Origin of the sequence: Rhizobium gallicum bv. gallicum R602sp, assembly GCF_000816845.1 — a bacterium.
In the GTDB taxonomy this organism is placed as follows: Bacteria; Pseudomonadota; Alphaproteobacteria; order Rhizobiales; family Rhizobiaceae; genus Rhizobium; species Rhizobium gallicum.
Window position 1 is genome coordinate 3,053,476 of the sequence record NZ_CP006877.1, and the last position, 115,343, is coordinate 3,168,818.

Annotated in this window: 87 protein-coding genes and 8 pseudogenes (2 of these 95 only partly in view); 48 read left to right on the forward strand and 47 right to left on the reverse strand. The window is 57.5% G+C overall.

The features are described from left to right. Both RGR602_RS15040 and RGR602_RS15045 read left to right on the forward strand, forming a co-directional pair. Positions 1–803, forward strand: the end of a protein-coding gene (locus RGR602_RS15040) for an adenylate/guanylate cyclase domain-containing protein (RefSeq protein WP_039846906.1). The gene continues 1,108 nt to the left of window position 1, outside the view; 803 of the gene's 1,911 nt are visible here — the last part of the coding sequence; the start codon falls outside the window, past its left edge; the stop codon is at positions 801–803. Positions 804–935: 132 nt separating this feature from the next. Further along, complete coding sequence (locus RGR602_RS15045; RefSeq protein ID WP_039845776.1) at positions 936–1,208, forward strand: DUF982 domain-containing protein; 273 nt, start codon at positions 936–938, stop codon at positions 1,206–1,208. A gap of 315 nt (positions 1,209–1,523) precedes the next feature. Here the strand turns inward: RGR602_RS15045 and RGR602_RS15050 are convergent, their stop codons facing one another. The 3 genes from RGR602_RS15050 to RGR602_RS15065 form a co-directional block, all read right to left on the reverse strand. Next, positions 1,524–2,114 carry a class I SAM-dependent methyltransferase gene (locus RGR602_RS15050; RefSeq protein ID WP_170250193.1) on the reverse strand — a complete coding sequence of 197 codons (591 nt, stop codon included), beginning with the start codon at positions 2,112–2,114 and terminating at the stop codon, positions 1,524–1,526. A 297-nt stretch (positions 2,115–2,411) separates the two neighbouring features. Beyond that, positions 2,412–3,407: a GSCFA domain-containing protein gene (locus tag RGR602_RS15055; RefSeq protein WP_082046551.1), complete on the reverse strand. Its 996-nt coding sequence runs from the start codon at positions 3,405–3,407 to the stop codon at positions 2,412–2,414. A 474-nt stretch (positions 3,408–3,881) separates the two neighbouring features. After that, complete coding sequence (locus RGR602_RS15065; RefSeq protein ID WP_039845778.1) at positions 3,882–5,636, reverse strand: ABC transporter ATP-binding protein; 1,755 nt, start codon at positions 5,634–5,636, stop codon at positions 3,882–3,884. A 671-nt stretch (positions 5,637–6,307) separates the two neighbouring features. Between RGR602_RS15065 and RGR602_RS15075 the strand changes: the two genes are divergently transcribed. After that, the gene (locus RGR602_RS15075) at positions 6,308–6,589 is read left to right on the forward strand and encodes a hypothetical protein (protein WP_170250194.1); all 282 of its coding nucleotides are present in this window, start codon (positions 6,308–6,310) and stop codon (positions 6,587–6,589) included. 93 nt (positions 6,590–6,682) lie between these two features. Here the strand turns inward: RGR602_RS15075 and RGR602_RS15080 are convergent, their stop codons facing one another. Further along, positions 6,683–7,330 (reverse strand): glycosyltransferase family 29 protein, encoded by a 648-nt coding sequence (locus RGR602_RS15080; RefSeq protein ID WP_170250195.1) that lies wholly within the window; start codon positions 7,328–7,330, stop codon positions 6,683–6,685. Between the two features lie 146 nt (positions 7,331–7,476). After that, positions 7,477–8,622, reverse strand: a complete 1,146-nt coding sequence (locus tag RGR602_RS15085; RefSeq protein WP_039845781.1) for a polysaccharide pyruvyl transferase family protein — start codon at positions 8,620–8,622, stop codon at positions 7,477–7,479. A 90-nt stretch (positions 8,623–8,712) separates the two neighbouring features. On the opposite strand from RGR602_RS15085, the gene RGR602_RS15090 reads away from it, so the two are divergent. Continuing rightward, positions 8,713–9,666, forward strand: a complete 954-nt coding sequence (locus tag RGR602_RS15090) for a Stealth CR1 domain-containing protein (RefSeq protein WP_039845782.1) — start codon at positions 8,713–8,715, stop codon at positions 9,664–9,666. Here RGR602_RS15090 and RGR602_RS15095 read toward each other — a convergent pair. Continuing rightward, a complete protein-coding gene (locus RGR602_RS15095; RefSeq protein WP_170250196.1) occupies positions 9,650–10,645 on the reverse strand; it encodes a glycosyltransferase in 996 nt (331 codons plus the stop codon). The two genes, RGR602_RS15090 and RGR602_RS15095, sit on opposite strands and share 17 nt — an antisense overlap. A 233-nt stretch (positions 10,646–10,878) precedes the next feature. On the opposite strand from RGR602_RS15095, the gene RGR602_RS34890 reads away from it, so the two are divergent. Beyond that, positions 10,879–11,088 carry a hypothetical protein gene (locus RGR602_RS34890; RefSeq protein ID WP_052451580.1) on the forward strand — a complete coding sequence of 70 codons (210 nt, stop codon included), beginning with the start codon at positions 10,879–10,881 and terminating at the stop codon, positions 11,086–11,088. 349 nt (positions 11,089–11,437) lie between these two features. Continuing rightward, positions 11,438–12,259: a polysaccharide pyruvyl transferase family protein gene (locus tag RGR602_RS15100; protein ID WP_052451582.1), complete on the forward strand. Its 822-nt coding sequence runs from the start codon at positions 11,438–11,440 to the stop codon at positions 12,257–12,259. A 56-nt stretch (positions 12,260–12,315) separates the two neighbouring features. Here RGR602_RS15100 and RGR602_RS15105 read toward each other — a convergent pair whose 3' ends face one another. From RGR602_RS15105 to RGR602_RS15145, 9 genes are all read right to left on the reverse strand, one after another. After that, positions 12,316–13,161, reverse strand: a complete 846-nt coding sequence (locus tag RGR602_RS15105; protein WP_039846912.1) for a hypothetical protein — start codon at positions 13,159–13,161, stop codon at positions 12,316–12,318. Positions 13,162–13,275: 114 nt separating this feature from the next. Next, on the reverse strand, positions 13,276–14,499 hold the full coding sequence (locus RGR602_RS15110; RefSeq protein WP_052451583.1) for a right-handed parallel beta-helix repeat-containing protein: 1,224 nt from the start codon (positions 14,497–14,499) through the stop codon (positions 13,276–13,278). 63 nt (positions 14,500–14,562) lie between these two features. Then, positions 14,563–15,861 (reverse strand): capsule biosynthesis protein, encoded by a 1,299-nt coding sequence (locus tag RGR602_RS15115; RefSeq protein ID WP_039845783.1) that lies wholly within the window; start codon positions 15,859–15,861, stop codon positions 14,563–14,565. After that, positions 15,858–17,483 carry an LTA synthase family protein gene (locus tag RGR602_RS15120; RefSeq protein WP_039845784.1) on the reverse strand — a complete coding sequence of 542 codons (1,626 nt, stop codon included), beginning with the start codon at positions 17,481–17,483 and terminating at the stop codon, positions 15,858–15,860. The genes RGR602_RS15115 and RGR602_RS15120 overlap by 4 nt, the downstream gene beginning before the upstream one ends. 6 nt (positions 17,484–17,489) lie before the next feature. Then, positions 17,490–18,353, reverse strand: a complete 864-nt coding sequence (locus RGR602_RS15125) for an SDR family NAD(P)-dependent oxidoreductase (protein WP_063855992.1) — start codon at positions 18,351–18,353, stop codon at positions 17,490–17,492. A gap of 14 nt (positions 18,354–18,367) precedes the next feature. Continuing rightward, positions 18,368–19,783 carry an aminotransferase class I/II-fold pyridoxal phosphate-dependent enzyme gene (locus RGR602_RS15130; RefSeq protein ID WP_039845785.1) on the reverse strand — a complete coding sequence of 472 codons (1,416 nt, stop codon included), beginning with the start codon at positions 19,781–19,783 and terminating at the stop codon, positions 18,368–18,370. 1 nt (position 19,784) lies between these two features. Then, positions 19,785–27,227 (reverse strand): type I polyketide synthase, encoded by a 7,443-nt coding sequence (locus RGR602_RS15135; RefSeq protein ID WP_039845786.1) that lies wholly within the window; start codon positions 27,225–27,227, stop codon positions 19,785–19,787. A 224-nt stretch (positions 27,228–27,451) separates the two neighbouring features. Beyond that, positions 27,452–28,630: a polysaccharide biosynthesis/export family protein gene (locus tag RGR602_RS15140; RefSeq protein WP_039846915.1), complete on the reverse strand. Its 1,179-nt coding sequence runs from the start codon at positions 28,628–28,630 to the stop codon at positions 27,452–27,454. Between the two features lie 329 nt (positions 28,631–28,959). Beyond that, positions 28,960–31,215, reverse strand: coding sequence for a capsular polysaccharide export protein, LipB/KpsS family (locus RGR602_RS15145; protein WP_052451584.1), 2,256 nt, complete (start codon positions 31,213–31,215; stop codon positions 28,960–28,962). A 62-nt stretch (positions 31,216–31,277) separates the two neighbouring features. Between RGR602_RS15145 and RGR602_RS15150 the strand changes: the two genes are divergently transcribed. Continuing rightward, complete coding sequence (locus tag RGR602_RS15150; protein WP_039845787.1) at positions 31,278–31,982, forward strand: FkbM family methyltransferase; 705 nt, start codon at positions 31,278–31,280, stop codon at positions 31,980–31,982. A gap of 133 nt (positions 31,983–32,115) precedes the next feature. Here RGR602_RS15150 and RGR602_RS34900 read toward each other — a convergent pair whose 3' ends face one another. Next, the gene (locus RGR602_RS34900; RefSeq protein ID WP_052451585.1) at positions 32,116–32,757 is read right to left on the reverse strand and encodes an acyltransferase; all 642 of its coding nucleotides are present in this window, start codon (positions 32,755–32,757) and stop codon (positions 32,116–32,118) included. A 164-nt stretch (positions 32,758–32,921) separates the two neighbouring features. On the opposite strand from RGR602_RS34900, the pseudogene tnpA reads away from it, so the two are divergent. The 3 genes and pseudogenes from tnpA to tnpC form a co-directional block, all read left to right on the forward strand. Then, positions 32,922–33,367: pseudogene (tnpA, locus tag RGR602_RS35670) on the forward strand (IS66-like element accessory protein TnpA). Continuing rightward, positions 33,364–33,717: an IS66 family insertion sequence element accessory protein TnpB gene (tnpB, locus tag RGR602_RS15160; protein WP_037436657.1), complete on the forward strand. Its 354-nt coding sequence runs from the start codon at positions 33,364–33,366 to the stop codon at positions 33,715–33,717. The pseudogene tnpA and the gene tnpB overlap by 4 nt, the downstream one beginning before the upstream one ends. Before the next feature lie 45 nt (positions 33,718–33,762). Then, positions 33,763–35,235: pseudogene (tnpC, locus tag RGR602_RS15165) on the forward strand (IS66 family transposase); the annotation flags it as partial. Between the two features lie 27 nt (positions 35,236–35,262). On the opposite strand, the pseudogene RGR602_RS40010 reads toward tnpC, so the two are convergent. Beyond that, a pseudogene (locus tag RGR602_RS40010) lies at positions 35,263–35,844 on the reverse strand (helix-turn-helix domain-containing protein); the annotation flags it as partial. Between RGR602_RS40010 and RGR602_RS37215 the strand changes: the two are divergent. Continuing rightward, positions 35,844–36,035 (forward strand): annotated as a pseudogene (locus RGR602_RS37215) (transposase domain-containing protein); the annotation flags it as partial. The pseudogenes RGR602_RS40010 and RGR602_RS37215 sit on opposite strands and share 1 nt — an antisense overlap. Here RGR602_RS37215 and RGR602_RS15175 read toward each other — a convergent pair. Next, positions 36,016–36,249: a DUF6429 family protein gene (locus RGR602_RS15175; RefSeq protein WP_039845789.1), complete on the reverse strand. Its 234-nt coding sequence runs from the start codon at positions 36,247–36,249 to the stop codon at positions 36,016–36,018. The pseudogene RGR602_RS37215 and the gene RGR602_RS15175 sit on opposite strands and share 20 nt — an antisense overlap. Before the next feature lie 416 nt (positions 36,250–36,665). After that, a complete protein-coding gene (locus tag RGR602_RS15180) occupies positions 36,666–37,703 on the reverse strand; it encodes a capsular polysaccharide export protein, LipB/KpsS family (RefSeq protein WP_052451652.1) in 1,038 nt (345 codons plus the stop codon). A 644-nt stretch (positions 37,704–38,347) separates the two neighbouring features. Here RGR602_RS15180 and RGR602_RS15185 point away from each other — a divergent pair. Then, positions 38,348–39,385, forward strand: coding sequence for a phytanoyl-CoA dioxygenase family protein (locus RGR602_RS15185; protein WP_039845790.1), 1,038 nt, complete (start codon positions 38,348–38,350; stop codon positions 39,383–39,385). 124 nt (positions 39,386–39,509) lie between these two features. Next, the gene (locus tag RGR602_RS15190) at positions 39,510–41,384 is read left to right on the forward strand and encodes a capsular polysaccharide export protein, LipB/KpsS family (protein WP_039845791.1); all 1,875 of its coding nucleotides are present in this window, start codon (positions 39,510–39,512) and stop codon (positions 41,382–41,384) included. 149 nt (positions 41,385–41,533) lie between these two features. Here RGR602_RS15190 and RGR602_RS15195 read toward each other — a convergent pair whose 3' ends face one another. The 8 genes from RGR602_RS15195 to RGR602_RS15235 all read right to left on the reverse strand — a co-directional run bounded on the left by RGR602_RS15195 (position 41,534) and on the right by RGR602_RS15235 (position 52,686). Continuing rightward, complete coding sequence (locus tag RGR602_RS15195; RefSeq protein WP_052451586.1) at positions 41,534–42,820, reverse strand: RkpR, polysaccharide export protein; 1,287 nt, start codon at positions 42,818–42,820, stop codon at positions 41,534–41,536. After that, positions 42,820–43,479 carry an ABC transporter ATP-binding protein gene (locus tag RGR602_RS15200; RefSeq protein WP_039845792.1) on the reverse strand — a complete coding sequence of 220 codons (660 nt, stop codon included), beginning with the start codon at positions 43,477–43,479 and terminating at the stop codon, positions 42,820–42,822. Before RGR602_RS15200 ends, RGR602_RS15195 begins: the two co-directional genes overlap by 1 nt. Further along, complete coding sequence (locus RGR602_RS15205) at positions 43,476–44,246, reverse strand: ABC transporter permease (RefSeq protein WP_039845793.1); 771 nt, start codon at positions 44,244–44,246, stop codon at positions 43,476–43,478. The genes RGR602_RS15200 and RGR602_RS15205 overlap by 4 nt, the downstream gene beginning before the upstream one ends. A gap of 903 nt (positions 44,247–45,149) precedes the next feature. Further along, a protein-coding gene (locus tag RGR602_RS37220) for an IS3 family transposase (protein ID WP_407692032.1) occupies positions 45,150–46,516 on the reverse strand; the annotation gives its coding sequence in 2 pieces (ribosomal slippage) (positions 45,150–46,042 and positions 46,042–46,516; 1,368 coding nt in all). Positions 46,517–46,598: 82 nt separating this feature from the next. Beyond that, positions 46,599–47,663, reverse strand: coding sequence for a calcium-binding protein (locus RGR602_RS15220; RefSeq protein ID WP_170250731.1), 1,065 nt, complete (start codon positions 47,661–47,663; stop codon positions 46,599–46,601). A gap of 415 nt (positions 47,664–48,078) precedes the next feature. Continuing rightward, the gene (locus RGR602_RS39415) at positions 48,079–50,412 is read right to left on the reverse strand and encodes a M10 family metallopeptidase (protein ID WP_082046552.1); all 2,334 of its coding nucleotides are present in this window, start codon (positions 50,410–50,412) and stop codon (positions 48,079–48,081) included. 420 nt (positions 50,413–50,832) lie between these two features. Next, the gene (gene traR, locus RGR602_RS15230) at positions 50,833–51,537 is read right to left on the reverse strand and encodes an autoinducer-binding transcriptional regulator TraR (RefSeq protein ID WP_039846923.1); all 705 of its coding nucleotides are present in this window, start codon (positions 51,535–51,537) and stop codon (positions 50,833–50,835) included. A gap of 243 nt (positions 51,538–51,780) precedes the next feature. After that, positions 51,781–52,686: a LysR family transcriptional regulator gene (locus RGR602_RS15235; protein WP_039845796.1), complete on the reverse strand. Its 906-nt coding sequence runs from the start codon at positions 52,684–52,686 to the stop codon at positions 51,781–51,783. Positions 52,687–52,855: 169 nt separating this feature from the next. Here RGR602_RS15235 and RGR602_RS15240 point away from each other — a divergent pair, with 169 nt between their 5' ends. The 13 genes from RGR602_RS15240 (at position 52,856) to RGR602_RS15295 (ending at position 65,645) form a co-directional block, all read left to right on the forward strand. Then, positions 52,856–53,767 (forward strand): nucleotidyltransferase and HEPN domain-containing protein, encoded by a 912-nt coding sequence (locus tag RGR602_RS15240; protein ID WP_039845797.1) that lies wholly within the window; start codon positions 52,856–52,858, stop codon positions 53,765–53,767. 194 nt (positions 53,768–53,961) lie between these two features. Continuing rightward, positions 53,962–54,210 (forward strand): hypothetical protein, encoded by a 249-nt coding sequence (locus RGR602_RS15245; protein ID WP_039845798.1) that lies wholly within the window; start codon positions 53,962–53,964, stop codon positions 54,208–54,210. Positions 54,211–54,445: 235 nt separating this feature from the next. Beyond that, entirely contained in the window at positions 54,446–55,483 is a 1,038-nt protein-coding gene (locus tag RGR602_RS15250; protein WP_039845799.1) for an ABC transporter substrate-binding protein, read from the forward strand. An 8-nt stretch (positions 55,484–55,491) separates the two neighbouring features. After that, a complete protein-coding gene (locus tag RGR602_RS15255) occupies positions 55,492–56,373 on the forward strand; it encodes an ABC transporter permease (RefSeq protein WP_039845800.1) in 882 nt (293 codons plus the stop codon). A gap of 15 nt (positions 56,374–56,388) precedes the next feature. Further along, entirely contained in the window at positions 56,389–57,192 is an 804-nt protein-coding gene (locus RGR602_RS15260) for an ABC transporter permease (RefSeq protein ID WP_039845801.1), read from the forward strand. Next, positions 57,189–58,286, forward strand: coding sequence for an ABC transporter ATP-binding protein (locus RGR602_RS15265; protein ID WP_039845802.1), 1,098 nt, complete (start codon positions 57,189–57,191; stop codon positions 58,284–58,286). Before RGR602_RS15260 ends, RGR602_RS15265 begins: the two co-directional genes overlap by 4 nt. Before the next feature lie 116 nt (positions 58,287–58,402). Beyond that, positions 58,403–59,272, forward strand: a complete 870-nt coding sequence (locus RGR602_RS15270; protein ID WP_039845803.1) for a TauD/TfdA dioxygenase family protein — start codon at positions 58,403–58,405, stop codon at positions 59,270–59,272. Between the two features lie 33 nt (positions 59,273–59,305). Further along, positions 59,306–59,956 (forward strand): RraA family protein, encoded by a 651-nt coding sequence (locus RGR602_RS15275; RefSeq protein WP_039845804.1) that lies wholly within the window; start codon positions 59,306–59,308, stop codon positions 59,954–59,956. After that, positions 59,953–60,897 carry a carbon-nitrogen hydrolase family protein gene (locus RGR602_RS15280; RefSeq protein WP_082046553.1) on the forward strand — a complete coding sequence of 315 codons (945 nt, stop codon included), beginning with the start codon at positions 59,953–59,955 and terminating at the stop codon, positions 60,895–60,897. Before RGR602_RS15275 ends, RGR602_RS15280 begins: the two co-directional genes overlap by 4 nt. Positions 60,898–60,941: 44 nt before the next feature. Next, positions 60,942–62,318 carry an MmgE/PrpD family protein gene (locus RGR602_RS15285; protein WP_052451589.1) on the forward strand — a complete coding sequence of 459 codons (1,377 nt, stop codon included), beginning with the start codon at positions 60,942–60,944 and terminating at the stop codon, positions 62,316–62,318. A gap of 241 nt (positions 62,319–62,559) precedes the next feature. Then, complete coding sequence (locus RGR602_RS38375; protein WP_082046554.1) at positions 62,560–62,847, forward strand: hypothetical protein; 288 nt, start codon at positions 62,560–62,562, stop codon at positions 62,845–62,847. A gap of 342 nt (positions 62,848–63,189) precedes the next feature. Then, entirely contained in the window at positions 63,190–64,266 is a 1,077-nt protein-coding gene (locus tag RGR602_RS15290) for a hypothetical protein (protein ID WP_052451590.1), read from the forward strand. 29 nt (positions 64,267–64,295) lie between these two features. Next, the gene (locus RGR602_RS15295; protein WP_039845805.1) at positions 64,296–65,645 is read left to right on the forward strand and encodes an MmgE/PrpD family protein; all 1,350 of its coding nucleotides are present in this window, start codon (positions 64,296–64,298) and stop codon (positions 65,643–65,645) included. Positions 65,646–66,058: 413 nt separating this feature from the next. Here RGR602_RS15295 and RGR602_RS15300 read toward each other — a convergent pair. After that, positions 66,059–66,634 (reverse strand): annotated as a pseudogene (locus RGR602_RS15300) (IS110 family transposase); the annotation flags it as partial. A gap of 307 nt (positions 66,635–66,941) precedes the next feature. On the opposite strand from RGR602_RS15300, the gene RGR602_RS15305 reads away from it, so the two are divergent. Beyond that, positions 66,942–69,122 carry an adenylate/guanylate cyclase domain-containing protein gene (locus RGR602_RS15305; protein WP_267285098.1) on the forward strand — a complete coding sequence of 727 codons (2,181 nt, stop codon included), beginning with the start codon at positions 66,942–66,944 and terminating at the stop codon, positions 69,120–69,122. A gap of 157 nt (positions 69,123–69,279) precedes the next feature. Here the strand turns inward: RGR602_RS15305 and RGR602_RS15310 are convergent, their stop codons facing one another. The 3 genes from RGR602_RS15310 to traI all read right to left on the reverse strand — a co-directional run bounded on the left by RGR602_RS15310 (position 69,280) and on the right by traI (position 72,278). Continuing rightward, positions 69,280–70,635: an amidohydrolase family protein gene (locus RGR602_RS15310; protein ID WP_039845807.1), complete on the reverse strand. Its 1,356-nt coding sequence runs from the start codon at positions 70,633–70,635 to the stop codon at positions 69,280–69,282. 35 nt (positions 70,636–70,670) lie between these two features. Next, on the reverse strand, positions 70,671–71,432 hold the full coding sequence (locus RGR602_RS15315; protein ID WP_052451591.1) for a response regulator transcription factor: 762 nt from the start codon (positions 71,430–71,432) through the stop codon (positions 70,671–70,673). Between the two features lie 219 nt (positions 71,433–71,651). Continuing rightward, positions 71,652–72,278 (reverse strand): acyl-homoserine-lactone synthase, encoded by a 627-nt coding sequence (gene traI, locus RGR602_RS15320; protein WP_039845808.1) that lies wholly within the window; start codon positions 72,276–72,278, stop codon positions 71,652–71,654. A gap of 192 nt (positions 72,279–72,470) precedes the next feature. Here traI and rctB point away from each other — a divergent pair, with 192 nt between their 5' ends. After that, positions 72,471–72,881, forward strand: a complete 411-nt coding sequence (rctB, locus tag RGR602_RS15325; RefSeq protein ID WP_203226167.1) for an SMa0974 family conjugal transfer regulator — start codon at positions 72,471–72,473, stop codon at positions 72,879–72,881. A 383-nt stretch (positions 72,882–73,264) separates the two neighbouring features. Beyond that, on the forward strand, positions 73,265–73,408 hold the full coding sequence (locus RGR602_RS40015; RefSeq protein WP_456107043.1) for an immunity protein Imm33 domain-containing protein: 144 nt from the start codon (positions 73,265–73,267) through the stop codon (positions 73,406–73,408). A gap of 21 nt (positions 73,409–73,429) precedes the next feature. On the opposite strand, the gene RGR602_RS15330 is transcribed toward RGR602_RS40015, so the two are convergent. Further along, complete coding sequence (locus RGR602_RS15330; RefSeq protein ID WP_063856006.1) at positions 73,430–74,305, reverse strand: TIGR01459 family HAD-type hydrolase; 876 nt, start codon at positions 74,303–74,305, stop codon at positions 73,430–73,432. Between the two features lie 371 nt (positions 74,306–74,676). On the opposite strand from RGR602_RS15330, the gene RGR602_RS15335 reads away from it, so the two are divergent. Continuing rightward, positions 74,677–74,883 (forward strand): hypothetical protein, encoded by a 207-nt coding sequence (locus RGR602_RS15335; protein WP_170251174.1) that lies wholly within the window; start codon positions 74,677–74,679, stop codon positions 74,881–74,883. Positions 74,884–74,965: 82 nt separating this feature from the next. Further along, positions 74,966–75,247 (forward strand): hypothetical protein, encoded by a 282-nt coding sequence (locus RGR602_RS39715; protein WP_082046555.1) that lies wholly within the window; start codon positions 74,966–74,968, stop codon positions 75,245–75,247. Positions 75,248–75,327: 80 nt separating this feature from the next. Here RGR602_RS39715 and traA read toward each other — a convergent pair whose 3' ends face one another. Next, positions 75,328–79,947 (reverse strand): Ti-type conjugative transfer relaxase TraA, encoded by a 4,620-nt coding sequence (gene traA, locus RGR602_RS15340; RefSeq protein ID WP_039845811.1) that lies wholly within the window; start codon positions 79,945–79,947, stop codon positions 75,328–75,330. Between the two features lie 219 nt (positions 79,948–80,166). Here traA and RGR602_RS15345 point away from each other — a divergent pair, with 219 nt between their 5' ends. From RGR602_RS15345 to RGR602_RS40020, 4 genes and pseudogenes are all read left to right on the forward strand, one after another. Then, a complete protein-coding gene (locus tag RGR602_RS15345) occupies positions 80,167–80,451 on the forward strand; it encodes a TraC family protein (protein ID WP_039845812.1) in 285 nt (94 codons plus the stop codon). Next, positions 80,441–80,668 carry a conjugal transfer protein TraD gene (locus tag RGR602_RS15350; protein WP_039845813.1) on the forward strand — a complete coding sequence of 76 codons (228 nt, stop codon included), beginning with the start codon at positions 80,441–80,443 and terminating at the stop codon, positions 80,666–80,668. The genes RGR602_RS15345 and RGR602_RS15350 overlap by 11 nt, the downstream gene beginning before the upstream one ends. Beyond that, a complete protein-coding gene (gene traG / locus RGR602_RS15355; protein WP_039845814.1) occupies positions 80,659–82,578 on the forward strand; it encodes a Ti-type conjugative transfer system protein TraG in 1,920 nt (639 codons plus the stop codon). The genes RGR602_RS15350 and traG overlap by 10 nt, the downstream gene beginning before the upstream one ends. A gap of 39 nt (positions 82,579–82,617) precedes the next feature. After that, positions 82,618–82,749: pseudogene (locus RGR602_RS40020) on the forward strand (glucoamylase family protein); the annotation flags it as partial. Between the two features lie 483 nt (positions 82,750–83,232). Here RGR602_RS40020 and RGR602_RS15360 read toward each other — a convergent pair. Continuing rightward, positions 83,233–84,918: an ABC transporter ATP-binding protein/permease gene (locus RGR602_RS15360; protein ID WP_039845815.1), complete on the reverse strand. Its 1,686-nt coding sequence runs from the start codon at positions 84,916–84,918 to the stop codon at positions 83,233–83,235. 309 nt (positions 84,919–85,227) lie between these two features. Next, positions 85,228–86,406 (reverse strand): acetate/propionate family kinase, encoded by a 1,179-nt coding sequence (locus tag RGR602_RS15365; protein ID WP_039845816.1) that lies wholly within the window; start codon positions 86,404–86,406, stop codon positions 85,228–85,230. A gap of 929 nt (positions 86,407–87,335) precedes the next feature. Here RGR602_RS15365 and fba point away from each other — a divergent pair. Beyond that, positions 87,336–88,400 carry a class II fructose-bisphosphate aldolase gene (gene fba, locus RGR602_RS15375; protein WP_039845818.1) on the forward strand — a complete coding sequence of 355 codons (1,065 nt, stop codon included), beginning with the start codon at positions 87,336–87,338 and terminating at the stop codon, positions 88,398–88,400. Positions 88,401–88,444: 44 nt separating this feature from the next. Here fba and RGR602_RS37225 read toward each other — a convergent pair whose 3' ends face one another. Next, positions 88,445–88,597, reverse strand: a complete 153-nt coding sequence (locus RGR602_RS37225) for a hypothetical protein (RefSeq protein WP_170250575.1) — start codon at positions 88,595–88,597, stop codon at positions 88,445–88,447. Positions 88,598–88,961: 364 nt separating this feature from the next. Between RGR602_RS37225 and RGR602_RS15385 the strand changes: the two genes are divergently transcribed. The 6 genes from RGR602_RS15385 (at position 88,962) to RGR602_RS15415 (ending at position 99,415) form a co-directional block, all read left to right on the forward strand. Then, complete coding sequence (locus tag RGR602_RS15385; protein ID WP_039845820.1) at positions 88,962–89,654, forward strand: CBS domain-containing protein; 693 nt, start codon at positions 88,962–88,964, stop codon at positions 89,652–89,654. Between the two features lie 342 nt (positions 89,655–89,996). Then, positions 89,997–92,456: a phosphoketolase family protein gene (locus RGR602_RS15390; protein WP_082046557.1), complete on the forward strand. Its 2,460-nt coding sequence runs from the start codon at positions 89,997–89,999 to the stop codon at positions 92,454–92,456. A 16-nt stretch (positions 92,457–92,472) separates the two neighbouring features. Continuing rightward, positions 92,473–93,042: a histidine phosphatase family protein gene (locus tag RGR602_RS15395; RefSeq protein WP_039845821.1), complete on the forward strand. Its 570-nt coding sequence runs from the start codon at positions 92,473–92,475 to the stop codon at positions 93,040–93,042. 75 nt (positions 93,043–93,117) lie between these two features. Then, positions 93,118–97,029, forward strand: a complete 3,912-nt coding sequence (locus tag RGR602_RS15400; RefSeq protein WP_039845822.1) for a GH36-type glycosyl hydrolase domain-containing protein — start codon at positions 93,118–93,120, stop codon at positions 97,027–97,029. 5 nt (positions 97,030–97,034) lie between these two features. Further along, a complete protein-coding gene (locus RGR602_RS15405) occupies positions 97,035–98,354 on the forward strand; it encodes a glucoamylase family protein (RefSeq protein ID WP_039845823.1) in 1,320 nt (439 codons plus the stop codon). Between the two features lie 446 nt (positions 98,355–98,800). Next, positions 98,801–99,415, forward strand: coding sequence for a MarC family protein (locus RGR602_RS15415; protein WP_223843949.1), 615 nt, complete (start codon positions 98,801–98,803; stop codon positions 99,413–99,415). Between the two features lie 185 nt (positions 99,416–99,600). Here the strand turns inward: RGR602_RS15415 and RGR602_RS35695 are convergent. The 4 genes and pseudogenes from RGR602_RS35695 to RGR602_RS15430 form a co-directional block, all read right to left on the reverse strand. Further along, positions 99,601–99,732 (reverse strand): annotated as a pseudogene (locus tag RGR602_RS35695) (acetate/propionate family kinase); the annotation flags it as partial. Positions 99,733–99,817: 85 nt separating this feature from the next. Next, on the reverse strand, positions 99,818–100,234 hold the full coding sequence (locus RGR602_RS15420) for a c-type cytochrome (protein ID WP_052451593.1): 417 nt from the start codon (positions 100,232–100,234) through the stop codon (positions 99,818–99,820). 292 nt (positions 100,235–100,526) lie between these two features. Continuing rightward, entirely contained in the window at positions 100,527–100,895 is a 369-nt protein-coding gene (locus tag RGR602_RS15425) for a hypothetical protein (protein ID WP_039845825.1), read from the reverse strand. Between the two features lie 143 nt (positions 100,896–101,038). Next, positions 101,039–103,717, reverse strand: a complete 2,679-nt coding sequence (locus tag RGR602_RS15430; protein WP_039845826.1) for an ATP-binding protein — start codon at positions 103,715–103,717, stop codon at positions 101,039–101,041. Between the two features lie 416 nt (positions 103,718–104,133). Here RGR602_RS15430 and RGR602_RS15435 point away from each other — a divergent pair, with 416 nt between their 5' ends. Together RGR602_RS15435 and RGR602_RS15440 are read left to right on the forward strand one after the other, a co-directional pair. After that, positions 104,134–104,400: a type II toxin-antitoxin system Phd/YefM family antitoxin gene (locus RGR602_RS15435; protein WP_170250891.1), complete on the forward strand. Its 267-nt coding sequence runs from the start codon at positions 104,134–104,136 to the stop codon at positions 104,398–104,400. Further along, positions 104,397–104,840, forward strand: coding sequence for a PIN domain-containing protein (locus RGR602_RS15440; RefSeq protein WP_039845828.1), 444 nt, complete (start codon positions 104,397–104,399; stop codon positions 104,838–104,840). Before RGR602_RS15435 ends, RGR602_RS15440 begins: the two co-directional genes overlap by 4 nt. 239 nt (positions 104,841–105,079) lie before the next feature. On the opposite strand, the gene RGR602_RS15445 is transcribed toward RGR602_RS15440, so the two are convergent. Next, entirely contained in the window at positions 105,080–105,289 is a 210-nt protein-coding gene (locus RGR602_RS15445) for a dodecin (RefSeq protein WP_039846933.1), read from the reverse strand. A 354-nt stretch (positions 105,290–105,643) separates the two neighbouring features. Between RGR602_RS15445 and RGR602_RS15450 the strand changes: the two genes are divergently transcribed. Together RGR602_RS15450 and RGR602_RS15455 are read left to right on the forward strand one after the other, a co-directional pair. Further along, a complete protein-coding gene (locus tag RGR602_RS15450; protein ID WP_052451594.1) occupies positions 105,644–106,495 on the forward strand; it encodes a tyrosine-type recombinase/integrase in 852 nt (283 codons plus the stop codon). A 12-nt stretch (positions 106,496–106,507) separates the two neighbouring features. Further along, positions 106,508–107,701, forward strand: coding sequence for an IS91 family transposase (locus RGR602_RS15455; RefSeq protein ID WP_039845830.1), 1,194 nt, complete (start codon positions 106,508–106,510; stop codon positions 107,699–107,701). A 574-nt stretch (positions 107,702–108,275) separates the two neighbouring features. Here the strand turns inward: RGR602_RS15455 and RGR602_RS15460 are convergent. Then, positions 108,276–109,010: a class I SAM-dependent DNA methyltransferase gene (locus tag RGR602_RS15460; protein WP_039845831.1), complete on the reverse strand. Its 735-nt coding sequence runs from the start codon at positions 109,008–109,010 to the stop codon at positions 108,276–108,278. A gap of 43 nt (positions 109,011–109,053) precedes the next feature. After that, the gene (locus RGR602_RS35155) at positions 109,054–109,431 is read right to left on the reverse strand and encodes a DUF1127 domain-containing protein (protein ID WP_063855993.1); all 378 of its coding nucleotides are present in this window, start codon (positions 109,429–109,431) and stop codon (positions 109,054–109,056) included. Between the two features lie 95 nt (positions 109,432–109,526). On the opposite strand from RGR602_RS35155, the gene RGR602_RS15470 reads away from it, so the two are divergent. Continuing rightward, positions 109,527–110,333 (forward strand): AraC family transcriptional regulator, encoded by an 807-nt coding sequence (locus RGR602_RS15470; RefSeq protein ID WP_039845832.1) that lies wholly within the window; start codon positions 109,527–109,529, stop codon positions 110,331–110,333. Between the two features lie 247 nt (positions 110,334–110,580). Here RGR602_RS15470 and RGR602_RS15475 read toward each other — a convergent pair whose 3' ends face one another. From RGR602_RS15475 to RGR602_RS15485, 3 genes are all read right to left on the reverse strand, one after another. Then, positions 110,581–111,960, reverse strand: coding sequence for an IS1182 family transposase (locus RGR602_RS15475; protein ID WP_039845833.1), 1,380 nt, complete (start codon positions 111,958–111,960; stop codon positions 110,581–110,583). Positions 111,961–112,174: 214 nt separating this feature from the next. Continuing rightward, positions 112,175–112,483 (reverse strand): ATPase inhibitor subunit zeta, encoded by a 309-nt coding sequence (locus tag RGR602_RS15480; RefSeq protein ID WP_223843950.1) that lies wholly within the window; start codon positions 112,481–112,483, stop codon positions 112,175–112,177. Between the two features lie 159 nt (positions 112,484–112,642). Further along, entirely contained in the window at positions 112,643–113,503 is an 861-nt protein-coding gene (locus RGR602_RS15485) for an NmrA family NAD(P)-binding protein (RefSeq protein ID WP_039845834.1), read from the reverse strand. 244 nt (positions 113,504–113,747) lie between these two features. On the opposite strand from RGR602_RS15485, the pseudogene RGR602_RS40025 reads away from it, so the two are divergent. Further along, a pseudogene (locus RGR602_RS40025) lies at positions 113,748–113,885 on the forward strand (type II toxin-antitoxin system RelE family toxin); the annotation flags it as partial. A 605-nt stretch (positions 113,886–114,490) separates the two neighbouring features. Here RGR602_RS40025 and virB11 read toward each other — a convergent pair. After that, on the reverse strand, positions 114,491–115,343 hold the 3' portion of the coding sequence (gene virB11, locus RGR602_RS15495; RefSeq protein ID WP_052451595.1) for a P-type DNA transfer ATPase VirB11. 230 nt of this gene lie beyond the right edge of the window; the window shows 853 of its 1,083 coding nt (coding positions 231–1,083); the start codon falls outside the window, past its right edge; its stop codon occupies positions 114,491–114,493.

Sequence of the window (115,343 nt, forward strand, 5' to 3'; positions counted from 1 at the left end):
TGCAGGCCTATGATCTCGTCCTCCAGGCGCGCGATCGTTACAAACATGGTTCGAAAGACAACGAAGCGCTTCTTGCCGCGCGAGCGCTTTATCATCGGGCGTTGGAGCTGGATCCGGGGTATGCGTTGGCGCGAGCCCATCTCGGCATGACCTACATCGTCGACATGACCCAAGGCATAAGCGGTCGAGCCACGATGGCCGATGTGGAAACGGGCTTGAGCGAGGCGCGACAGGCGATCCGTCTCGATCCCAACCTTGCCATTGGTTACCAGGTGTTGAGCTTCGGTCTTGCAGCCAGCGGTGATTATCCCGGCGCCATGCAGGCCGCGGGCCGCGCGGTGGAATTCAACCCCAACGACCCTGACAGCCTCATGGCCTTGGCAAAGGCGCAGGTCCGTTTCGGTGCTTACCGCGAGGCAGTAAGCAATGCCGAACGCGCGCGGCGCCTGCACCCCATGGCGCCGGAATACTACACCTATGTCCACGGCCAGGCACTTTATGCCGCTGGTCGTCTGGAAGAGGCGGACAGCGTCATTGGAGAGTGCCTGATCCGTGCGCCGCAGGACGCGGATTGCCTGCTGATCCGAACCGCATTGTTGGCGGGTCGCGGGGATGTGGCAGAAGCCCAGGTTGCAATGGCGCGATTGGTGCAAACCAAACCCGAGTTCTCGCTGGCCTCCGAACGCAACTATCGGCGCTTTGGAGATTCTCCTCTGATGGAACAATTCCTGCAGGAACTTTCCCGTGCAAAGGCTCCAGAAACCGCTTTGCGCTCAGGCTTTATCGAACGAAACACTGCATGAGCGCGGCAAGTGATCCGCGCGCGTCCTCTGTGCCGTCTGGATCGATGAGAAATCAATCCAACCTCTGAATCCGCTTGCGCCTGCGCAGGATTCCAGCGAGTGTTAACTTGCCGATAGGTTGTGGGATGAGCCATGGACAGTGCGCAGTGGGTTCAGCCGGTAATGATCGTCTGCAAGCAAAGCGGACAGCTCTACACGATAACAAATACCCGGGAAGCCCTCGATATCCTTCTCCGGTATTGGCCAGTCTCTGATGGCAAGGCATTTTTCGATGCCATGGAGGTATGCATCGGCGTAGCGGAGGGAAGAACGTCGAAAGAGCAAGCAAGGCAAGCCTTCATCGATGCCGCCCATGAAGCGCACATCCCCGTCGAAATTCCTGACGTTATCCGAGTAAGAGTCTGATTTCCGTGCAACTCTAAGCGGCTGGCCAGGATGCGTTTTTATCATATCGCATTCGTGCGGAAGCGCTCTGTGAGGTCACCGAAGGATTGGGTCGCGGTAACTGGTCGCTCGTGATGATATTCGACTGGCAATAGCGGGCAAGCAATTGGTGCGTTGCTGCCCGCCTTCTGCTACCAACGTAGCGCTGAGCTTCTTAATCCGAACACGCGAAAGTGGCCCGCGAACCCGAGCAGCCGACTATCAATGGGTTCCTCGCCGAATTGCCAATCGCATGGCCATGGTTAGGGTCCGAGGCGGCAAGAGGTGAACGTTAGCTCAGTTGATTCCAATCTTCTTGCGGAGCTTCATCGCAATTTTCTCCCGCTGAACTATCATGTTGTGCTTCCAGCGTGGCAGAGAATTTTGCCAGGTCTTGATGCCAACTCTCCCGCGTTTCATTGCGAAGGGCACCGTTCCAGGCCAAAAGTGACTTAGCCGTTCAAGCCACCACTCTTCGTCATGCTGCGAAACATGTGCATTTCGGCCATCGGACAGGGTAGCTTTTGCTGGTCGTGTGTCGATCACATGCAATGCATTTGGTGCGAGCGTCGCCATTTCGCGTAGAACTGCGTCCATTTCTTCTTCCGGAATATGCTCCAGTACATCGAAACTGACCACAACGGAAAAGCGGCGGTTCGGCGGGGTTGCCCTGTCAGGAATAGCCGGATCGAAAGCTACGACATCCCTTATGCCGGCCTTTTTCCCGAGTCGTTCAGCAATGCGGCTTCGACCAGCACCGTAATCAATCAGAGATTCAGGTTTGAACGCCATCAAATGCGGCAAAACCTCCGGCAAGTGCCTCCCCCCAAAGCCATAGACGCCGGATGAATGAAGATGTGCATAGTCATCGATGAATTTGCGTTCCAAAATCGCTTCTCCGATTATTTGGAGCATGATACCGCGTCGCACCTCTCATGGCGAAAGACCGTTGTCAATGCTGGAACACGCCCTTCGCTCTGTTCGAGTTCTGCGGGCTTGATGCCGTCTCAACCGCCCGAACGAGCCGCGTCAGCACGGCGATATCAACGCCACTGTCAAAGCGAAGGCTGCGCCCCCAATCCAATCGCAACTCAATTCATCCCCAGTACCCTGCCGAGCGCATCACCTCGCACCGGGGACCGTTGCAGGTAGCTCAACAAGGATCATGGGACGCGGCGGCACTCGCTAAATAAGGAAATGTCGTTGAAAAGTGCGCATGATGAAGTCGACCGACTGATCTGTCGGATGACGAAAATCGTCTTTCATCGGATCAGGGAGAAAAGACGTAATCATTTCGTAGGACGGAAAATAGAAGAACTTTTTATCCTCTGCAGGTTGAGGCTCTCGCATCAGTTCGTCTATGGCTACTCGCAAGGAGGCTTTCGACACCGAGTTGGCAGTTATGCATGAAATCGGTCGGAAAGTAGCGGCAAGCGGCACAGGCGACAACGTCATGATGATGGTCGCGTCTGGACGATGTGTTCTAATCAACTCGTAGACACGCCTGAGGTTATCAAGGTTTTCGGCCGCACTCATCACCCTGAATCCATGCCGTTGCGGATCAAAGTCGCGCTTTGGAATAGCACGCCAGAATATCTCGCCGGTGGGCTTGTCGTACCAGACTTCTGAAAGCCCCAGAGTCAGTATGAAAACGTCAGACTTCTCAAAGATTTGTTTCGTGGAATTTCTGACGTCCTCGGAATAGTCGCCCGGCACACCCGCCTTGTCATGCCATAGCTCGATTTTAGGGGCATTTCCTTCAAACGCCCATTCGAACTGTTGCCGGATAGCCGCCGAATTCACGATACCCTCCCCACTTCTCACGACGTAAGAATTGAGGGACATGTCGCGGCCGAATACCTGATAGCCTTCTTTGTAAAGGAATTTGGTAACCTCGCTGGCGAAGCAACTTCCGAAGGCTGTGATATAGTGTTCTTTGCTAATCAGGGGCGCGGTTGGTAACCATCCCTTTCCAACATATTCATCGACAGAACTCAGATCTTTGATCGCCTGCTTGTCCGGATAGAAATTGGTCGTTTCACCGCGATACCAGGTGGCATGAGCGCGCCGCGTCCGTTTTCCCGTCTCATAGTAAATATGGTTCGCGCTCTCCTCTTTCTTCACAAGGCCCAACGCGCGCTTCACACGGTAAATCATTGTTTTTTTTGCAGCTGCGGACATAATGTTAAATCCCGAATATTCCACCGGTAAATACACCGGTCCTGGACGAGGGTTACATCCGACGGAAGAAACCGACTGTCGGCTTCAACAACTCGCAGAACATATCGTTCCTCAAAGCCATAGTCATATAGTTCGCATCCACGGTATACCCGAGTGATCCAATGACACCTTGCGCCACGAGCGGCAACCACGATGTTCCATCTTCGCCGTTTATCATTCGCAGCAGCTCCCGTTCGTAGACGAAGGTTAGCGGGAGCAATCCAAGTTGCTATCTTTGGAAATGATCGAAATTTTTGACCAAATCGGCGTAGTCATCGATTACATGCTCCTTCCACTCGCTGTGTGAGCCGTCCGCTTCTCTCAGGATGTCGCTGAAATTTCCAGCTGCCAATTTAATCCAAAGGCCCGAGCACAAGCCTCTACGGGTTTGGGGGAAGGCACTAAATTCCGCCCAAGTTCTTCCCCGCCACGATTTTAAGCACTGAATCCCAACTGGCTAAGCCGAGCGTAAAGACCGTCATTAAGCTTCGCTAGCGTCTCGTGATCGCCTTCTTCGACGACACGTCCCTGCTGCATGACGACGATCTTGTCGGCGCGCACGACGGTGGAAAGCCGGTGGGCGATGACGACGACGGTGCGGCCGGTCATCGCTTCGTCGAGAGCCTTCTGGACGGCAGCTTCGGACTCGGTGTCGAGGGCGGAGGTGGCCTCGTCGAGCAAGAGGATTGGGGCGTTGCGCACTAGCGCGCGGGCAATCGACAGGCGCTGGCGCTGGCCGCCCGACAGAGTCACGCCGTTTTCGCCGACGGGCGTATCGTAACCCTGCGGCTGCGCGAGGATGAAATCATGCGCGTAGGCAAGCCGTGCGGCTTCCTCGACCTCGGCATCCGTCGCATCGGGCCGGCCATATCGGATATTGTTGCGGATCGAGCCTTCGAAGAGGTAGGGTTGCTGCGAGACATAGGCGAGATGCTCACGCAGGGACTGTTTGGTGACATGGGCGATGTCCTGCCCGTCGATCAGGATCTCGCCGCCCTTCGGGTCATAGAAGCGCGGGATCAGATTCATGATCGTCGATTTTCCGGCACCGGAAGGGCCGACGAGCGCCGTCGTCTTACCGCCTTCGGCGACGAAGCTGACGCCGTTCAACACGGTATCGGTGCCATAAGCGAAAGAGACGTCGCGGAACTCGATCCGTGCCTCCGTCGGCCTCAGCGGCTTTGCATCCGGCAGGTCGCGCTGACGTGGTTCCATGTCTAACAGATCGTAGATCATCCGTGCGTGGACGGCAGCCCGCTCCATCTGCACCTGCAGCTTCGCAAGACGGCGCAAGGGATCGTAGAGCAGCAGCAGGGCCGTGAAGAACGAGAAGAAGGCGCCGGGCGGTACATTGAAATAGATCGAGCGATAGGCGGCATAAGCAAGTACGCCCGCAAGCATGAGGCCAGCAAAGCTCTCGGTTACTGGTGCGTTGCGTTCAGATAGGCGGGCAAGTTGATTGGATCGATTTTCGACCGCAACGATGACATCTTCGACCCGGGCTTCCAGCGCGCGCTCCATCGTAAAGGCCTTAACCACGGCAATACCCTGGATCGTCTCCTGCATGGTCCCGAAAAAAATGCCGTTGAGCCGTATGCCTTTTAAGGCAACCTCTTTAAGGCGACGTGAAAAAAACCTGAGCCCGAAGAGCAGCGCTGGTGCCATCAGCAAAACGACGATGCTCAGCAGCCAATCCTGATAGACCATCACTGCGAGCAGCGAGACGAAGGAGAGCATGTCCCGCGCCGTCGACGTAACCGTCAGATTGAGAACGTCCCGTATGCCGGAGATATTCTGGCTCAGCAACGCAGCGACCTGCCCCGACCGTCGTTCGTCGAAAAATTCGAGCGGAAGCGTCATCAGATGAGCCGCAAGCCGTTTCTGGTAGCGGGCGACGATACTGTTGCTGACCCTTGAAAGCGCAACAGCCTGACCGTAACTTGCAAATCCTCGGATGACGAATGCGGCGAACAGCGAGAAACAGATCAGCCATACAAGCTTTGCGTCTTTACTGACAAAGGCCTCGTCGACAATGCCCTTCATTGCGTAGGCGGTATAGGCAGTAGAAAGCGCGACCGCAACGAGGCAGGCAATTGCGAAGCTATAGCCAGGGATATGGTCCCGGAAGTTTTCGGAGACCACCCGCTTCAATATCTCAAGAGTGCGGACGTTCGGTTTTGCTGGAGACATGAGCGCTCGTATGAATTTCCCGTCGGCTCAGCCAAGCGGTAGGGTCGAGCTGGCGTCTTACCGGCCAATGACCGGAAAGTCGAGTATTCATCGCGCCTGATAAAACGGCCTGTCTGCCCGGAAGCATTCGGCTGACCGTCTTTGCACAGCCATCAGATTCATGTAAACGCTGCGCGAGAACGCGACTGCCATTAACTTTAGAATGGGGTCGGGCAGCAGATTGACGTCACGCTGCTGCCACGAGATCACGTGGCCGTCCTCTTTCTGACAGCCTGCTAGCCTTTGCCGCCACCGGAGCTTGCCAGGCACGAAAAATGCCGCAGAATCGTGATCTGCAATGAATTGACTGTGCGAGAGACGGCTCCATGACAGATCAGGACGAAGACCAATTCTGCTTCAATCTCCGTAGCGTCATCGCGGGAAGGAGGATCTCGCTGGTCGGTAATGCAGCGTCTCTGCTCTCCTCGCGCTTCGGTGCGCAAATCGACGATGGATGTGTAGTCAGAGTCAATTCCGGAGTGCCAATACGCCCAGCTGCCCAGGGTCGGAGGATCGATATCCATTGTTTCAGCACAAGATCAAGCTTCCTTTACAATATGGGTCGCGCATCCTGGCGTGTGCGACTTAAGAGGCGCTATTTCGACGGTGTCTTCTCCGTCTGGATGAGCGCGATGGAACGCGACCTGTGCGAGGATCCGCAGCAGGCCTTTTATCCTATCGCATTGCTGGACGATTTGACGGCTCGGCTAGGTGCGTCTCCCTCGATCGGCTCAAGAGCACTTCACATGCTAACCGAACTAACGGAGGCTGAAGTTTGGATGTTCGGCTTCGATTTCAAGGAGAGCATGAGCTACTATCGCCGGAAAGACAACCGCGGACCGCATGATTGGGCTGCGGAACGAGAGTACGCATATTCGCTGGTTCGTAACGGTCGCGTCGTCCTGATGCGCTGAGCCGTCGTCGCTGCTTGAAACGATACTGCTAGCTGAAAAACGCCATATCGGTGTTTGATATCTTCGGGCGATCCAGTTTCATGGTGACGCCATCTAACCAAATAGGAACCGCCGTACGTTGGCCCCGAGCGCAACGCGCACTCCTCGCTGCTCTGCAGCAGAAATATAGCGCATAACGACTGTCTTCTCCCGAGCTGGATCGTGCACGTACGACGCCGCCGCCCACGCGCGTGCCTCATCGGCAGTCGCCACGGCGTCGTTGTAGCCGAGAAGATAAGGTGTCTGGAAGAACGTGAAGCCGTGGATGGCGACTTCTCTGCACTGTGCGCTGAGAAAAAAGAGGATTGCACTGGCGCCGACCGTCGGTTGAAATCCGTCCAGCTGGCGCCGCACACCCTCACAAAAGCGAGTTGAAGGCACAACTAGTTCGGTTGCCTGACAACCGTGCAGTTCCTCGCGCTTCTTGTACAAACGAGATTTGCTACCTTTGAAGCCCCAGTGAGGGAACACTAAAAAGCGAACGCCTTGCTCTCGCAGGAGGGGCGCCGGGATAGCGCCTGCGCTTCGGTCGCCGTGCTCCATAAGATTGTGAAACAGCACATCGGTACGCGAGCCCAGAACGGAGGGATTTTTTTGAGCAAGCGCTATCCCGTTGTTCAGCCGGACGATCACATCATAGCCGTCAACGCTGACGTTCTCGAGATCCTCGACAACCGTTTGTGCGGGGCCGATAATTATCACTCTCTTTCCTGCAAAGGCCGACGCATTCAGTAACGGTATTCGCCACGGATTAAGCGGTGAAGCGATAAATTTGAATCTCATCCACCGTTGGATGACGTCCAAAGTGCGGCCAGTCTGGCTGAGTAGTCTCACGTATGCTTCTCTGGTCACACCCGTTCATCCGGAATTGGGCTACGCAGCTTTGACTGTGCGCGATCTCGGTAATCGGCAATCTTGCTGACAATTTCTGCGCGTCGGTCGACGGCCTCCTTCACGATCTCGACATTCAGAGACTCGAGGTTCGATATTTTCAACGGCAACGCCGCATCATTGACCACTGCCAGAACTTTCGACCGATCAGTCAAAGGCAATATGGGTACACCCGCAAATGATGCGAGGATGAGACCGTGAAGCCGATTGGTAATGACGACGTCACTGGCTTTCATTTCGGCTACGGTCTCCTGCCAGGTTAGAGGCGCGAGAAACTGTGCTCCGTACGCCTCGGCGCTCGGCTTTTGAACCGCGAAGTCCTCGCTTTCACAGGTTGTCAGAAGTGCAATCGAAATGCCGTGCGGGCGCAAACGCTGAAGCGCCCCGCTGATTGCGATCGCCTCCTGACTCGTTACTACGAGTAGCACTCGTAGCGTTTTCCCACGAGGTGCGGCCTCTACGCTTTTTCCAATTTCAGCTAGCGAAAAGACACAGTCGGCACCTAGCGCAGCATCGAGCCCAAGACCCTTGAGCATACCTTCCGATGTGCTGTCGCGAGCGATGAGCGGGCCTTGGATGCGGGAAAAATCGGCAGCTAAACCGCTCCGGGTGTTCACCTTCCAAAGGGATGAAGAGACAGAGACGGGATAGGAAAAGATTCGATCGGTATGTGCAGCCATAGCTCTTAGCGTGGCGAACATAGATACTCCCGAGTTCTCACCCGTCCACTGTGCTCCGCCGGCAATATAGACTCCATCATATCGCGAAAAAGTTTCCGCGTCGGGAGTCGCGTTCCTAGCCAAGGATTTGATCCTTAAAGCTTGGTAACGCTGCCGCAGGCGAAAAAATCTCGCAATTTTGACCCTTACCCGGTGGAGACGATGATTGTCCGTGAATGTCGTTCCTGCAAGTTCAAACGGTGGAGCAACTTTCCGAAAGGCCGCGAGCCTGGCGCGATCTACGGATACAAATCCTTGGGAATAGACATGGACAGGATGCCCTGAACGCTTTCGTTCTAGATCGACGAGCATCGCATGCAATATTGCGAAGTCGCCTAAATTACCTTTAAGGTTGGCGAAAACGATCGCGACGGGAGCTTTCATGCTGTGCTTTCTTCGGTTTCGTTTAGTTTTGCGTGGCGTTGCATGTGCCGAGAGGCGCTGTCAAGATTGGTCGGGGAGCGGAGTTTTGTTTTGATTGACGCAGTTGTTACTTGGGTCGATGGGGATGATCCTGCCCATGTTGCAAAAAGGGCTGTTTTTCAACCAAAGGGAATGCATTCTATGGCTACCGCCTCGACGCGCTTCGCGCATCGCGGTGAGATTAAATACTGTGTCTGGTCGATCTTGCACTTCTGTCCTTTTATACGACGCGTATTTGTCGTCACCGACGACCAAAAACCTGACGCTCTGGAAAGCCTCCTAGCTGCGACCCCCGACTGGGAAAGTCGAATCGAAATTGTAAGTCACCGTGCAATTTACGGAGAGCATGACGATTTGCTCCCGGTTTTCAGCTCACGCTCAGTTGAGACGATGCTGTATCGCATTCCGGATCTCGCCGAACAGTTTATCTATCTCAACGATGACATTTTCATTGGACGCAGCTTAACAGCTGACTACTTTTTTCGAGATGGCAGACCTGTGCTCAGGGGGCAGCTAAGGCATTTTCCCAATGGCTCAATCACGTGGCTTAAGGGCCTTTTTCGCCGTGGTCCGAAGCGAGCAGGCTTCAAAGAGGCCCAGCAAATGGCTGCGCGCTTGGCAGGGCGAACCGATGATTATCTCCTTGCGGGACATCACCCTCACGCCATGCGAAGATCGACGATGGCCGCTTTCCTGGAGCAAGACATTACAGCGCTGCGTGCACAGGCTGGTTATCGTTTTCGTAGTCCAGCGCAATTTTCTCCAATCGGCATTGCAAACAACCTGGAACTGAATGATGGCTCCTTCGTGGAGGCGCCTACTGACGTTGGGTTTATAAAGCCTCCTCGAAATAAACGGGCGTCGGCTAAAATCGCTGCTACGATGCGCGCTCTGGTCCGCGGTGAACTTGCGTGCATCTGTGTGCAAAGCCTCGATGCAATGAGCGAACAGGACAGTCGTGTTGTCTCCTCGGGCTTAGAAGAGTGGTTTAGGCTGTCACGTTAGTCTCCGGGGCGGACTCGCCCATCATCCTTCTACGGAAAGCCTGTGAACCGCCGTCGAGCGTGGGCGAGTAGGTTCCGTCGGTGTCGCGAGTTTTCAGCCGCTTCAAAAGCGTGTGGGAGCCGAAGCGTTCTGCCGCTTCCCTTCGGCATGCGTTAATATAGTGGATACGACCGTGATCATCGCTCACGAGCCTGTCGATGAGCCCTGACACCTGATGTGGCTCGCAATAAAGCGCCAGATCACCGAACGTGGGCTCGAATGCAGGAGGAAGGATCACAGGAAGTCCCGAAAGTACCGCCTCGATTATCGTCCGCCCAAAAGCTTCGTCTCTTGTTCGTGCCGGGAAGTTTACAAACACATCAAGTTGCGAAAGGTAGTCTCCAACGCCCGTCGTGCCGAACGGTTCGACCACCCAGTTAGAGGGCAAGGCGCCCAACCGCTTTTTAACCGTTTCTGCTCCGCCCATGATCTTTACGACAATATCAGTGCGGCAAGGGTAGGCAGCCCGAAGTTCCTCCGCATCTTCGAGCCATTTTCCGTCGTGGTCCCGGCCATGTCGTCCGATGACGACAGGGGCTGTTAGGTGCGTCCGCGGCGCAAAGGGGAAATCCTCAATTTTGAAAGCCGGTGGCCAATCGATCGGTGCCAATAAATCCGGGCCAGCAGATTTCGAGAGGACCCTTCTGCATTCTTCGCGGATAATTGGGCTGATTGGATAGATATTCGAGTGCGGAACTCCGATTCTTGCCACGCGACGAAATAGCGCCGGCCAGTTGAACAGCGGTTTGCCGTTCTCGCTCCACGCGGAATTGTTCACGACGAATAAAGCCCGTTCGCCATCGATCCTCTTCATCAGATTGCGGAAGATGGGCGTCATAACCATGCGCGGGCCACGGGCGATAAGGGTTTGGCACTTGATGTATTTGACGTTATCCGCCGGAACGATTTTGTCCATGAAAGGTAAGAAGCGTTCGGCCACCCAATTGCGTTTCCATAGCGACCGTTTGACTGGACAGTGCACTATGATCGCAGTCAGCCCAGCGGCGGTAAACGCCCTTAGCTCAGTGACAGTCGTTGATGCATTTCCACCGACAAAGGCGCAATTCGTCACGATGCAGATATCGACCGAAAACGTGTCCCCCTGTCTAAAGTTCGAGGCTTCGACGACGCCGCTAGGAGGAGGCTCAATCCATCGGGCGAATAATCGTCTTAATGAAAGGTATCGGGGCATCGGCAGTTCCATTCAACGTGCTGCCCCATAACATAGAGCAGCATTTAAATCGAGCAGGCGAGCAAAGGATCGCCGACAACAACGACACGCGCCCCATTTCTTTGGTCGATGGCCGCCATGGGATGGACCGCTGGATTGGAGGGAAACTCGGCTGGCTAGGCACAATGTCGCTGCTGCGAAACTATTTCTAACCTAGATGGCTAGTTGACATCTGCCTGCCATCGTCCAGGGCGATATGTAGTCTGCGGATATTTTCGCGGCGTAAAGCCCTCTTCCCGGTCACCGCTCGCTGCAGCGCTACTGTATCGCCGATACGCTGCAGGTCATAAATTTCGAAAGGCAAACGTTGCCGCGTGATCGCCTTCGGGCTCATACGATGTATCTCGAGCCGAGAGCCACCTTTTACCAGCAGTATTGTCGGCAGACTGGCGCGGTGCGATTTAGAGATGAGTGTCGCTGCAGCACGCCTATCTAACCCGCGAGAGCGATTGCAATCTGAGGCACTGCGTATTATCAGGAGGCAAAACTCAGAGAGATTCAATGAATATATTGGCGCTGAACTGGCTCAGCAATAACATTGGCGACGACGTTCAGACCGTGGCTGTGATGCAGCATTTGCCGCGCGTTGACGCATACATCGACCGAGACCACCTCAACACATACGATGGCCCCCAAGCCATCCTGGTCACAAACGGATGGTTTTTAGAAGAGCTCGATAACTGGCCACCGAGCGAAGCGATTAAACCTATTTTTTTTGGCTTTCACGTACAGAAGCGAGCTAAGCCGACGATCGCCCGACATGCAGCTTACTTAAAAAAACATGAGCCCATCGGATGTCGCGATAGCGGCACGGTGGCATTCATCCGGTCTTTAGGAGTTGAAGCGTACCTTTCGCTTTGCTCCACATTAACCTTCGATGCGCCTTCCGATCGGAAACCTGATTCGATCTACCTAGTTGAAGCAGATCTCGGCGACCTGACGCCGAACTTTCGCAAAAGCCACGGGCTCAAATTGAAAACCGTTAGCCATCGGGTGGCAGAGACACCGACGGAAGTACGTCTTAGGTTTGCACGCGAGATTATCGAAACATACGGCCGCAAAGCGGCGCTGATAGTCACCAAGCGCATTCACTGCGCAATGCCCTGTGTGGCTATGGGCATTCCAACCGTCTTCATCGGCCCCAAAACCAATCGCACCGCAATAGTTGAAGAAATCGGACTTAAGCGGCATTCGAAGTGGCATCCTATCAGTCACCCATTTGCAAGTAGGGTTGCTGAGATACCGCCAGCCTTGGATATTGATGGCATCAAAACGCAAATCCGGCAGGACTTGCGAAACAGGATCGCTGCAGCCTTGGCCTAGCGGCCTGCAAAAACGTCTGTTGTCGCCAGGCCTGCGATGAAAAGCGCTTAACCTGCCTACTCCCTCCAGTGATCCGCCACCCAGCGTGTCGGGCGGATAAAATGGCGAAGATGCGCGAAGAACGAGTCCCGCTTCTGCCGCTTGCTCTTGTTGAAACTTGCCACAAGATGTCCGAACAGATTGTCGGCGCCCCGTTCGTGATATTTCCCACTTATTGCCTGCTCCGGGCGAAGACCGCGTGGGAAAATGACTACTTTTGCGCTCCGAGGGAGCCGCGGTGCAAGGACGTAATTGAGCGGCCATGCACGCCGGCAATCTTGACGAAAGTGCAGCACCCACTCGCGCGGGAAAAACTTCGGACCGTCCGGAACGTTCTTGGTTACGAAGCGCTGCTCAAACCGGTACTGATCCGCAATCGCCTGTGGTGCCGCCTTAAATTTTTCCTGCAGTGGCGCGAGCTTGCCCACCGGAAATCGAAACAGCGATGTCTGTCCTAGCTTTTCAAAAGGCGTGGTCTGGTTGCGCGCCATAACAACGTCGTTGGCGCTGCCAACCTCAAAAAACGGATCGAGCGACGCAACAACCACAAGGTCCAAATCGAGGAACAAAACCGGGCCACTGAGTGAGCCCAAGGTTTCCCCCCAAAGCCGCGCCTTATTCCAAATCCCTGGGGATTTCTCCGGCATCTTCGTGACGTCTAATGGCGGTAGGTCCTCGCAAAGAACCTCAGGCCGAATGCCATCCCGCTTATCGGTGAAACATGTGAACGTAAACGGCGGAGTGATGTTTCTCGCAACCATGGCATAAAGGCGATTGATATAGGGGGGGCCGAACTTCGTACCCCAATTTATACAGATCACCTGTTTCGTGCCTGCCGCAGGTAGCGTCTCGCTCACAGCCATTTGCTCCGCCATTCCTTTCTAAAATTCCAATGCTCCAAGCGCTTTGCACAGATATGGCGCGTGCCAGCAGATGCAAAATAGCACGTAGCCATGGTTTCCGTTGTCAGAAGCCGCCTATTGTGACGTGTTGTCTCGAACGACATTGTTGCCGCCCCTGCTAACGATCAGATTGCGACCACCACCGACGATCCTGTTCCCTTCGACATTGTTGTTGTCAGCAAAGTCTGCATTGCTTGCGCTGCTGCCAAATGGATAGGCCGGGTCGGTAAAGCAATAGTCCTTGCCTCCGTTGCGGGATCCCAACCAAACTGCCGGTTGCTGGCGGCCGGAAGAATACCGAAACGTGTTCTGCGTTATTTGATTGAACTCCGGTTTTTGGTGGCGAATGACGCCGCCTTCTCCGCAATTGCGATAGACGAATATTCCGCCATTGTCGGAGTTTTCGAATGTATTGCGGGAAATCGTATTTCTTGCAGAACCATCGATTGCTATCAATTCACGCTTATCCGTTTTGATGCTGAAGACGTTTCCGGAGATCGTATTGCGGGCTGACTCAGCGTCAAGATATACGGCAACCGCGGTGCTGCGGCCTGATATTTGAGACGAAATCAAAGCCGCTCCTGTTACGCCCGGCCCCACATAAAAGGGTATGCCATTGGGCGCCTCGATCTGGACTTTTTCAAATTTCACGTTGGCCGGTGCCGCGGCTTGGGCATAGTTGATGTGGTCAGGCTTGAGTGAAGAGGCCTTCATAACTGCGCCGTTCGCATTTTCTCCGAGACCGTAAATCCTGACAAATCCTCTGATCCGGCAGTTGCGAATGGTGACATTGCGCGGAGCATCCCATTGCCCAGACGCAATTCGCGTCGAACGAACGACAATCCCGGTTTTCTGCATGCGCGAACCACCTGAACTAACGTCAATTAGCCCCCCGCCACAATCAAGTACCGCGTTTGAAGCGGCACTTCCTTCGAAGATCAGTTGATGGGTCACGACGTCACGCGAAGACAGCTGGATATTGCACCGCAAAGAAACCGGCTCTGAACCAGGGGCCTTTATTTTGGCGATCGTCTCCTGTCCGCACGGTGTGTTGTGTCCAGCCTCTTCGCGTGGTGGCGAGGTGTCGGTGGGGCTTTCCTCGACAGGCGTGGGCCTGCTGTTTTCGCCTTCATCAGGCGACGGCACGGACGGGCCCGGTGGTCGCTGAGGATGCGGCCTCTGATACCCAAGATCCGACTGCAAAAAGGAGCTGTCGATATAGGCCGCTCCGCCCTGGCAGCCAACCAACAAGGCGAGGCTCGTTGACATTATGACAGCTTTCGTCTTCCCGAGTATCATTCTATCTCCGTTGCCCTGCGTGGAGGCGAATCTTCACCCTGCCGACTTCTTACCAGATGTCGGTCAAGGGACGTCTATTTTCATCGGATGTTTGCGGATCGGCGGCTCGACGTATGCGCCCGGCTCGTTGACATTTCGCGCCAGCAATCTGGCAGCAATGCTTTCGGCAGCAGCCTCCGCTCCCTCTTTCGAATAGAAGTTCCCGCGAACCTGCACGGTGGCTGCGAGCAATCGCATGAACGCGTCAAGAAGCTTTGCCGATGGGGGTTGTGGATCCTGCCAGAAAAGGTCGATTGACTTCGGATCCGTCAGTCCTTCGATATCATAGATCGTAACTCCGAGCGTCTTAACAGGCTTGCCTGCCTGCAATGCTGAAAGTGCAGCTGTCGAATTGACGGTGACCATGCCCCGGCTTGCAACGATCAGCGCCGAGAGATCACCGCCGTCGATAACCTGCACGCGGCCGGACAAGCCGAGCGACAGGGCGGTGGCGTTCACATAGTCGTCCCAGTCGATAAGGCCGTTGTCGAGCGGATGCACTTTGACGAGTAGTTTCGCATCTTGCGATGCGTGCTCGGCAAATGAGCGCAGAATAAAACGGATGGCATCCCGCTGGCTGTGGAACGGCGAATGGGCGCGCAACTGATAATCGGTCGCAATCTGCAGGGGATAGACAAAGAACGCTGCGTTGTCGGAAGACAGCCGGCCAACTTTGATATTCGCCTCGCGAGCCCTTTTGCGGCCAGTTGCGAGCCTCCTCAGCCAGCCGGCATATTCTGCGAGCGGATGAAACAGCCCGTGCCGCCGGTAATGCGGATAAAAAAGCGAGAAGAACACGGTCGGCAGGTAATAAAGTAAATCGGCGATCGCTTCCGAGAGGAAAGTATGACTGTAACGCCTGTTCCAATCCGGCTCCGGCAGGCCCTCCGCAGCCGCAAGTATATGACCCGGATCAACGGGAAAACGCGAGTTGGACGAAAGGCCCTCGCGCTCGATGGTCACCCAATCAGGCCTCAAATGCCCCATCTCGATGGTGTAGATCGAAACGCCCATTGCGCGGGCTTCGGCGATCGCAGCACGGTGGTAGGGTCTCTCCTCTCCGTGGACGATAAGGTCGGTGATCTTGCGGTCCGCGATAAGATGACGGACATAGCCCGGCCAAGCGGCGAAAGGACCGCGATAGTTCAAGGCACCTCGCCTGCGCCAGAATAGCCAATCTCCGCTATTGAGGTTGACGCGAAGGCACGCGCAGCCGGCTGCCTCAAGACGGTCCGCGATTTTGCAATAGAGGATGGACGATGGCCCCTGGAGAAATAGGAAGACGCGTTTCGCCTTCTCCTCTGATGGGGCCGACACAATCATTCCGCCGGCAACTCTTTGCTAAGACCAGCAAAGCGCAGCAGCGTTCCGAGCAGGTTCCACGGCGCTTCTTCCCGGGGCGGGACGGGACGCTGCGAATGCGAGCGAGCGCGGCCGAGCGGCACGATCACGTAATCGGTGCGCGGGTCCGGAAACGGATCGGCAAAAGCTTTCAAGAGCGGCGCATGATCGCCGTAGAAGAGCAACCAGACTGGCCGGTCCAGCGTGTCGAGATGATGGGCCAGGTTCCCAAGCGCATGATCGGCGCGGCGAAGGAGCTCGGAATAGATCTCCACAGGATCGGTTAGATCACCGACGCGACCGGCTTCCCAGGGGCCATGGTTGGCCATTGAGGCGACGAACAGGAAATTCTTGATATCCGGATCCTTTTCGATCTCGCGGATGACGCTCTTCGTCAGCGCCTGATCGCTAACATAAGGGCCGTCGCGCTCCGGATTATGATCGAATTCGTCGAGCATCATCATGTGATCGAAGCCGAGCTGCGGCATTGCCTTATGACGCAGGAAGAAGGTGCGATCGTAGGGATGAATGAACTGCGTCTTCCAGCCGGCATCCTTCAGCTTATTCGGCCAGACGACATCCGTGTACTGGCTTGCGCTCAGATAGGGATAGCTCGCATCGATATGCACGTCGTCCGGCTGAAGGCCGCTTAAGATTGCAAATTCGGTGCGAAGCGTATAGCCGCCTTCGAAAACGCTTGTCATACGGCCCCACTGCGCCGCCCGCTTTCGCAGTCGATCAAGATTGGGAAGCTTTAAATCTTTGACCTCGAAATGACGAAGGTCGATGAACGATTCCGACTGCCAGACGACGATGAGAGGCGGTTCGTTATCGCCGTCCGGATCCCAAAGATCGTGCAGCGCCGACTTCAGCATGACCGACAGCTCGTGCACGATCTTCTCGCGGCGGCGGCCGAGCCATATGATGAAATGAAGAACGACAGATGTGAACGTACCGAAACGGACCGTATTCTTCTTGATATCGATCGGTCCAACCAGCTGCTGCGTGGCCCGCGAGACCGGCCCGTTCACAGGGCCGTAGAAAAGCGCCAGCCACGGACCGAAGGCAACGGCAAGTCCGACCAGGGCCCAGAACCCCTGTGCGCTGGCAGGCAAAATATGCGGCTCGAAATAGAAATAGAGCCCGGTCACGCCGAAGACGTAAAGGAAAGAGAATATCCAGAAGAAGATGTTCAGGGAGGTCGCGTAGAAGATCTCCTTGTATTTGAAAACATCGACGACGAGCGCGATGTCGGAGAAAATCAGCGGCTCTCGGATGAACTTGAACTTCGCGCGCGAAATCCCGGTGAAAATCACAAAGAAACTCATCGTCGCCTGCATGGCGTAGATCGGCCGCCACGTTACCGAAAAGAAACCCGCAAAGACCAGAGCGATAACCGGAAGGCGTGCGGCAAGATCGAGCGCATAGCGTGAGGGTGTTCGCTCGACGTTGTTCTGACGATAGACGGCAGACGGCATCGCGAACCAGTCCGTTGCATAGACGAAGATGCACGTCAGGGCAAAGCAGGAGGCAACCAATAGAAAGGGGACGTCATGTAAGCGCAAAGGAACCATCGATTTTCTTTTACCGGCAACAAATGCCAAATCCGATTAAAGCTTGGGCGTGTCAATGCCCGATGATATCCCTGTCTTCAAATGCACAGTCGATGACCTTGCATGCGTTTCCCTTGCGCCACGCTTCAACCGAGATCGGTACCAGAGCGAAAGCAGCGGCTTGATGAACGGCCCCAGATAGGCAAGCGCCATGAGGGACGGCGTGAAGTGAATCTTCGAGCGTTTTCGGTCGATACCGGCGATAATGCGCTGTGCAATTGCTTCTGCCGTCCAGGGCTTCACCTTGCCCATCAGAACCTCGGCCTGCCATGGCCGCATCGTCATTTCACGCTGATACTGGGGTGTCAGCGTGTCCGGCGGAAAGCAGATGGAGACGCGAATTCCCGTTCCGACGGCTTCCGCCTGTATGGCTTCCGCAAAGCCTTTGAGGGCCGATTTAGAGGCGCAGTAGGCCGCATAACCGTGAAGGCCAATCAATGCGGCACCCGACGAGACCACCATGATGGTGCCCTGCCCTCTCGCCTTCATGCTGTGATAGACGGCACGGGCGGCATTTGCGGTGCCCAGGAGATTTGTGGATATCTGCTGGTCGAAGGCCGCAGCTGAAAGAGCATCGAAGGCGGCCGGCTCGACAATGCCGGCAGAGGCGATCAGCACATCGCAGGGGCCGTTTGCCGTTTCACAGGCTTTGACCGCAAATGCCAGGTCCTCATGCTTGGAAACATCAGCCGAAACGGCAAAAGTGCTTCCGCCTTTCGATACAGCCTGGACGTCTAAAACCGCCTGGTCGAGGCGTGCCGCATCACGTGCGATCAGTGAAACCCGCTCGCCTCTGGCGGCGTAAGCCTTTGCGACTGCTAATCCGATGCCGCTTGAACCGCCGGTTACGATGACATGCATTGCATCGTCCTGCCTTAAGGCTTGCCCGCCATCTGGTTCATCGGCAGGAGCTTCATTACCTGTTCGAAGTCGATCGAACCTAGGCCGAAATTGCGGTCCTGTAAATCTTTCAGCCGCTTTGCGGTCACAGTGACGGCATGGCTGATCTGCTCATCCGTGTGATTGCAGGTGATAAAGAAACGCAGCCGCGCCATACCTTCTGGAACTGCCGGATGGATGATCGGCAGCGCGTTTACGCCCTCTTCGAGAAGATCGTTGGAAAGCTGCACGGCGCGAACGGAATCCCCAACGATCACCGGAACAACGGAATATCCCGTCGCGAGGCCGGTATCGAGACCGGCTTCCTTCGCAAGCTTGAGGAAGAGCGCGCCGTTGCGCCGCAACCGGGCGGTACGCTCCGGCTCTTTCGTCAATATTTCCAGGCCGGTCAATGCCGCAGCCGCCAGTACCGGCGCCAGGCCGACGCTATAGACGAACCCGCCGGCTTCCGCCTTCAAGACGTCCGCCAAAGCCTGGCTTCCGGCTATATAACCGCCGCAACTCGATGTGGTCTTTGAAAGCGTTCCCATCCAGATGTCGACGTCATGTGGATCGATGCCGTAATGTTCGAAGCTGCCGCGGCCGGCTTGTCCAAGCACGCCGAGAGCGTGCGCCTCATCGACCATCAGCCAGAAGCCGTAACGCGACCTCAGCTCGACCAGTGCCGGCAGGTCGGCGATATCGCCATCCATCGAGTAGACGCCTTCGACGATCACCAGGATACGCCGGAAGTCGGAGGACAGAGACTTCAGAACGGATTCGAGGTTCTCGACATCATTGTGCTTGAAGAGACGGCGCGTCGCGCCCGATTGCTTGATCCCGGCAAGCGCGCTGTTATGGATGAACTCGTCATGGATCACGAGATCCTGCGGGCCCATCAGACAGCTGATCGCAGCAACATTGGTCAGATAGCCGCTGACGAAGCAGACTGCAGCGTCAACGCCGTAGACTTTGGCAAGCGCATGTTCAAGTTCGACATGCACGGGCCGCTCTCCGGCAACCAGCCGGCTTGCCGACGCAGAAATGCCAAAGCGATCTATCGCCTCTTTTGCCCGCTGGTTGACGAGCGGGTCGGTATTGGTTGCGAGGTAGTCATAAGAGGCAAAGTTTGTGAACTCCCGGCCGGACATAACAGTCGTTGCACCTGCCGCCTTGTCATGAGACCGGTAGAAGGGGTTGCCGATGCCAGCCATCTGCGCCCCGATTTTCTGGGTCATCACCCGCTGGTATTCCGGCAGTTCGTCGAATCGTGTCACCTGGCGAACCGGCGGCTGGGGGTGGCGGTTCATCCGGGCTGCCCGGTTTCTGCCGGACGACTCGTTGGCGTGCCGCATCTGATCGAGCAGTCCCGTTTTCCGGTCCTGCGCCTTCCCGTCTGGATTATCCGTCATTTCACATTGCCGCTTTCTGAACCGTGCCAGAATGACTCTGGATCAGCTGGCTGACAACCTGCTCGGCTTCGCCTGCTCCCTCGTTTCCACCACTACGGCTGGCCACGCGCTCCCGAAGACGAGCCACAACATCGCCGATGGTCGTGCCATCGCTGATACCACTCAGCGGTATGTCGAAGCCGGTCTTCTGTTGGAAGCTCATACCGAGTTCCATCGCCATCAGGCTGTCGAGCCCGATATCCTTCAGCACTTTTTCCGGTGTGATACCATCTTCGGTGATACGCAGGATCGCTGCGATTTCGACAGCGACCAGCTTATGGAGAAGGGCCTGCGCTTCATCTGCAGACTTGCCGGCGATCATCGCCTCAAGATCGATGGTTTCGTTGTCATTGGTCGCCTGGTTGCTTCCTGCCTGGCGCATGATCGTCTCGAAGAGCGACTTTCCGGCAATTGGTAGAAGGCGCGCCGCGCTCCAGTCGACCTCGGCGATCATGACAGTCGCACCCTCGATGCGGCCCTGATCGGCAAGCATGTAGCGCTCGACCTGCTCCAGCGCATCGCCCGCTTTCAAAGCCGACTTGCCGATGCGCTTCGAAAGCACCTCGTTCACCTCGGCGTTACGTGCCAGGTAGCCCTTGTCGGCAATCGCGCCGAAGCCTACCGCCAGGCCGGCAAGTCCGGCTGCGCGGCGTTGGCGCGCCAGACCTTCGAGGTAGCCGTTGGCTGCGACATAGTTCGCCTGGCCCGGATTGCCGAGCATCGTCGTCGCGGACGAGAACAGCAGGAAGAGATCGAGATCGTCATCTGCCGTCAGCCGGTGAAGGATGTCTGCGCCCTTGACCTTGACGTTCACGACGGGCCGGTTGCGTTCTGCCGTGAGGTTCGAAAGCAGGGCATCGTCAAGCACCATGGCTGCATGGACGATGCCCTTCAGCGGCGCCTTGGTGCGCAATTCGTCAAGCAGGGCGGCGACCGCCTTCTCCTCGGTAATGTCGCAAGCATGCACGCTTGCCGTGACGCCCTTCTTTGTCCATTCGGTGATCGCCTTGCGGGTCTCGTCGTCGGCAACGCCCTTGCGCGAACAAAGCGCGATCTTCCGGGCGCCTTTCGAAACCAACCAGTTTGCAGTTGCAAGACCGAAGCCGCCGATGCCTCCTGCCACAAGGAAGATGCCATCGGAATCGAAGTGAAGCGCCTTGCCGGGTGCCGGAAGAACTTTATCCTTGCCGATGACCGGGGGACGGACGACGATCTTGCCAATGTGGCCGGCATTCTGCATGAGACGGAATGCGCTGCTGATCTCGTCATAACCGAAAGCGCGATAAGGGATCGGCACCAGCTTTCCGGCGGAGAACAACTCTCCGATTTCGGTGAATATCCGCTTCGTGAGTTCCGGCACATTGACGAGCAGCTGGTCGGCATCGATCCCGAAATAGCTGATATTGCGGCGGAAAGGCCGAAGCCCGATCTTGCGGTCGGAATAATAGTCGCGCTTTCCAAGTTCAAGGAAGCGCCCGAACGGCTTCACGAGCTCGAGGCTGCGCTCCATGGCTTCGGAGAAGAGCGAATTGAGAACGAGATCGACACCGGCACCATCGGTAATCCGGCGAATATCGGTCACGAAGTCGAGCGAGCGCGAATCGAAGATATGATCGGCGCCGAGCGTTTCCAGGAAGCGACGCTTCTCAAGCGTTCCCGCCGTGGCAATGACCGTTGCGCCCTTCAGCTTTGCGATCTGCAGGGCAGCCAGGCCGACACCGCCTGCGGCACCATGGATCAGGATCGTCTCGCCGGGCTGAATGCGGCCGAGCTCGACCATGGCATAATAGGCCGTGAGGAACGCGACCGGCACGGTTGCTGCGGCGACCGTATCCATCCGTTCGGGTAGCCTGGTGACACCATCCTGGCGAACCCTCACATGCGTGGAGAAGGCGGCCGGGCCGATGCCCATCACCTTGTCGCCACGCCTCAGATCACTGACGCCCATGCCCGTTTCGACAACACGTCCGGCAAACTCCATGCCGATCGTGGCGCCAGCAAAGCCGTCCTCCAGTGCTTCTTCGGGGAGCAGGCCCATGGCCCACATGACATCGCGGAAGTTGAGACCCGTTGCCTCGACGGCAACGACGATCTCACCGTCGGCAACAGACGGTACGTCACAAGCTTCCCAGGCAACACTGTCGAGGCGTCCGGCCGAATGCTGGCGGATCGTGGCAGCGGCATAACCGCCGGTCATCCGGGCAGAGGACGCTGAAGGCCCGGTAACAGCGCGAAGTTCACGGACCTCGCCGGTTGCCTCGTCGAGCATCCATTCGCGGTTTGCCCCATGTGATGCGAAGATCGAATTCACGATGCCGGAAATACGCCTATCGCCGGGTTCCGCATCGAGCATGTGGACGTCCAGGAATTCATACTCGTTCTGCAGGACGCGGGCAAAGGCCCAAAGCCCTGAGTTTGGGCCGTCGGTTCCATCACCGGAAAGCGGCGAGCCGCCGGGCGCGATGAGAAGAAGCTGCGGACGGCTGTTTGCGGCAGCCTCGCCGGACTGCATGTAGGCGGCAAGCGCTTCGGCAAAAGATGCAAATGCGACGAGCCGATCCTGTGACAGCTTCGATGGGTCTTGCTTCGATGCGCGCTGGGCATAATAGACCGCACGCACCGGCTGGCCCGCAAATTTGGAGAACGCTTCAGCATAAGCCGGCTTCGGCTCGTCCGCCGCAACGGATATTGTTGCTAGCCCCCCGAAGTCCGAGGCGTGGCTTGAGCCTTCGCCGATCACAAATAGCGGGCCATTAACGGCTTCGGCGGCCAGGGGTTTTTCGTTGACCGCCTTAGGCTGCGCGATCAGCGAAACGAGCCTGCCTTCCGGATACTCGGCTTCGTCGACCTTTGCGTCCGCAAATCCGAGCGAATGCGCAAGATCCTCAATCTGACGGGCGGTTCCGAGCTTTCCGATCGGAAATTCCGGAGACTGGCTGCCTGCAAACCAGACGTCCGACAGGCCGAATACGAAGTCGTTGAAAGCGGAAGGCGCACGATCGGCAAGGACGAGCGTCGCACCGTGAGCAGCTGCCTTGCGCACGACAGCCTGGAGCGCCTCGTCGCTGGAAAGATACTGCTGGCTCTGATCCCCCGCAACGACAACCAGATCGGCCGCGGCCTGATCGCCGAGCTTATCGGGGTCTGCGACAATGACATGCGCGCTGTCTTCGAAAGCGAGTTCCAGCGTACGCCGGATATTTTCACGCGGGTCGGCAATGACGAGCAAAGCGCCGTGTTCGGCTGCCGCCAGGGCAAGCTTGCGGCTGAAGGCGGCCGAGATCGACCCAACTTCCAGAATTCGACGGATACCGCCATTCTTCGCCTTCAGCACACCATCGACCATGCCGCTTACGACGGAAAGGCGGTGCAAGCTCAAGGGCGAATGGACGAGAACATGCTCCAGCGTCGCTTCGCTGACCGACTTCGAAGAAGCAATGTCCTTGCCCTGCTTGAGGGCTGCGATTTTCTCGAGAGCATCGCGATGCGCATCGTTGATGAGGACGGCTTCCGCGATGCGGCCGGCATCTTCACCATAGAGTTCTCGCAGAACCTCTTGGACCGGAGGCAGCGTGAATTCAGTCGCAACGGTCCATTTTCCATCATCGGAAGAGGCAATGCCCGCATCTTCAAGGCTGAAGAGGCAGCTGGAGAGGAAGGATCTGAATGCGGCATCGCCGGGAAGGCTGCCAATCGTAATCGAACCATCCCTTGCCGCGAGCGCAAGCGCGATCTCGTGGCATGCGCGATAGACGGCGGCGTCGAGCAGAAGGGTTGCGTTATTCAGCGCAACGTCCGGGGCGCTGGCAATGACCGGAAGCGCATGAATGTCGGATGTCGCGGCAAAAAACGCGGACGGGACGCTCTCATAGTGAAAGGCGACGGAATCCAGCGTGTGGTGACGCCTCAGATACGTCCGGCGGAAGCGGCAATCGTCGAATGCCGCAACCTGTGTGCCCGCGTCGTCGAACATCCGGAAACGCACCTTGATCGAATTCTGGCTGAACCGTTCGATCCCGATCGTCGCCTTGACGACTGGCCGTTCGGAACGCCTGACGCGAACGGAGCCGAAGCGCACAGGGATATAGGGCGCGCCTGCCTGATCGCCGGATAGCTGATCGAAAAGCGCCACCAGACCGTGAAACGCTGCATCGACCGACATCGGATTCAGATTGTAGCTCAGGTAAGGGTGTGCAGCCTTTTTTGCTGTCTTAAGATCGACCTCTATCAGACCGTGCCCGAAAGCGACCGCCTTCGACAACAGCCTGAAATGCGGACCATATTGCAGGCCGAAGCGCTCAGCTGTCTCATATGTCTTTTCGGCCGTCAGAACCGATTTGACTTCGCCGGCGACGGGGGCTGCGCGCTCGTCGGCCACGGCATCGATCGTCTTGCGCACCCGGGCTACGGCATGAACGGTCCAGTCGTCATTGCTCAGCCGTTCACGCGAGCGGATTTCGATGTTGCCGGTTTCGGGAGAAAGGACCGTCGAAAGTTCGGCGATACGATCTTGCCGCAATTCCAGTGGCCGCACGATCTCCAGATTTCCGAGTTCGACCTCGTCCGTATCATAATATTGCTGTGCAGCCGTTACGGCGATCTCGATGAAGCCGCTGCCAGGCATGATCGCCTTTGAATCCACGACATGCTCTGCAAGGTCTGGCAGCAGGTTGGCGTCAACATGGTTCTTCCAGCTCGATGCGTTCGGATCGGTTCGCCAGCCGAGCAGCGTATAAGGCACACGCTGATCGCGGCCGAAGATGTCGATCTCGTCGCTCGTCGGGTGCGGACGCAATTCGACTTTCTCGAACGGCAGCGGAGGAAGTTGAATGAAGGCGTTGCGACCGGCGGCGTTGCGTGAACGAAGCGGCGATACGCCATGAGCCACGGCACGCGCGAAGGACTGCGCGACCGGATCGCGCCCGGTTCCGCTTTCACGCGCAAGCGTCGGGATTACGGCCGCTTGATGCGAGATGTTCTTGGCGATGTCCGTCACATAGTTCGAAAGAATCGGGCGCGGCGAGATTTCGATGAAAAGGTTGCAACCCATTTCCATCGCGGCTTCACAAGCGTCCTTGAACAGCACCGGATCACGCACGTTGCGCCACCAATAAGCCGTGTCCAGCGTCTGCCCATCAGCGTGGCGGCCCGTGACGGTGGAAATGAATATGCCGGTGCCGGCATCTGGCTCGAGATCCGGCAGATCGTCGAAGAATGCATCCTTCGCCCGATCGATGATCGGATGATGGAACGGATAGTTAATATCGAGCACATGCGCCACGATCTGCGCCTTGCGGGCGGCGTCGCGGAAGGCCTGAACCTCTTCTGATGGGCCGGAAATCGTCACTGAATTCGGCGCGTTGATGGCTGCAATGCAGATATTGTCGAAGCCATTCGCATGTGCGAAAGCAAGCGCGGCATCCGCGGTCATGACGACGGCTGCCATCTTGCCTTCGCCGGCGAGCAGGTCCTGATGCTGCGAGCGTTTGGCAACGATCGCCACAGCTTCCGCGGCCGTCAGCACCTTGGCCGCGTAGGCAGCGGCAATTTCGCCGACTGAGTGACCAAGAACCGCATCGGGTCGCAGGCCCTGCGCCGAAAGACAGTCGGTCAACGCTGCCTGCACCGCAAACAGCATCGGCTGAGCAATCTTGGTGTCCGCGAGCCGCTCCGGCAGATCCTTGGAAAAGAGCAGATCGGTCAGCTTTTCGCCGAGATAATATTCAAAGAGCGCGCTGAAGGACTGGAAGCATTGGCGGAAGTGCGCGTTTTCGCGATACGCGTCCACCCCCATGCCCGGCCATTGCGAGCCGTTTCCAGCAAAGACAAATGCAACCCGCACGCCTTGACCAGGAACCTCACCATGCTCGCCAGCCGTCGGCTCGCCTGCCAGATGAGCGCTGATTGCCGCCAACACTCCGTCGCTGTCCTTCGCTTTGACAGCAAAACGGTGGCGCATTGCCTCACGGTTCGCCACCGCCGAAGCGACAAGCTGGCGCGCCTCTCTGGTTTCGGCCTGCTCCAGACGCTGCTTATAGTCATCAAGCAGGCCCTCAAGCGCCGTGGCGCTATGGGCGCTTGCCATGAAGATGACCCGATCACCCTTTGCTTGCGGCTCAGGCGGTGCGACAGGATCCGGATCGCTGATCACGACATGGGCGTTCGTGCCGCCAAAGCCGAATGAGTTTACGCCTGCAAAGCGCGGGGTTTTGGCAGGCATCAGCTCGATCGGAGAGGTGTTGACGCGAACGTTCAGATCCTCGAAATCGATGTCTTCGTTGGTCCGCTCGATATGAAGTGTTGCCGGCAGGAAATTGTTTTCAAGAGCAATGACTGCCTTTAGGAGACCGAAGAGGCCGGAGGCTGGTTCGGTATGACCGATATTCGATTTGATGGAGCCGATCGGAACTGGCGCCCGGCGGTTCTTGCCGATGACGCTGCCGATGGCCCAGACTTCAGCGGGGTCGCCGACGCGCGTGCCGGTACCATGGCCTTCGATGAAGGCGATGCGATTCACATCGATATTGGCGCCTTCGTAAACCGACTTGAGGAGGGCAGCCTGCGCCTCCCGCGACGGCAGGGAAATGCCATTGGTACGGCCTGAAGAATTGACGCCGGTTGCATGAAGACGGGCGTAGCTGCGGTCCCTTTCGCGCAGAGCCTTGTCTGTGCGGCGAAGCACCAGCACGACGCCCCCTTCGGCGCGCACATAGCCATGACCGTTCGTGTCATAGGCTCGGCACAGGCCTTCGGGTGACAGCATACGCGCTTGCGCAAAGCCGACAAAGGAAAGCGGATGAGCCAAAAGATTGATCCCGCCCACGATTGCCGTATCGATGTCCCCGCGATCAAGCGCGCGGACGGCCTGGTCGAGCGCCACCAGCGACGACGAACAGGCCGTGTCGATCGTCATGCTTGGGCCGCGCAGCCCAAAGATATGCGAGATACGGTTCGAAACGATCGAAAGCGTGTTGCCCGTCATGAAATAGGGGCTGCCGGTCGCCGGATCCTCGACGGCCAGGTTGCCGTTATCGAGGCTAGATGCACCGACATAGACGCCCACCTGCTCGCCACTTAAGGAAGCAGCAGGAAGATTGGCGTCCTCAAGCGCACGCCAGACAAGGCTCAGCAAAATCCGCTGCTGCGGATCCATCTGCATCGCTTCGCGCTGGGAAAGGCCGAAAACAGCCGGATCGAAATGATAGACGTCCGATAGAACGCCGGCGGCGAACGTGTAGGTCTTGCCCTGGATGCCTTGATGCGGGTGCCAGTAGCGGGCGAGCTGCCAGCGCTCAGCCGGGATTTCGCTGACGGTGCACTTCCCGTCCTCGAGGATTTGCCGCAGTTCATCCACTGAAGAAGCGCCTGGAGCAACGCTTGCGCGCCCAATAATCTCAATCGTCATGTTCACCCGGTGTCGTTATGGCAGTAGTCGGCAGAGGGCGGATATCAATGCCAGCTAAAGTTCACATCATAAAAGATACGGCTTGTCACCCGAAAAAATCGCATCTGTGGTTGTATTCCCATAACTTTCAATAACAACCGTAACCGATTGTAAACAAAGGAAGGAGCGCCATCATTTCCTGATGGAGCCCCTTCCAAAAGAATAGCTACAATCAGCAACTAGATCTAATTGTTCATGTTGTTGTAAATTCCAGCGCTCTGCGCGGCAATGCCGACCGGTTGCCCGACAATTCCGAGGAACATACGAATGTCGACGGCAGGATGGCGCGAGATGTAGATAACATCGCGATTCTTGACCGGGAACGTCTGTCCGACAATCAAGCTATCCGGATGACTCATGTCGAAACGATAGACAATCGGATAGCGGCCAACGCTGTCCGGCGCCAATCCCTTGTTCAGGAGCTCATGGAACCGCTTGGTGCCAAGCAGGCTCATGACGACATCAGGCTCTTCGTAGCGGAACAGGAAGTAGCCTTTTGCGTCAGTCGCCAGATCGTTGCCGCCTCGACCAAGTGCGACCGCCTCAAGCAGATTGAGATCGTTCGCACCGAAATTGATACGTGCGTTCAGATTGGCGGAGCCAAGGATTGTAAACGTCCGCGGGTCCTTCGACACGAAAATCCGGTCGCCGGGCTGGACGTAAATGTCTTCCGAGGGATTTTCGATGATCGACTTCAGAAGCGCCGTTCCGGTTTTCTTGCCGCGGACGAGCGTGACATAGGCCTCGTACGGCTGTGCCTGCGACCCCCCTGCCTTGGCAAGCACCTCGGTGATCTTTTCGCTGACGAGGCTCAGCGGCACCTGGGACGGCTTGCCGACCTCACCAGAAACCGTGACATTTCGGGATGCGGTGCTCACGCTCGTCACAATGACGTCCGGCTCGACGGCCTTGTTCGCCAGTGACGCAAGAATTGCCTTACGGGCTTCTTCAAGAGTCTTTCCCTCAAACTGGACCGATCCTGCATAGGGAATTGCGGCCATACCATCCGGCTGCACTACAATATCGAGGTTCGTCTGCTTCGATTCCGTCGTCGAGAAGAGCCCGTCGCTGCCGGCTTCGAAGATTGTTACCTTCAGGTGATCCCCGACGCCGATCACCACGCGACCCACGCCACCGCCAATACCGAAACGGCGATTGAGAGCTGTCGCCACATAATTAGAGACGAGAGTGGCAGAACGGCTGTCCACGTCGACGATGTCAAATACGGCAGCATTCCGGCGGCCGACTTCTGCAGCGGATCGCCCAGCATCCTTGTTAATTGTATCGGCAAGTGGCCCCTGCGCAGGCAACCCCTGGCACCCCGCCAAGGCAAGGCAGATCAACACAATACTCGATCGAACCAATTGATTTCCCTCGATATCGGCGATGACATTCTTCCTGCCTGTCACAACCGACCTATTTGCAAAAGATTCTAATTGGCACCTGCAAAGCACACTGAACGTCTCACAACAAGCCAATTGGCGGACCGATCCCTAAAAAAATCACAGCTGCGTTATCAATGCCATAGTGCAGTAAGGGCTCTACAATGGTCCCGCAAGCGCCCCAGCAAACTATCTACAATTTGAGTTAAAGGCGCTTAAACAGCGGCGACACGTTTGTCAGATTTATCGATCCGCGATACCGACATCGACACCACGCGACTTCTGCACGCTGGAACTCTACGTGTTCGGCGTTACGAGTTTGGCGGGCTCAGAACTCCCGCGAAGTCCCTCTTGGGAGGGAATATCATCTTCCCGATTGCGCGGTAAGTCGGATTCTTAAGGCTCAGAAAGTATCCAACTGGATCTTTGTCATATTTTTTTATGTCTTTGGAGTTGCCCAGCAATTGAATGAAAGGACGAACAACTGGTACCAATCGCCGACGCAAGGGGCTGATTTCGCTTTTCCTGCCGCGGGCCATGGCGTCCATTATTGCCGCGCGGCCACCGTATGAATAAAATAGTGGGGCATCGAGTGAAACACCTCCAGGCTGCTCCCCAAAATGGATCGGTTCATTAGTTAGCCCACGAATTTCCGAGAAGACTGTCCTTCGAGATAGTCTGCGTAAAGATCCGTCCGCCTTTGTCTTTTCGATATATTCCGTCGCTCCGAACGAATAGAAGTCATTGACGAGGTACTTGACGAAACGCAAACGTGTCTCGGCGTCACTGCTCAGTTCCTGTTGCGCGAGTTGGATCAAGTGGCCGCACGACGTTGCTGTATGTGTGAAACCCTCATGGTCATAGAATGCTCTGCCGCAGCAGATTACTGGCTTACCCAGAGTAGCGGCGATCAATCCTGTGCCGGAATTGATGACAACGACCTTATCTGAAAGATCAATGAGATCGCGTATATGAGCGTCATCTGGCGCAAAGATGATGTTTTCGATCTCGGGCCGTTCGGTTTCAAGAGGATGCTTCTTCGCGACGACGACATACCTGCGTGAATCAACGGCACTTGCCATCGCTGCAACCCAAGAATTGAAACCTGCGGCGCTTTCGCATTGGCCAGAGAAGTAGATGGTGGCCGTATCCGAGGGCCGCTGCAGAGCGACAAAGATCACCTTCCTGTCGCCCAGTTGAAGGGATTGGCGCAAGTGATCAGCTCCCACGGACGCACCGTTTTTCTCGAGCGTTTCCTCGTTGAGGCGCAAACGGTCGATCCATTCAAGAGTGCGTTCACGGTCATCGTCACTTAATGGTGTGTCCCAGTACTGACGCGAGTAGGATTCGCTTTCGCCTAGAAAGCCTCTGGTGTCGAAAAACCAACTATTGTTGTAAGCGCCGCGATCATAGGCGATATATCGGATGCTGGCGTCCTTTAAGGCGCGATAAAGCGATAGGCGATGTTCATTTCCGTAGGGATTAAGAAAGAATACGCGGGTGAATCCTTCGTGGCTGACGAAGTCGACCAAAGCGTCCGCATTCGCAAAATTCTCTTCTGGGATGCAGCTATAGCGGCCGAAGGCTGGAAATGCGTGTCTGAGCGATAACGCGGGAGATGTGCGCGGTTTCACGAGGACCAGAGTGTATTCGTTGGATGTCAGATCCTCGAGGGGTTGGATTACCGTCGCGCCTCTGTCGTAGTCATGCATGGCCTTTGAAACGCGCATCTGGTTGTTTGTTCCAACATACCCTACATCCTTCCGTCTCGGATGCCATAAATGGGAAATAACGGTTCCTCGCTGGAACACGTCGATGCCATACAGTGCGTAATAGGCTCTGAACCCTTCGTAGTTCAGGATCGAGTTGTTTTTGGTGTTCTTGTAGTACTCGCGCGTTCGAGGACCGCGGTTGAAATATGAAGTCAGCCTGTGCATCAGTTCGAAGTCTTCAGCGCCGTGTCCGGTGAAGCTTCGATCGTGTCCGCCGACCGCCAGCAAATGGAGGCGGTTCGCTACGATCGCTGAAATTGCAAAGGTGTGGTGCTCATAGACTGCCTTGTCGTTGCGCATGATACCATCGTGTACTTGCATATCGGCAAACTCGCCGTCTCCCGACTCATGCAGTGAAAGGTATCGCTGCGTGAAGTCTTCAGTCAGGTATGCGCCTGGCAGCGCGAAGAATGCGTATGCGTTGTCGAACATCCCGCGCAACCTGGCCTCGGCGATAACGCGGTTGTATCCCTGGGGTGATAGGAGGAAATCAATATCGTGGTAGATCACAAGTGGCGTCGTCGCATGCTGCGTGCCTATGTCGCGCGCATGTCCGATGCTGAACGGCTCCCGTCCGGTTTCCACTCGGATGAGTCTCGCATTCGTCCGGGCGGCCACATCGGCAAGTTCGGCCTTTCGCTCGTCAGGCGTGCCGTAGTCTACGATCAGGACTTCGTAAGACTCCGGCAAAGTTGCAATGATTCGAAGAATGCGCTCAGGCTCATCGTAGAGCTTATCCTTGGATAATCGGACAGGAATTATTGCCGTAATAAGGCGGTGTTGAAAAATACTCATCTGAGCTTCCCCGGACGCAATCAGGTCGATATGATCTCCTGAGTTACCAAAGGGGGATTGTAATGGGAAGTGCAGAAGTTGTGTCGAGGCCGGAATATGTTGAGCATTTGGGTATAAAAATATCTGTGCCCGAAGCGACGGTTTCCGACACTGTTTTGAAATTCATGAAAGAAGGCCGATATGAATCTCGCGAGGGTAAAATCCTCAACCAGATCATTGAGGACGGAGAGCGCATTCTGGAATTGGGTGGCGGGATTGGCTTCATCTCAGCTATCGCTGGGAAGAATCCGAAGACGGCTGCCGTGCGCACGTATGAGGCGAATCCAAACCTTGCAAGTGTCATCGCGACCACCCACCAACTGAACTCAGTCAAGAATGTCGACGTGAAAACTGGCGTCTTGGTCCGTGAGGCTCGGCAATCAATCATCCCGTTTTATCTTCGAAAAGATTTCTGGGGGTCGTCCCTTGCCAAAAGGGAAGGCGAGACGAATGCCAAAGAGGTCATGGTCCCGGTCTACGAACTTTCGTGGGTTCTAGGAGAGTTCCGCCCGACTATGATCGTATGCGATATCGAAGGCGGTGAGGCTGACCTGTTCGACGGCCGGTCCCTGCCTGGGGTTAAGAAGGTCCTGATCGAGTTGCATCAGCCAATGATTGGACCGAAGGGTATGAAAGCTATCTTCGACGGATTCTCACAATCGGGTTTCTACTATGATCAGGACTTTTCCGCAGGTGGCGTCGTTCTGTTCAGGCGGCTTGAGCCCTAAACGCCAGTGGTTGTACGAGCAAGTTCAACGGCGCCCCTGAATCTCAAGCCGTTCCCAATCGTCGTAGGTTGGGTGCGGTGGTGGGTATCGATTTTGAAGCACCGAAGGCAGGCGGGATGCCGTTTTGCCATCTTTAGGATTGTAGAAAGTAGTACTGCTCGGTGCGGTGACGTGGACTGTGTTCCCACGTCACACCAGTTTTGACGACCCTTGCCGGGTTCCCCACCGCGACGCAATTGCTTGGAATTGGTTTGGTGACGACGCTCCTCGCGCCAACAACCGTCGCGTTTCCGACTTCTGCGCCCTTAAGTAGAAGAACGTCATCAGCAATCCACACATGGCTTCCTATCGCGATCGATTGTGACGGATTTAATCGCTGCCGCGAAACGGCATCATAGATTGGATGCCCGTCTGTCGTTCGGATGCTGATGTTGGAGCCGAGGAGGCAATCATCACCAATCTCGATGGAGGTGCTTTCAACCGCCCTCATGCTGACATTCGATGTTACGTTCAAAGAATTGCCGATACTAATGAAGCTTTCGTATCCGATGATAATTGAGCCGCTAATACGGCAGTTGTTACCGATCGTAAGTCGGGAATTTCGCCCCAGAATAATATCGCATTTCGCAAGGGTAACACCTTCTCCAATGTGCACGGACGAACCAAACTCATTAAAGACTATTTTGCCGCCTCTCAGGACCGACGTGGAAGCTGCATCAACAATGTTGTTGTTCTCGTCTGCATAAGCGGCGAGTTCAACAAGTTCGACTGGCATAACAGATTCTCCGTACGGCGCATTATGCGAGCAATGCAGAGGCAATGAACGGCTGTCAAGACTTTGATAATAGGATCTTGAAAGCGCTCGGCGGACGCAGTTTCGTACGCATCCGAGGAGGGCCGCCTTGCTGAGAAGTGAGGCGAACTGGATGTTCTGTCTATATGGACGTCAATATAGACAGTGTGAGAACCGTGGATTTAACGATAGAGAAGCGGCCGCAAGTTAGCCGTATGGAGATTGTCGATAGCGGGCGGCGTCGCCGTTTCAGCAACGAGGCCAAACTTGCGATCGTGGCGGAGAGTTATTCTGCCCCGCGTCTGGTCACGGCAACAGCACGTCGCCATGGGATCACACGCTTTCAGTTGAACGACTGGCGTAAAGCAGCTCGCGAGGGACGGCTCGGCAATGGCCGGGGGAGTGAAGGGTTTATTCCTGCAGTGTTGGTCCCGGAGCCAGGCATGCCGGTCGTTGCGCCGACCAATTCTTCGACGGCACAAAGTGGGCTTATGGAGGTTGTCAGCGCCAATGGTCGCCGTGTGATCGTGGGACGCGATGTCGACGTTGAAGCGCTGCTTCGGATCCTGCGGGACTGGAGGCGCTGCGGTGAATCCGTTTCCGATGGGAACAGGGGTCAAGGTCTGGCTTTCGACGGGGTATACGGACATGCGCTGTGGCTTTCCCTCTCTGGCGCTTCGGGTGCAGGAGGTTCTGAAGCATGATCCGTTGTCAGGGCATCTCTTCGTCTTCAGGGGCCGCAGATCGGATATTTTGAAGATCATTTGGCATGATGGTCTGGGCGCCTGCCTTTTTACCCGGCGGCTGGAGAAGGGCCGGTTTATCTGGCCGAATATGGAGGGCGGCGCGGTAGCGATCTCACCGGCACAATTGTCTTATTTGTTGTCCGGGATCGACTGGCGCAATCCGCAGGAAACCTGGCGTCCGACACGGGTCGGATAGCATTATTGCATTGAAAATATTGAGTGAATCTGATCGGATGGCTTCATGACTTCGAAGCCTGTGGATCTTCCTGCGGACCTTGCGAGCGCCTATCTGGCGCTGCTTTCCGAGCGTGAGATGTTACAGGCTGAACGTGATGTCGTTGTTGCCGAGCGCGATACCGTCGTCGCCGAGCGGGACATTGCGGTGGCGCAAGCCAATGCGCAGGCCATGCTGTCGGACAGTGAGGCCTTGATTGCCAGTCTGGAGCTGGCGATCGAAAAGCTGAAGCGCGAACTGCGCGGCCGGCGATCCGAGCGCACGGCGCGCCTGATCGACCAGATGGAATTGCAGCTCGAAGAACTGGTGATGGCGGCGACGGAGGATGAAGCCGCAGCGCAGGCGGCTGCCGCCAAGACCTCGAGCGTACGTTCGTTCACGCGCAAACGGCCGGTACGAAAGCCGTGGCCGGAGGATATCGAGCGCGAGCGCGTGGTGATCGATCCCCCAGTCACCTGTGCATGCTGCGGCGGGTCGCGCCTGTCGAAACTGGGCGAGGACGTCACTGAGACGCTCGAGGAGGTTCCGCGTCGGTTCAAAGTGATCGAGACGGTGCGGGAGAAATTTACCTGCCGTGACTGCGAGGCGATCAGCCAGCCGCCGGCGCCGTTCCATGCCACGCCGCGCGGCTTCATCGGTCCTCATCTGCTGGCGACGATCCTCTTTGACAAGTTTGGAATGCATAGCCCTCTCAACCGCCAGAGCACCCGGTTCAAATGCGAGGGCATCGAGCTTTCGACCTCGACGCTGGCCGACCAGGTCGGGTATGGAACGGCCGCGCTCCTGCCGATCTTTGATCTGATCGAGGCGCATGTCTTCGCGGCCGAGCGCCTTTTTGGCGACGACACCACCATTCCCATTCAGGCCAAAGACAAATGCACGACCGGGCGAATATGGACCTACGTGTGCGATGACCGGCCCTACGGCGGAGCGGCAGCGCCGGCGGCCATATACTATGCGTCGAGCGACCGCCGCGGCGAGCATCCGCAGAAGCACCTGGCCGGGTATGGCGGCATTCTGCAGAGTGATTGTTACAATGGCTTCGAGCCGCTCAGTGTCGCGGAAAAGAAGGTGGTGCCGATCACCTTCGCCTTTTGTCATGCGCATGCGCGGCGCAAATTCTTTGAACTGGCCGACATCCAGAAAAATGCCCGCGACCGCAAACGCAAAGGCAAGCCGATCTCGCCGATCGCATTGGAGGCCGTCCAACGGTACGATGCGTTGTTTGAGATCGAGCGCCAGATCAATGGATTGAGCGCCGAAGAACGACTGGCCGCGCGGCAGGAAAAGAGCAAGCCGCTGTTCGATGACATGCACGAGTGGCTGAAACGGGAGCGCGCCACGCTCAGCAAATCGTCCGAGGTGATCGAGCCGATCGATTACATGCTGAAGCGATGGGATGGTTTTGCCCGTTTCCTGGAAGATGGCCGGATTTGTCTCACGAACAATGCCGCCGAGCGCGCTCTGAGAGGTATTGCGAGACGTGTTTCATTATGCACCCCTTCGTTAAGTGTATGTAAACATTGGAAGCGTGTCCGCGTCCACATCGCGCAACGGGCGACCTTTCCGGGCAATCGCCGCTTTGACCGGCTCGGACGTCAAATCGGCGGCCCGGATTTGATAGGGCGCTCGCGGAACAACCTGGACCGCAGGAAGAACGCCTGTGGAAACAAGGCGTCGTACCAGATAGCTTGAGACGCCCAACGCTTTGGCGACCTCTGCTTGCGTGAGCCATTCGCCATTTTTATCGGCTGAACGGTAGGCATCGATGCCACGCACGTAACGAACAGAACGGACCCGATGGGCTGTCCATGTCTTTCCCTGGCCGGTGGGAAAGCCCATTCGGTTGAGTGTGGCGGCGATATGCTCGTCTGACCAGCGGCCAGCCATGCCGCGTATGACTTCCAGTGCATCTTCGGCTGTCGCGCTGCCGTGTTCGCCAGACTGTGGCTTACGAACACGCGCAACTCCGAATGCTGACCACCTTTCCAATGAATGGTGAGGACAACGTGCGCGCATGGTTACATCGGGAGCATTCCAGGCTGCCGACAGGTTCTCTGCGAGGTTGGAAAAGGCATTGGGATCAACGACGTGGCGCCGATCGTGCCGCCATCATGCTCTCCGTCATCACGACTTGCCGTCTCAACGACGTCGATCCAAAGGCGTGGCTCGCCGATGTGTTTGCCCGCATCGCCGATCTTCCTGTCTCCCGCCTGCACGAACTGCTGCCTTGGCAATGGAAGACACACAAAGGGACGGCTATTGCGGCGGCCGCGTAAACAGCTCCCGGAACAACGCTTCCGAACGCTCCAAGCCTTCATCGGTCAGGATCAATGACTTCGACTTGTTGACTGGGTCGCCGATCATGCCCTTCTTGTGAAGCCGATCCGTCGTTGCCCAGTCGAAACCCTTCCAGGCACAACGCTCGTTATGCAGCGTCAGCCATAACAGCGCCAAAACGGCATCGTCGACCTTGTCCTCATCGATCTCCATGAACCGACATTACCACGCGCGGCACCCAAAATCCCGCGGCCCTGCTCGGATGGATACGCAGTTTCTCGCTGCGACGATGTATCGCCGCTTCAGTTGTGGTGTATGGCGGCGTGCCACGTTAAGACGACAGAAATTCACCGGAGAGCTAGGGAATGGAATGGTAGGCATACGCTGCGAGAGTCATGATAACAGTGATCGGCGCTTTAGGCGTACTTTCCGCGTTGTCGCTTTGGGCGGTAATCCATTACAGTATCTAACCGAGCGATTTCGGATTTCACTAATACTCGCCCGTCACGTCCTCTTTCCCAAGATCAGAGAAATACACATGTAGGCAAACCGGCGAACAAATCCACACATACTTCTAAGCACTGAGGGCCGGGCCGTAATCGTTTGCACGCCCGGTTTGCGGACCTGCACTACTCCTCCGTTGCTGGAGTGATTGCATGACTTGGGTTGAACGCGGAGATTTCCGAATTCGGTGAGACGTAAGCCGCTCTCATTTTCCCCAACAACTCGATTGCCCGTTCGATGTCGATATATTCTTTGGCAACCGGATCAAAATATTTTGGGTAGAGAACGTAGGCACCGGCAAAGAGTTGCTCGACCGTCAGTTTCCGTTTCCTTCTGTCCGTCGGTTGGCGATCGTCAGTCAATCCCCATCCCGAATAAAAGGGGCATCCTAGCGTAGTGACCTTGAGTCCTCGCAAGAGAGCTTCAAAGCCCGCAAGTGATGTGATTGTGTAAACGTGGTCAATGGTCCGAAAGCTGCTGGCGAGGCTTATATCCTGTTCTAAAACCGTGCATATACCGCGAACCGAGTTTGGATCCGACATAGCTTCGGCAGTTCCCTGAAGGACCTCTGGATGCGGCTTGTAGATAATTTGCGCTCCGGGATTTTCCCGATATGCGAGCCGGACAAGGTCATTGTTGCTGTGCTTTTCCCGTGATCCGTAGGCGATGGAAGCATCGCGTTCCACCTGCCCGATAACAAGAATGCGCTTTCGGGTTTTGGGGCCATAAATCTCCTCGATCTGGGCGTCTGCACTCGAGTTGTATTTGCTCAGCCCGGCGCTCAACAGTTGCTCTATCAGTGCTTGCGCTCGACGCATCAGATCCGCGTTGCCATCAAAGTCGAAGGTCGACAAAATTGCTTCCAAATCAGTCGGGCCATTGGCATTGAAATACATATCCTGCCGATCGAATGCCAAAGACATTGGAGGTATTTGCAAAGCTCCAAGCGATACCGAACGAATGAAGCCGTCTTCGACATAATGAAATGGAATGTTATTGGACGCGCAAAAGTTTTTCAGCTGAGGTAGGCCCTTGTACTGCCACGCCATGACTTCGGCCCGCCGGTCACTTAGGATGCGCCATTTCCAGTTGATATCAAATTCGATGGGCCAGAGCCCGGTCGGCGCAAAGATGATCTCCTTGTCCGGAAACCAGTCATACATGAAAGCCTTCCAAGCGGCGAATCCGAAAAGAAAGAGCGGCGGGTTGCCCCGCTTCGGAAGCGGCCGACTTGCAATGCCACCAATGATCCTGAATGGCGTTTTTGCTGCTTCAGCTAAGATCGTCGTTGTTTTAACCAATCGCCTATTCCAGTTTCTAGGGTACAGAATCGTTTCTTAAATTGCGATGCTTCTGCGAAAGCCTGCAAGCGGGTAATGCACCCAAGGCTCAATGACAAGAATTCCGCGACAGAGATGTCAACATATCAAGTCGCGAGATGACCTTGCCAGTCTGACAGTATGATCCGAATCAAGTACCTGGCTGCAGAGGCGCGTGTCCGACATCTGAGCGTAATCCGAGACCGAAGATTGTCTGACATTGCGTGTGGAGTTGCATGCCGTAAGGAAAGCGCAACAAAGGAACACCTCAACAAATCCCCTCATTCGTCGCTCCTCTCTCCGGCGCCGCGCGGTCGGCGGGAACTTTACAAGTTCCACTTCATGGCAAGCGTCCACCCGGGCTGCGTCAGGATAGCTTATCGCACACGACACCTACCGACAAATGAGGACGAAACAGAACCGTTCTTGCTCTCTCCGCGAATCCGCGGCAATTTAGCGCGCAACTGAGAAAGTCGAAGGAGGGGACAATGCCGAAGCAGAAGTGGTCGCCGTTGAAGGTGCTGATGCTTCCTTTTTATGTGTTTCAGATCGTAACCGGCGAAAAGCGCTTCATTGAAAATCCGCTTCTTGGGAGCGTAAAACTCAATCGGAAGGGGCTCCACATCTGGCGCGTGAAAATAGCCGCGAAAATTGTAGAGTCGCGACGCCGGCGCCTGCAGCACCTTATTCCTCAACATGAGCGCGCCTTCTTCGCCGAGAACGGCTATATCGAACGACGCAATTTTCTAACACCGGAAATGTTCGCGCAGTTGCGGTCTGAAGTTGAGGCTCTTCGTGCGCCGGCGCGCGAAATGACCCAAGGGAAAGCGGTGACGCGTAGGACCTCGCTTACACCAGAGGTCCTGGAAAATTACCCTGCCATCCGCGCCCTGGTGGATAGCAACGGCTGGAGCAATCCGCTACGTTATGTTGGGGGGTTCAAGGCAGAGCCGGCCATCTGCATCCAAACGATTTTTGGGACGGAGACAGAAGAAGGCAAGGGGAAGGATCCGCAAACCGATCTTCATATGGATACGTTTCACTCGACGGTGAAGGCCTGGTTCTTCCTTTGCGACGTCCCAGAAGATGAAGGCCCGTTCACCTATGTTGCCGGCTCTCACAAGCTGACCAAGCGGCGGCTCGCCTGGCACAAGAGGAAGAGCATCGTGGCGTCCATCCGGGGCGAGAACGGCTCATTCCGGATTCCAGAGAACCAGCTGCACCTTTTGCGTTTGCCTAAACCTACCAAGTTCGCCGTTCCAGCCAATACGCTCGTGGTCGGAGATACGTTTGGATTCCACGCCAGGGGCAAATCCGTCCGTCCATCCGTGCGCGTCGAGATCTATGCATCGCAGCGACCCAATCCGTTTCTTCCCTTTGTCGGCCTTGACACAGCATTCTTGCCTTTCGTGAAGGGCCGAAAGGAGGTCATCGGCTGGTTTATCGAGGATTGTCTCGTCCGGTTGGGACTGAGGCGGCAGATCTGGAAAGATATCGGTACGGCGGGGCCGCTCGATCCCCGGTGATGGCGGACGAGTTCTGTTGCAGTAAACACCACAACGGGTTACTGCCAGACGGGAAGATATTCGCGTTTCACGAGCGGCCCATGCGACCGTCGTCTCACGGCCGAGACAGCTAGATCAAGATGCAATGAATTACCTGATCGACCGATTGGCAGAACGCGTTCAAGATTTGATCGAACGGAAGAGGTTCCTCAATGTCCTGAGCGCAACCTTTGCCGCCCTTGCCTTCATCGTGCGTTTTTGGCCGATGCCGGCACATCGCCGTCGTATCTGTGACGGCCGGATGTACATTGCCTGTCAGCAGAAGAACTTCGAAAAGGCAGCCAAAATCCTCGTTGATCTAAGCAAACGGGAGACACCGGGTGCGGATTCGATGCGGTTATTCCTCTACGAGGTTCTTGGACACGTTGATCCTCAATACGCCGACGAGTTGGTGAAGACGCCCCGGTTCGATCGCAACCTCTTGCCAGTTATTGAAGCGGCGCTTCTGCGCAGGAATGGAGAGTATGAAGCAGCTCTCTCTGCCTTGGATTATACTGCTGAGTCATTTCCCGCGCGGATTCAGGTCGCCGAATTCAAGAGAAGTTTGTTGCTGGAAGAACGCAGACACGAAGAGTTCGCCTTAGACGGTGTGACGCGGCTGTCGCACGATCCCGATAAACCTCTCTTCCAGTTCGCGGCTTCGGTTGCGGCCGCAGCCGATAGTGCAGGCCGTAATGACATCCTCAGGTCTGTGATTGAGCGAATAGTTCGCGATCGCGATGCAATCCTCAATGACCCGAAGCTTCTTTCGAGGTTCGCTCAACAGGCAGTCGACGCTTCGATGTGGCTCCTAGATCTGGCAGGAGCAAAGCAGGTTATTGACGCGCTTCGCATCAGCGGAATGGAAAAAGCCGCAGTCCGGTTGGAACGCCGCCTCAGCCTAGATGCACTTGCGCCGATGTCCCAGCTTATCGAACGCGCGCATCAGGATATTCTTGCGCGGGTTGGGCTAGGCCTGGCTACGACCAAGACGCGCGATGCCGTTATCGTCATTCCGTCGGCAGCGTTGCGATCTAACAAGATCGACTATCCCGGTTTTCGTGCTGACATCAGATTTGTTTTGCAAACCATTGCAGACTGTCTCAACACGATGGGCCTTGATTATGAAGTGAAGGGACAGATCAAGCTGCATGGTGTTGAAGACCTGCCTAAACCCTTTTTCTCGTATCACACGGTGTCCGGTCATCAAAATGGTCTTCACTTCAAGGAGACCGACCGCCCATCCCGCTTTAGCTTTGATACCGGCGGCTACTCCGGATGGTCGGAATTCTCGAGAAAAAGCCTGACCGAACTACCGCTTCATGAGGTGGATGCGACGGCCGCCTACAGATTCTTCCAACAGGATCAAGCGCAAACCATTTCCCGCAATTTGTCTAAATATACTCAGGGCCCGCTTCATGCTGCGGATGCTTTGCCGGCGCGCTTCGTTTTTGTCGCTCTCCAAATGGTGGGTGATTCCGTGCAGGAGCTGGCGTTCTGCAACCCCATCGAAATGATGGAGGAAGTTCTCACAGTTTGTGAGAAGAGCGGCTACGCCGTTGTAGTCAAGCGCCACCCGCTTTGCGGTTCGACAGTGATTGGAAAGTATATCCAAGATTATGAAAACGCAGGCCGGATAGTTGTAGCCACAGGCAGCATTCACGCCATCATCGCCCAATCGATAGCGATTTGTGTGATAAACTCCGGCGTGGGTGCCGAGGCGCTCTTGCACGAAAAGCCGGTATATGTCTTCGGCCGGTCCGACTACATGGCTGCGTGCTTCGTTTGCGAGCACCGGGGCGACTTCGAAAGCCAGTTCCAGCCCGGACGAACTGCTGTATCAGTCCACGATCTCCGATGCTTCTGGTATCTGCTGCGCAACGAATATGCGGTCGATTTGCAGGATAGGGAAAAAGCCAAAGCGGCTATCTACACGCGCGTCAAACAGCATGCCTTGGTTTCGGTGAGAACGGAGGCGTAACTGCGAAAGTGTCGTGAGTAGCAGGCGTTCCGAAGCAGCGTTGCCGGCCTTGAGGACCACTGACTTTCCCCGAAGTGTGCATGAGGATGAGATGACCAACCGCGAGACAGCCGCCTAATCAACGCGATTAGCCCGCCAACAGCCGCGGGTTAATTGCGGTCTCGAATATTGTAATAGCCCATGACGGACACACCCCAGGCAAACAGACATCCTAAAAAGACCAGCGCAGACACCATGAGCCGGCTCGGGTACTGTGCCTTTTCAGACAATGTTGGCTGGATGAAGGTGGCCAAATATCGCTGCTGATTATTGGCATCGATGCGCGCTTTCTCGAGGCTAGCAAGAGAGCCGGTATAGGCCTTCTCGGCAAATTCCCGCTCGGTCTCGAGTTCCTCATATTGCCGAATTCGGTTTGCAACATCGCTGCCTCCGGTTCCACCTGCCGTCCCGCTGCCGAAACGCTGTTTTTCGTGCGCCAACTGTTTTTCAAGACTGTCGATCTGAGTCGTTAGCACGCGCATGCGTGGTGAATCCGCTGCCATTCGCGTACGAGCGGTCATCAAATCGGTATGAAGCTGGGTAAGTTGCTGTTCGAGGGAGGCTACCAATTGGCCAGCCAACTTCGCCGCCTCTACCGGATCGGCCTCCTGAGATACATCGCGGAAATTTCGTAGGGCGTTCCTCGCTGCAGACAGGCGGCCTTCCGCCAGCGCCACTTCGTCCTGCGATGCTTTCAGAACACCGTTTCTTGCCTTGAGGGAGAGATCGTTGATCAACCTCTCACTCTCACCGATGATAAGCGATGCGATTTTTTGGGAGCTTTGCGGATCGAAGGCCTTTACCGTGAGGTTAAGAATGGACGAGGTGTGGTCGAAATCGACATGCACCATCTTTTTCCAATATTCGAGCCGCTCTTCGATCGGCAGGCCGGCTGTCATACTGAAATAAAAGTCGGCACCGTGGCGCGCAAAGGCGGCGTCGAGATCGACGGTCTTTTCGACCGCCTCAATCATCCGCTCGCTCTCGATATAATCGAGGAGCACGAACGAATCTGCGCCGGTCGTGCTGCCGCCGGTAGTCTGCGTAAACATGCCGAGGATATCGCTGCCCGCTTTGCCGTCGATGCTGCGGACGGCAAAGGCAGCCGAGCTATGGTATTGATCCGCTGCGATGAAAAACATGTAAAACGACGCAAGCGCTGCCGGAACCACGACAGCCAACACGAAACTACCGGCGATGATCAGATGCCGCAGCTTCAGGCGCCCGGCTTTCAACGATCCGAGGAGTTTTCTCTTCTTCGCCTGCTGTGCCTCGCGTCTCTCGGGGCGTACGTCCACCTTTCTGAGGTTATCGAGCACAGTAATGTTTGGCTTTTTCACGGGAGCTTTGAAATCTTCCGTCTTGTTCTCTGGACCTGGCGGCTTGGCAGTCGTCATTAGTTGCCCTTCATGTTTCGCTCATGAATCCGGATAGCATCTTCCACATCATCAAAAAATGTAAGTTTGCCGCTTTCGAGTACCACACCGCAATCGCAGTACTCACGGATCGTGCTTGTGCTGTGAGAAACCATGACAACGTCAGAATCCTGCAATCGATGCTGGAAGACATCATGGCACTTTTTTTTGAAGTTTGCATCCCCGACCGCGGTGATCTCGTCGACCAGATAATAATCGAAGTTGACGCCCATGCTGACGCCGAAGGCGAGCCGCGCCTTCATACCGGAGGAGTAGGTGCCAACCGGGGCGTGGAAAAACGGGCCAAGCTCTGCAAAGTCAGTTACATAATCAACCAACTCTTCGGTATCGACACCATAAATGCGCGCGACAAATCGAACATTCTGCTCGCCCGACATGCTTGGTTGAAAGCTACCTTGAAAACCGAGGGGCCAGGAAATCTTGCCTTGTCTTACTATACGCCCTCGATCGAGCCGCAATGAGCCTGCGATCAATTGCAAAAGCGTCGATTTACCAGCGCCGTTCCGGCCAAGCAGTCCGACACTTTTGCCGCGCTTGATAACAAGGGAGGCGTTCTCGATGATCGGCTTCGTTACGCCTTTGGTCTTCACATATTTGGTCGCGCGTTCAAGTCTAATCATCGGCCTCTCGCTACCGCTGCGGAATTGGTGAAGACAAAGAGTCCGCCGAATATCGCCGTAAAGACGAAAGAATAAAGATAGAACATGTCAAGGTCCGCCGCGCGATATTGCGGGTAGAACCCTTGGCGGAACAGCATGACGACATGAACTAAAGGATTGAAAAGAACTACCTCACGCATAGGACCCGGAAGTCCGTCAGGCAAGAAAAAAACCCCAGAGATCAGAAACATCGGTCGATTAATGATGTTGAAGACCTGTTCATAGAATGGAAAACGCAAGAACATTACGGTGTTGAATATGCCGACACCGAGGCCCAACAATGTCGCGGCAAAGGCCGCCTCCAAAATCGCCGGCCAATAAAGCTCGGGCGCTTGATGTACTGTTACAGTGATCGCGCCGAGAACACAGATGGCGACGAAGACCGTCGTAGCAGCCTGCAGGATATAACGAGCAACTATCGCATCGATCGGCGCAACATTTGGATAGCTGAGCAAAGTACGGTTAGATTTGATAGTGCCGTTCAAAAAACTGCACATCGCGGCGTAAAACTGGAATGCGATATAGCCGGTGGCAAAAAACAGCGGAAAGCTTGTCCCGAGAGCGGGCAATTTTGCGATTCCCATAAAGATCACGGACATGAACGCGATATGGGCCGCAGGGTCGAGGATCGCCCATATGTATCCCCCAGGCTTGTTGCCGAAGCGGGTCGACATTTCGCGGATGAGCAATGCGGCAACAACGCGAATATGGGTCATCAAGTAATACAATAAGAGGTCCCCGAAACAAGCCGCTTCACCAGTCCGGCATTAATATCATTGTTTGTGGTGAGAGTTAGCCCCTCGGAACAGATTCCTCCATCATTAATCAGATCGAGCGTGTCTCGCAACAAGGGCAGGAACCCATCACCGCAAAGATCGCTTCTCCCCACGTCCCAATCGAGAGCGCGCCCGCACTTAAACCAGAATGAGCTTAGTACCCATCGCCTGCTGCCTGCAGCAAGGTATCGCCTTCCTCGCCGCAATTAGCGAAATTCTCCAGAAGGGCAATTTTAGGCTCTCGTTCCTTCGATCATGAAGCCGGCCGAACGATCGTTCTCAGGAGCGCCTCGAATGCGACCATGCCGGGGTCGCCCAGGCTTTGGCTTTTCTCGGGCCACATCCGTGCCCGACTCACACGACATAGACGTCCCCTGAATCGCATGAGCATTGGCCTGCTGCCTCGACGGTAGCGGCCGCTTTGTCGGGCTAGCTTGCTAAGCCATCAATAGGGGCTGCAACCGCATCGACGGAATCGATAATGGCCTTTTCACGAGGCGCGATTTTCCAAGCTCCAGCATGGCATCTCGAGCGGACCTCAACAAAGTAACAAACTCGCAGTCTCTGACGCCACACCCGGCGCCAGTTGCCAGTCGCCGACGAGTTTGTTGAGTTTCATTAGGTGCCTACTTCTGACATACCGACGCGCGGCCACACTGTGACGTGGGTCGTGATGGTCATGGGGATTTCTAGGGTGGTGGTTGCGACGAACTGCGATTCGAATAGCCCCCATCCTCGAACATGAGTTCGAGGGAAGACCAGCTATCTGTCACCTTTTCGTATGGGAGGAAGTAATCTGCTACATAGGTAAAAAAAAGCCCCACCGAATGAACTGACCCCATTAAGTTGGACGGTTTAAAGGCAAGGCAGATTTAAGGGCTGGGTTCTGTATTGTACAGGACTCAGCCCTTTGAGTTTCATTTTGATCCTGTCGTGATTGTAGTAGTTGATATAGTCGGTGATGGCGGACTGCAGGCTTTGAATGCTGGCGAATTTGGTCGGGTAGAACAGCTCTGATTTCAGCACCGCGAAGAAGCTTTCCATTGCCGCGTTGTCGAGACAGTTGCCTTTGCGTGACATGCTTTGGATGACGTCGTGTTTTTCAAGCGTGCGCTGATAGGCGGTCATCTGATAGTGCCATCCCTGATCGGAATGCAGGATCGGCTTTTCGCCGCCCCCCAGCCGGTCCAGCGCCTTGCTGAGCATGGTTTCCACGAGTTTGAAGACGGGACGGCGGGCTGTCTCGAAGGCGATGATCTCGCCATTGAAAAGGTCCATGACCGGTGAGAGATAGAGCTTTTCGCCCGCAACGTTGAACTCGGTCACATCCGTCACCCATTTCTGGTTTGCATCCTCAGCCGTGAACTTGCGCTGGATGAGATCGGGAGCGGTGCGGCCGGTAGCGCCCTTGTAGGACCGATACTTCTTCGGCCGCACCAGCGATTTCAAACCCATTTGCCCCATCAGGCGCTGAACTGTCTTGTGATTGACGTGCCGTCCCAGTCGGCAGATGGCAGCCGTGATGCGGCGATAGCCATAGCGCCCCTTGTGAAGGGCGAAGATGGCTTTGATGCTGTCTTTGAGCGCGGCATGGCGGTCGGCCAGCGATGCTGCCGTTTGCTGGTAGTAGAACGTGCTGCGGGCCAGGCCTGCCAATTGCAGCAGACCGGCAAACGAATGGAGCGGCCTTAACGCGTGAACGGCTTGCGCTTTTTGAGCCGCTGTTGTTCCTGCGTTAAGGCCTCCAGTTTTTTTAGGAAAGCGTTCTCCATGCGCAGATAGGCCAGTTCCGAAAGCAACTCCTCGCGGCTCTTCGTGTCATCGCTCGCCAAGGCTTGCGGTTCATCGGTGGTAGGCGGTTTGGGCATCAATCGGGGCCTTCCTCTGCACCGCGGGGCCAACGCCTCTATCCCGCCGCGCTCGTAACACGTCTCCCAATCGACAAGGCTACTCTTGTTGCGGATGTTGAAAATCGCAGCCGCCTGCCGATAGGAAAGCCCATCGTCCCACATCCGCTGCAATACCGAAAGCTTGAAAGACGCGTCAAAGGAGCTGTATTTCTTTACCAACCCAGACACGCCATGCGCCGCATGAGCCGCAGCCCATTTGCGCACCGTCGAATGATCAACGTCAAACCGAGCCGCTACTGCGCGTGCCCCTTCCGTGCCGCTCTCATAAGCGGCGATGACGGACTGCTTGAACGCTAAGCTGTACTTGGACATGCAAAACCCCCGAAGGTAGGTGTCCAACTTTCGGGGGTCAGTTCAGAAGCGGGGCTTAAGCTTTTATCTGACGCTTTTCGCGTCACAGATAGAAGTAGCTATTCCATATCGTGACAGCGTCGTCCAAATGAATTGTATAGTCGGTACTCGCGTCACCGTTCACGTCGCCATAGATGTAAGTGTCCGAGGCAGTCTTAACGAAGCGGAGTTCACCAGCTTTCCCTGAAAACGCGGCCGTTCCGATGAAACTGAACGCCTGGTCACCGGCGATCGACTGATTTGCGTCGATCTTCGACATATCTATTCGGTCTGACTGCGTGGCGGTGAAATCAAGAATAGAATCTCCTGAATGGTCGCCCCATGCTTTGAAGATGAAGCGGTCAGCTCCTGAACCGCCAACGAGTTGATCGGCCCCGCTGCCGCCATGGAGCCAGTCGTTGCCCCCCGAAGCCGAGAGGTAATCATTACCAGCGTCGCCGCTCAGATAGTTCGTCGCGGCGTTGCCATAGAGGCGGTCAGCATGGCTGGAACCGGCAAGGCTTTCTATGGATATGTAGATATCGCCATAGGCGTTCTGCGTGTTGCCACCCGGATTGCCGAGGCTCGCGACAACACCGCTTGAAGCTCCGGCATATGATGCAGTGTCACTACCCACGCCACCATCGATCCGATCCTTGCCAGCGCCTCCGTTGATCGTGTCGTTGCCGTCGTCGCCCACGAGAGTGTCGTTTCCCGCGTTGCCGTACAGCGTGTCATTACCCGCAAAGCCACGCAGATAGTCGAAAATACCTCCGCCCCTGAGCACGTCATTGCCCGCGAGCGCCCTTCCGATCACGGCAATGTCGTCGCTCGTCGTGTATGTCTCCGCCGCATCGACGATGCTCGTGACGGCAATACTTACACCGTCGACGTACGAGACTCGATTGCCGTTATCGAAGAGAGCATAGCTCCTTACGGTTCCACCGGTTGGGACACCATCGGAGTCGTAACTGAACCCGCGTCCCCGAAATTCCTCAACGGTCCCGTCGCTGAAATGTGCGGCAAAGATCGTCGAGCCGTAGGTGTAGGAATCAGCATATGGCAACCATCCAAAATCGATGCCGCGCATATCCAAGCCATAGTCGGCATTAACAGTGAGTGTCGCCATCATCGCCCCTCAGAAAAACCCCGATGCCACACAGGCTTATGAATTTTTTGTTGCAAGTGCAACCACGAATTTCAAAAACGTTTGAACACACAAAACTCTGTAAGAGAGCTATCAACGGAAGCGTGCGCTCGGTGCACTAGTGCATTTTCAGTTGCAAGCAACATAAACCAGCTCCGCGCTTCCGCCCCTCCTTCCTCGCACCCGGGCCGCCTTCGCCAACGACACCGCCGTTGCAGTAAACTGCGACAGCGCAGTTCCAGCGCAACGCTGACTACTTGTTGCCGGATGGCGCGAACCCTGTGCTGCTGAAAAGATAAACGGGACAAGGAGAAGTCATCATACGTTGAGCATATTTTGAAGGCCGAAAGCTCTGGATGCAACTTTGTCAACACGGCTTAACCAGCCATGGTCGTGTTCACACAAAGTAAAAGTCGTCACTGGTGAGGCTGCTCAGGCTGACGTCCTTCAGCGTGACGATGTTATCGATATTGTATGCAATGACGGTATCAGTCCCGACTTGACTAGCCGACGAAAACATCGAGGAAAAGTCGTCGAAGATATCCGTCGCGAAACTTATAAGGTCGTCCGACGCTGCAACGAAGTCTTCAAGGATATCCTTCCCGAAATTCGCGAGGAAGACGAACGTATCGTCACCGGCTCCCCCGAGCAGCGTGTCATTTCCGCTTCCGCCGTTGATCTGGTCATCCCCTGAACTTCCGTTGATACGGTTAGACAAGGCATTGCCATAAAGATAATCTTCGAACAGCGAGCCGCTCAGGTTTTCGATCTGGGAATAGGTATCGCTAGCCGCATCGCCCGTGTTGATTGCGCTGTTTGCCAAGCTGGCCTTCACGCCGACTGTAGCAGTCCCGTAAGACGCTGTATCGGATCCGCTTCCTCCAATGAGCTGGTCGGCACCGGCGCCACCGATCAACAGGTCGTTGCCTGCACTGCCATTCAAACGGTTGGAGCTTGCGTTTCCGTAAAGGGTATCCCCCTGGCTCGAACCCGTAAGGTCTTCAATTTCGAAGTAGGTGTCTCCGGCAGCATCCCCGGTGTTCACCGAGCTGTTCAACAAATTGACTTTAACCCCTGTAGTCGCCGTAGAATAGGAAGCGGTGTCGATGCCGCTGCTACCGACAAGTTGATCGGCGCTCGCGCCACCGATCAACAAGTCATTGCCTGCACTGCCGTTCAGTCGGTTCGCGGCTACATCGCCGTACAGTGTGTCGGCAAAGAGCGAACCACTCAGATTTTCAATCGATGAGTAAGTGTCTTCAGCCGCATCGCCCGTGTTAATGCTGCTGTTCGTGAGGCTTGCCGTAACGCCGACGGTGGCGGTTCCGTATGAGGCGATGTCAGCTCCGCTTCCGCCGACAATCTGGTCGGCACCGGCGCCACCAATCAACAAATCATTGCCTGCACTGCCGTTCAGTCGGTTGGCTCCTGCATTGCCGTACAGGGTGTCCGAGAAAGTCGAACCGGTCACGTTTTCGATCGAGAAATAGGTGTCACGGGCAGCGTCGCCTTTGTTCACCGCGCTATTTGCCAGGTTAGCAACCACGCCAGCAGAAGCGGTTTCATGCGAGGAGGTGTCCGCACCTGTGCCTCCTGTAAGTGTATCGCCTCCAACGCCGCCGATCAGCAAGTCGTTTCCTGCGCCACCGTCGAGCAAATCATTCCCGCCATTGCCCAAAAGTGTATTGGTCATCTCGTTGCCAACAATCGTATCATTGCCGGAGCCTGCCTGAACATTCTCGATCAACGACGCAAGGTTGTTGTGATAAAGAAGCGCGTTGAAAATGTTACCGCGAGCATAGCCGTTATTCGGGCCACCGTTCAGATCAGCCAACTGGCCTTGGGAAAGAACCGAATGGCCGCCTGGTCGCAGGTCGATTGTGAGGCGCGTGGTATACGAGCTCAGATCATAGGTGTCGACACCGCCGCCGTCCCAGATTGTTGCGAATATCCTGTTGTCATCGGGCGTAATAGCCGCAACCCCGTTGACATAGGTGACGCCTTCATTCGGCCTCCATTTATAGACGGTATTGCCACTGTTTGTCGTATAGTCCGCGCCATACATTTCCTGTAGGGCGGCAATGTCGAGCATCATGAACGTCTGCGGCGCGCCATTCTGCTCATAGTTGTAACCACTCGTGTCGTCTCCGATATACGTGCGGTACGTCATGATCGTGTATTCGATGGAATCGTAGTTGCTTGGCACGACCGCGGGATTGGTATCCGGTTCGTGACCATGTTTCAGCCCGAGAGCATGACCCAGTTCATGCGCCAATGTATGTCCCGCATAGTTGCCGAACTCCGGAAACCGATAATCATTTTCTGTGCCTGCATATTCCGTCCCGAACCAGACATCGCCGCCCCAGCTATCCGTGCTTGGAGTATAGGCCCAAGCTGTCACGAGACTGGGGTGCGACGACTGGGCGAATCGCAGCGAGGCAGTGTCCACGTTGCCGACCACAAAGTTGGCATTAGTAAACCCCTCTACAGAGAAACCGTCATTCGCAGTGTTTCCATAGGATTGTTCTATAAGAAACAGAGCACCAGACTGTTGCTGCGAGGAGATTGAAGAGAAACTGTATTCTTTCTCGCCATTATACGAGTACGATGTCGAGCTGGTGGGAAACGCATAGGTTATTGTTCCGTCCCACGCATAGCCGCTGATAAGCCCGTCAATTCTCTGATCTCCCGCCAAGCTTACGCTCTTTGTCGAAGTAACAACGCCCGTCATAGAATCCCGCCTGCTTATTCCACTCTACCGTGCGTTATGTCGATTCACCTGTCTATTCGCAAGAGCAAAAAATCGCGATGGCAACAGGTCACTTCACGATTAAAGGGAAAGAAAACTATAAACTCGTTAATAGTCTGAGAGCCGTTCAAATTTAGGAGGGCTTAGCCGACGACGAACGTGACCAATCCTACCTCGTTGAGCGAATCAATGCCCGGCTCTACGACCGCGCCACTGCACGGTTCATCTCATAAGACGATTGGGATTCCATCGGTGTCGACACCACAATTCCCACAGTGACCCGGTTAACAAATCCGATCGGAACAGACATGCCGAATCTCGATTCCGGCAAATACGGCGGCGAGAGGACAGGTGGCAAGGCCACCTGGGTGGATTGCCATGACGACACGGCTCCTCGAGCATTTAGATCAACTTCAGCTTCGTGGCCAGAGCTGTTGCCTGTGGCAGTGTGCCCGCGTCCAGGGCTTTACGAGCTTTATTCAAATGAGAGTTCACATTGCTGTAGGTCATATTCTCGATGGTAGCCATCGCTCTCATGGACTTGCCCTCGGCCGACCATTTCAAGAGTTGGACTTGTTTCAGCGTCATTCGAACACTCGATTCTGCGGTCGGATTAAACTCCGCTTGCTCAATCCTTGCATGAAGTTGTGCGACAGCCATTGCGGCGGCCACCGGATCTATCTCTCGAGCCAGGGAAATGGACGGTTTATGCGAAGCAACTGTCAACATTGACACGCGCCCGAATGCCGTTGCAACAGGAATGGTAATGCCAGATCGGATTCCGAAGTCGGCGGCATCCGTATAAAATCGCCGGATCGGCTTTGACGCACGCCTTGTTGAGTTTTCGGAGGACCAGACAAAAGTCCTCATCGTGGATTTGGCGATTGCGACGATAGGATCGACCTTGTCCAACTTGTTCGTGAAATATCGCTCCTGCCAGTCGGCAGGATAGTTAGAAAAAGCAGACGTTCCGACCGGCTGAACGTTGAGGTAGGCGTAATAGTCGAAACCGAAGTCCCGTGTGAGGTCGGCCAGCGCTTCCTTCAACATCTCTCTGCTGCGCGCTAAAGCCGAAATATCAATTAACTTTTGAAGCCAGATCTTCACCTTCTGAACTCCCTGTATCATCCGCCAACAGACGTCCGCGTTGTCGACGGAAGTTGAAGTAGTGGAAACTGTTGGTCGCTCTCGATCAAAATGTCTTGACGATTACCGGATCGGCAAAGACACCCTTGTCTGATCGACTCCACCTGTTTCGACTTCCGCGAGCAGCCCGATATCCTTTGCCTTTTTTTGCATTCTCGGCAACCATAGATTTCAACGGGCTACGTCGAGCCATTGGTAGCGTGTTCATATTGAACCGCTACCTCGGGGTGCTGATGCAAGCGATCGGGCTATCTCGACTATCTCGTCGCGGTTCGCCGTTGGATCTTCCTTGTTCCAGGCGAGTCCCAAGCCGATTGTGAAGCTCATGTCCTGCACCTCACGAAGCAGAAACGATCGATTGGGTAGATCCTTCGTCCATTCCGGAACGAAGCCTACACCGATGCCTGCAGAAACCAGCGAAACTAGCGAGAGCGTGTCGTCGCAGCTGCAGGCAACGTTATCGAGAAGGCCGTGCTTCCTGAACTGATCGACAAAGAACTTTTCCGTGTAAGACAGATTGGAACGGGAGAAGGAGATTATCCTCTCCTGTTTCAGATCGCCCATTGTGACCTTCTCTGCTTCTGCCAGCGCGCTGCCCGCCGGTACGGCCAGGAAATACCGTTCATTGGCGATGCTCTGCCAGCGCAGCGACCCGATGTTTTCAACCGGCCTGATGAAACCCAGGTGCACACGACCTTTTTCGATGTCGCGAACAATCGCATCGGTGGAGCCGCTGCTGATATGGATCTGGATATCGGGAAATCGCTTGCCGAGCCTGGTTAGAAACTGTGGAAGGACACCGAACGTTGCGGGATAGATTGTGCCGATCGTGATCCTGTCGACATCCTTGCCGGCAACGGCTTTGACGACAGAGGAGCTGTTTTCGACCTCTTGCAGGATACGGATGGACCGCTCGTAGAAGACTTCGCCGGCTTTCGACAGCTGAACTCGGCGAGTTGAGCGTATGAGGAGCTGAACTCCGATCTCCTTTTCGAGCGTCTGGATTTGAAGGCTGAGGGCTGGTTGCGCCATGGACAACATTGCTGCCGCCCGGCCGAAGTGCAATTCCTCAGCTAACGTTGCGAAACATCTGATCTGACGCAGTTCCATTCGCCATCCTCATCTGCGCGTGCCTCCGGGTACCGGTCGTAATTCGGTTGCGCACGCCCTAGATCATCGATTAATGGCGCCTGAAGATCAATCCGCTGTTTTTTAATAACGCATTTCCTATAATTTCCAGTAGTAGACGGCGAATCGTCTTTGGCCTATCGATGAACCCATGCGATCGTCCTTGGAACATCTGCCGGAAGAAAAGCAGCGCGAGCTTGCCCGCGTCGTTGCGATCATCCATGAAGAGTTCGCCGACGCGCTATCAGGCACGTCTGCCACCTTCAAGAAGCGCGGTCGGATCTTAAAAATCATTTTGTTTGGTTCGTATAGCCGCGGCACCTGGGTCGACGAGTCGCACACGATGAAGGGCTACCGCTCCGACTATGACATCCTGGTGATCGTCAATTCCAAGCAGCTGACTGAACCGCAATATTGGGACAAGGCGACAGACCGACTGCTGTGGGACAAGGACGTGAAAACGCCGGTCGGGCTGATCGTTCATGGCGCCAGGGAGGTGAACAACTTCCTGGCCGACGGCCAGTATTTCTTCGTCGACATTCTGCGCGAAGGCATCGTGCTCTACGAGCTCGACGACCGGCCGCTGGCCGAACCAAGAAAACTCTCGGTCGTCGATGCACTGAGGGTGGCCAGGGAGCATTTCGAGGACCGCCTGCCTCAGGCTGAGACGTTTGCTAAAGGCGCCTTGTTTTTTGTCAGTCTAGGAAGGCATAAGGAAGCAGCCTTTTTGCTCCACCAGGCTGTCGAAACTGCCTATTCCTGTTTGCTTCTGACGCTGACGAATTACAGCCCTCCCTCGCACAATCTGAAATTCCTGCGGGGGCTGGCGGAAGACCAGGATCGCCGGTTGATCGACGCTTGGCCACGTGATCAGCACCGCTATGCCGCCTGGTACAACATACTCAACGAAGCCTATGTGAAGGCGCGCTACTCGAAGCACTTCGAGATCACCGAAGAGGCGCTAGGCTGGCTACTTGAGCGAACGGAGCATCTCCATCAAACTATCGCGGCCATTTGCAGCGAGCATTTGGCTGAATTGGAGCGCGCAACTGTTGGCAGCTGACCGCTACGCCAATGGCGCCGCTACCACAAGCAAGTAACCGGCATAATTTTTACTTCACCTTAGGCGGGAAATGATTTAAGATTCAACTTAATCGACATGCGGGATGCATGTGCTTCCGGACGATGCGATTCGACTTCGCTGTGAGAACCGTCCGGCCACATTTTCCTTGCGCCGGGCTCTCACAGGAGAGTCTCATGTCGAAGCTATTGGAACATAACCCAGACCCGTCAAACGGGGCGGATATGCAGCATGACGTCGCGGTCGCGGCGGCCGTAGAACTTGCTATGGAATTCTACGGCTGCGATGCGGTAACCGCCGCGGCGAAGCGCGCCATCGAGGCAAGGCACCTCGAGCGCGAAAGCCACTTCCGGTTCTGGGTGAATGTCTTCAAATCCCTAAAATCCAACCCACACCTGGTCGCGGAAATCTGCCGCTCGGACTGACGATGCGGCTGCATAGCCGCTTGACGTCGCCGCGCCGTCGAGGACGCCGAGCGCCGTTTCAGCGCGCGCTTCGACGGCCCGACGTACACGGTTCCATCCGCGTTGCTCCGCACCCCCGCGGCGAAAGTAACGCCATTGATATGGATTTCATATCAATGGCCACGAAACAATATTGGAAATTTCCCAATCGCCCGGCGCAATGTCGCCGGATCGAGAACTATCAAAGGGAACAGCCATGAAATTTTCAACTCTCACCGCGACCGCGCTCCTCTCAATGGCGTTGGCTACATCCGGCAGCGCCGAAACGCTCGTCGTCAACAGTTACGGCGGCCCCTACGAAAAGATCATCCGCGAACGGATCATTGAACCCTTCGAGGTAAAGTTCGGCATAGACGTGCTTTACGATGCGGTCGGCTCGGCGTCGCAAGATTACGCGAAGATCAAGGCCACCGGCGCACGGCCCGGCTTCGACGTCGTCGTCATGACCGCCTCGCAATCTCTCGATGGATGCAAGGAAGGCCTCCTGGAGAAACTTACGCCGGAGACAGTTCCCAATCTTGCACGCCTATCGCCAGCGATTGCAGCCGTCGCCGGGCCCTGCGGCGCCGTTCACGAGGTGCAGTACCTCTCGCTGCTCTACCGCAAGGACAAGCTGCCAGAAGCGCCGGATTCCTGGTCCGCGCTTCTCGACGAGAACCTCAAAGGAAAGATCATCCTGCCAACCTTCCAGAACATCATGGCCGCCTACCTGATGGAGGTCCTCTCGGTCGCCAATGGTGGCGACCTGCTCGACAACGTCGAACCCGGCTTTGCCGCCATGGCAAAACTTGCCAAACAATCGATCGGTTTTGAACAGTCCTCCTCGGTCATGGAAACCTACATCAAGGACGGCCAGGTCTGGGCCATGCCTTTCTGGAATGGGCGGGCCCAGCTTCTGGCCGATAGCGGACTGCCCGTCGACTACGTTCTACCGAAGGAAGGGTCGATTCCCCTTGTCGCCACTCTGAACATCCCCAAGGACGCCGAGAACCGGCAGGCGGCACTTAGGTTCGTGAATTTCTTTCTCGAAAAGACGAGCCAGGAGGCGTGGGTTACGGGGTACAAGGTCGGAAGCGCAAGGACGGATATCGACGTTCCCGCCGACATCCGCGCCAAGCAAATCACCACTGAGGCCGATCTGAAGGCGCTCCTTTTGCCCGATCTCGGCGCGGTCGCCACGCGCTTGTCAGCGTGGGGCAAACGCTGGGAACGCGACGTCGTCGCAGCTGAGTGAGGTGGGTCATGGCGACGATTGCTTTCTCCACTCCGCAAAGGCCTACACGCATCGCCTTTCCCTTCAAGGTGTTTCTGCCGTTATCACTGCCGTCGATCGTGTTGCTCCTGTTCTTCGCAGCCCCAATGGGTCTGATGCTCGGCCTCAGCTTTCAGGACCAGGAGACCGGCACCTTCACGTTGGCGAGCTATGGCCGCTTCTTTGGCGACGAGCTTGTGCTTGCGGGCCTCGGACGCACCGTCGTGATGTCGGGATTGGTCGCCATTTCCGTGACGATCCTGGCCTATCCCCTCGCCTATTATCTCGCACGCTCGACATCACGCTGGCGAACGCTTGTCTTTGCTCTTGCCATCGCCCCTGAGCTGGCAGGCGTGGTGCTTCGGACCTATGGCTGGCTTGTCATTCTCGAAGATCGGGGCTTTATCAATTCAGCATTGATTTGGACGGGCGTGATTTCCGAGCCCTTGCCTCTGTCGAAAAACCTGTTCGGTGTCGTGGTGGGGCTGACGCATGTGATCCTGCCATTTGGCGTCCTTTCCCTGCTCACAAGCCTCCAGGGCATCAACCCAAATCTGGAAAAATCGGCTCAGATTCTTGGCGCCTCACGACTTGCAGTGATCCGCCACATCGTCCTGCCGCTCTCTGTGCCGGGAATCGTAAGCTCCCTCCTGATCGCCTTTACGATGGCGGCAAGCGCCTACGCCACCCCGGCCCTCCTCGGCGGTGCTGCCTTCAAGGTTATGGCAACAATGGTCTACGAGCAGGTGCTCTTCTACATCGACTGGTCCTTTGCGGCGGTCATGGCCAACGTCCTTCTCGCCATGATGCTGATCTCGGCTTTTGTCGGATCGAGGCTCGAATCCCGCCTTCAACAGAAACTTCACCTGTAGTCTCGGGAGGCTTCAATGAGCCGATTGCTCACTATTCTGTTCAGGGCATCGCTGATTGCAATTCTTGCATTCATCACCTTGCCGCTCTTGGTCGTTGTTGCAGCGTCCTTCAGCCCCACGTCGGCCGTCACCTTCTGGCCGGGCGATTGGACATTTCAGTGGTATCCGGCGCTTCTGGAAAGTCGTTGGCTTGATCCCTTTCTGCTTAGTGCAGAGCTCGCGATCATCGTCAGTCTCGCAAGCGGTCTGCTTGGCGTCCTTGCAGCCTACAGCGTCGCTTATCAGAAATGTCCGGGCCATGCTGCCATCATGTCGTTCCTGTTGTCGCCGATGGCTGTGCCACAGATCGTCAAGGGTGTTGCGATTGTTCTCTTCCTTTCGTCGGCTGGCCTTTACAAGCTGCTCGGGACACCGGGGCTCGTCATGGCCCACATCGTCCTCACCATGCCATATGTCATGCGCATGGCGGCGACCGCGATGTTCAATTTCGACAAGCGGCTAGATCGGGCCGCCTGTATTCTTGGCGCGGGTCCGCTCCAACGGATCAGATATGTGCTTCTGCCGCTGATCCGCTCCGGCCTGTTCTCAGGCATGACCTTCGCCTTCATCATTTCGTTCAATAATATACCGTTGTCTGTCTTTCTCGTGCGGCCCGGCCAGACGACGCTCCCGATCGCCGTCATCAATCATCTCGAATACAGCCTGGACCCAGTGCTTGCGGCCGTGAACGTCGCATCGCTCCTCTTCGTCCTCGGCACGATCATCCTTTTCGAAAAGATCGGCGGGTTCTCCGCGCATTTCCATGGGGGTAGCAAATGAGCAACAACGACATCGAGCTTCTTTCTGTCAGCAAGCAATTCGGCTCCAACTGCATCGTCGACGACATCAACCTTGCCGTTCCAAAAGGCAAGTTTGTAAGCATCCTCGGTCCCTCCGGATGCGGAAAGACGACGACGTTGAACATGATCGCCGGATTCGAAAAACCTTCGAGCGGAGAGATCCGCATACGGGGTCGCAACCAGGCAGGAGTCCGGCCGGAGGCTCGCAAGATTGGGCTCGTCTTCCAGAACTACGCGCTTTTCCCGCACATGACGGTCGCGCAAAATGTCGGTTTTGGCCTCAAAATGCAGGGCAAATCACGTGAAGACATCTCCGAGGGAGTCGCGCGCGCCTTGAAAAGCGTTCATCTCGAGGGCTTCGAAAAGCGCTATCCCAAAGAGCTGTCGGGCGGTCAGCAGCAGAGAGTGGCGGTCGCCCGTGCCATTGCGCCCTCTCCCTCTGTCCTGCTTCTCGACGAACCGCTTTCCAACCTCGATTTGAAGCTTCGCGAGGCCATGCGTGTCGAGTTGAAGGAAATCCAGCAAGAGCTCGGCATGACCTTCGTCTATGTCACGCATGATCAGGAAGAGGCGATGGCCATGTCCGACCGGATCATCGTTATGCAAGGCGGTCTCGTGGCGCAGGAAGGTTCGCCGGCGGACATCTACAATCAACCGAGAACATCCTTTGTGGCGGACTTCATAGGCAAGTCCAATATCCTGCCGGTTTCGGGTCTGGATGACACCGCAATCGATGACGCGTGCGTGCGTCTATTGCTCGGAGAAGCAAACCTCCCGATTATCGCCGCTTGGCCGCAGGACCTCGTTCCGGGCAAGGTCCGGTTCTGTTGCATAAGGCCCGAGGCAGTCAGGCTTGCAGATGCTGCAGGTGCCATGGATGGGCCCGTGAACCTCCTGACGGCATCCGTCCAGAAGGTCGTTAACCTCGGCGCCTATCTGGAGGCCTGGTTGTCCGTTAATGATAAGACGACGTTAAAGTCCATGATCCGATCCACGCGCATGGACATGCTCGCTGTTGGCAGTCGCGTTGAACTTGCCATTGCCCATTCCGCGGTCCAGTTGCTCGAGCAATAGATCGATTAATAACAATCCAATATCAATAACTAATAATTGATATTGGAAATCTCATCGAACCCTTGGCTACACTTCATGCGATCCCAAGTCCGGGATCTCCTAAAGGAGGCACAAGAATGCTCAACAGAACGAAGGTTTCCGCGGTCCAGAACTCCAACAATGTCTGCGCCGACATCGTTGGGTTCGACTTCTCCAACTATGACGACAAAGACATTGCCGCAGTCCGGTCATACTGGCTGCAATACGGCGTTGTCCGCTTTCGTGCAGCACATATCACCGATCAACAGCAGGTGGATTTTTCGCGTCATTTCGGCGAGTTCGTCATCCATCCAAAGCAGTTGCAGGAAGGCGGACACCCGACGCACCGTGAGATCCTGGTAATCAGCAATGTGATGAAGGACGGCAAGCCAAGCGGCGCGCTCGGTAACAGCGAAGCGACCTGGCATACCGATACATGGTTCTATGAACGCCCGCCGGCAGGAGCAATCCTCAGAGCGATCGAAGTCCCCCCTTCCGGAGGTGATACATATTTTCTGTCGACCTACCGTGCTTACGAAACGCTTTCGGACGAACTGCGCAAGGCTATCGATGGACGCCAGATCTTCTTCCAGAACGTCTATGACAAAACGGGCAAACTGCGCCTTGGAAAATCTGCGCCGAAGAGCCGTGATTTTCGCGAGTGGAGCGGCATCGTCCATCCCCTGGTCCGCACCCACGGCGAGACCGGACGCAAGGCTCTCTACCTAGGCGGCACGTCCGAAGGATCCTGGATCGTCGGCATGCCGCTCGACGAGAGCAGCGATCTGATCACAAAGCTCTGGGAACACGCGACCGGTAGTGCCGCCGAAGCTTTCATCCAGAAATGGGAGGTCGGCGACATCATGATGTGGGACAACCGCTGCACGATGCATCGGCGCGACTCCTTCGATCCGAACACCATCCGCATCATGCATCGGACGACGACCGCCGGCGAACGTCCGATCTGAGGCAGATGATAGAGACGATCGGAGTTTTGTCGAATGACTGAACCATATCGGATGAGAATGCGGCCAAAGGCCATTCCGCAATCATTGCGAACCCTCCTTGCGGAGGTCGAAACCGCAACCATCGGCCATTTTGAATATGTCGGATTCGTCGGCGCGCTTATCACCCCCGTCTTTCCGGCAAAGGCGATTGGAACGGCGATCACGGTGGCCGCACCAGGCCGCGATGGAACCGTCATTTACAAGGCCATCGATCTGCTTACCCCGGGAGATGCTCTCGTCATCTCCCGGGTCGATCAGGACGACGTAGCCTGCGTCGGCGGCGGTGTCGTGGCAGCCGCCCGTGCGCGCGGAGCAGTGGCCGTCATCGTCGATGGACCCTGCACGGACGTCGAAGAGATTCGGGCCAGCCAATTTCCGGTCTGGTGCCGCGGCGTCTCATCCAAGACGACGAGCCGCCGGCACAAGATCGGCGGCGCCATCAACGTCCCAATTGCGTGTGGTGGCGCAGCCGTCCTGCCAGGCTACGCGGTCCTCGCTGATAACGAAGGCGTCTTCGTTGCCGAACCCTCGCATATGCGCCGCGTCGCCGACTTTGCTCTCCGACGACAACGGCATTCGCTTCAGCTGCGGCCCCATCTTGAGGCCGGCCATTCCATCTTCGATTTGGACCAGATCGTGTCATGAAAATTTCCCTCATCCAGATGAATTCCCAGCCCGACCGCGATCTCAACCTGCACACTGCCGAGACCCTGATGCACCAGGCAATGGAACGCGATAGACCGGATCTCATCGTGCTTCCGGAGCATTTCGACTGGTCTGGGGGAACCGCTCAAGAGAAGCTCGCCGCGGCCGACGACATGCCGGGCGGCAAGGCCTATCGAATGTTGCAGGAATTCGCGGCTCGAGAACAGATCTGGATTCACGGCGGAAGTCTGCTCGAAAGGATCGGAGGAAGTTCAAAGATATATAACACGACGGTGGTTTTCGACCCGAAGGCGCGGGAGGTCGGACGCTACCGCAAAATCCATCTGTTCGACATCGAAGCGCCGGACGGCAAGATCTATCGTGAATCCGAGACAGTGGCCCCTGGCGATAGACTCTTCATCTACGAAGCGCACGGATACAGGATCGGCTGCGCCATCTGTTACGATCTTCGTTTCCCCCGACTCTTCGACGCGCTTGCTAGTGCGGGTGTCGATGTCGTCATTCTACCAGCAGCCTTTACGCTGCAAACGGGCAAGGACCATTGGGAAGTACTCTGCCGTGCGCGTTCTATCGAACTCCAGGCCTATTTCGTCGCCTGCGGACAATGGGGTGGCTATGTAGCAGCGAATGGGGAACGGCGTTTCACCTATGGCAATTCTCTTGTCTGTGATCCCTGGGGCCAAGTGATCGCCCGAGCGGCCGACCAAGTCGGCGTGCTTTCTACTCACATCGATCGCACCCGCGTGGCGGCGGTCCGGGAGCTCATTCCGAGCGCATCGCACAAGACCAGCTTCGAAGGGTTGGCTCGGACGTCCCTCGATTGCGGCATCGCTGGCTCCTGCGATCGTTCATCGTGTACCGGCAGCCGACGTGGCAGAGCTCCCAATTCTTGCAGTGGCGAGACGACGAGAGATCCCTAGACTTCGCCGTAGCCATCGCCCATCCATTCAACCGGATACCAAGCATGCCTCCCTCGATAACCCAAACGATCGGCGAATATATCGGCGAGGAATCCTTCTCACGCCTCCCGCCGGAGGTCATTCACAAGAGCAAGCTTTGCATAATGGATTCGATTGGCTGCCTGTTCGGCGCGCGTAATCTGCCAGTCTCCCGCATGATGGACAGCTTTCTAACTGATAACTATGCGGCCGGCCCCGGTGTCCGTTTACTCGATCCTGGAATGTCGGCCTTTCGCAAGGCGTCACTTATCAATGCACTCGACTTCGATGACATCTACGAGAAGGGCCACCCCGGCGCCACCGTCATCGCAGCCGCGTTGTCGATGACCGCCCATAGGGAGTGTTCGGGTGCGGACTTTCTTGAAGCGGTCGTCGTCGGTTACGAAGTTAGCTGCCGTGTGGGTATCTCGCTTCTTCATCGGACACCGCGAAAAACGCTTCACGGACATGGAACGTGGCAGACGTTTGGGGCAACCGCAGCGGCTGCGAAGTTGATGCGGCTTGACGCAGGCCAAGCGGCGCAAGCAATCGCGATCGCTGCGGCCAATGCGCCAGTCGCCTCGGTCATGAAGACCGTCTACGGCAAAGCCCCGTCAATGGCGAAGAACAACTTCGGGGCAGCGGCGCAGACGGGCGTAAACGCGGCGCGGCTTGCTGCGGCGGGCTTCGAGGGGCCACTGGATATCTTCGAAGGTCAGACTGGTTTTTGGCGTATGGCAGGGGCAGACGACTGCGATTTCGGCCGATTGACCCGTTCCTTCGGTTCGATCTACGAAATCTCAAAAGTCGGTTTCAAACCTTTCAGCTGTTGCCGGCTTATCCAGAACAGTGTGCAGGCGTGCCGCGACGTCTTCACAATGGCCGGAATCGATGCTGCGGCCAGCGAGCGCATCAAGCTGGGTGTCACGGCACCTCCAATCGTTTGCGAACCGCCATTCAGCACTGTGCGGCCGAAAGACATGTGGGCGGCGCAGTTCAGCGCGCCCCATGCCATTGCGATGGCAGTCCTTGGCGTTGAACCTGGCCCGGATTGGTTCGCGGAAGACTGGCTGCGTCACGATATCGCTGGGAGCCTTCAGGACATCATCGAGTTTATGCCTCGTTCGGCGCGCGACCTATTTCGCGAGCCGCATGCAGCAAGTGCTTGCTTGCACCTTCACGATGGAAGAGTGCTCGAAAAGTATGTCCCACTTGCTGATGGAGAGGCTGCCAACCCTATGCAGGAGTCGGCTCTCGAAACAAAGTTCCTGCGGCTCGCTAGCCCGACAGTTGGAGATAAGGCATCCCTTGAATTACTGGATAGGTTGCAGAACTTAAAGAGCGCCACGTCTGTTCAACCGTTGGTCCGCTTCGTCTCAGGCTCTATGAGCACCGCGGCCTGATAACCGATGTATTGACTGCGCTTGTGGATCGCCTGTGAGTCTTGCGACGCGATCGGTTTTGCCCATGCGGTCGAAATGCGCAGCCGGTCTTTGTGTCAACGGGCCAGGCGGTTGAGACTTCCCAGCATTCCAAGCTATGGGAAATTCCGTCCAACGCCCGCTGTGCTGTCGCAAAGACTTGAGACGCAGGAACCAATCGCTTGCCATGACATTCTTCTCCGACTGAAAGAGGAGATACCAGATGGCTTACGACCCGAAAAACTCAAACCGGGAGCCCGACCTGCGCACGACGCCCAGCGATTCTCGCCGCTCGAATTCTTGGGTTGGATGGATTGCCGCTGTAGCGTTGGTCGCGATTGCAGTTTTTGCTCTCACCCAGTGGCTTGCTGGACCGGATACGGATCCGCAAGCCACTGCTTCGACAAGTAACTCCGAACCAGCACCGGCTCTGGCACCCCCCACCGCACCGGCAGACAATAATGCCGCTCCCGCTCCGGCAACTGCGCCGCCGGCTGGCACGCAGCAATAGCTTTATCCTGCGAAGGAAGCCGGCTGGCCGGTTTCGCTGGGGCGAACCTACCCAGAAACGTCACCCTGCCCCCGACCTTGCGACCGGGCGATGGAACGGGGTCTCATTTCCTCTTAAGCGCGATCAAGTCCAGACGGACTCAGCGCCATTTTCTGCGCAACAATGAAGATCCGCAGGAATAAGAAAGTTTTATATTTAGACTCGGCGTGACGTTCCTGCTTTACACAAATACCCCTCCGACAACAAAAACATGTCCCGATCTTTCCTTTAACCGATGCAACCAAAGTGCGAGATTCCCATAGCCACATTTAGTGGATGTAGGAGCCCCACGGAGGACAAGCGATGGAGGCTGTAGCCGGATATTTTTCGCTTACTGACATGGCATGCCTCGGCGTCCGCCTTGATGCGGATGATCTCCACAAGGCTGCCAAAGATGCGTGGTCTGACATGCGTCTGGGACGGGCGCACGGACTGAAGTCTATTCTGTCATTCAGCGAGACAGACCTTTGGAAACAACCGGAGTTTCGGCCCTATCGCAACGAACTCAAGGGCGAGAGATTGGGCTGGAAGCTCTCTGCGCTTTCCGGTGTCGGGGGTCGGTATGCCGCGGTAAAAGTGGTCGGCGCCAATGCAATAAACCGCCGCTTTGGCCTGCCCCGCTCCGCCTCGACGATTATTCTCCTCGATAGCTTCACGCTGCGTCCTCTTTGCGTGATGGACGGGACAGAAATCTCCGCAGCACGAACGGCAACCTATGCCTCAATGGCGCTTGAACGCTTCTTCTCGATAGGAAATGACATATCGGTGTTTCTCTTCGGAGCAGGCCCGATTGCCGAGGAAATCGTCAAAGCGCTTGGCCACTTCGGAAAGGACATCATTTCAACGATCTACGTGCGCAGCCGATCGAGAGCTTCCGCGCAGCGGCTCGTCGAAAAACATGGACCTACCGCCGGAGTTCCACTTGAGACTGCTTCTGATAATCGCAAGCTCCGCGACTGCCGCTTCGTAATCACCGCCTCCAATGCCAGCGTGCCCGTCTTCGCAGCGCAGGATATATTCGCGAATGCCGTTCTTCTGCATCTTGGCGGGGACGAAACGCCTGTCGACCACATTCAAACTGTTCTTCGGTCAGGGCTTGCGATCTGCGACGATGTTTCCATGGTATCCCGGCGCAACTCGCAAAGCCTTGCGCTCTATTTCTCGCGGATGGGCGCAACGCTGGAGCAACTTGGTCCTTTTCTCGGGGTCATGGGCTTCAAAGACCTCCCCGTCGGAGGAGACGTGCCGGATCGCCCGATCCTGATCACGTGCGTCGGTTTGCCGATGCTCGACCTCTATGTCGCCGCCCACGTCTACGAAACCTGGCTCAAGCCTGACGCTCGCGCAGCGCAACCTCTCGGCTCGCCCGCTCGCACTTGAGGTGGAAACAGTGGTACGCGGAGGCACAAATGTACGCGACCCAGATCCTGGCAGATCATCTGATGGCCTATCCGTCCGCAGCTTTGCCCGCCGAAGCGAGACAAAGCGCACTTTGCTGCATTCTGGACGCAGTGACTGCGGCAGTGGTCGGAAGCGAGATCGGCGGTGCACAGGTGGCGCGTGCGATCGCCCGGCAAGAATTCGGAGTCGGCCGCGCACCGATTTGGTTTACCGGTGAAAGCATGGGGACGACAGCTGCGGCCTTCTGCAACGCCGCCTCGGCATCGGCGCTCGATTTCGACGACGGTCATCGCGGCGCGCGCGGTCATCCTGGTGCAGCCGTCATACCCGTTGCTTTGTCGGTCGCTTGTGAGACGGATGCGCCCGCCGACGACATCCTAGCCGCCGTTGCCCTCGGATACGAGGCCGGCATACGTATTGCTATCTCACAAAATCCGGGTGCCATAAAGAGCCGGCAATCTGGACGCTGGACAGGATATGGCGCCGTCGCCGCAGCCGGGCGTCTCTACGGAACAAATCCGGCAGCACTTGCCCAGGCACTTTCGATTGCCGGAGTGCTGGCCCCGAACCAGGAGGCAAACGGCAGCTCTGGCTACGCGAAATGCACCGGAAATGACGTCAAGGAAGGCATCGCATGGAGCGTGGTAACCGGGCTTCTCGCGTTGCAACTCGCCGAGCGGGGATTTACAGGCCCGCTCGATCTGCTCGATCATCGTTCACATTTCGATCCGTCGGTCATCGCTGCAAGCTTTGAACAACCGATGGAAATCTCAAATGTCTATTTCAAACCGTACTCCTGCTGCCGCTACATCCATCCCGCTCTTGACGCGCTCACGGCAGTCTGCCGCCGTATCGACGTAACGCCAGAGAAGATCGTATCAGTAGACGTGCATACGTTTCAGTGGGCTCTCCGGCTCGCCAACTCTCACTCGCCGAAGACCGTGACCGATATCCAATACAGCCTGCCCTATTGCATTGCGATTGCTGTCATCGATGGAATTGCAGCGCTTGCGCCGATTAGCGAAGCCCAACTTGCCAGACCGGACCTATGCGACTTCGCCCGCAGCGTCCGTCTTTTGGTCGACCGCGAGATCGACGGACGCTTTCCCACGGAAACGCTTGCATATTTGAGCCTGCACACAAGCGACGGTACGACAGTGACCTCTGACGTCACGGCGCCACGCGGCGACAAGGCGCGGCCGATGGATTGGGATGAACTTGTCGAGAAGTTTCGCGCGGCGACCCGGAAAAAGCTTTCGTCCAAGATGCAGCGCACTATCCTGAACGGGCTTTTGGCAATGAACAGAGGAGACGCCGCTCCTTTCCTTCAATGCCTGCGCATGCCCTTGATTCAGTGAGATCATTCGCACCGATAGTCAGCCATGCCTGTCAGCGGCTTACGGTTTTTTGGTTTCAAAGATTTGCTCCGTCCTGCGGTGGCCTCAATGCTACTTTGCGACGATTGATCCATAATTACCCCATTACCCTTACCGATCACACTGGATCACGCATGATCACATCGGCGCCGACCAGCTCCGGTTCGAACCGCAGATCGGAAGCGGGGTCATCACCCTGCGAATTCGGCAGGAACGCTTCCAGCAAGATAATGTCCGGTCCGCTGTCGGAAATCGCCTGATCATGCGGGGTGTTTGCCGAAGCGAAGATGGGGTTGCCGCAGCGACGATCGCTTATCTGGTCCAGGGAATGTGATGATGTCGGCCGTCGGAAGACTTCTAGAAGCGGGTGTTTCGGTGCTTCCAGACTTCAAGCTACGCAGTTTACGCCTCGCTGTCAGCAGCGGCTCCATGATCTCCTGGAGATCAGCTATGCCGTCGACCAGCTCGCGGATACGCTCCTCGAATTTGACCGCTCCAACGTTCCCGACCTTCAGCCCGAAATTGCGCAAAAGTCCGCGAATGTCGTTTTCAATGGCAATCGCTTTTCCCTGCAGTAGCTTGCGCGCCGTCAGCAGGGCTCGCCGCTTCTGGCTCGTCAGCGTTTTCACATGCACAGGACGGTATAGATTAACCCGCATCATCTGCGCGATGCCACGCGCATCATTGCGATCAGTCTTGTTCGGCTGCGCCTTCAGGAACGCCTTGACGTGACGCGTCTCAATGCAGACCACAGGAAAGCCCGCTCTGGCCAAACCTTCGAACAGCCATTGTGACAGAGGCCCGGCTTCAAGACCCACCCGTTCGATCTGCCATGACGGGTCTTTCAAAGCGGCGATCAGGTCATCAGGGTGACTGGGAACCTTCACCTCTCGGCAAATCTTGCCGGTTTCATCGACAATGCAGATGGTGGTCTCTTTGACCGAGACATCGAGGCCGATATAATGTTTCATGCTGCGCTTCCTTTCCGATGCTTGTGGCTGTTGCAAGACATGACCACGTTTACCATCGCTCGAAGCGCAGCACCTTTCTACCATCCACTGCCGTCTGAGTGAGGCTCAAGCCGAATACCCCATCTCGTATAAGCAACTGCCACCAGTCGATCTATTCAAGTTTCGCCCGCCAGCCACTTTGAGCGACGGCGGTGGCACCCGCAGGGGTCGTGCTGTAAGATATGGATCCAGATCGCCCCAGGAAAGAGTGGGCATGGAGCGCCGTCTAGCAGCAGTCCTGATTGCGGATGTCGTCGGTTATAGCCGGATGAGCGAGGTCGACGAAGAGGGAACGCGTCGTCGCTTCCAGGTCGACCTGCACGAACTCTTCGAGCCGAAGATCGCCGAGCATCACGGCCGCCTGGTCAAGACCATGGGCGACGGCGTCCTCGTCGAGTTCCACAGCGTGGTGGATGCCCTGCACTGCGCGGTGGAACTGCAGCAGGAGAAAGCCCGGCGTAACGCGGCCCTGCCGCCTGAACAGCGGATGGTTTTCCGCATTGGCGTCAACCTAGGCGACATTATCGTCGAAGGCGACGACATTCACGGCGACGGCGTCAACATCGCCGACCGCATGCAGGTGCTGGCGGAACCCGGCGGCATTGCTATATCCGGAACCACCTATGACCACGTGAAATCGAAGCTCGCCATCGGCTACCAGGCGCTCGGCGAGCGGAAGGTAAAGAGCATTGCCGAGCCTATCCGGGTCTACCGCGTGGTGCTCGTTCCGGCGGTAGAGGGCCAAACCGTCGGCGCGAGGAGAAGCCGGCAGTCCTTAGCTGTTCTTGCAGCCGCCATAGGAATCACCGTCTTTTTATTGGCGGGATTAGCGTGGTGGCAGCCTTGGCGGCCGGGAGACGATGCCTCCGTTGCTACCGCCGACGCCCGGCCCTCGCTCGTCGTGCTGCCTTTCGACAACCTCAGCGATGACAAGGAGCAGGGCTACCTTGCCGATGGCATTACCGAGGATCTGACAACGGAACTGGCACGCATTCCCGGCCTCTTCGTAATCTCACGCAATGCCGCATTCACCTTTAAAGACAGGTCCAGCCTGCCATCAGAGGTTTCGACCCAGTTGGGCGTTCGCTACATCCTGGAAGGTAGCCTGCGTCGCGCCGGGGACGAAATGCGCATCAACGCAAAACTCATCGACTCTATGACCAATGGCAGCATGTGGGCGGAGCGGTTCGACGGGGAATGGAGCGAAGTGTTCGAGCTGCAGGACAGGATGGTTGGGGAGATCGCAACGGCGCTCAAGCTTCGCCTGGTCACGAGCCAACAAGCTGCCCGGATCGCTGGTGGAACAAGTAACCTCGCCGCGTACGAGGCATATTTGCGCGGCCGCGAACTGGAACTGAGGGAAAAGGCAGAGGATTGGGTGGAGGCGGCAAAGTACTACGAGCAGGCCTTGGCGCTTGATAGCACCTTTGGCAATGCTGCGGCGGCACTCGCCTGGATGTATCGGGAAGCGCATTGGACCGAGGAACGGTCGAAAGTGTTCGGGCTTTCACAGGATGAAGCCCGCAGCAAGGCAGACTCCTACTTCACGCAGGCCGCCAAGAACCCCTCTCCGGGGTACTACACACTCCTCGCAGGAAAGCTGAACATGATGCAAAGATCCGATGAGGCTATCGCCGCCGCGGAGCGCGCGATAGCGCTCGACGCCAGCGACCCTTCCAACTACGAGTCGCTGAGTATGGTGATGATTTTTAACGGCAGGGCCGCGGACGGTCTCGGCTACCTTGATGCCGCAGCACGTGTGGATCCCGCTTGGTCGCGCTGGCGCTACTTCCTTGCCGGGCTCGCCTACTTCTCGATGGACCGCTTCGAGGAGGCCGTCGTCGCCCTCGAAAAGACCGCTCCGGGCTCGAAGGAGACCTCGTACTGGGACTTTTGGTCCAATTACCCAGGTCTTATGGTGCTCATTTCCGCCTACGGGCAACTGGATCGATACGCTGATGCTGCCACGGCCCGTGAGAGGTTGAAGCCATACCTGGCCCAAGCGCAGGAACCTGAATACACAGGGCTGATGGCTGCGGTCGAATTCCCATTCAAGAATTACGTCGACCTCGAAAGGGTGCTCGTGGGTCTGCGCAAGGCAGGTGTGCCGGAACTGCCCGACGGCTTCAGTCCGAAGCCGGAAGATCGCCTCGACGGCGACGAGATAAGGGCTCTGCTCTTCGGTCACGAAATCCACGGGCGCAATATCCGGACAGGCGAGGCATACCGGCGGGTGACCGCAGAAGACGGCACGACACTTATCACCGTTGGCGAATGGTCTGACCAGGGGAGGAGCACAATCGAGGGCGATATGCTCTGTTCCGTCTATCCGACGCGGTGGCGTTTCTGCGGCGTCATTTCCCGCAATCCCGTAGGCACCTTCGCGCAAAAAAACGAATATTTATTCAGTCTCCAATCAGACAGGCACGAATTTTCGGTGGTGAAGTGAGATCAGTCTGTGCCTGACGTAGACTTCAGTGGCAGGTGCTACCTAACTCCGGATTGTTTCATGCAAATTAGCTGCAAGATTTAAGGCTGCCATTTCAATTAAAGACTTTTGAAATTATCTATATTGCTCAGTACCAAGCTTTGTTTGGGTCCTTCCGTCAGACTGGCACACCGTTCCTGACGGCAACACGACCGTCGATTACGACATGCCTGACACGACTAAGGTTCACGTGGTCAACGACGGCCAAATCCGCGCGCTTGCCTTTTTCTATCAGCCCGCGATCCCCTGCCATTTGCGGAAAGACGGCAGCGACGTTCCCGGTGGCAAGCGCTACCGCTGCTTGAGCGGAAAGTTGCTCTTTTCTCACCATCCGGTGTATCGCCTCGAGGATTCCGTCCCAATGACCACCCGCGAAGTCGGTCGAAATCGTATCCACGCAACCAACGTCGATGAGCGCATCTAGGTTGGCGGCGTCATTGCGCCACTGCGTGCTAATACAGTCGAGTGTAGAAACGTCTATAACAGCACCCTTGCTTCTCAAGTCGAGGGCAATCGAAACGGCCTCATCCGGCAAGAAGCTCGGATGATTGCTGTGTCCGGCGACGATCCGTGCGTTTGGATGTTTTTCAACAACCGCGCTCAAGCGTTTTGCAGATGGCGCGGCGTTGTGGAAAATGGCGGAATAGCCGACGCGCTCCGCCTCTTCAGCGATCTCATCGAAGCCGTCGAGGGAAAGTGCGACGGATGGCATTACGGATCGTGTGATGATCTCGCGGATGCGCTCGGTTGTGACATGCGTGGACAGGCCGGCATGTTCCAGCTCATCCTCCAGCATCGGATCCGACATTCCACCGGCTTGATCGAGAAAACGGCCAAGAACAGCATCCTTCAGACGCCTCGCCGTTGCAGGTGTCACCTCTACCCCGGTCTCCCGCAGGACCGCTTCCGGAATGAACCTGTAATCCTGCGCCCCGCCGCCCAATGTCTGTCCGCCGCCAACCTCTCCGAGTGCAACCGCGCCGGACGCAAGCATTTCATCGATCGTCGCACTCAGGTGCGGCACTGACAGGCCTCTGCCGTCGACTGCAAGGGCTGCCTGGATGTTCTTGAGTGTATGTGCCGTGGATACGCGAATATCCATCTGATGGTGGATCTCGCCGCCAGAGTAGACCTCATCGGCCATTGCCAAACCACAGACATTCAAAAGAGTGGTTGTCCCTTGAAGAAGATGCCGATTGCGAAAATACGCAATGTCATCTGCACTGAGCGGCGGCGAGCCGCTCGGCATCGACGGCCCGCAAATGCATCCATGCGCATGTGCATTGATGATACCTGGTATGACGATGCAGCCTGTCGCATCAATGATTGTTCGCGCCGCGATTTCGTCGCTCGTCCCCGCATTTCCAATTTGGATATCTGCAATCCTCCCGTCCTTGACGTAGACGGTCGCTCTTTTGTGAAACGCCTTGCCATCGCCGGTGATGAGGGCTCCATTGCGGATAACGATATCCATGACGAATGCTCCTTTTTAAGGGCCATGATGCAGCGTTAACCGTCGGTCTCCTCGCCCGGCCGATCCGCTGCCTCGTGCGGATCAGCGAAGGGGGAGGCGTCCAGCATGTATCCGGATGACCTGACCGTCCGGATCACATCGGAGCCGCCTGCCACATTCAATGCCTTGCGCAGCCGCCCGACATGCACATTGACCGTCTTGGCATCAACGTAGCGCCGCTCCGGCCAACCAGCCTCGATGAGTTGCGCGCGGCTGCAAGCTTGCTCACGGTTCTCCATCAAGAATTGCAGCAAGCGGAATTCGATTGGTCCGAGATGAACGCTGATACCAAAGCGCCTGACACTGTGCCGGACAGTATTCAGTTCAATTCCCGCATAGGCGAGAATGCGTCCATCGCCCGCCGAAGGATGCGAGCCGGACTGGAACAGAATTTGGTTCCGCAGAAATCCGAGCAGCTTGGCAGGCGCAATCGGCCTGACGAAATTCTCATCGATTCCAGCCTTCAGCAGATCGATGAAGCGGCCCTCCGCACCCGGCCCGACCAGGGCGACCGTCATGATTCCTACGGTCTGCGGGTCCTGTTTCAGCCTCAGGCACGTCTCTGGCGCAAGGGTTTCGCCGGAGCGACAATCGAGAAGGATCCCATCGACGTGATTTTCGCGCGCGAGATGGACAATCTCCTCCGCGCCCGAGCCCAACGTCACGCCGTATCCCTCGGCTTCCAAGATGTGGACAAGCAACAGGTAGTAGTCCGCGTCGGTTGAACCGATGAGGATCTGAGGCCTCCTCGACGTCAATTCTCTCTCCCTTGGCGCCGCCACTTTCCGATCGTTCACGACAAACCCACATCCGGCTGAACACCGCGCCACGGAGAAGGCTCAAACAGCGCATTTCTCCGTTGCTTGGCTCCTGCCTCCGGCGCACACGCCGATACGGTGCAGGGGGAGTACGTGGCGGAACGCAGAGCGCCTTCTATTCCCACTCCTAAAACACTCGAGCCATTAGGCTCGCGCGCCTCATGCCGCGACATCATCGCGCTTTCCAATTGCCGATCGGTAGCCGACGGGGCGAAGGCGTTCGAAACTCTTCACGTTTGCAGGAAGGGTTCCCGCAACAGCAATGGTATTGCCAATTGGACACGGCACCCCAAGACGCTGCATTGGCCAGCCGGCACGCTTGAGAATCCGTTCGAAACGCAAGTCGGTCGCCGTGACGATCTCATGAAAGCCGCTCGCGATCGACCAATCGATAATGCCTGCAAACATCATGAGCGTTGTCCTGTGTAGAAAGCCGCCTGTATGATTTTGGGCCAGCGACGTATCGACACAGAAGCGTGAGCTTTCGACCATGCAGGCATGTACCTCGAGACTGCGCGATGACAGCAGCTGCGGGAAGGTATTGGCGAGCATTGTTGGGCCCATCGCCGGAAGGAGCCTGGCGCAACCCGCAACCGCGCCCGCCGACGATACGGCAAGAATGTAAGTTGGATCGAGTTGGTCATACTCGTCGGTCTCAAGGCCGTTCCTGACCTCTACATCCCAATTCAGCCTGTCGCGAAAGACTCGGGCACGCAGTCTGTGCATTGAATCGATCAGGTCAGCAAACTCACCGAAAGCGGTCGCCCGAACAGCCAGTATCTGCATAAGCAGCTCCGATACAAATAGGTTCACTGCATATTGGACATCAATCTCCTTCCTTAGGCGACTAATAGAATTATCAGTCGAGTGCACCGGCAAAGCGTGTACTAAGTCAGGCTGACGGTTGCATCGGGACCTGGTCCTCGACAGCCGTTGGAGGCATGTGCTGTCCCAGCGAGTCAAGGAGGTAGCGGTTTGGTGGCAACGAGATGGCGGTCGACGATTGAAGCCGAAACCCACAGGCATGCAGCCGAGAGCTATGTCTTGGCGCCGAACGCGGGCGACTTCCTTGAGCAGATGTCCTTGCCGATCTCGAAACTCGCCCGGATGGCGATTGGCAACGGGGCGGAACGGATTCTGTTCTTCGACGAAGGCAAGGCAATCGTCAGAGCCTTCGAGGGAGGCCTCCTGCTGTGGGTCGGTGCGAGCAATCTTGTGATCCGCCATGCTCTTCAGCTACTGCTTGAGGGCGGCCTTTTTCACGCCACGTCGGATGAGCGGCTGGTGATCTCTTGGTATCTAAGTGTCGGCAAGCCCTTTGCGGTGATCGAGGGACTGCTGTTTGCAACGTCTCGCGACGGTGCCAGATGCAATACGCATCTGCGATGATCTTGATCGCCGTCCGGAAGAGAATCTACTTTCTAGATGCCGTAATCAACGACCACCAGCAGCGAGAGCGCAGAGATAATCAGCAATGCTCCGATTACCACGATCATCAATTTAGCACTGTACGACTGCCATTCCATTCGACATGACCTCAATTGAGGGACGTTGTAGCGCTAGGAAGCGCTGAGGGCCACTGGCCAAAGGGGCGATATTCCGTCGCAGGCTTGACCCGTCGCTGTTCAGCGATCAGAAGCTAGCGTGGGCCGAGCCTAGTTTGCTAGAAGGCGGCCGGCATAACCAGCGGCAAAGACATCCACCGCGAGATAAGACAGCGTGCTGTTTGTCAGGGATTTGGGTCAGGATTCTCGCCTATAGAATCTCATGAGATCTTGAGCGTGTACGAGAATTTGAGGACGGGAGCTGCTCCGGTTAATGGGTTACGTCATGCCAAAAGCGGCAAATTAACTGGCTGGTATATTTGGGCTGGAGAATATTCCGATGCAGAAGGCTTCTTTGACGTAGTTCGTTAACGAGACCAGCTCGCCGTAATCTCACCACGAAAGCAAATTTGCGATGAAGCGAGGATATGCTTGGTGCAGGAAAATCAGATCATCGAGCTGTTCCCAATCGATGTCACCGTCCTGACTAGACCGCAATTCCGACTGGTGAATTCCGCCCATTACGAGCACGGCGTCGATTCCCGAGCGGTTTGCGCCGAGGACATCGGTGTTCAATCCGTCCCCTATGCAAACCACGGAAGACGGCGGAAGCGCCAGAACGCCGAGTGCCTTTGCATAAGCCTGCTGATGTGGCTTTCCGAAATACCATGCCTTTCCGCCGATTGCCTCGTAACGTGCGGTAATTGCGCCAGCGCATTCCAGGCGCCGGTCGCCGATCAGCACCTGCAGATCAGGATTTGCACAGATCATGGGGAGGCGGCGCTCGTGGCAGGCATGCAGCAGCGCCTCCCTTTCCGTAAGGGATTGCTCCTCGAGCGTCCCGGTGACCAACACGAAGTCGGCCTTAGTCACTGCCGTGACGGCACGTTTCCCTGTTCCCGCCATTAATTTCGACAGCACTCTTGGACCCATATGATAAAAACGTCTTCCCAATTGCAGGCGCCCGCCGCTTTCGGTTCCAGACAGCGCTTCAAAGACCAATTCACCGGACGTTATCAACCCGTCATAGAGTGCATCGGTAATCCCCATCCCGAGAAGATGGTCTGATACCTCCTGTTTGCGGCGCGGCGAGTTCGACAACAAAACGACCCGTTTCCGGCGCGCAATCAGATGAGCAAGGCAGTCGATTGCTCCGGCAAAAGCAGTTTCGCCATTGTGGACGACGCCGAACAAATCGATGATGAAACCGTCGTAGGCTTCCGAAAGCTCAGAAATACCGGTGAGAAGAGTTGGCCTAGCGAATGCCATCGCGCTTTGCATCCTCATGTTGTTTGCCTGAGCCTGATGGTTGCCGCCACTCGGCAAGAAGGTATGACGTGTTTGTACGATGGATCACAGCGCCGCCCAGAACAGTTTCGATTTTTGGCCCATCGCCACAGCCATACCAACCCATAACAGTGAAAGCGGCGCTTCCTACGTCGTGATCAATGCGACTTGAGCGCTTGCCAAGCTCTGAACCCTCCACGCTGGAGAGCGCAAGCCAAGCGCCATTTGAAACGGGCCGAAACAAGCAAGGATCGACAACTCCCGAAGAGGCTTCTTCAGGGATGTCGCCGTCAATATCTCACATCGTTGTCTTGGTGTTCAAAAGCACTGCAACGCCGACGACGGAAGCGGCTATGGAAAAGTCGACGTGCAAACGCCATGCGCGCCATCACAACCGTGAAACCGAAGCCTTTGATGCCGCCAAGAGCCCGTGCAACCTCATTGAGCAGATTTCGTTACCCATCTCCAGTCTCGCCCGGACGGTCAGTGGCGGCGAGACGGAACGGACGCTGGCCTTCGAAGAAGGCAAAGCCGCGAATCGTGCCGGATGTTCGCGATGAATCCGGCGTGGCCAATGCCCTAACCAGACCCCTGGAACCAATAGCGTGTCACGACATTCTCCTCCCCATAAGGAGATAGCAAATGACGAACGATCCTAAAAATTCAAGTGATCCCGACCTTCGAACCAAAGCGGTTGATTATCGCCGCACGAATTGGGTCGCATGGATTGCAGCGGTAGGATTGATTGCGATTGGCGCTTTCGCTCTCACCCAGTGGTCTAACACACCTGACACCGATCCACAGAGCACTGCTTCGACGAGCAATTCCGAACCGGCGCCGGCTCCGGCAACCCCGACCGCACCGGCAGATAATAATACCGCGCCTGCTCCCGTCACGCCGCCTGCAGGCACGACACCACAGTAAGCTTGATTTTGCCGTGATCGGGCGTCGCTTGCGACGGGCATAGCGACGACGCAAAATGCGTCCACTTGCTTCTTCGCGCGCTATTGATCGAGACCGCGCTCACGACCGATTGCCTGTGACCGACGGCCAGCGAGGATCTTCTGACTGCTTTCGATCCGAACCGCCCGCTGCAAAACCTTGAGCGATGTCCGCATCGCATCAAACGCCTTTCGGTCGGCCGGTGGCACCATATTGACGACGTCCTTCTCATCGCGCCCGATTGCACCAGGCCCGAAGCGCGCATCGAGGGCCTTACTCACCACAGCGAACTCGTCGCGGACCTTCGGATCAAGCGCGCTGATCATTCCGGCAAGCGCCCGCGGGTTCTTCTTAACCGCTAAGGTGAGGCGCTCGAGATCATCGCAGGCGCCCCTGCTCAATCCGGGAATGGCTATCCCCATGCGTCGCCGTTCTGCCGCAAGCGTACGAAGAGCCGCCTCGAATGCATTCGAGTAGGCTGAAGCAAGAGCGGTCAGGCGAGTGACAACCTCCGGAAGGGCCTTCAGCGCATCTCTGCGCTCTCGCCCAGAAGCAAGCAGCCGGTCGATCACGCGATCCGAACCGCGTAGCGCTCCGTAATCTTTAGGATCGGCGGCGACGGCTGCAGCGATGCGATCCGCCACGATGCCCTTTGTAGTTAGCGCCTCGATCATCGTCACCGCACCGGCCGGATCACGCCAGATGCGCATCGCCGCTTCCCCAAGGGCTGCGCGCCGCTCCTGGTAATGCGGCGTCGACAAGGCGGTTGCTTTCGCGTCATCCTCAATCGGGGCCTTGAATTCAGTAACCGCGGCAAGCAGCGGCGGCGCGGAGGTTGTCTGCCTCTCCGGATCAAAGGCCACAGCGGCGACAATCCGCGAGCGATCCTGGCGTTCGGCCTCATGCTGTGCTTCGGCAAACCGCTTTACAGCCGTAAAAAGCTTCACCAGCTCCTCGCGCTTTTCTGCCCCCAAATCCTCCGGCATACGCTCCATGGCGTAACACTCGACATGCTCATTCGCCTTACCGGTAAAGGCGCTCCGGCCGAAGCGAACCGTCAGCGCCTGGCTCACCGCCTTGATTTCCTGCACGACAGAACGATCCTCGGCGGCGAACAAAAACGCAGTCTTGTAAGTCTCCTCCCCGCCCGCTTGGCGGATGGCCTCGATCTCGCTGAGACGCGCATGGGCAGCCATCGATAGCGCTGGAACCGAAAACGACATATGCGTGCGGCGCGTCCGTTCACGTGCGGCGAAGCGCTCAGCGTTCTTCCGGAACGCCGCAGCATGGGCGCGCACCAGCGGCTTTAATTCAGCAAGAGCGGCATTCGCGGCATTGCGCTCGTCCCGCGCCGCCCGCCCATCGACCAAGCGGTCGGAGCCGCGCAGACGTCCGAGCGTGGCCGGCGCACGCGTAATGTCGTCGGCAAGCCGGGAGGGCATGGCGTCAGCGCGTGAAGCCCGGTCGTTCAACACGGCAAGCGCCTCGCCCGGATCAACAAAGATCTTTCCGAGCTGAGCGCGAAGGATCGCTTGACGTTCCTGACAACCGGCTGAAGCCAGTTGCGCCAGACGCGCATCCTCGTCCACGCTCCTTGAGAAAGACGTAACAGGTGCCAGAAGATACCGCATGTCCTCGGCACTGGTCTGCTCTACGGATGGGGCCTGGACTCGGTCATCATAAGCGATGTGCCGCTCGCGCTCGATCACAAAGCTTAGAGCAACGTTTGCCCTTTCCCACAACACCGCCAGTTCCTTCCTCATTCCGGCAAGTCGGGCCAGCTGCCGGACAACGTAGTCTTCTATCCCGGCGGCGATCTCCGCGAGATGACTAATCCCGCGACGCCGCGCGAAATCACTAGCAAAAGCCTGGTAGCCGGCCTTATCTTCGAAATCGAGCGTGGTGGTCTTGGCGCCGGAGCGCGATAACCGTTCGACGAGCTGATTGAACAGTTCCGGCCGATGGCGTTCCCGCTCGATGCGCTGCTGCCTGGCCGCAACGGCTTCGACCTGTCGGGCTGTCCAGACATTGCGATCCACTTCCCTTTCCTCGAGACGTTTCCGCCCGGTTTCCTCGTCGATGAAAGGAACCTGAACCTTGACTTTCTCAACCCCGTCCTTGCGCAGAGTGACCGTGTCCCCGACGCCGACCCCACTTTCCCGCAGTGCCTTCGGCAGGCTCACACCCCAGAGTCTATGCGTAACCCCGTCATCCGTTTTGACGTCGGCGTAGGGGCTCGGATCGACACCCTTGCCTTCGCGGAATTGTGCCCCACCGACACCAATAAGCTCCCCGGTGATGCCGGCGGCATGATCGACCCGGCTCTTCCAGCCCCATTGCGGCTTTGCCTCAAAATCTTCCTTGGCCGCGTAGAGATCGGCGCGGTGTCGATGCCGGGTCATCGACACATAGGTCAGATGCTGATCCATCATGCCGGTCGCAAGAACGAACGTCCGGTCGACCGTGGCGCCCTGCGATTTGTGGATCGTCGCGGCATAACCGTGATCGACATTGCGGTAGCTATCCTCACTGAAGATGACGTCGCGGCCATTATCGAGGCGCACCGAAAGCAGGATCCGGCCGCGTTTATCGGTCGTCGAAACAACCGTGCCCAACATGCCGTTCTTGACATATTGGGCATCGGGATGCTCGGCGCGCGGCTCGAAGAAACGGGCGTTTTTGAGGAAGATGATGCGGTCGCCACTGGCAAACTCGCGCGCCCCGCGTTCGGTCTGGAAGGCATGGCTGTCACCGAGTGCGTCCTCCGCCGTCATCACCCTCCTTAATGTCTCGTTCAGGCGTTTCACATCCACGTTGGTGTGAGCGAGAACGAGTAGTTCGTCGCCGCGCAAACGTCCCGGGCTTCCTTCATCGGCGGATTTCCGAAGCAGCTCACGACGAGCATCCGTCCAGTCGGAAACGATGCGTCCGATGGCTTCCTCCCGCGTCTCCACTTCGACAAGATGGCCTCGCTCCACATAAGCGTCGAGACCCTGTTCGACGTCGCGGCGCGCAAACAGTCGGGACGCGTCGCGTGCCCATTGCTCGCTCTGTCGGCGCACGCCGGAAAGCTCGGCAAAACCGACCCGCTCCGTCACTGCCCGAAACGCAGCACCTGCCTGGATCGGCTGGAGCTGCATGGCGTCACCGACCAGGACGACTTTCGCGCCTGCCTCTTCGACAACCTTCAAGACGCGCGCCATTTGCTCCGACGACACCATACCGGCTTCGTCGACCACCAGCACGTCGCCGCGCCCAAGCCTGTCGCGGCCGTCGGCCCAGGCGAGCTCCCACGATGCGAGCGTCCGCGACTTGATGCCGGAGCTCTCTTCCAGACTTTCGGCCGCCTTTCCGGCAAGTGCCGCACCGATCACCCGGCGACCTTCGCTTGCCCAGGCGACGCGCGCGGCATCCAGAAGTGTGGACTTGCCGGCGCCAGCAAACCCGACGACCGCGGCAAGAGCGCTGTCCCCTGTGACATGCCGGACGGCGTCCACCTGCTCCGCATCGAGCCGGAAGCGCCTTTCCGGATCACGCGTCTCGACGGTTTCGATCGCTGCGTTGATCCGCCGATCGGGGACGGCGTGCCCGCCGCGCTCCGCGAGAACCCGCGCCGACTGAGACATTTCATATTCGATGCGCAGGATGTCGCGCGTCGTGAAGATTGCGGGCTCTGCAGCTTTTCCCGTTTGCGGATCGAACAGCTGCGGCTTCAGCGTGACGAGATCGTTCGATGCCATCAGCCGCGCATGGATATTGGCGAAGTCTACCGGATCGTCGACATAGCGGTGGAGCGCCCGGGCGATATCGCGCTCATTAAAGGTCGAGCGCTCATTGGCAAGCTGCTTCAACAGGAGTTCGGAATCCGCAAGCAGGCGATCTGCCATTTCCTGCCGGCGGGCAAGTTCCGCCGGCGCGAAGAACATCTCCCTGCCCTCGCGTACCAATGCCGCTTTTGCCGGACCGAGACATTTCTGTGCGATACCGTCCAGCCCCTGTTCGGCATAGGAGCGGCCGTCGAGCCGGATCTCATGACCGGCGAGTGCCAGATGCCGGTTGGCCGTGTCCGCCCAGGCAATTTTCCACGCCTTCATCGTTTCCCGATCGCCCGCCCACAACCGATAGACAATCTTTCCCTTCGGGTGGTCCGGCGTGACAACGCGCAGCGGCTTACCGTCTGCTCCTGTTATCGCCACGGTCTTCGGCCCGAAGCCCTCTTTCGTTAAAGGACGCAGCGTCATCATCAGGTGGATATGAGGATTGCCGTCCTTGTCGTGATAGACCCAGTCGGCGACCATTCCTTTCGAGGTGAGGTTGTCGCGGACGAATTCGCGCACTAGAGCGATGTTCTCAGTACGCATCAGTTCTTCCGGCAGAGAAATGATCAGTTCGCGCGCAAGCTGCGCGTCGGCCCGCTTCTCGAACGCATCGACGGCGTTCCAGAGCATCTCGCTGGCGCCGGCGACCGAGCGTCCCTCGATCGCCTTGCGCAGCCACGCCGGCGCCTCATCCGGTAGGGCCAGCTCCTCATGCACCAGTTCCGACGAAACGCCGCGACGGCTGAACGTCGTGCCAACCTGCTTATCGCTCATTTTCGTCCGATGGCGATAGGCGGCGGCCGAGACGATGCTGCGTCCCGCACCCCTACTTATCATCTGCGCTCTGACGAACATGATCGCCACGATCGTCTCCCGACCTTCCGTGTAAATCTCTCAAGCGACGGATGTTGCGCCCACAAACCGATCGGCCCGAGTGGGCGATGCCGCTTTTCCGAAAGTCGGCAGCGGCGGGAATTGCGCTCCAAATTCTTGGGCACTGCGCAAGCTACCCTATTTAACTATCTTATTCTAGTGTGTATAAATACGAGAATCATTTAGATCGCGCACAATGGAGCATCTTCAATGGCAGCAAAATTATGGATTTCCGAACTCGATGCACAGATCGAGAAGCTGAAGGAACGCAGAAGATTTTTGATAGTAAAATCCGCCGAGCGGTTTGCTCACGCCGCGACAAAGGCGGGTCTGGCGGAGATGGACTTGTCCGACGGAGAGCTCGATGGGATCGTCGCCGAGATCGCTGCCCGATTTCAAAAGAAACCGAAGGCCACAGCCGCCACATCACCTCAACCGCATCGACCGGAGGCTGGCCGGACTGGAACGCCGGCGGCGGTTTCTGATGGCGGCTGAGCGCAAGCGCGAGGCTCGGCAGAAATTTCTACTCGGCAGCATTGTCGTCAAGGCCGGGCTTTCGAAAGCCGACCGGGCGTTCCTGCTCGGCGGCCTGCTCGAATTGGCCCGGATCGTTCCGGGTTCTTCGGAACATCAGCGGCTGCGCGACATCGGCAAAGAGGCGTTCAAGGCCTCTTCTCTGGACGCTGTTCAGGAGAAAGCGGAATGGCATTGAAGCATCGATTGCATCCGAGCCTTCTGCTTGTTCTCGTCCCTCTCGCCGTTACCGCCTTTGCCGTCTACGTGACAGGCTGGCGATGGCCGGAATTGGCCTCGGGCATGTCAGGGAAGACGCAATACTGGTTCTTGCGGTCAACACCAGTGCCGGCACTTTTGCTCGGCCCGCTCGCAGGACTTCTGACGGTCTGGCCCTTGCCGTTGCATCGACGCCGGCCGATCGCGATCGCAAGCCTTCTCGGCCTTCTCGTCGTTGCCGGCTTTTACGCCTTGCGGGAATATGGACGTCTTTCTCCCTCCGTCGAGCGCGGCATCATCGCCTGGGACGAGGCGCTTTCTTATCTCGACGCTTTCGCCGTGGTTGGATCGTTTCTCGGCTTTCTGATCGTTGCGGTGTCGGCCCGCATCTCTGTTGTCGTCGCCGATCCGGTCAAACGCGCCAAGAGTGGAATCTTCGGCGACGCCGACTGGCTCTCGATGCGTGCGGCCGCAAGACTTTTCCCGCCCGATGGCGAAATCGTCGTCGGCGAGCTCTATCGCGTCGATCGCGAACTTGTGCATAAGCTTTCCTTCGACCCCTACGATCGTTCGACGTGGGGACAAGGCGGCAGGGCGCCGCTCCTGACCTACAAGCAGGATTTCGACTCCACGCATATGCTCTTCTTCGCCGGTTCCGGCGGGTTCAAGACAACCAGCAATGTCGTACCGACGGCGCTTCGATATTCGGGTCCGCTCATCTGCCTCGACCCGTCGACGGAAGTTGCGCCGATGGTGGTCGAGTACCGCAGGCGTGTTCTCGGCCGTGACGTAATCGTGCTCGACCCTGCTGATCCGGCAACGGGCTTCGATATCCTCGACGGCATTGAAACATCGACCCGCAAGGAAGAGGACATCGTCGGCATCGCACATATGCTGTTATCGGAAAGCGCACGTTTCGAATCGTCAAGCGGCGCCTACTTCCAGAACCAGGCGCACAATCTGCTGACCGGCCTGCTTGCGCATGTGATGCTCTCGCCAGAATATGCCGGAAGGCGAACTCTGCGCAGTTTGCGCCAGATCGTTTCCGAGCCGGAGCCGTCGGTGCTCGCCATACTGCGTGACGTTCAGGAGAATTCAGGATCCGACTTCATCCGCGAAACCCTCGGCGTTTTCACCAACATGACGGAGCAGACGTTTTCCGGCGTCTACTCGACGGCGTCGAAGGATACGCAGTGGCTGTCGCTCGCCAGTTACGCTGGTCTCGTCTGCGGCAACGCCTTCAAATCCAGCGAGATCGTTTCTGGCAAAAAAGATGTGTTCCTCAACGTCCCGGCTGCCATCCTGCGCTCGTATCCTGGTATCGGAAGGGTGATCATCGGCTCGCTGATCAAGGCCATGGTGCAGGCCGATGGCGCATTCGACCGCCGCACATTGTTCATGCTCGATGAGGTCGACCTGCTCGGCTACATGCGCGTGCTGGAAGAAGCGCGCGACCGTGGCCGCAAATACGGAATTTCGCTGATGCTCATGTACCAATCCGTTGGACAGTTGGAACGACACTTCGGCAGGGACGGAGCGACCTCATGGATCGACGGCTGCGCGTTCGCCTCCTATGCCGCAGTCAAGGCACTCGACACGGCTCGTAGCATCTCGGCCCAATGCGGGGAAATGACCGTCGAGGTAAAGGGCCGGTCGCGCAATGTCGGCTGGAGCAGTTCCACCACGGGATCTCGCCAATCGGAGAACGTGAATTTTCAGCGAAGGCCGCTGATCATGCCGCACGAGATCACCCAGTCGATGAGAAAGGACGAACAGATCGTTATCGTCCAAGGCCAAAGTCCAATCCGCTGCGGGCGAGCGATCTATTTTCGGCGCAAGGACATGAATGAGGCGGCCAAGGCCAACCGTTTCGTCAAAACCAACCTCTGACCGGTAAGCGATATCGTCAGACGGCCAAGGACTGCTTGCGTGCGTTTTGCTTCTGAACCGAACGCACCGGCAAGCATCGCGGCGATCGGCATGGCGCTGGCGACCATCCCCGTGGTTGTTGAACGCGGCGTCCTCACCCGCCAATTTGCGGCAAAGATCACCCGATCAAGATCCTGGTGCCCTTCGTGGCTATCACAAGCAACTCCGACCGTCGCTTTCGACGTTCGATGGCCAGGAGAGCAATCCTCTTTTCGGCGGCCTCGCTGGCAATCGCCAGTTTGCTTGGACGTACCATGCGCTGGACTGGGTGGCCATGATTTTCGCGGAGACCATTCTGAGGTGGATCGGAATTTCGCTTCAGGTATTGGCAGTGGTGCTCGGGGTAACCAGGCAGCTCTTGGTCTGCAGGTCATCCTGCATAGCTTAAGCATGATTGCCTGGTGGAAATTTCGCTCGCGGGTGTGGTTCGTGCAAAGCCCACTGGCTGCTTTCGGGAGTGGGGGCAGTCGTACTCTTCATCCGCGGTGACGCGCAGAGCGACACGTCAAGTCCCGTTGTCGTAGAGCGGATCGCAGCTCATCACCTCGGCGGCTCTACCGACGTTGCTCGTGACCGTGATTGGTCGGTAGTTATTGCGAGCCATTCCAGGAAAGATCAGGCTCGGTTCGGTGTCCACGTCCACCGACCATCCTCACTGTACTCAAGGACCGCGTGATACAGATCACGCGCGTCGTGGGCTTCTCCGTTATTGATGCAGGTGATCGAACGGTCGGAAAGGAGGCGCAGGATCTTGCGGAGTTTTTTGGACCCCAGCGTCGTGTCGACTCGATCTAGGAAGACGACCCGCGGTGGCACGAGCAGAACTTTCGCAACGGCTAAGAGTTGCTGCTCGGTCAGCGAAAGCGACATTTCCCAGCTTTGCTCCTTATCCAACCCGCCCGCCTGGCTCACGACCCATTCGAGATCAAGTTCGCGCAACACCTGGAACATTTGTTCATCCGAAATTTCGCCTGCATTCTCCAGACGCACAAGAATCTGGCGCAACGTCCCTGGCGGCAGATAAGGTCGTTGCTTGAGAAACACGATGTCGTCGGAACCAGGGCGAATTATGCGCCCTGTGCCGGGCGCCGGAATGCCCGCCGTCGCTCTGAACAATGCCGTTCCCGGAGCCTGACTAGGTCCGGTGAGCAACACGAGGGTCCCGAGCGGGATCGATACCGATAACTCCTTCAGCAGAGGAGTGCCGTTGGATGACAGCAAGGATAGCCGCTCGTAGGCCAAGCACCCTCCTCTCTCGACAATCTCGATGGCCGACTCTGCGGTTGTTCGTGATTTTTCGATTGCCTCCAGTAAGGAGTTGAGCCGAGCGACCACTACGGCAAAGTTCGAGATAGAGTGGAACTGGGTGACAATAAGCGAGAACGCGCCTACGAGCATCGCGAAGGCTGCGGCCGACTGTGTGATCACGCCAAACTCGATGTCTCCTCTTATGAATGCCGGAGCAACGATCAGGGCGGGAATGATCTGGATCAGCCAGTTATAGCCGGTGGTGAAGAACCCCACGTTGCGATTGACGGCCGTAATGCGGCGAAAGTTTGCGACCAAATCGTCAAGTCGATGCGACAGGAGAATTTGCTGTCGCCCCTCGCCGCGTTCCAGGATGATCGACTCGGCGTTCTCCCGCACATGAATGAGGCTGGAGCGGAAGTTGGCCTCCTTGTCGAGTTGATCGTAGTTCAGATTGATCAGCGGCCGTCCGAGCAGAACCGTCAGGTAAGAGCCGCCAGCCGCATAGAGGACAGCCACGACAAACAGCAATGGGCTGATTGACCACAGCACGCTGGAAAAGGCCACTATCGTCAGAGTGCCGTTGAACAGTAGTAGGACAAAGGAGAGCGTCGTGCTGGTGAACGCGCGAACGTCATCCGCGATCCGCTGGTCCGGGTTGGTAAGTTGCCCCGAGACATCCAGGCGGTGATAGGTGCCATTGGCGAGATAAAGCGTCACAGCGCGCCGGGCTATGAATTCGCGCCAAAGTAGTGCCAACCGTTCTTCGACAAATCGTGCGATGACCGAAAAAACTGTCAAAGCAGCGAAAACACCGACGTAAAAGATCGCTTGCCGGATGAACTCGGGGGTCTGGCGGTCTGCAATCGCTGTCATGAAGTTTCGGCCGACGTAGCTGTTGACAACGTTGAGGCCGCTTACGCCGAATAACAGCGCAGCGAGCACCGCAAACATCAAATTGGCCTTCTTGCCGACATCGGAGGTCGAAAAATGCCGGACCGCGCGCGCAAAGCGAACTGCGGTTACCTTGAGCGGAATTTGCTGGCTATTCATGCCATCCTCCCTTTGGCAAGCTCAATGACTTACGACCCAGCTGCAACCGGCGGTGCCACGAACGATCGTCTTAACTTGAAATCGTCTTGCCGCTGCTTTACCTCATAGGTCTCTATCGCGATTAGCCAGCATTCGACTTAGAGAACTCCCGTCTCCTGCCATTTGCCGGCTCTGCTGTCCCAACGATTCCGCGCTCGAGCGAAGAACTGCTCCTCTGAGTTTTGCGGACCTTCCCGGGCAGCAGCACGCAGGTCAGGATCGGGTCGAGAGCGGCTGAAGAAGCCGCCAAGCGCAACCCTGCGTTTTATTTCAGGGCGTTGTGATGAGCGCAAGCGTATGACGCGCGATCATCAGTTCCTCATCCGTCGGCAGAACATAGAGTGCAACGCGGCTTGCCTGAGTGGAAATGAGAGTTGCGCCCTCTTCATTGGCCACGGGATCGAGTTCGGCGCCGAGCCAGGCGAGCCGTTCGCTAATGCGGGCGCGGATCGCGGCCGAGTTCTCCCCGACGCCGGCTGTAAACACGAACGCGTCGAGACCTCCGAGCGCGGCGGCAAGCATGCCGACACTCAGCCCACAGCGATGGACGAAGTGATCGATCGCGAAGGCGGCACGCGCGTCGACGCTGACAAGAAGATCGCGCATATCACCGGAGATGCCGGAAAGGCCCTTCAGGCCGGACGACCCATAGAGAAGATCGGTCACCTCCGCTGCGGTCATGCCCTTTTGATCGATCAAGTACAGCACGACACCGGGATCCATCTGTCCCGGCCGGGTGCTCATCGGCAGGCCGTCGAGCGCAGTGAAGCCCATCGTCGTCTCCACGCTGCGCGCCTCCTTCAGCGCGCACATTGAGGCGCCGCTGCCGAGGTGGGCAACAACAATGCGTCCACCCGCGATGCCGGGGGCGACTTCGGTCAACCGTTCGGCGATATATTCGTAGGACAGGCCGTGGAAGCCGTATCGGCGCACGCCATGCTCGTAATAGGTCGATGGCAAGGCGTAACAATCCGTATGCGGGGCGTGACCGCGATGGAAAGCCGTGTCGAAACAAGCGACCTGCGGCACCTCCGGATTGATCTCCATGGCGAGCCGGATCGGCGCCAGGTTGTTTGGCTGGTGCAGCGGCGCAAGCTCCTGGAAAGTGGCGAGCGTGTCCAGGATGTCGTGGTTGATCAGGATCGGTTTTGCGTAGTCCGGACCGCCATGGACGACGCGGTGACCAATTGCCCGGAGCGTGAACCCCTCGAGGGTCTGCAGCCAGGCGCGAGTTTCGGCGATTGCCGCCGGCAGGTGATCGACAACGTCTGGCGTATATCGGCGATCGACAAGGACGGTACCGTCGGCGGCGCTGGCCACGAGACGAGGTCGTACGCCGATGCCATCGATCTGACCCCGAATGCAGCGGCCGGGGCCGGTGTCGGCGATCTCGAAGATCTGAAATTTCAGGCTCGACGAGCCTGCATTGATGACAAGAATTGCGTCCATAGCTCAGGCCGCCACTTCTATTTTACGCCGACGGGCGGCGGCGTAGAGCGTCGTGAGCGAGCACGATGCCAGTCGGCTGCGCACCGAATCCCGAAAGCAAGGTTAGCACGATTCCCGCGGCGGCGGCATGCCTCAAGTTTGACCCACCAGCATTTGTGCCCGGCCTGCCACGGGGGAGCATTCTGCGCCATATCGCGTTTGACATCAGGCCGGGAAGATGTTGAACGACCGGGTCGGTGATGAAGAGCGTGAACAGGGCCATTGATCGTTGATCAGGCTTCTCATCTTACTGGCTTTTTGTCACCGCGCATCTAAGTGGTCTCCCGGATCGTTAGCTAAAGTAACTAATTTAGAATTTACAGCAACACCATAACTATAACAAGTCGAGTGCGCCCAAAGTCCATCGAGATGCAGGTCGAGCTAGGCAAGAAATCGTGAGCACCGGAGTTGGAAGCTACGAACGAGCTACTCTGATGCTGCTATAGTGGGCACGAGCTACAAATTGCGGTCGGGGCACTCCACCAAACTCATGAGGCGCATTGCCGAGCGCGGTGCCGAGGTCGTTGGCTATTCGAGTCAGAATCGAACGGCTTTTGAAAGAGTCGAAGGATGTCCCCATAGAGCCCGCGAGGTCCGCAACGTGGCGGGGAAGATTCCGGCGGCGGCGATAGTCGTGCCAGCCGTTACGTTGACGCTGAGCAATGCCCGGCCGGTGTCAAACCCAGTCCGTCCAGATAGTTCTCGAGGATTGGACTCGTGCCAAATGCCAGCCGCTTTTGCGCGAAGTGCTCCCCGTGCGATGCGGAGCCGGTCTTTTATTTTTTGCTGAGGTCGCAGTAACGCTTCGGGTTCCAACCAATCCTCGCTATAATGAGGATACATGCACTTATCTTCTACCCCATTTAGGGCTGTTCAGAAGGAGAGGCTTGATGGCACGCATTACATTAAGACAGTTGCTCGATCACGCCGCAGAAAAATGCTACGGAGTGCCCGCATTCAATATCAACAATATGGAACAGGCCCTCGCGATCATGCAGGCGGCCGATTCGCTCGACGCGCCCGCGATCATGCAGGCTTCTCGGGGCGCCCGAGCCTATGCCAACGACATCATGCTGAAGCACATGATGGATGCAGTCGTCGAAATCTATCCCCACATCCCGGTCTGCGTGCACCTCGATCATGGCAACGAACCGTCTAGTTGCATGACCGCCATTCAATCCGGCTTCACATCCGTCATGATGGACGGCTCGCTCAAGGCGGATGCCAAAACACCGGCCGATTGGGACTACAATGTCGGGGTCACCAAACAGGTGACGGAGATGGCTCATCTCGGCGGCGTTTCTGTGGAGGGAGAACTCGGCGTCCTAGGTTCGCTGGAGACCGGCATGAGCGAAGCCGAGGACGGCCACGGAGCCGAAGGCAAGCTCTCGCAAGATCAGCTTCTGACTAATCCGGACGAAGCCGTTAAATTCGTCCGCGAAACTAGGGTCGATGCGCTGGCGATTGCGATGGGCGCATCGCACGGCGCCTACAAGTTCAGCCGCAAGCCGGACGGCTCGGTGCTGGCGATGAACGTCATCGAGCAGATTCACGAGAAGCTGCCGAATATTCATCTGGTGATGCACGGCTCATCATCGGTCCCGGTCGAGCTGCAGGAAATCATCAACCAGTACGGCGGCCAGATGAAGCCGACATGGGGCGTGCCGGTCGAGGAAATACAGCGTGGTATCAAGAATGGTGTTCGCAAGATCAACATCGATACCGATGTCCGAATGGCGATGACCGGCCAGGTCCGGCGTGTTCTGCAGGAAGACCCCAGCGAATTCGATCCACGCAAATATCTGAAACCGGCCATGGTGGCGCTGACGAAGCTCTGCAAGGAGCGGTTCGAACAGTTCGGAACGGCGGGCAAGGCTTCGCAAATCCGGCCGCTTCCGCTTTCGGAAATGGCAAAACGTTACAACTCCGGCGCGCTAGACCCGACTTTTTCTTGATAGCGAAACTGCAGCGGACGCCGGAGCGTCCGCTGCCCTGCCCTCTATTTCATGTTCCGTCCATCCGAGCCCCGCTGCGGCAATCCCGCTGACCTCTCGCGCAAGCCTTCCATCGTCAGCGTTCCCTCGATCGCACGCGTGCTGCGCCTGAGCACGATGTCGGACAGGTGGATGACGAGTTCCTGCGTGACGGCCACACCGATGCCACCTCATTGCCGCGGTGACCCGTGAGTGCCATCATGAAAGCCATGTGTGTACGCAGTGTCGCTTGCATCCGGCCTTCGCAGTTCGAATCGACACGACGCTGGCCTCAGGCAACTGCACAAGATCATGCAGATGCTTTCCGAAGGTTCGATCACCGTCATCAGCAATGCGGAAACCGACCCGCCCTGCGCGATTGCCGCAACGCGGTCTTTGAATGCAGTGAGGATGGAGTGGACGTGTACGGTGAACCGGACCTGAGGCACAGCCGCAACAAAAGCCGGTAAATTGGTTGTCGAACTCCCGCACCAGGTTTATGTTGTTGGATCCTCGGTGTCCTCAGGGGGAGGTCGTGCGGAGATGCTAGTAAAAGATGTGATGATCACGAAGGTTGTCGGGGTATCACCGGATAACAGTGTCAGGCGAGCCGCCGAGGTCATGCTTGCCAATTGCATTAGCGGTGTTCCGGTCATCGACGATGCGGGTTGCCTCGTCGGGATCATCAGTGAGGGTGATCTGCTGCGCAGAGCGGAATTAGGGCGGGGAGCCATTGCCGAGCTCGGAACGTCGGCACTTACCGCCGAGGAGCAAGCCACGGCTTACGTTAAGAGTAACGCGTGGCGGGTTGCAGACGTCATGAGCCGCGCGCCAGTTGTCGTGGAAGAGGACGCGCCGCTTGGGCGGGTGTCCGGGTTGATGCAGAAGCATGGCATCAAGCGCATTCCCGTTATGAGAGAAGGCGTGCTGGTCGGCATCATTAGTCGTGCAGATCTTCTGAAAGTGATTGTTACAGCCGACCTAGACGAAACCGCGCGAGGTGACGAAGCCGTCCGTCGCAGCATTGCGATACGGCTCAGCGAAAATACGGGTCTTCTCGGAAAAGACGTGACCGTAGCCGTAACCGACGGTGTGGCTCACCTATGGGGAAACGTTGACACGGCAGAGTGCAAGAAGGCGGCGCGCGTTGCTGCCGAAAGTGTTCGCGGTGTGAGAGGAGTGGTTGAGCACTTCTCCGAAGATCCGAAAGGATCTGCGATCACGCCTTCGGATTAAACCTCACGTACCTTCGATTTTAGCTGTGCTTCGGATGCGTTTCGTGCGAGTATTAGAATGCTTGAATATTTGCAAACTGGGACGAAGCTGTTTTGGATAGCCGAGCGGGATAGGAAATAGAGGCTGGGCGGTAATCACGGGCGTGCCAGCGTTTCAGGCTGATGTCCAAACACGCTGCTGTGGCAAATATTCGGTCGATAACGACCGCGCTACGAATTGTGCCCTCGCCGCCAGCGTCCCATGCCGGGGCGTTCGCCCCAGTCGCTAGCAGTTAAAAGTTCGACGATTTCTCACCTTGGAAGATCTTACCGTAGCAATCTGGGCTCAGAGGAGGAGGTACCCATGGTTTCGCTCAAGACGGCACGAGATGCAAAGGTCGCTGTAAACGAGAACATGTCAACGGGCGCCCCGCTTTCGACGGAAGAATTGCAGTCAATGGACGCCTATTGGCGGGCATCGAACTACCTCTCCGTTGGCCAGATCTATCTTCTCGACAATCCACTGCTGAAAGAACCGCTAAGGCGCGAGCACATAAAGCCACGGCTGCTTGGTCACTGGGGCACGTCGCCAGGTTTGAACATGCTCTACGTTCACCTCAATCGCGTTATCAAACGCGATGATCTTGACATGATTTACGTTATTGGGCCGGGACATGGCGGACCGTCGCTGGTCGCGCACGCCTATCTCGAAGGCACCTACAGCGAAGTCTACCCCAACATTGGCCAAGACACGGAAGGCATGAGAAGGCTGTTCAAACAGTTCAGCTTCCCGGGCGGCATCCCGAGTCACGTTGCTCCGGAAACACCCGGCAGCATTCACGAGGGCGGCGAACTGGGCTATGCCCTCAGCCACGCCTACGGAGCGGCATTCGACAATCCGGATCTGATTGTCGCCTGCATTGTCGGCGACGGAGAAGCCGAGACGGGGCCGCTTGCAACAGGCTGGCAAAGCAACAAGTTCTTGAATCCTGCTCGCGATGGTTGTGTGCTTCCTATCCTGCACCTAAACGGCTACAAGATCGCCAATCCGTGCTTCCTTGCCCGCATTCCTCGCGACGAGCTGAGGAAATTTTTCGAAGGCATGGGCTACACGCCGTATTTCGTCGAGGGTGATGACCCCGCGAGCGTGCACCAGCAACTGGCGGGCGCACTTGACACCGCAATGGCTGATATCCAGGAAATCTGGGCGGATGCCCGCGACAGGGGCAACGTGAAACGTCCGATGTGGCCGATGATCGTTTTCCGCACGCCCAAGGGCTGGACCTGCCCGCCTGAGATAGACGGCAAGAAGTCGGAGGGCTATTGGCGGTCGCACCAGGTGCCGATGGGCGACATGGACAAGCCGGAACACCTCCGCATTCTCGAAGCATGGATGAAGAGCTACCGCCCCGAGGAACTGTTTGACGACGGAGGCCGGTTCAAACCGGAGCTGGCAGCGCTTGCCCCCGCAGGGCATCGTAGAATGAGCGACAATCCGCATGCCAACGGCGGCTTGCTGCTGCGGGACCTGAAGATGCCCGACTTCCAGGACTACGCGGTCTCCGTGCCGAGCCCTGGGGCAACCATCGCCGAATCGGCGCGGATGATGGGGGCGTTTCTCCGCGATATCATGAAGATGAACATGGAGAACAACAACTTCCGCCTGTTCAGCCCTGACGAAAACAACTCGAATCGCTGGCAGGATGTGCTGGAAGTCACCAACCGCTGCTACATGGCGGATATCTATCCGGAGGACGATCATCTAGCGCCGGACGGACGGGTGATGGAGGTGCTCAGCGAGCATCAATGCCAGGGCTGGCTGGAAGGCTACCTGCTAACCGGCCGGCATGGCTTCTTTTCTTGCTATGAAGCCTTCATCCACATCATCGACTCGATGTTCAACCAGCACGCCAAATGGCTGAAGGTCTGCCACGAGATCCCGTGGCGGCGGTCGATCGCCTCGCTCAACTACTTCCTGAGTTCCCACGTCTGGCGGCAGGACCACAATGGCTTCAGCCATCAGGACCCGGGGTTCATCGATCATGTGGTCAATAAGAAGGCGGATGTCGTCCGCGTGTATCTGCCCCCGGATGCGAACACCTTGCTTTCTGTAACGGACCATTGCCTGCGCAGCCGCAACTATGTCAACGTCGTCGTCGCCGGCAAGCAGCCTGCCCCGCAGTGGCTGACAATGGATCAGGCCATCAAGCATTGCAGTGAAGGCCTTGGCATTTGGGAATGGGCAAGCAACGACAAGGGCACCGAGCCTGACGTCGTAATGGCATGTTGCGGCGACGTCCCGACGCTCGAGACACTCGCAGCAGTCGATCTGATCCGGAAGCACCTGCCGGAGCTGAAGGTCCGCGTCATCAATGTGGTGAACCTGATGAAGCTGCAGCCGCCGGAAGAGCATCCGCACGGGCTGCCGGATCGCGATTTTGATGCTCTGTTCACCAAGAACAAGCCGATCATCTTCGCCTTCCACGGCTATCCGTGGCTCATCCACCGGCTCACTTACCGCCGCACCAACCATGGCAATCTGCACGTCCGCGGCTACAAGGAAGAAGGCACGACGACGACGCCGTTCGACATGGTGGTGCTGAATGAGATGGATCGCTTCCATCTGGTGGAGGACGTCATCGACCGGTTGCCGCAACTGGGCGCTCGCGCTGCCTATTTCAAACAGGCAATTCACGAGAAGCTGATCGAACACCGGCAGCACATCGAAAAATATGGCGACGACGTGCCCGGAACCTCGGGCTGGACGTGGGGACAGTCGGCTGCCTTGGGAGAGCTGCGATCGACAGAGGCAGACAACGTCTAAGCCAGGAGGGCTGGACGTGAAAGTATTCGTGATCAGGCATGGGGAGACCGAGTGGAGCTTGAGCGGGCAACACACCGGCATGACAGAAGTCCCCTTGACCGACAACGGACGACAACAAGCGGAACGGATGCGGCCGGTGTTGGCTCGGCAAACATTCGCGCTCGTTCTTGTGAGTCCGCTGCAGCGGGCACGGGAGACGTGTGACTTGGTAGGCTTCGGCGCCGAGGCCATCATCGATCCAGGCTTGATGGAGTGGAACTACGGCGAATATGAGGGCCTGATGCCCCAGCAAATTCAGGCGAAAAGACCGGGTTGGTTGATTTTCCGTGATGGATGCCCCGGAGGCGAGACGCCGAGGCAAATTGGTGCTCGAGTGGATCGAGTCGTGGCGCGCACACGGGCTGCAGACGGCGACGTTGCGTTGTTCGCGCACGGGCACGTGCTGCGCGTGCTTGCAGCGCGATGGATTGGCCTGCCACCGCGTGCCGGACAGCATTTTCTCCTGAATACCGGCACGTTGAGCGTCCTCACCTACTACCACGAGATACCCGCAGTGAGGGTCTGGAATGGACAAGTCTATGAGTAGTGTGCGGGAAAGCTGCCAGCAGTTGGTGATGGTCTTTCGAGGCGGGTGTCGTCCTTCTGAGTGGGAAAAACGTTGATGGTAAAATCAATTCACGGCCACAGCACGCCTGAGGCGGCGGCGAGACATGATAGCGTCGCGGAGCTGGCGAATCCGAGCTCCGCGGTCGCGTTGCTTTCCAACGATCGGTATAGCGTCCTGGTCACAGCCGCCGGGGCCGGTTACGGAACATGGCAAGGCCTCGACATCACCCGGTGGCGCGAGGACACCACCCGTGATTGCTGGGGCCAATTTTGTTACGTTCGGGATCTAAGCGACAACGACCTCTGGTCCATCGGAAAGCAGCCATTATTTCGGCCCGCGAATGTCTATGCGCACGCCTTTCACGGAGACAGGGCCGAATTCCGCTGCCATGCCGGCGACATGGAAATCCTCACAAAAATCTGTGTCGCACCCGATCTGGACGCGGAAGTGCGTATGCTCACAGTCTCGAACCATGGCACACGGGAGCGAACCCTCGAACTGACAAGCTATGCCGAAGTCTGCCTGAACTATCGTCGCGCGGACATGTCGCATCCGGGCTTTGCCAAGCTTTTTGTCGAAACACGATATGACGAGGCGACAGGCGCCCTATTTGCGCGTCGAAGGCCACGTGCTGCCGGGGAGAAAGCCATCTGGGCCGTTCACGTTTCTTCATCAAACCTGCCGCCTTCGCAAGCGGTCCAATATGAAACCGATCGGCTGAGATTTCTTGGTCGGGGCCGGACAACAGCCAACCCCGTCGCATTCGACGCGGGTGGATCGCTCTCCGGAACGACTGGCCCTGTCCTCGACCCGATTTTCTGTCTGCGGCGGACGGTTCGTCTGGCGCCCGGCGCCGACGCGCGCGTCGCCTTCGTCACAGGCGCTGCCGATGATCAGGCAGCCGTGCAGCTCATCGCCGAAAGATATGCCAAGTTCGACACCGTCGAGCGAGCGTTCTCCGAAGCTTCAAAGAGATACGAAAATGAGCTTCGCACTTCGACCCTGAAGTCTGACGATGTCTCGCTGTTCAATCGGCTGGCCGGGAATGTCGTATTTGCGAACCCGACCCTGCGGCAGGCGGCTGGGCCCGAGCGAGATCGATTGGATCGAACCGCTCTGTGGGCTCATGGTATCTCCGGCGACCTTCCGATCGTGCTTGTCCGAGCCAATGGCGACAGGGATGATGCCTTCGTTAGCCAAGTGACGATGGGCCACGATTTCGCCGGTCGCAGGGGCCTGAGATTCGACCTGGTGCTGCTCGACGACGGTGGCGCAGCCAGCGCTAAGCGACAGACTGAAAAGCTACAGTCAGGCCCGCAAGCCGAAATGATCGGCAAACCTGGCGGAATCTTTGTCCTTTCCGAACCCGAAACCGAAAGCGATCACGTGGGGACCATCGCCGCGGCAGCGCGCATTGTCCTGCTGGGAAGCCGCGGCACACTTGCCGATCAGCTCAACCTGCCCTCCCCCGCTCTGTCACCTCTTTCGCCGACGTTAGCCGTTCGGGTAAGCGGGCAATCTGCAGCCCCACATCCTGACCCGGTCGAGGATTTACAGCACTGGAACGAATTCGGGGGCTTCACGCCCGACGGGCGCGAGTATGTCGTGCGCGTGGATGCAGTCAAACCCCGAGCCCCCGCCTTGCCACCCGCGCCTTGGACCAATGTGATCGCAAACCCTGATTTTGGTTGTCTGACAACCGAAGCCGGTCTTGGCTACACCTGGTCAGAGAATAGCCAGATGAACCGGCTGACGCCGTGGTCGAACGATCCGGTTACGGACGCGCCGAGCGAGGTCCTCTATTTGCGGGATGAGGAAACCGGCGATGTCTGGACGCCGACGCCCCTACCGCTCGGTCCCGGTGCGGTCGTGACTGTTCGTCACGGCCAAGGTTACAGCCGGTATGCAAGTTATAGTCGTCATCTCAATCAAGAGCTGACGGTATCGGTCGCGCCGAACGATCCGGTCAAAATCATACGCCTCAGGCTTAGCAACGGGGACACCCGAGTTCGGCATGTGACCGCAACCTATTTCGCCGAGTGGGTGCTGGGGACGCAGCGCGAAGAGACGGCAACGCGGATCGTCTGCGAGCGGGATGCCAGATCTGGTGCGATCGTAGCCAATAATCTCTGGGCCGGCGACTTTGCCGGAAAGCTGGCGTTTGCAGGCGCCAGTCAGCCGGCAAGGTCGGCCACGGCCGACCGCAGAGAGTTTTTAGGCAAATACGGTTTCGTGTTTCAGCCGGCGGCCCTGGAGCGAACAGATCTGGCGGAACGTTTTGGTCCGCTTCTTGATCCCTGCGCTGCGCTGATGGTGGATATCTCCCTGCCCCCCGGGGAAAGCAGAGAGGTTGTCTTCGTCCTTGGAGAGGCTGCCGGCCTCGATGAGGTCCGTAGGCTCGTCCAGGAGCATGCCGACCTCAAGCGCGCAGCCGCGAGCCTGTCGGCTGTCTCCCGCCAGTGGGATGACATTCTGAACGCGATTCAGGTCTCGACGCCGGATGCAGGCTTGAACTTGATGATGAACCGCTGGTTGTTGTATCAGGTCTTGGCATGCCGCGTATGGGCGCGCACGTCCAACTATCAGTCTGGCGGCGCGTATGGATTCAGGGACCAACTGCAGGACGTAATGGCACTGGTCTACAGCGCGCCGACCGAGGCCCGCTCACACATCCTGCGATCGACGGCGCGCCAATTCGAGGAGGGGGACGTCCAGCACTGGTGGCACCCACCGTCTGGCATCGGCGTACGCACTCGGATAACAGACGACTTGTATTTCCTACCCCTTGTCGTTCACCACTACGTTTCCACGACAGGTGACGTTCAACTCCTTGATGAGATGGTGCCATTCATCAAGTCACCTTTGCTAAAAGACGACCAAGAGGAAGACTTCAACCAGCCAGCGACCAGCGAGCAGTCCGGCACCGTCTACGAGCATTGCGTTCGTGCGCTGGAGCATGGCTACCGTTTGGGCAGTCACGGCCTTCCCCTTATGGGAACGGGTGACTGGAACGACGGCATGAATAAGGTCGGCGCCGAAGGCAAGGGGGAGAGCGTGTGGAACGGCTGGTTTTTCCTCACGGTCCTGAATTCATTTGCCACGATATCAGCGTCACGCGGAGATGAAAGCCGTGCCGCCTGGTGCCGCGAACGAACCGAGGCCCTGCGCATTGCCCTTGAAGCCAACGCCTGGGACGGTGGCTGGTATCGCCGAGCCTATTTTGACGATGGCACGCCGCTTGGGTCGTCCCTGAACAGCGAATGCCAGATCGACGCTATCCCGCAAGCCTGGGCCGTCATTTCAGGCCAGGCCGATGCTGAACGCGCTTCGCAGGCAATGCGTGCGGTCCACGACCGGCTCGTACGCCAAGAGGACAAGCTGATCAAACTCTTCGACCCGCCTTTCGACGAAGGCGTGCTGCAGCCCGGCTACATCAAGGGCTATGTCCCCGGCATCCGTGAAAATGGCGGCCAATACACACATGCGGCGACCTGGGTCATCTGGGCGACAGCTTTGCAGGGCGACGGCGATCTCGCCTTGAAGCTTTGGAACCTGATTAATCCGATTTATCATGCGGCGACGAGAGATCAAGTCGAACGCTACAAGGTCGAACCATATGCGGTCGCCGCCGATATCTATGGCGCGCCACCGCACACGGGACGCGGTGGATGGACGTGGTACACCGGATCGGCCAGTTGGTTTTATCGTGTGGCGCTCGAGGCGATCCTTGGCTTTCGCCGGCAAGGACAGTTTCTGCAGTTCGAACCATGCGTTCCGGCAAGCTGGCCGGCCTATGAGATCATATACCGATATGGACCGGCGACCTACCGCATCCGTTTCGACAACGCGAAGGGCATCGGCCGAGGCGTGCACTCCGTCACACTGGACGGTGAGCCTGTCGCGCACGAAAGCGTCCGGCTTGCGCAGGACGCGCGCACGCATGATATCGACGTTATCATTGGTTAGCGGTCATGCCCGAAACGCTCTCCACCGACGCCGACCTCGACCGCCTGCCGACGGACCAGGACCTCGGTCGGCTGCAATTCACGACGCTGTTATACTATCTCCAATGCACGAACCCTGACAACGGCCTGGTGCGCGACAAGACAGAACCGAACGCACCGGCAAGCATCGCGGCGATCGGCATGGCGCTGGCGACCATCCCCGTGGTTGTCGAACGCGGCGTCCTCATCCGCCAATTTGCGGCAAAGATAACCCGTAGCCGGTTGAGATACCTGATCTCATGCCCGCAGGGACCTGAGCCGGATTCATGCGGCTACAAAGGCTTTTTTTATCATTTTCTGGACCTCGAAACGGGGCGTCGGGTTTGGCAATGCGAGTTGTCGACGATCGACTCGGCTTTCCTGTTCGCGGGCGCCTTGACCGTTGCCACTTATTTTGATGGCGACACGGCCGACGAGGCGGAGATCCGCCAGCTCGCGATGGCGCTTTACGAGCGTGCAGACTGGAACTGGGCGCGCGATGGCGGTGCAACTTTAACGCATGGCTGGCGTCCGGAAAGTGGCTTCATCCCCCACCGGTGGCGTGGCTATGATGAAGGCCTGCTGCTCTACATCATTGGTTTGGGATCCCCAACTCACCCGTTGCCGCCCGAATCCTATGCCGCCTACACCGAGACTTACGAATGGAGAAATATCTATGGTCGCGAGCTGCTGTATTCGGGGCCGCTGTTTACCCACCAACTGTCGCACATGTGGATCGACTTTCGAGGCATTCGCGACGCGTTCATGCGCCAGCACGACACCGACTATTTCGATAACAGCCGGCACGCGACATATGTCCAGCAAGAATACGCAATCCGCAATCCGATGAACCTTGCTGGGTATGGCAAGCATTGCTGGGGGTTCACCGCGTGCGACGGACCCGGTTGGGGTAAGCGGGCGATCGATGGGGTGGACCGGGAGTTCTTCGACTACATTGCCCGTGGGGCGCCCTTCGGGCCTGACGATGGGACTGTCGCGCCATGGGTCGTTGTCGCCTCGCTCCCGTTCGCGCCGGAGATTGTCGTGCCGACAGTGCGCAATTTTGCGCGGATGAACCTCGGCATGACCCGGCTTTACGGTTTCAAACCGTCGTTCAACCAGACCTATTCCATGGAAGCCAGTCCGACCGGATCGTGGGTAAGTCCCTATCACTTTGGCATCGACCAAGGGCCGGTGGTGCTGATGATCGAAAACTACCGGACCGGTTTGCTGTGGAACATCATGCGCCGATGCAAGCCCATCGTGACGGGATTGCGCCGAGCAGGTTTTTCGGGGGGATGGCTCTAGGCCGGATGTGTATCGTCTCGCGCGACAGAGCCGGCTGCCGCCCTCGTTTCAACGCAAAGGTTGGGGCTTCAGGTGAAAGGCGCCCGATTTCGAGGGATCGAACGTGTCGCGGTTGCGGTGAACCGCACAGTTTGGAAGCTCATTCAGCGCATCGCCGGCTATGTCGTTCACCTCGAAATCCGGCTTTCGGCTCCAAGCAATAGAAAGGCGCTCTTTTGGCTGGAGACTGGTCATCGTTGACGTGGCTGCGGGACATATCCCCCGGGGCAGCCCTATCTTACGCGCTCGGCCTTATTAGTTTGCGCCAATCGATCCCTCATGAAAAACCCCGGGAGCGGCGCGCCGGTCGATCGGTTCTCCTAATCCTCCCCCTGGCGATGATCCTGCCGGTCTGCTTTCCAATGCAGTCCTTTGCGCAGTCGCCGGTTGGAGCCGGAACGCCGGAGGTGGAGTTCGGCGCGCGGAAAATGTTCTTCATGCTTTTTCTGATGCTTGGTCCGATCAAGATCCTGGTGCCCTTCGTGGCTATCACAAGCAACTGCGACCGTCGCTTTCGACGTTCGATGGCCAGGAGAGCAATCCTCTTTTCGGCAGCCGCGCTGGCAATCGCCGGTTTGCTTGGACGTACCATGCTTGAGAATTTCGAAATCTCACTGCCTGTACTAGCGATGACCGGAGGCATCATCTTGTTTCTCGTGGCCTTGCGGACCGTCTTGCAGCAATCTGCCAGCCTGCCGGATCAGCCGACTGAGCTAGACCAACCGCCAGATCTGAGACTGGCCCTTACACCGCTAGCGTTTCCGACGATTGTCACGCCTTATGGTATCGCCGCGGTCATCGTTTTCGCAACGTTGGCGGGCGGCCGCAAAGCGGAAGGCCTCACCGTGGCTGCTATCGTATTGCTGATCCTGGCGCTGGACTGGGTGGCGATGATTTTCGCGGAGACCATTCTGAGGTGGATCGGAACTTCGCTTCAGGTATTGGCAGTGGTGCTCGGGGTAACCCAGGCAGCTCTTGGTCTGCAGGTCATCCTGCATAGCTTAAGCATGATTGCCTGGTAGAAATTTCGCTCGCGGGTGTGGTTCGTGCAAAGCCCACTGGCTGCTTTCGGGAGTGGGGCGCATCAAGCCGATAACGGCCGCTTCGCGACACACTGATTCTAGAGGGCGCCAAGCGCAACCCTGAGATTTCTTTCAGGGCGCTGTGATGAGCGCAAGCGTATGACGCGCGATCATCAGTTCCTCATCAGCACGACACCGGGATCCATCTGTCCCGGCCGGGTGCTCATCAGCAGGCCGTCGAGCGCAGTGAAGCCCATCGTCGTCTCCACGCTGCGCGCCTCCTTCAGCGCGCACATTGAGGCGCCGCTGCCGAGGTGGGGCCGGCGCTGGTTGCTCGAGAGATTTCGAGGACGTCGTGCGCCAGTGCCAGCACTATGTTCGATCGCGGGCGGAATCGCGGTTCTACGGCTCCACTCTTTTGGGCCGCCCGCGGCCGAGAGCGCCGTCAGCGCGGGCCTGCAAATAGGCGTAAATGTCATCGATATAAGGAGCGAAATTGGGATCATTGGCGAACCCTTTCATGGCCGAGCTCCCGCTCGTGCTCTGGCCATCGCGAACGACACGCCTGAACGTCTCGATATCGAGCGGCCGGTTGACGAGAGAGGATGCAAAAGTCGAGCCGACTCCATCGGGGCCGTGGCAATGATTGCAGCCGGCATGATAGCGCCGGTAACCGTTGTAGGTCCGCGCATCGGCCTTCCCATCGACCACCTTGTAGAACTTGTCGGCGGCCGCGCCGTCCTGCGAAGATCGCCCAGAAGTGACCGCGACGCCACAGGCGACGACAGCGAACAGTAGCAGGCGCGGCAATGGACGCATCTTTCTGTGCCTCGAAGGCGCTTGGCGGCGTGGGCCGCGTTGTCCGATGGCGGCTTCGTGCGTACCAATAGCAGGAAAAATCGAGCTCTGACTATGTCACAGGCCCGCTGCCGGAAAGCCGGGGCCTAGTTCCTGTGCTGTGAAAGTCACTTTCTCGCACGTAAAGTTCACCCGGCTCCCTCCCGGATCAGCCCTTCGGGATTGATCGTCCGTTGGGCGGCTCGCCCGGCATGTCCGGATGGGCCGCCCGGCTCACCGCTCTCGCCGCGAGGCTCCCGGAAGGCCAAAAGAATCAATCCTCGATTATGGCGCTGGTCGACACGTTATCGATCAGGTTTGCGGTGGGCTCCTGCACGAGAAGGACCTCCCCATTGCGCAAGATCTCGAAGTCGGCGGACGGCTGGCCGATGGCTTGAGGCACGGAGATCATTAGCCGCTGCCCCGGTCCGAGTGTGGATACGAAGCGGATCGGCTGTGCTTCTTCGCCGGACGCCATGGTCGCAACCACCCGGTAGCCGTCTTTTTCGACCGTGTAATACACGGCTCCATTGAAACGGTCGAGATGAATACTGTAGCCGTTGCCTGGCGCCAGTTCCGACGCCGCAGCGACGCCTGTCGTGGCGAGTAAGGCCATTGCAAACGCTGTAGAACTTCTGGTCATCACAATCCCTCCTCCGCGAGTGATCGCCTGCCTGGGCATCTTCTGCCCATGGTGGCAAACCCAGCCTATGCGCAGAGCAGCTCGAACACATCGGTACGGCCACCCAATTTCCCGGCGGCTGGCACCCTAAATTTCACGGTGGATCAGTTTGTCACGGCTGGCAGCGAGTCATCGCTTGACAGGAGCCATGGCTCGCCGCGCAGGCGCAGAAGGACCTCCATACGATTAGCGGCATTGAATTTGCCGAGCACGGCGGAAACCTGATGCTCGATCGTGCGCGGGGAGCGCGACAAACGCTGGGCAGCCTCCTTGTTGCTCATGCCCGCTGCGATCAAGGCGAGCACTTGTTGTTCGTGCCACGTCAAACCAAGCGGGTGACGGCGAGCCGCCCCATATGGCCCTCTGCGGCTTTTCGGCAAATGGCCTGCAACTCCCAAGCGCTGCGCCAGCTTTCGCGCCAGCGCCGCAGCGGGACGCGCCTCCAACGATTCCAACGTCGTGACGGCACGACCCAAAGCCGGCCCGGCGTCGGCTCCTCGAACCTGCATCAGGGCAAGCGCCGCTTCATAGGGAAGCCCCAGGCGATCCCACTCCCTTGCCGCCGATAGTGAATTGCCGAGGAGCTCGGCCGAACGCGCTAAAGGAAGCTGCGCCTTCGGCGCGGGCAGCGGTTTGGCCATACCGCATCTCTGCCACCACACTGCCAGTTCGCCGAAGTCCCAGGTACGGAAGTTATCGAGATCCATCTCGGCGAGTGCATTTAATTGCTCATGGCCGGCACTGACGTCTCCGTCAAGCCAGGCCGCTTCGGCCAGCGCAAGGCGGACAGGCACGATCCGTTGGAGTTCACCAGTCGCCAATCCTTCCTGGAGCGCCTGCTGGAGAAGGGTCAAGCTGCCGGGCTCGCCCAGTCGCACGCGCACCATTCCGAGCACAGTGAGCGCCGGCAGGTGCATGACCATCGGTAGGCGTACCAGGCTCATGACGCCCTGCGCAACGGTCTCAGCTTCGCGATAGCGACCCTGCTCCATGCGAAGCTGCGCCTGCCGGCCGAGCAGGTATTGCGTGGCTGAATCGAGATCGTGCCTGCTGGCGAATGCGATGCCCTCAGACAACAAGCGTTCGGCCAGGACAAAGTCCTTGGACACGACTGCGCATTCCGCGAAGTTGGTGTAGGCTCGCGCCGCATGGTCGTGAAATCCGTGCTCGAGCGCCAGCGCCAGGCTTTCCTCCAGCCGCTCGAGGCCGCCAGGACGGCCGGCGAAAAGGAGCGCGGTGCCGACATTGTTCAAAGCGTGGACGCGCGTTTCGATTTGGCCCAGTTGGTCGGCGAGTGAGATCGCCCGCAACCCCCAATCAATCGCTTCGTCGAAGCGATAATGGAGCATGTGAAGTTGAGAGCGCGTGCTGTAGGCCATCGCGAGCTCTGAGCCAGGCGACAGATTTTCCATTTCGCGCACCGCCTGGTCTGCGTAATCCTCCGCCGGCTGGCCTTCGCCGCGGCGCCAGTGCAGCCGTGACAGCTTGCACAGATTGCGACCGATCTTGTCGATGCGCCCTAGCTCGCGCCAAATCGCGATAGCACGATGGTGCGCCTCGATCACCGGTTCATAGACGTGCAGGGCCAGTCCCGCCTCGTAGGCCCAGTCTTCGTAAAGCTGGGCGGCCAGTTCCGGTGTGGCTTGCGCGACGTATTTGAGAGCTGTCGCCAAATGTGAAGCCCCCTCCCGGTGAGCGCCCAGGCGCGCCGCATGGGCCGCGGCTTGTGGCGCCAGTTCGAGAACGCGCGCCCCATCGTCGGCCCCGGCAGCGTGGTGTACACGGCGTGAAAGCAGGGCAGACGCATGGGCCGTAGGGAGTTGTGATATCGCCACTTCCACCTTTGCATGGAGCGACCTCTGAAGGTTCGGTGGCAGCCGGTCGAGCGTCGCCTGCCGAGCAAGTTCATGTCTGAACATCACGGCGCCTTGGTCGTCTTGCCGCAGCAATCCACGCGCCACGCATTTGTCCACCAGGGCTTCGGCTTCGACACCGAGCAGGCGCCGGATGAGCCACGGTTCCACGCTGCCTGGCACAATGCTGATCACCTCAAGCACCTTGCGTTCACTCGCTGTCAGTCGAGACAGGCGCGTCCAGACCGCATCGCGTATCGAATCTGGTACACGCCCTGGCTCCGCCTCGCCGCTTGCCAGAAGTTCGGTGATGAAAAAGGGATTGCCCTCCGTAACGCGATAGAGATCGGCGGCGCCGCGGCCCGCCTGCTCAGCCAACACCGTCACCGCTTCGCGAGACAGCGGCTCAAGGGCAATGCGGGTGACCGATGCGGACGGAAGATCGCCGAGAACATGCGTCAGAGGATGATCGGCGCCGATTTCATCGCTGCGCAGACTGAGCACTAGCACGGCTGGAAGCAAGGAGATGCGGCGACCGAGGTATTTTATCAGGTCGAGCGTCGCGTTGTCGGCCCAGTGGACATCCTCGAAGATGAGTACGATCGCAACACTGGCGTGCTGAAGCACATTCAACAGTGCCGGAAAGAGCCGCTCCGGCGGAGCCGCCTGATCGAGCAGTGCTGCCACATGGGGGTCAAGCAGTTGCCCAATGTCCTGCATGGGGCCGAGCGGGCACGGCGTGAAAAGCGCCTCGCACCAGCCCCATAATACCTGGCAGCCTTTGTCGGCATGCTCCGCGAACTCGCGCAGGAGAGAGGTCTTGCCGATTCCGGCTTCGCCTTCGAGCAGCACAGTGCTGCCGTGCCCGGCCGCAGCGCTCCGCATTGCACTCAGTAAAGTTTCGAGTTGACCCTCTCGATCGAGCAGCATCGCGATACCCTCTCGTCGAGAGTATAACAAAATAAGATTATTTTGGCACAATGAAGTCTGCGAGTTGAAGGCCCTATTTCGCCAATATTAGGTAGAGGTTTTAGTTGTTTCTCCGGGACGTTAAGTAATCTTTTTCCGGCTGCTCGCGCGTGATGGCCCGAAACCGGAGCGCGCGGAGAGCTGAGCAATCCAATCATCGCCGCTCGCGCACCTTAAGATTGAAGCAACGACAGTTTCAAAGTCGACGGCACGCATCAGGAGAATTTTTTGCGGATGGAGCGTTCTGATGTTGACTGGTTCAGCGGCGGAAAATCCTGTCATCTATGACGACGAGGAGGTGGTTGAATTTCTTTCTTGATTTTGTCAGGGTCAATCTCTAAAAAGGGTCATAAATGACCCTTTTTAGGAGACGCGCAGTGTCAGTAGTTAGTCTAAAGGACGCAAAGGCGTCGTTCTCTCATGTTATCGATCAAGCTGCCGCTGGCGAGTTTGTAACGATCACGCGCCACGGTCGAGCCGCCGCCGTCCTGGTCAGTGTAAGAGCCGCAGAAGCCGCAAGGAAGGCACTCCGGAAGGATCGACCTAGCCTGGTCCAGTACCTGAAGACCTTTCCGGCTGATTCCGACCTCGACGACGATGTTTTCGCTCGCAACCCCGCCCCCTCCCGCGAGGTTGATCTGTGAGCTTTCTTCTCGACACCAACGCCATTTCCATGTTCTCACCTTCCAGGGCGAGTGCATCAGACACCTTTGCCGACTGGGTCAATGAGCAAGACCAACTGGACGCGATCTATCTTTCAGCGGTGACGGTCCACGAAATTGAAAAGGGCGTTCGCCTATTGGAAGCGAAAGGTGCCAAGGCAAAAGCGGCAGGGATTCACATGTGGCTACAAGGCCTGATCGCTGGACATGGTGACCATATTTTGCCGGTCGACAACGACGTCGCTCTTGAATCTGGCAAGCTGGAAGCGAAAGCGATTACTGCCGGATATAGTCCAGGTGCGGCCGACGCAATGATTGCAGGGACGGCAAGCGTTCATAAGCTTACCGTTATCACGGCAAACCTAAAGCACTTCCGACCGTTCGGTATTGCCGTTAAGTCACCGGATCAGGTTGCTCGCTAACGGAGTCTCAAACTGCGATCAGCCAGGCCTCGGTGCACGTTCATCAATGAATGCGGTCCCGAAGATGACGAAGCGACGCTTTGCCAGATATCGCCTCAGTGAAACATTGGCCATGCTCTGATTTAAGAGACGGTAGAGGTCTTTCGCAGTCTTGCGGATTGAAAAATGCTCACAACGCCAATCGTATCGCTCAGACTCTTCTTGTGCGCTCCAATCTAAAACCGACTGCGGTCGGCGCATCAGTCGTCGATGCGAAACCCGACCTTCATGACCACCTGGTAGTGGGCCACCGCACCATCCTTGATGTGTCCGCGGATTTGATCGACCTCGAACCATTCAAGGTTTCTCATCGTCTTTGAGGCTCGGGAAATCGCCGTCTCGATCGCCTCCGTGACAGAGGTCGTCGAACTTCCGATTAGTTCGACCTTCTTGTAAACGTGGTCGTTCATGCCATCCTCCCATTTGAGTTGAAATCTCTCTGACACGGCTTCCAAGCTTGCTACCGAACACACACGATCCGGGAACCGCCGCCTTTTGTCAAACGGCCCGGGTATGAGCGCTTCCGGAAAAAGTTCGGCATGCTCATCCGGCATCTCACTGTAACCGCTGTTCCAGCCCCACGTTGTCCTCGCTGCCGTAATCTGTGATCGCCTTTCGATGGACGAGCAACGGGAGTTTCTCCATGGAGACTACATTGGGGGTTCTCACGACCAGAAAGTCTGGGCGTGAGGTTCACCGGCACTGGCCGGACGAGGTCAAGGCATAGATCGTTTCTGAGAGCTTGCGGCCTGGCGCGATGGTGAATGAGGTCGCACATGCGCATCCGCGGGATCGGCGACAAAGCCCAGCAGGCTCATATTCGAGCCATCAAGGATTTCGCCAGGTTTCTGAAGCGATCTCCGCACACCGCCACACCCGATGACCTACGCGCCTATCAGCTGCACATGACCAACGCGGGCCTTACTCCGCCCACCTTCAACGCCCGCATCGTCGCGCTGCGGTTCTTTTTCGGCATCACCTGCGCACGCGAGGAGATGAAGCGGCATATGCAGTTCCGTCGGCAACCGCAGAAGTTGCCCGTTGTCTTGAGCGTCGAGGAGGTTTCCGACCTGCTGATGGCTGCCCCGGGGCCGGGCCTGAAGTATCGCGCCGCCCTCAGCATCTCCTATGGCGCCGGACTGCGTGCCTCGGAGGTCTGCAACCTCAAGATCAGCGACATCGACAGCGACCGGATGCTGATCCATGTCGAACAGGGCAAGGGGCAGAAGGACCGCAAGGTCATGCTGTCGCCCGGGCTGCTGGAGCTCTTGCGCGACTATTGGCGCGAAGCACGGCCACAAGGCTGGCTGTTTCCCGGCAAGCCGAAGATCAACCCGATCTCGCCGCGGCAACTCAACCGCGCCTTCACGTCGGCAAAGAGTGTGGCCGGCATCGCCAAGCCCGCGACACTGCACACCCTGCGGCACAGCTTTGCCACCCACCTTTTGGAAGCGAACACGGATGTGCGGGTGATCCAGGTCCTTCTCGGACACGCCAAACTGACGACCACCGCCCGATATACCCATGTCGCCACCAAGACAATCCGCGACACGGTCAGCCCGTTCGAGATCCTAAAGAAGCTACAGGACACAACGCTGCGACGGGGTCTGGAATAGCCCCGGGCCGCGGTGCCCCGTCAGAAGCTGGAGATCGCTGACATCTTCCGTGCCTATGGCCCCGCGTGGCGGCGGGCCAATGCCGGGCATGTCAGCCTGGCCCAGCTCAAGGTCATGTCGGCGATCGAAGCCTGCCGAACCGAGGCGCTCGGCGGGCACGTGGCGGCCTGTGCCAAATGCGGCCACCATCACATCGCCTATAATTCCTGCAAAAACCGGCACTGTCCGAAGTGCCAGGGACCTGCGGCGCGGGACTGGATGGCCGCCCGCGCCGCGGACCTGCTGCCCGTGGAATATTTCCACGTGGTCTTCACCCTGCCTGCCGAGATCGCGCAGATCGCTTACTGGAATAACAAGGTCATCTATGACCTGCTGTTTCGGGCATCGGCCGAGACGCTGACCACCATCGCCGCCGATCCCCGGCACCTTGGCGCGCGCATCGGCATGACCAGCGTGCTGCACACCTGGGGATCGGCGCTGAGCCATCACCCGCATGTCCACATCATCGTGCCCGGCTGCGGATTGTCGCCGGATGGCACGCGCTGGATTGGCTGTCGCCCCGGGTTCTTTCTGCCCGTAAAGGTTCTGTCCCGTCTGTTCCGGCGGCTGTTTCTCGAAGGACTGATGGCACTCCATCAATCCGGCGATCTGTCCTTCTTTAGCGATCTGGCCGGGCTTGCACAGGCGGATGCCTTCGCTGCCTGGCTTGCCCCCTTCCGCAAATCCGACTGGGTGGTCTACGCCAAGCCCCCGTTCGGCGGTCCCGAGGCCGTGCTGGCCTATCTCAGCCGCTACACCCACCGCGTGGCGATCTCCAACAGCCGCCTGATCAGTGCGAATGCCGAGACGGTCACCTTCCGCTGGAAAGATTACCGGATCAAGAACCGTGACCGTCACAAGGTGATGCGGCTGGCCACCGACGAGTTCATCCGCCGTTTCCTGATCCACGTTCTGCCCGACGGATTCCACCGCATCCGCCATTACGGCCTCTTGGCCAGCGCCGCCCGAAAGGCCAATATCGCAAAGATCCGCAGTTTGCTCGGGGCGGAAGCCCCATCGCAGGATGACGCACCAGACGTTGAGATCATCCCGCTCACCTTGAGAGAGCCATGCCCCGACTGCGGCGGGCCAATGCGCATCATCGAGATCTTCAAACGCGGCCAGCGCCCGACAGCCCGAGCACCGCCACGAAAGGATGCCGCATGATGTCCTGCCTGCCATCTGCATTGCATCGGTTCCGGCTCGCACTCCTGTGCCGGCCCACCCCTGACTTGTGCTATTCGATGCTGATATCGAGGAACCGACCCAGATTTTGCGGCGTAGAACCCAATGCAACCGTCAGAGCGCAAACCGGCGCGCTCCAAATCAAGGCTCAGATGATTGGCCATGCCGGTCCCTCCACTGACCTCACCAGCCAAACGCACGTACTTTCCCCATAAACACCGTATTCGCCTCCCGCGGCTTCCTCCTTGGGAGGTTTTCCAACGCGGGCCGAAGTCGCGCCCAGCCTCACCTTCACACCGCGGCCCGCATCGAAAAACCTTCACCGAAGGAGACCGTCAATTCGTCGCGCGAGGACGGCAGCTTTGCGCCTAATGTCGGTCGTTTGGGCTGGCTTCAACAGATCCTGAAAGCGGACACGCCAACGATAAAGCCAAGATGCAGGAGATGCTCTCGTTGCCTGCTGCTTGTGACCGGAAGCAGCGGCATGGCGTTGAAAGCGGCCGGCTTCCCATCGGCGCGTTGCGGACGAGGGTGATGACGCTTCGCTCCACGCGTCCTAACCTTCAACCTTCTGCCAGACGGAGACATGTTTATCGCTGACCTGCGTGAACAGCTCCTTTTTCCAGCCGCCCCAACGCTCTTTGAGCCTTAAACCAGCCAGTCGCGCCATAAGGTCGAATTCAGCTGGCCAGGCATAACGAAACGGTACTGAGAATCGCTCATAGCTTCCGTCACGGAGCCAGATGTGATGGGACGAGAAATTCTGGTTCACCACGTCGTACTCGTCGACGCCCCAATGCGTTTCGCCGTGGTCGAACGCCAGGATCGTCTCGCCGACCGGCAGCCGCTGAAGCGGTGGCACGCCGACCTCAATCAGGAAGTGTCCACCAGGTTCGAGATGCGCGGCTGCGTTCCGGAAGCAGGCGAGCTGAGCGTCCTGCGATGTCAGGTTGTTTATCGTATTGAAAACCAGGTAGACGAGTGAGAACCGTCTCGCGACATCCGTCGTTACCATATCGCCGATCGCTACCGAGATCTCCGCGCCTCCTTCTTTAGCGCGAAGGCGAGACACCATCGGCCTCGAAAGCTCGATGCCCTCCACCTGCACTCCTTTCCGCGCGAGAGGAAGTGCGATACGTCCGGTTCCGATCGCGAATTCCAAGGCGCGCCCGCCTCCTGCGAGCTCGGCCAGGAGATCAACGGCCGGCTCGATCACCTCTGGCGCAGAGATGCCTTTATCATCATCGTAGGTCGCAGCGATCTTCTCGTCGAAAAGCCGGTCATCATGCATTCTGTCTGCCTCTCTGGTAACGCTTGTTTCAAGACCGACGGCGCTATCGCGTTGACCGCGGCTTCGTGGACATCGCATTAATTCGTGAGCCGTCGCGAAAGGGATCAGCGAGGGCTTCCACCCATCCGCTCGGGGCATGGGATTCCCCGCAGGCAAGCGCATCCATGGCGGCGGCCGGTGATCTGTTTCGTCGCTCGCTGGCTGCGACGGTGCCAGTCCAAGCGAACTCGCGAATATCGCGACGCGCAATACCTATGTCCGCCAGATCACGATCCGATAGTCGGTGCAGTGCGTGTTCGGTCTCGCTCCGTTGCCACCAGCCCACAATGACGGAGGCTCCGAACCTCAAAGCTGGTAGCTTCGTCAGAAGGCCGCGGGCAAGGCGCTCCGGGATTTCGGCTATTTGGAATTCCAGTGTCATGACCTTCGTCCAAGTTGTGCTGAGTTACTGCCAACCTAGTGAATTGCCGTCAGACGTGTTATCGGCAGTCTGACAAATTATGTCTCTGAGCCGCCATGATTGCCCGCGACAACCTGATCAACGTTCATTTGCCGGAAGACGGGTTCGGAGATTATCCGCATACCGCTGTCGCTCAGGGCGGAGCAGAGCCCGCCGGGCGGACCTACGCTTTTCATACGCACCACCGGGCGCAGCTTTTCCAGATCGTGCGGGGTTCGCTGAGGCTGGAGACGGAGCGGGGTTACTTCATCATCCCGCCCGAACGCGCCGTGTTCGTGCCGTCCGGGGTCCTCCACGAGGTGACCTACCTGCAGGAGACGGAGCGCAGCTATCTCTTTTTCCGCCCCGACGCGGTGGCGAGCCTGTCACCGGAAGTCTCCGTGATCGGTACGACGCGGCTCCTGCGCGAGCTAATCCTGGCGTTTCTGGAAATACCTCGCGCGGATGCGGGCAGCCTCCGCGCCGAACGACTTGTGGCAGTCATTCTCGACCAGCTCCAGACGAGTCCGGTCGCACCGTTGTCTCTCCCGTTGCCGGCATCCGAACGCCTCCGGGACATCGCCGCAGACATGCGGAATGAGCCGGGCGCAGATTGGCCCCTCGATGAGCTTGCGTCACGTGCGGCCATGTCCCCACGTAGCTTCCAGCGTCACTTCAAATCTGAGACAGGGATGAGTTTCCGCGCCTGGCGACAGCAGGCGAAACTGCTGAAATCGGTGGAGTGGCTCGCCGGTGGCCGAAGCGTCGGCGACATCGCTTTTGCACTCGGCTACTCAGGCCCCAGCGCCTTCATCGCGGTTTTTCGGGCGGCCTTCGGTGCCTCTCCCGGAAAATACTTCCAAGACACGCCTCTGGAGCTGTGATTCACCGGATGCCCGGCGCGGCTTACCGCGTAAGTCTGCCTTCTTGGCCTCGCTCTCCAGAACCTGCCAGTCTCCTTCCGGCCCCATTTTTGGTCATCGCCAACCCCTTCGACATGACCGCTTTTGGCGGATATCGTTGAAAAACTCGATGGATTAGCCGTTCATCCGGCTGTTTCGATCCTTTTACGCAGAGAGCTATTGGTTATCTGCCCTGCGCTTCTGCGCAGGGCATCGATTTATGCCACTCCTATACGGCGATGATGCCGTGCGGCGACCTTTGTGGTCTGAGTTTCGCCAGTCTCCTGAGGTTTTGGGCGGTTGCGGCAAGCAGGAATTCGTCTCGCGCGCCGCACGGACCCCGCAGCCTCAAACGCGCCATCCGGAGAATGCGTTTGAGGTGAGCAAAGAGCATTTCGACTTTCTTACGACGATGCCGAGACTGCTCATATTCAGGCGTGGCAGCAATCGCTCGGGCGACATCGCGGGCGTCCTCGTTGAGATCACGCGGCACCTTGCGAGCAACCGCATTCGGGCAGCAGCGCTGTTTGATTTCACAGCCGTCGCAGTCCTTCTTGCTGGCTCGATAGAGCCGCCTTCCGTCGCTCGTGATCCCTGATCTGGGCGTTGCATAGGTTCTGTGGAACTGCTTCAGCTCCTTACCTGCCGGGCAAATGTAGCGATCATTCTCAGCCTCCCAAGTGAAGTCCGAACGCGAGAAGGTCCCATCGGTCCGGTTCGATTTGTCGAAGACAGGAATGTGCGGCGCGATGTCCTTTTCTTTGACTAGCCAGGCAAGATTGTCAGCAGAACCGTAAGCGCTGTCGGCGGCGAGATAGTCTGGCTTTAGGCCGAAGCGGTTCTCGGTCCTATCGATCATTGTGCGTGATGCACCGACCTCTGCCTGGCGGATGGCACGTGTGGCCTCGACATCGACAATGACGCCGTGATCGGTATCGATCAGATAGTTGGTGGCGTAGGCGAAGAACGCATGCCCTTTGTGGGCACCGGTCCATTGGGCTGCCGGATCGGATGGGGAGATAAACTTCGGCGTTACGGGAGAAGCAGCACCGAAAGCGGCGTCATCGAGAACTGCCAGATATTCCTGTACCGAGCGGCCGGCGTCGTCTTTGATCTCCCATTCCGCGCCGGGTACCGAACGCTGCTTGTTGGCGTCCGCCGCGATCAGGCTGGCATCAACGGCAAAGCCTTCCGCACCCACCAGTCCCTGGGCAAGGCACCGTTCCACCACAGTCTCAAACATGTGTCGGAGGATATCACTTTGCCGGAACCGGCCGTGACGGTTCTTCGAAAAGCTGGAATGATCCGGTACCTTTCCGTCCAGGCCAAGGCGGCAAAACCACCGATATGCGAGATTGAGATGGACCTCCTCGCAAAGTCGCCGTTCCGACCGGATACCCATGCTGTAGCCGATGATCAGCATTCGCATCATCAGCTCAGGATCAACTGAGGGCCGACCAGTGTTGCTATAGAACGGCTTCAACTGTGCTCGAACGCTATCGAGATCGAGGTGACGATCGATCCCGCGCAGCAGATGGTCCGCAGGGACATGATCATCGAGGCAGAAGTCGTAAAAGAGCTGCGCCGGAACCGCCTGACATCCCATCATTCGCCTGATCCCCCTGCAAATCACTCAGAGGATTGAATCACGCGTCCCAAGCATCGGCAATGCCGAGTTTTTCAACAATATCGGCGCGAAGCGGAAGCGGCTCCTTGGCAGCTTCCGGCCCAATGGAGTCATTTGAAGCGTGGCAGGAGTTGTTTCGCGGTCACGTTGACGCGCGTCCGGGCGGAACTGAACCGGTCCTCTCTAAGCACCGTCGTCATCTCGGCTGGAGATTGCGCGCAATCTGCACCAGTGCGGCGTCGCTGGCATCTGCGCTGTCTGTTTTTCTTCCGGCATCCAGCCATGATTGGGTCATGACGCTCAGAATTTGCTCTCTGGATTGAACCACACCCGCGGCATCGAAGTCCCTGCGAATTATGGCCAACACGTCGTTGCGTTTGACGTCGAGCGTGCCCCTCGCGAGGTCATTCGAGTAGGCCGTGGCACTTTCGCCGAATAATCCCAATTTTTGCGCCGCCCACATCCCAACCAGCTTATTGCGCCGCACCATTCGCCACGTATCCATTGAGATTCTCCATTGCTCGCCTTCTGGAATTATATCAGAAACCCACTATGGATCATCGTAAATGCAACAGCCGCGGTGCTGTCACACTGCGGCCCTGGTCCACTAGCACCCAAGTGGCCTTTGGCGGTCTCGCTTTCCTTTTTCGTCCATCGGGACGCGTTAGGATGAGTCGCGAACAAGCTTGCCTATGTAGGTCTGGAGCGAGATCGATCCTCGAATTGGATCCTCGGGATATTCGGGACCATCGGCGGTGAGAGCCGTCATCCTTGCATATGAGTGAGCTGCCGCGTCGGAGAAGCCCAAACTGCGGTATGCGTCTTCCCAGTTTTCGCGCGGGATCACGTCGACGCGAACAGCCCGGCCGAGGGCGGCGGCGAAGGCTGCGGCGACATCGTTGGGGGAGTACCGTTTCGGCCCCTCGACGGGGTGTATGCCGATCTTTTCGATCGGCTCCTGCAGGAGCCGCGCCGCCACCCTTCCCAGATCCTCCGGCGCGACCATCGGGAGCGTGAGGTCGGCAGGGAGCATGGTCGATAGCACGCCGTCCTTCGTGACGGGCCCCACCATCGTATCCCAGTTACTGTAGTAGTAGGCTGCGCGGACGACACTGGCAGGAATCGGCTGGTTCCTCAGGCCCACTTCCAGTTCGTAAAGGATGTTGAGATCGCCGCATTCCTCGCCCGGCTGCGCGCCCATGGTTGATTCCGCCACCACCTTGTCCAGCCCGGATCCTTCGATCGCCTCGAGCAGGCAGCGCACGGTCTCGCGTTCCTCCCGATCCGTATCGCTCGAGATGTCAGCGTTCGGGTTCAGTAGGAAGGCCCGCTTCCCACTACGGAATACCTCACGCAGCGACGTCACGTCGTGGACGTCTGCGACGGCGACCTCCGCGCCCCGCTGTCGCCATGCACCGGCCTTCTCAGAGTTTCGCGTGACGACCGTGACGGCTTCGCCTTCGTCGAGCAACGTCTGCGCGACGGCGGAGCCGACGTGGCCCGTCCCGCCAACAACGATGTACATTTGCCATGTCTCCAGCAGTGATGTGGCGCATAACCCCTCGCCCCTTTCAAAGGTTCCCTTTTCGTTGCGGACGCAGTTCACCGACGCGGAGCGCTTCTTCGCCTGGATCAGACGAACCGCCGGCTCAGGAAAGACCCGGAAGCGACCATCAACTCCGCCAAGGCCTTCCTTTACGCCGCATCCATCATGGACCCTCCTCAGACGCACTTGCCCGCGCTTCATGAATTGTCGGACAGACCCTAAGGATCGCTACAAGATCAAATTGCGAGGCAGTGGCTATCGGCTCGTGTATGAGGTGCGAGGCGCAGATATTGTCGTGCTTGTGATCGCGACTGGCAAGCGCGAGCACTATGACGTTTACAAAACCGTCGATCGCAGATGAACTTCCGCCGTTAGACCGGGTGGCCCGACAGGTCAGTATCTTTTGATCGCGTCAGCGTGGACAGACGGAATTTAGTGGCGTTGCATATAGATCAGGCCGCCCAGGATAACGATCCCGACCAGTGGCAGGGCAATGTAGATGATGTTGAACAGGTTACTTTGGTCGACCACTATCATCTCCTTTGAGCTTCAAAATGCAGCCTTCGCCACAGATATGGGCCAGAATCGCGGCAAATCAGATAGCCAAGGAAACCGAAGCCGGTCGCGATGGACACAACGTCGCGATGTGCCAAGAGTGCCACAACCGGCGAAAGAGCCCTGCGGACAAGATATCGGGAAGCCGGCGTCGGAATTTTTGCGCTCCGTGTCGATGATCTCGACAAACTCAGCTGCTGCTTCGCGATCCGAGCGCCCTCGGTTTGCGCCAGACGCTTCGAGATGTTGTCAGGATCGCGCACATCGTCGCGATAGCCGCCGACATCCTCGACCCTGCCTTCAAACACCACCCTGGGATTCTGTTTCCTAATCGCAATTTGTTTCAAGACCCGCGGTGCTCCATGACGGAACGGCCAGAGCCTCTCTCCGACCACCTCAACCATCACGAGGTTACGTCCTCCTCTGCCTCTCAGTTCTGCGGCCCCCACAAGCTGACCATTTCTGGCCGGCTTTCACAACGGCGACACCGATCCCGGGTGCTTGCGCGTCCCGGTAATAGACCTCGCTCACCCGAAACCGTCCATCGATGCGTTTGCACTGGACGATGACGTCGATGGCAATCATCAACAGCGCACGGATATCATGCCTGTCGAGATCCCTGCCGCCTTCCGATTCCTTGACCAGCAATGTCAGCTGTTCGAAGGCGAGCTGCGCGGAGCCGGCATGCACTGTCGTGATCGAACCTGGGTGCCCCGAATTGACATTGCGGATGTAATAGAATGCCGTTCCGTCCCGCAGTTCCTGCAGCAGAATTCGATCGGGCCGCATGCGCAGGCTAGATTCCAGCAGGTCCCTGGCGCCGATCTTCGCCAGGCCCTGACCTCCTTTGGAATAAAAGAGACGAACGTGGTTCGATTGCGGGATGACCAGCTCGGGCGTGTCCTCGATCGAAATGATCCGCTCGCTTGACGGAATATGACGGATCAGCGCTTTCGACAAGGTCGTTTTGCCAGAGCCCGTTGCGCCGGAAATGATGATGTTTTTTCTCGCCTGGACGGCTTCGCGCAGAAACGCATTGTAGGCCCTGTTCCTGTAGTACCCCAAAAGCTTGCCGTCCGATGCGTTGCCGTCTGTTTCGGTTTTCAAGCCATCATCGAACAGGCCGCCGTCATCGAGATCGTCGAGGCTTAGCGAAACGGACGACGGCTTCCGGATCGTAACGCTGACCGTTCCCTTCGTCGTTGCCGGTGGGATCACGATCTGGATCCGCTCATCGTCCGGCAGAGTGGCCGACAGGATCGGC

Excerpts from the sequence above, each read along its gene's own strand:
- RGR602_RS15065 (WP_039845778.1), bottom strand. The coding sequence starts at position 5,636 with ATGTCTCCAGCAAAACCGAACGTCCGCACTCTTGAGATATTGAAGCGG.
- RGR602_RS15445 (WP_039846933.1), bottom strand. The coding sequence starts at position 105,289 with ATGAACGACCACGTTTACAAGAAGGTCGAACTAATCGGAAGTTCGACG.
- RGR602_RS15255 (WP_039845800.1), top strand. The coding sequence starts at position 55,492 with ATGGCGACGATTGCTTTCTCCACTCCGCAAAGGCCTACACGCATCGCC.
- RGR602_RS15305 (WP_267285098.1), top strand. The coding sequence starts at position 66,942 with ATGAGCGAGGTCGACGAAGAGGGAACGCGTCGTCGCTTCCAGGTCGAC.
- RGR602_RS15480 (WP_223843950.1), bottom strand. The coding sequence starts at position 112,483 with ATGGATACGTGGCGAATGGTGCGGCGCAATAAGCTGGTTGGGATGTGG.
- RGR602_RS15260 (WP_039845801.1), top strand. The coding sequence starts at position 56,389 with ATGAGCCGATTGCTCACTATTCTGTTCAGGGCATCGCTGATTGCAATT.
- RGR602_RS15220 (WP_170250731.1), bottom strand. The coding sequence starts at position 47,663 with ATGGCGACACTCACTGTTAATGCCGACTATGGCTTGGATATGCGCGGC.
- RGR602_RS15365 (WP_039845816.1), bottom strand. The coding sequence starts at position 86,406 with ATGGACGCAATTCTTGTCATCAATGCAGGCTCGTCGAGCCTGAAATTT.
- RGR602_RS15135 (WP_039845786.1), bottom strand. The coding sequence starts at position 27,227 with ATGACGATTGAGATTATTGGGCGCGCAAGCGTTGCTCCAGGCGCTTCT.
- RGR602_RS15285 (WP_052451589.1), top strand. The coding sequence starts at position 60,942 with ATGCCTCCCTCGATAACCCAAACGATCGGCGAATATATCGGCGAGGAA.
- traI (WP_039845808.1), bottom strand. The coding sequence starts at position 72,278 with ATGCAGATACTGGCTGTTCGGGCGACCGCTTTCGGTGAGTTTGCTGAC.
- RGR602_RS15085 (WP_039845781.1), bottom strand. The coding sequence starts at position 8,622 with ATGAAAGCTCCCGTCGCGATCGTTTTCGCCAACCTTAAAGGTAATTTA.
- RGR602_RS15150 (WP_039845787.1), top strand. The coding sequence starts at position 31,278 with ATGGGAAGTGCAGAAGTTGTGTCGAGGCCGGAATATGTTGAGCATTTG.
- RGR602_RS15100 (WP_052451582.1), top strand. The coding sequence starts at position 11,438 with ATGAATATATTGGCGCTGAACTGGCTCAGCAATAACATTGGCGACGAC.
- RGR602_RS35155 (WP_063855993.1), bottom strand. The coding sequence starts at position 109,431 with ATGACACTGGAATTCCAAATAGCCGAAATCCCGGAGCGCCTTGCCCGC.
- RGR602_RS15360 (WP_039845815.1), bottom strand. The coding sequence starts at position 84,918 with ATGAATAGCCAGCAAATTCCGCTCAAGGTAACCGCAGTTCGCTTTGCG.
- RGR602_RS15475 (WP_039845833.1), bottom strand. The coding sequence starts at position 111,960 with ATGATGGGATGTCAGGCGGTTCCGGCGCAGCTCTTTTACGACTTCTGC.
- RGR602_RS15335 (WP_170251174.1), top strand. The coding sequence starts at position 74,677 with ATGGAAAAGTCGACGTGCAAACGCCATGCGCGCCATCACAACCGTGAA.
- RGR602_RS15145 (WP_052451584.1), bottom strand. The coding sequence starts at position 31,215 with ATGAGTATTTTTCAACACCGCCTTATTACGGCAATAATTCCTGTCCGA.
- RGR602_RS15105 (WP_039846912.1), bottom strand. The coding sequence starts at position 13,161 with ATGGCTGTGAGCGAGACGCTACCTGCGGCAGGCACGAAACAGGTGATC.
- RGR602_RS15245 (WP_039845798.1), top strand. The coding sequence starts at position 53,962 with ATGTCGAAGCTATTGGAACATAACCCAGACCCGTCAAACGGGGCGGAT.
- RGR602_RS15485 (WP_039845834.1), bottom strand. The coding sequence starts at position 113,503 with ATGTACATCGTTGTTGGCGGGACGGGCCACGTCGGCTCCGCCGTCGCG.
- RGR602_RS39415 (WP_082046552.1), bottom strand. The coding sequence starts at position 50,412 with ATGACGGGCGTTGTTACTTCGACAAAGAGCGTAAGCTTGGCGGGAGAT.
- RGR602_RS15450 (WP_052451594.1), top strand. The coding sequence starts at position 105,644 with ATGAGGTCGCACATGCGCATCCGCGGGATCGGCGACAAAGCCCAGCAG.
- RGR602_RS15385 (WP_039845820.1), top strand. The coding sequence starts at position 88,962 with ATGCTAGTAAAAGATGTGATGATCACGAAGGTTGTCGGGGTATCACCG.
- RGR602_RS15195 (WP_052451586.1), bottom strand. The coding sequence starts at position 42,820 with ATGACGACTGCCAAGCCGCCAGGTCCAGAGAACAAGACGGAAGATTTC.
- RGR602_RS15425 (WP_039845825.1), bottom strand. The coding sequence starts at position 100,895 with ATGACCAGAAGTTCTACAGCGTTTGCAATGGCCTTACTCGCCACGACA.
- RGR602_RS15405 (WP_039845823.1), top strand. The coding sequence starts at position 97,035 with ATGCCCGAAACGCTCTCCACCGACGCCGACCTCGACCGCCTGCCGACG.
- RGR602_RS15470 (WP_039845832.1), top strand. The coding sequence starts at position 109,527 with ATGATTGCCCGCGACAACCTGATCAACGTTCATTTGCCGGAAGACGGG.
- RGR602_RS34900 (WP_052451585.1), bottom strand. The coding sequence starts at position 32,757 with ATGCCAGTCGAACTTGTTGAACTCGCCGCTTATGCAGACGAGAACAAC.
- RGR602_RS15390 (WP_082046557.1), top strand. The coding sequence starts at position 89,997 with ATGGTTTCGCTCAAGACGGCACGAGATGCAAAGGTCGCTGTAAACGAG.
- RGR602_RS15270 (WP_039845803.1), top strand. The coding sequence starts at position 58,403 with ATGCTCAACAGAACGAAGGTTTCCGCGGTCCAGAACTCCAACAATGTC.
- RGR602_RS15295 (WP_039845805.1), top strand. The coding sequence starts at position 64,296 with ATGTACGCGACCCAGATCCTGGCAGATCATCTGATGGCCTATCCGTCC.
- RGR602_RS15110 (WP_052451583.1), bottom strand. The coding sequence starts at position 14,499 with ATGATACTCGGGAAGACGAAAGCTGTCATAATGTCAACGAGCCTCGCC.
- RGR602_RS15115 (WP_039845783.1), bottom strand. The coding sequence starts at position 15,861 with ATGATTGTGTCGGCCCCATCAGAGGAGAAGGCGAAACGCGTCTTCCTA.
- RGR602_RS15310 (WP_039845807.1), bottom strand. The coding sequence starts at position 70,635 with ATGGATATCGTTATCCGCAATGGAGCCCTCATCACCGGCGATGGCAAG.
- RGR602_RS15250 (WP_039845799.1), top strand. The coding sequence starts at position 54,446 with ATGAAATTTTCAACTCTCACCGCGACCGCGCTCCTCTCAATGGCGTTG.
- RGR602_RS34890 (WP_052451580.1), top strand. The coding sequence starts at position 10,879 with ATGAAAGGTATCGGGGCATCGGCAGTTCCATTCAACGTGCTGCCCCAT.
- RGR602_RS15400 (WP_039845822.1), top strand. The coding sequence starts at position 93,118 with ATGGTAAAATCAATTCACGGCCACAGCACGCCTGAGGCGGCGGCGAGA.
- RGR602_RS15190 (WP_039845791.1), top strand. The coding sequence starts at position 39,510 with ATGAATTACCTGATCGACCGATTGGCAGAACGCGTTCAAGATTTGATC.
- RGR602_RS15290 (WP_052451590.1), top strand. The coding sequence starts at position 63,190 with ATGGAGGCTGTAGCCGGATATTTTTCGCTTACTGACATGGCATGCCTC.
- RGR602_RS38375 (WP_082046554.1), top strand. The coding sequence starts at position 62,560 with ATGGCTTACGACCCGAAAAACTCAAACCGGGAGCCCGACCTGCGCACG.
- RGR602_RS15345 (WP_039845812.1), top strand. The coding sequence starts at position 80,167 with ATGGCAGCAAAATTATGGATTTCCGAACTCGATGCACAGATCGAGAAG.
- traG (WP_039845814.1), top strand. The coding sequence starts at position 80,659 with ATGGCATTGAAGCATCGATTGCATCCGAGCCTTCTGCTTGTTCTCGTC.
- RGR602_RS15420 (WP_052451593.1), bottom strand. The coding sequence starts at position 100,234 with ATGCGTCCATTGCCGCGCCTGCTACTGTTCGCTGTCGTCGCCTGTGGC.
- RGR602_RS15330 (WP_063856006.1), bottom strand. The coding sequence starts at position 74,305 with ATGGCATTCGCTAGGCCAACTCTTCTCACCGGTATTTCTGAGCTTTCG.
- RGR602_RS15180 (WP_052451652.1), bottom strand. The coding sequence starts at position 37,703 with ATGTATGACTGGTTTCCGGACAAGGAGATCATCTTTGCGCCGACCGGG.
- RGR602_RS15280 (WP_082046553.1), top strand. The coding sequence starts at position 59,953 with ATGAAAATTTCCCTCATCCAGATGAATTCCCAGCCCGACCGCGATCTC.
- RGR602_RS15200 (WP_039845792.1), bottom strand. The coding sequence starts at position 43,479 with ATGATTAGACTTGAACGCGCGACCAAATATGTGAAGACCAAAGGCGTA.
- RGR602_RS15075 (WP_170250194.1), top strand. The coding sequence starts at position 6,308 with ATGGAACGCGACCTGTGCGAGGATCCGCAGCAGGCCTTTTATCCTATC.
- fba (WP_039845818.1), top strand. The coding sequence starts at position 87,336 with ATGGCACGCATTACATTAAGACAGTTGCTCGATCACGCCGCAGAAAAA.
- RGR602_RS15125 (WP_063855992.1), bottom strand. The coding sequence starts at position 18,353 with ATGCATGTCATCGTAACCGGCGGTTCAAGCGGCATCGGATTAGCAGTC.
- RGR602_RS15045 (WP_039845776.1), top strand. The coding sequence starts at position 936 with ATGGACAGTGCGCAGTGGGTTCAGCCGGTAATGATCGTCTGCAAGCAA.
- RGR602_RS15185 (WP_039845790.1), top strand. The coding sequence starts at position 38,348 with ATGCCGAAGCAGAAGTGGTCGCCGTTGAAGGTGCTGATGCTTCCTTTT.
- RGR602_RS15175 (WP_039845789.1), bottom strand. The coding sequence starts at position 36,249 with ATGGAGATCGATGAGGACAAGGTCGACGATGCCGTTTTGGCGCTGTTA.
- RGR602_RS39715 (WP_082046555.1), top strand. The coding sequence starts at position 74,966 with ATGACGAACGATCCTAAAAATTCAAGTGATCCCGACCTTCGAACCAAA.
- RGR602_RS15055 (WP_082046551.1), bottom strand. The coding sequence starts at position 3,407 with ATGTCCGCAGCTGCAAAAAAAACAATGATTTACCGTGTGAAGCGCGCG.
- RGR602_RS15240 (WP_039845797.1), top strand. The coding sequence starts at position 52,856 with ATGCGATCGTCCTTGGAACATCTGCCGGAAGAAAAGCAGCGCGAGCTT.
- RGR602_RS15460 (WP_039845831.1), bottom strand. The coding sequence starts at position 109,010 with ATGCATGATGACCGGCTTTTCGACGAGAAGATCGCTGCGACCTACGAT.
- RGR602_RS15235 (WP_039845796.1), bottom strand. The coding sequence starts at position 52,686 with ATGGAACTGCGTCAGATCAGATGTTTCGCAACGTTAGCTGAGGAATTG.
- RGR602_RS15275 (WP_039845804.1), top strand. The coding sequence starts at position 59,306 with ATGACTGAACCATATCGGATGAGAATGCGGCCAAAGGCCATTCCGCAA.
- RGR602_RS15430 (WP_039845826.1), bottom strand. The coding sequence starts at position 103,717 with ATGCTGCTCGATCGAGAGGGTCAACTCGAAACTTTACTGAGTGCAATG.
- RGR602_RS15130 (WP_039845785.1), bottom strand. The coding sequence starts at position 19,783 with ATGACGGATAATCCAGACGGGAAGGCGCAGGACCGGAAAACGGGACTG.
- RGR602_RS15350 (WP_039845813.1), top strand. The coding sequence starts at position 80,441 with ATGGCGGCTGAGCGCAAGCGCGAGGCTCGGCAGAAATTTCTACTCGGC.
- RGR602_RS15265 (WP_039845802.1), top strand. The coding sequence starts at position 57,189 with ATGAGCAACAACGACATCGAGCTTCTTTCTGTCAGCAAGCAATTCGGC.